Source organism: Novispirillum itersonii, from assembly GCF_014205675.1.
Lineage (GTDB): Bacteria > Pseudomonadota > Alphaproteobacteria > Rhodospirillales > Rhodospirillaceae > Novispirillum > Novispirillum itersonii_A.
Genome location: NZ_JACIIX010000010.1, coordinates 113,926 through 203,897, shown reverse-complemented (window position 1 = coordinate 203,897; position 89,972 = coordinate 113,926). Strand labels below are relative to the sequence as shown.

79 protein-coding genes, 1 rRNA gene and 1 pseudogene (1 of these 81 running past the window's edge) are annotated in these 89,972 nt (G+C 65.7%); 31 read left to right on the top strand and 50 right to left on the bottom strand.

Annotation, left to right across the window (positions count from 1 at the left end; genetic code table 11):
* From FHS48_RS13920 to FHS48_RS13870, 11 genes are all read right to left on the bottom strand, one after another.
* Positions 1 to 70 (bottom strand): 16S ribosomal RNA (locus tag FHS48_RS13920); the annotation flags it as partial.
* A 247-nt stretch (positions 71 to 317) separates the two neighbouring features.
* Positions 318 to 1,949, bottom strand: a complete 1,632-nt coding sequence (locus FHS48_RS13915; protein ID WP_221443517.1) for an ABC transporter ATP-binding protein — start codon at positions 1,947 to 1,949, stop codon at positions 318 to 320.
* Complete coding sequence (locus FHS48_RS13910) at positions 1,946 to 2,584, bottom strand: ABC transporter permease (protein WP_221443516.1); 639 nt, start codon at positions 2,582 to 2,584, stop codon at positions 1,946 to 1,948. Before FHS48_RS13910 ends, FHS48_RS13915 begins: the two co-directional genes overlap by 4 nt.
* 182 nt (positions 2,585 to 2,766) lie before the next feature.
* Positions 2,767 to 3,717, bottom strand: a complete 951-nt coding sequence (locus tag FHS48_RS13905) for an ABC transporter permease (protein ID WP_260402478.1) — start codon at positions 3,715 to 3,717, stop codon at positions 2,767 to 2,769.
* Positions 3,718 to 3,841: 124 nt separating this feature from the next.
* Positions 3,842 to 5,392, bottom strand: coding sequence for an ABC transporter substrate-binding protein (locus FHS48_RS13900; RefSeq protein ID WP_184264170.1), 1,551 nt, complete (start codon positions 5,390 to 5,392; stop codon positions 3,842 to 3,844).
* 26 nt (positions 5,393 to 5,418) lie between these two features.
* Positions 5,419 to 6,345, bottom strand: coding sequence for a homocysteine S-methyltransferase family protein (locus tag FHS48_RS13895; RefSeq protein ID WP_184264169.1), 927 nt, complete (start codon positions 6,343 to 6,345; stop codon positions 5,419 to 5,421).
* Between the two features lie 484 nt (positions 6,346 to 6,829).
* Positions 6,830 to 8,269: a dihydropyrimidinase gene (hydA, locus tag FHS48_RS13890; RefSeq protein ID WP_184264168.1), complete on the bottom strand. Its 1,440-nt coding sequence runs from the start codon at positions 8,267 to 8,269 to the stop codon at positions 6,830 to 6,832.
* A 143-nt stretch (positions 8,270 to 8,412) separates the two neighbouring features.
* The gene (locus FHS48_RS13885; protein WP_184264167.1) at positions 8,413 to 9,936 is read right to left on the bottom strand and encodes an NCS1 family nucleobase:cation symporter-1; all 1,524 of its coding nucleotides are present in this window, start codon (positions 9,934 to 9,936) and stop codon (positions 8,413 to 8,415) included.
* A gap of 335 nt (positions 9,937 to 10,271) precedes the next feature.
* On the bottom strand, positions 10,272 to 11,555 hold the full coding sequence (locus tag FHS48_RS13880) for a Zn-dependent hydrolase (RefSeq protein ID WP_184264166.1): 1,284 nt from the start codon (positions 11,553 to 11,555) through the stop codon (positions 10,272 to 10,274).
* A 15-nt stretch (positions 11,556 to 11,570) separates the two neighbouring features.
* Positions 11,571 to 12,851, bottom strand: coding sequence for an NAD-dependent dihydropyrimidine dehydrogenase subunit PreA (preA, locus tag FHS48_RS13875; protein WP_184264165.1), 1,281 nt, complete (start codon positions 12,849 to 12,851; stop codon positions 11,571 to 11,573).
* A gap of 12 nt (positions 12,852 to 12,863) precedes the next feature.
* Complete coding sequence (locus FHS48_RS13870; RefSeq protein WP_184264164.1) at positions 12,864 to 14,225, bottom strand: NAD(P)-dependent oxidoreductase; 1,362 nt, start codon at positions 14,223 to 14,225, stop codon at positions 12,864 to 12,866.
* On the opposite strand from FHS48_RS13870, the gene FHS48_RS13865 reads away from it, so the two are divergent.
* The 3 genes from FHS48_RS13865 (at position 14,224) to FHS48_RS13855 (ending at position 16,668) form a co-directional block, all read left to right on the top strand.
* Positions 14,224 to 14,766, top strand: coding sequence for a hypothetical protein (locus FHS48_RS13865; RefSeq protein WP_184264163.1), 543 nt, complete (start codon positions 14,224 to 14,226; stop codon positions 14,764 to 14,766). The two genes, FHS48_RS13870 and FHS48_RS13865, sit on opposite strands and share 2 nt — an antisense overlap.
* A gap of 104 nt (positions 14,767 to 14,870) precedes the next feature.
* On the top strand, positions 14,871 to 15,566 hold the full coding sequence (locus FHS48_RS13860) for a TetR family transcriptional regulator C-terminal domain-containing protein (RefSeq protein ID WP_184264162.1): 696 nt from the start codon (positions 14,871 to 14,873) through the stop codon (positions 15,564 to 15,566).
* Positions 15,567 to 15,606: 40 nt separating this feature from the next.
* Positions 15,607 to 16,668 carry a pyridoxal-phosphate dependent enzyme gene (locus FHS48_RS13855; RefSeq protein WP_184264161.1) on the top strand — a complete coding sequence of 354 codons (1,062 nt, stop codon included), beginning with the start codon at positions 15,607 to 15,609 and terminating at the stop codon, positions 16,666 to 16,668.
* 36 nt (positions 16,669 to 16,704) lie between these two features.
* Here FHS48_RS13855 and FHS48_RS13850 read toward each other — a convergent pair whose 3' ends face one another.
* Complete coding sequence (locus tag FHS48_RS13850; RefSeq protein WP_184264160.1) at positions 16,705 to 17,463, bottom strand: DUF1223 domain-containing protein; 759 nt, start codon at positions 17,461 to 17,463, stop codon at positions 16,705 to 16,707.
* 479 nt (positions 17,464 to 17,942) lie between these two features.
* Between FHS48_RS13850 and FHS48_RS13845 the strand changes: the two genes are divergently transcribed.
* Together FHS48_RS13845 and FHS48_RS13840 are read left to right on the top strand one after the other, a co-directional pair.
* Positions 17,943 to 19,037: a YjgN family protein gene (locus FHS48_RS13845; protein ID WP_184264159.1), complete on the top strand. Its 1,095-nt coding sequence runs from the start codon at positions 17,943 to 17,945 to the stop codon at positions 19,035 to 19,037.
* Positions 19,027 to 20,052, top strand: coding sequence for a M48 family metallopeptidase (locus tag FHS48_RS13840; protein ID WP_184264158.1), 1,026 nt, complete (start codon positions 19,027 to 19,029; stop codon positions 20,050 to 20,052). The genes FHS48_RS13845 and FHS48_RS13840 overlap by 11 nt, the downstream gene beginning before the upstream one ends.
* 36 nt (positions 20,053 to 20,088) lie before the next feature.
* Here the strand turns inward: FHS48_RS13840 and FHS48_RS13835 are convergent, their stop codons facing one another.
* Positions 20,089 to 20,865, bottom strand: coding sequence for an SDR family oxidoreductase (locus FHS48_RS13835; RefSeq protein WP_184264157.1), 777 nt, complete (start codon positions 20,863 to 20,865; stop codon positions 20,089 to 20,091).
* Positions 20,866 to 20,946: 81 nt separating this feature from the next.
* Positions 20,947 to 21,852 (bottom strand): transcriptional regulator GcvA, encoded by a 906-nt coding sequence (gcvA, locus tag FHS48_RS13830; RefSeq protein ID WP_184264156.1) that lies wholly within the window; start codon positions 21,850 to 21,852, stop codon positions 20,947 to 20,949.
* 139 nt (positions 21,853 to 21,991) lie between these two features.
* On the opposite strand from gcvA, the gene FHS48_RS13825 reads away from it, so the two are divergent.
* The 5 genes from FHS48_RS13825 (at position 21,992) to FHS48_RS13805 (ending at position 28,077) form a co-directional block, all read left to right on the top strand.
* Positions 21,992 to 23,164: an NAD(P)/FAD-dependent oxidoreductase gene (locus FHS48_RS13825; protein WP_184264155.1), complete on the top strand. Its 1,173-nt coding sequence runs from the start codon at positions 21,992 to 21,994 to the stop codon at positions 23,162 to 23,164.
* A gap of 52 nt (positions 23,165 to 23,216) precedes the next feature.
* Complete coding sequence (gene amaB / locus FHS48_RS13820; RefSeq protein ID WP_184264154.1) at positions 23,217 to 24,719, top strand: L-piperidine-6-carboxylate dehydrogenase; 1,503 nt, start codon at positions 23,217 to 23,219, stop codon at positions 24,717 to 24,719.
* Between the two features lie 158 nt (positions 24,720 to 24,877).
* Entirely contained in the window at positions 24,878 to 26,548 is a 1,671-nt protein-coding gene (locus tag FHS48_RS13815; RefSeq protein ID WP_184264153.1) for a thiamine pyrophosphate-binding protein, read from the top strand.
* A gap of 122 nt (positions 26,549 to 26,670) precedes the next feature.
* Positions 26,671 to 27,135, top strand: coding sequence for a YbaY family lipoprotein (locus tag FHS48_RS13810; RefSeq protein ID WP_184264152.1), 465 nt, complete (start codon positions 26,671 to 26,673; stop codon positions 27,133 to 27,135).
* Between the two features lie 114 nt (positions 27,136 to 27,249).
* The gene (locus tag FHS48_RS13805) at positions 27,250 to 28,077 is read left to right on the top strand and encodes an oxepin-CoA hydrolase, alternative type (protein ID WP_184264151.1); all 828 of its coding nucleotides are present in this window, start codon (positions 27,250 to 27,252) and stop codon (positions 28,075 to 28,077) included.
* Positions 28,078 to 28,286: 209 nt separating this feature from the next.
* Here FHS48_RS13805 and FHS48_RS13800 read toward each other — a convergent pair whose 3' ends face one another.
* From FHS48_RS13800 to FHS48_RS13780, 5 genes are all read right to left on the bottom strand, one after another.
* Positions 28,287 to 28,616, bottom strand: a complete 330-nt coding sequence (locus FHS48_RS13800) for an NIPSNAP family protein (protein WP_184264150.1) — start codon at positions 28,614 to 28,616, stop codon at positions 28,287 to 28,289.
* Between the two features lie 23 nt (positions 28,617 to 28,639).
* Positions 28,640 to 29,470 carry an amidohydrolase family protein gene (locus FHS48_RS13795; RefSeq protein WP_184264149.1) on the bottom strand — a complete coding sequence of 277 codons (831 nt, stop codon included), beginning with the start codon at positions 29,468 to 29,470 and terminating at the stop codon, positions 28,640 to 28,642.
* On the bottom strand, positions 29,470 to 30,606 hold the full coding sequence (locus FHS48_RS13790) for a mandelate racemase/muconate lactonizing enzyme family protein (protein WP_184264148.1): 1,137 nt from the start codon (positions 30,604 to 30,606) through the stop codon (positions 29,470 to 29,472). The genes FHS48_RS13795 and FHS48_RS13790 overlap by 1 nt, the downstream gene beginning before the upstream one ends.
* A 78-nt stretch (positions 30,607 to 30,684) precedes the next feature.
* A complete protein-coding gene (gene kdgD / locus FHS48_RS13785; protein ID WP_184264187.1) occupies positions 30,685 to 31,605 on the bottom strand; it encodes a 5-dehydro-4-deoxyglucarate dehydratase in 921 nt (306 codons plus the stop codon).
* Positions 31,606 to 31,764: 159 nt separating this feature from the next.
* Positions 31,765 to 32,523 (bottom strand): FadR/GntR family transcriptional regulator, encoded by a 759-nt coding sequence (locus FHS48_RS13780; RefSeq protein WP_184264147.1) that lies wholly within the window; start codon positions 32,521 to 32,523, stop codon positions 31,765 to 31,767.
* A 324-nt stretch (positions 32,524 to 32,847) separates the two neighbouring features.
* Between FHS48_RS13780 and FHS48_RS13775 the strand changes: the two genes are divergently transcribed.
* The 6 genes from FHS48_RS13775 (at position 32,848) to FHS48_RS13750 (ending at position 39,122) form a co-directional block, all read left to right on the top strand.
* Positions 32,848 to 33,840 (top strand): TRAP transporter substrate-binding protein, encoded by a 993-nt coding sequence (locus tag FHS48_RS13775; protein WP_184264186.1) that lies wholly within the window; start codon positions 32,848 to 32,850, stop codon positions 33,838 to 33,840.
* Between the two features lie 71 nt (positions 33,841 to 33,911).
* A complete protein-coding gene (locus tag FHS48_RS13770) occupies positions 33,912 to 34,538 on the top strand; it encodes a TRAP transporter small permease (RefSeq protein ID WP_221443515.1) in 627 nt (208 codons plus the stop codon).
* 60 nt (positions 34,539 to 34,598) lie between these two features.
* Positions 34,599 to 35,882 carry a TRAP transporter large permease gene (locus FHS48_RS13765; protein WP_184264146.1) on the top strand — a complete coding sequence of 428 codons (1,284 nt, stop codon included), beginning with the start codon at positions 34,599 to 34,601 and terminating at the stop codon, positions 35,880 to 35,882.
* Positions 35,883 to 35,960: 78 nt separating this feature from the next.
* Positions 35,961 to 36,761: an NAD-dependent epimerase/dehydratase family protein gene (locus FHS48_RS13760; protein ID WP_184264145.1), complete on the top strand. Its 801-nt coding sequence runs from the start codon at positions 35,961 to 35,963 to the stop codon at positions 36,759 to 36,761.
* Positions 36,762 to 36,773: 12 nt separating this feature from the next.
* Complete coding sequence (locus FHS48_RS13755; protein WP_184264144.1) at positions 36,774 to 38,351, top strand: aldehyde dehydrogenase (NADP(+)); 1,578 nt, start codon at positions 36,774 to 36,776, stop codon at positions 38,349 to 38,351.
* Between the two features lie 69 nt (positions 38,352 to 38,420).
* Positions 38,421 to 39,122, top strand: a complete 702-nt coding sequence (locus tag FHS48_RS13750) for an ABC transporter transmembrane domain-containing protein (RefSeq protein ID WP_184264143.1) — start codon at positions 38,421 to 38,423, stop codon at positions 39,120 to 39,122.
* Here FHS48_RS13750 and FHS48_RS13745 read toward each other — a convergent pair.
* Positions 39,089 to 39,846, bottom strand: a pseudogene (locus FHS48_RS13745) (IS5 family transposase). The gene FHS48_RS13750 and the pseudogene FHS48_RS13745 overlap by 34 nt on opposite strands.
* Before the next feature lie 51 nt (positions 39,847 to 39,897).
* Between FHS48_RS13745 and FHS48_RS13740 the strand changes: the two are divergent.
* Entirely contained in the window at positions 39,898 to 41,025 is a 1,128-nt protein-coding gene (locus tag FHS48_RS13740; RefSeq protein ID WP_184264142.1) for an ATP-binding cassette domain-containing protein, read from the top strand.
* Positions 41,026 to 41,115: 90 nt separating this feature from the next.
* Here FHS48_RS13740 and FHS48_RS13735 read toward each other — a convergent pair whose 3' ends face one another.
* On the bottom strand, positions 41,116 to 42,441 hold the full coding sequence (locus FHS48_RS13735) for an NAD(P)/FAD-dependent oxidoreductase (protein ID WP_184264141.1): 1,326 nt from the start codon (positions 42,439 to 42,441) through the stop codon (positions 41,116 to 41,118).
* Between the two features lie 248 nt (positions 42,442 to 42,689).
* Between FHS48_RS13735 and FHS48_RS13730 the strand changes: the two genes are divergently transcribed.
* Positions 42,690 to 43,169, top strand: coding sequence for an Lrp/AsnC family transcriptional regulator (locus FHS48_RS13730; RefSeq protein WP_463357453.1), 480 nt, complete (start codon positions 42,690 to 42,692; stop codon positions 43,167 to 43,169).
* 79 nt (positions 43,170 to 43,248) lie between these two features.
* On the opposite strand, the gene FHS48_RS13725 is transcribed toward FHS48_RS13730, so the two are convergent.
* From FHS48_RS13725 to FHS48_RS13700, 6 genes are all read right to left on the bottom strand, one after another.
* Positions 43,249 to 44,910 carry an ABC transporter ATP-binding protein gene (locus FHS48_RS13725; protein WP_184264140.1) on the bottom strand — a complete coding sequence of 554 codons (1,662 nt, stop codon included), beginning with the start codon at positions 44,908 to 44,910 and terminating at the stop codon, positions 43,249 to 43,251.
* A complete protein-coding gene (locus FHS48_RS13720; protein ID WP_184264139.1) occupies positions 44,907 to 45,779 on the bottom strand; it encodes an ABC transporter permease in 873 nt (290 codons plus the stop codon). Before FHS48_RS13720 ends, FHS48_RS13725 begins: the two co-directional genes overlap by 4 nt.
* Positions 45,776 to 46,726 (bottom strand): ABC transporter permease, encoded by a 951-nt coding sequence (locus FHS48_RS20480; RefSeq protein ID WP_184264138.1) that lies wholly within the window; start codon positions 46,724 to 46,726, stop codon positions 45,776 to 45,778. The genes FHS48_RS13720 and FHS48_RS20480 overlap by 4 nt, the downstream gene beginning before the upstream one ends.
* A 97-nt stretch (positions 46,727 to 46,823) precedes the next feature.
* On the bottom strand, positions 46,824 to 48,434 hold the full coding sequence (locus FHS48_RS13710) for an ABC transporter substrate-binding protein (protein ID WP_184264137.1): 1,611 nt from the start codon (positions 48,432 to 48,434) through the stop codon (positions 46,824 to 46,826).
* 311 nt (positions 48,435 to 48,745) lie between these two features.
* On the bottom strand, positions 48,746 to 50,119 hold the full coding sequence (locus FHS48_RS13705; RefSeq protein ID WP_184264136.1) for an aspartate aminotransferase family protein: 1,374 nt from the start codon (positions 50,117 to 50,119) through the stop codon (positions 48,746 to 48,748).
* A gap of 15 nt (positions 50,120 to 50,134) precedes the next feature.
* Positions 50,135 to 50,989, bottom strand: a complete 855-nt coding sequence (locus FHS48_RS13700; protein ID WP_184264135.1) for a GNAT family N-acetyltransferase — start codon at positions 50,987 to 50,989, stop codon at positions 50,135 to 50,137.
* Positions 50,990 to 51,196: 207 nt separating this feature from the next.
* Here FHS48_RS13700 and FHS48_RS13695 point away from each other — a divergent pair, with 207 nt between their 5' ends.
* Together FHS48_RS13695 and FHS48_RS13690 are read left to right on the top strand one after the other, a co-directional pair.
* Positions 51,197 to 51,865: a haloacid dehalogenase type II gene (locus FHS48_RS13695; protein WP_184264134.1), complete on the top strand. Its 669-nt coding sequence runs from the start codon at positions 51,197 to 51,199 to the stop codon at positions 51,863 to 51,865.
* A 107-nt stretch (positions 51,866 to 51,972) separates the two neighbouring features.
* Complete coding sequence (locus tag FHS48_RS13690) at positions 51,973 to 53,247, top strand: NAD(P)/FAD-dependent oxidoreductase (protein WP_184264133.1); 1,275 nt, start codon at positions 51,973 to 51,975, stop codon at positions 53,245 to 53,247.
* A 92-nt stretch (positions 53,248 to 53,339) separates the two neighbouring features.
* Here FHS48_RS13690 and FHS48_RS13685 read toward each other — a convergent pair whose 3' ends face one another.
* The 5 genes from FHS48_RS13685 to argE form a co-directional block, all read right to left on the bottom strand.
* A complete protein-coding gene (locus tag FHS48_RS13685; RefSeq protein WP_184264132.1) occupies positions 53,340 to 54,797 on the bottom strand; it encodes an NAD-dependent succinate-semialdehyde dehydrogenase in 1,458 nt (485 codons plus the stop codon).
* 69 nt (positions 54,798 to 54,866) lie between these two features.
* Positions 54,867 to 56,330: an aldehyde dehydrogenase family protein gene (locus tag FHS48_RS13680; protein ID WP_184264131.1), complete on the bottom strand. Its 1,464-nt coding sequence runs from the start codon at positions 56,328 to 56,330 to the stop codon at positions 54,867 to 54,869.
* Positions 56,331 to 56,364: 34 nt separating this feature from the next.
* Positions 56,365 to 56,739: a cupin domain-containing protein gene (locus FHS48_RS13675; protein WP_184264130.1), complete on the bottom strand. Its 375-nt coding sequence runs from the start codon at positions 56,737 to 56,739 to the stop codon at positions 56,365 to 56,367.
* A 47-nt stretch (positions 56,740 to 56,786) separates the two neighbouring features.
* Complete coding sequence (locus FHS48_RS13670) at positions 56,787 to 57,710, bottom strand: 2-hydroxyacid dehydrogenase (protein WP_184264129.1); 924 nt, start codon at positions 57,708 to 57,710, stop codon at positions 56,787 to 56,789.
* A gap of 17 nt (positions 57,711 to 57,727) precedes the next feature.
* A complete protein-coding gene (gene argE, locus FHS48_RS13665; protein ID WP_184264128.1) occupies positions 57,728 to 58,852 on the bottom strand; it encodes an acetylornithine deacetylase in 1,125 nt (374 codons plus the stop codon).
* A gap of 254 nt (positions 58,853 to 59,106) precedes the next feature.
* Here argE and FHS48_RS13660 point away from each other — a divergent pair, with 254 nt between their 5' ends.
* Positions 59,107 to 60,012, top strand: a complete 906-nt coding sequence (locus FHS48_RS13660; RefSeq protein WP_184264127.1) for a GNAT family N-acetyltransferase — start codon at positions 59,107 to 59,109, stop codon at positions 60,010 to 60,012.
* A 61-nt stretch (positions 60,013 to 60,073) separates the two neighbouring features.
* On the opposite strand, the gene FHS48_RS13655 is transcribed toward FHS48_RS13660, so the two are convergent.
* A complete protein-coding gene (locus FHS48_RS13655) occupies positions 60,074 to 61,150 on the bottom strand; it encodes a tartrate dehydrogenase (protein WP_184264126.1) in 1,077 nt (358 codons plus the stop codon).
* A gap of 165 nt (positions 61,151 to 61,315) precedes the next feature.
* Positions 61,316 to 61,645: a hypothetical protein gene (locus FHS48_RS13650; protein ID WP_184264125.1), complete on the bottom strand. Its 330-nt coding sequence runs from the start codon at positions 61,643 to 61,645 to the stop codon at positions 61,316 to 61,318.
* A gap of 127 nt (positions 61,646 to 61,772) precedes the next feature.
* Here FHS48_RS13650 and FHS48_RS13645 point away from each other — a divergent pair, with 127 nt between their 5' ends.
* A complete protein-coding gene (locus FHS48_RS13645) occupies positions 61,773 to 62,486 on the top strand; it encodes a helix-turn-helix transcriptional regulator (protein ID WP_184264124.1) in 714 nt (237 codons plus the stop codon).
* 14 nt (positions 62,487 to 62,500) lie between these two features.
* On the opposite strand, the gene FHS48_RS13640 is transcribed toward FHS48_RS13645, so the two are convergent.
* The 7 genes from FHS48_RS13640 to FHS48_RS13615 all read right to left on the bottom strand — a co-directional run bounded on the left by FHS48_RS13640 (position 62,501) and on the right by FHS48_RS13615 (position 72,340).
* Entirely contained in the window at positions 62,501 to 63,739 is a 1,239-nt protein-coding gene (locus FHS48_RS13640) for a cellulose synthase subunit BcsC-related outer membrane protein (RefSeq protein ID WP_184264123.1), read from the bottom strand.
* A 25-nt stretch (positions 63,740 to 63,764) separates the two neighbouring features.
* Positions 63,765 to 65,087, bottom strand: a complete 1,323-nt coding sequence (locus tag FHS48_RS13635) for a hypothetical protein (RefSeq protein ID WP_184264122.1) — start codon at positions 65,085 to 65,087, stop codon at positions 63,765 to 63,767.
* Positions 65,084 to 66,133, bottom strand: a complete 1,050-nt coding sequence (locus FHS48_RS13630) for a glycosyl hydrolase family 8 (protein ID WP_184264121.1) — start codon at positions 66,131 to 66,133, stop codon at positions 65,084 to 65,086. The genes FHS48_RS13635 and FHS48_RS13630 overlap by 4 nt, the downstream gene beginning before the upstream one ends.
* Positions 66,133 to 68,418 (bottom strand): cellulose biosynthesis cyclic di-GMP-binding regulatory protein BcsB, encoded by a 2,286-nt coding sequence (locus FHS48_RS13625; protein WP_184264120.1) that lies wholly within the window; start codon positions 68,416 to 68,418, stop codon positions 66,133 to 66,135. The genes FHS48_RS13630 and FHS48_RS13625 overlap by 1 nt, the downstream gene beginning before the upstream one ends.
* Entirely contained in the window at positions 68,411 to 70,474 is a 2,064-nt protein-coding gene (gene bcsA / locus FHS48_RS13620) for a UDP-forming cellulose synthase catalytic subunit (RefSeq protein WP_221443513.1), read from the bottom strand. The genes FHS48_RS13625 and bcsA overlap by 8 nt, the downstream gene beginning before the upstream one ends.
* Positions 70,471 to 71,085, bottom strand: coding sequence for a hypothetical protein (locus FHS48_RS19930; RefSeq protein ID WP_221443512.1), 615 nt, complete (start codon positions 71,083 to 71,085; stop codon positions 70,471 to 70,473). Before FHS48_RS19930 ends, bcsA begins: the two co-directional genes overlap by 4 nt.
* Before the next feature lie 391 nt (positions 71,086 to 71,476).
* On the bottom strand, positions 71,477 to 72,340 hold the full coding sequence (locus FHS48_RS13615) for a helix-turn-helix transcriptional regulator (protein WP_184264119.1): 864 nt from the start codon (positions 72,338 to 72,340) through the stop codon (positions 71,477 to 71,479).
* Between the two features lie 141 nt (positions 72,341 to 72,481).
* Here FHS48_RS13615 and FHS48_RS13610 point away from each other — a divergent pair, with 141 nt between their 5' ends.
* From FHS48_RS13610 to aguB, 6 genes are all read left to right on the top strand, one after another.
* Positions 72,482 to 73,555: an ABC transporter ATP-binding protein gene (locus tag FHS48_RS13610; RefSeq protein WP_184264118.1), complete on the top strand. Its 1,074-nt coding sequence runs from the start codon at positions 72,482 to 72,484 to the stop codon at positions 73,553 to 73,555.
* A gap of 8 nt (positions 73,556 to 73,563) precedes the next feature.
* Positions 73,564 to 74,448 (top strand): ABC transporter permease, encoded by an 885-nt coding sequence (locus FHS48_RS13605; protein ID WP_184264117.1) that lies wholly within the window; start codon positions 73,564 to 73,566, stop codon positions 74,446 to 74,448.
* 1 nt (position 74,449) lies between these two features.
* A complete protein-coding gene (locus FHS48_RS13600) occupies positions 74,450 to 75,241 on the top strand; it encodes an ABC transporter permease (RefSeq protein ID WP_184264116.1) in 792 nt (263 codons plus the stop codon).
* A gap of 76 nt (positions 75,242 to 75,317) precedes the next feature.
* Positions 75,318 to 76,361 carry an ABC transporter substrate-binding protein gene (locus FHS48_RS13595; protein ID WP_184264115.1) on the top strand — a complete coding sequence of 348 codons (1,044 nt, stop codon included), beginning with the start codon at positions 75,318 to 75,320 and terminating at the stop codon, positions 76,359 to 76,361.
* Positions 76,362 to 76,475: 114 nt separating this feature from the next.
* Positions 76,476 to 77,522 (top strand): histone deacetylase family protein, encoded by a 1,047-nt coding sequence (locus FHS48_RS13590; protein ID WP_184264114.1) that lies wholly within the window; start codon positions 76,476 to 76,478, stop codon positions 77,520 to 77,522.
* The gene (gene aguB / locus FHS48_RS13585; protein ID WP_184264113.1) at positions 77,519 to 78,379 is read left to right on the top strand and encodes an N-carbamoylputrescine amidase; all 861 of its coding nucleotides are present in this window, start codon (positions 77,519 to 77,521) and stop codon (positions 78,377 to 78,379) included. The genes FHS48_RS13590 and aguB overlap by 4 nt, the downstream gene beginning before the upstream one ends.
* Before the next feature lie 14 nt (positions 78,380 to 78,393).
* On the opposite strand, the gene FHS48_RS13580 is transcribed toward aguB, so the two are convergent.
* From FHS48_RS13580 to FHS48_RS13570, 3 genes are read right to left on the bottom strand one after another with little or no spacing between them, the layout of a single operon-like run.
* Complete coding sequence (locus FHS48_RS13580; RefSeq protein ID WP_184264112.1) at positions 78,394 to 79,146, bottom strand: GntR family transcriptional regulator; 753 nt, start codon at positions 79,144 to 79,146, stop codon at positions 78,394 to 78,396.
* Positions 79,139 to 80,308: an N-acetylglucosamine-6-phosphate deacetylase gene (nagA, locus tag FHS48_RS13575; RefSeq protein WP_184264111.1), complete on the bottom strand. Its 1,170-nt coding sequence runs from the start codon at positions 80,306 to 80,308 to the stop codon at positions 79,139 to 79,141. Before nagA ends, FHS48_RS13580 begins: the two co-directional genes overlap by 8 nt.
* Complete coding sequence (locus tag FHS48_RS13570; protein ID WP_184264110.1) at positions 80,308 to 81,216, bottom strand: glucosamine kinase nucleotide-binding domain-containing protein; 909 nt, start codon at positions 81,214 to 81,216, stop codon at positions 80,308 to 80,310. The genes nagA and FHS48_RS13570 overlap by 1 nt, the downstream gene beginning before the upstream one ends.
* Before the next feature lie 246 nt (positions 81,217 to 81,462).
* Between FHS48_RS13570 and zwf the strand changes: the two genes are divergently transcribed.
* Complete coding sequence (zwf, locus tag FHS48_RS13565) at positions 81,463 to 82,983, top strand: glucose-6-phosphate dehydrogenase (RefSeq protein ID WP_416046513.1); 1,521 nt, start codon at positions 81,463 to 81,465, stop codon at positions 82,981 to 82,983.
* Between the two features lie 224 nt (positions 82,984 to 83,207).
* On the opposite strand, the gene FHS48_RS13560 is transcribed toward zwf, so the two are convergent.
* Genes FHS48_RS13560 through FHS48_RS13550 form a run of 3 tightly spaced genes read right to left on the bottom strand, consistent with a single transcriptional unit; the run spans position 83,208 to position 85,028 of the window.
* Positions 83,208 to 83,684 carry a nuclear transport factor 2 family protein gene (locus tag FHS48_RS13560; RefSeq protein ID WP_184264109.1) on the bottom strand — a complete coding sequence of 159 codons (477 nt, stop codon included), beginning with the start codon at positions 83,682 to 83,684 and terminating at the stop codon, positions 83,208 to 83,210.
* On the bottom strand, positions 83,681 to 84,241 hold the full coding sequence (locus tag FHS48_RS13555; RefSeq protein WP_184264108.1) for a glutathione peroxidase: 561 nt from the start codon (positions 84,239 to 84,241) through the stop codon (positions 83,681 to 83,683). The genes FHS48_RS13560 and FHS48_RS13555 overlap by 4 nt, the downstream gene beginning before the upstream one ends.
* A gap of 4 nt (positions 84,242 to 84,245) precedes the next feature.
* On the bottom strand, positions 84,246 to 85,028 hold the full coding sequence (locus tag FHS48_RS13550; RefSeq protein WP_184264107.1) for a 4'-phosphopantetheinyl transferase family protein: 783 nt from the start codon (positions 85,026 to 85,028) through the stop codon (positions 84,246 to 84,248).
* Between the two features lie 182 nt (positions 85,029 to 85,210).
* Here FHS48_RS13550 and FHS48_RS13545 point away from each other — a divergent pair, with 182 nt between their 5' ends.
* A complete protein-coding gene (locus tag FHS48_RS13545; RefSeq protein ID WP_184264106.1) occupies positions 85,211 to 86,041 on the top strand; it encodes a polyamine aminopropyltransferase in 831 nt (276 codons plus the stop codon).
* Between the two features lie 56 nt (positions 86,042 to 86,097).
* Positions 86,098 to 87,627, top strand: a complete 1,530-nt coding sequence (locus tag FHS48_RS13540) for a B12-binding domain-containing radical SAM protein (RefSeq protein WP_184264105.1) — start codon at positions 86,098 to 86,100, stop codon at positions 87,625 to 87,627.
* 51 nt (positions 87,628 to 87,678) lie between these two features.
* Here FHS48_RS13540 and FHS48_RS13535 read toward each other — a convergent pair whose 3' ends face one another.
* From FHS48_RS13535 to dctP, 3 genes are all read right to left on the bottom strand, one after another.
* Positions 87,679 to 88,998 (bottom strand): TRAP transporter large permease, encoded by a 1,320-nt coding sequence (locus tag FHS48_RS13535; RefSeq protein ID WP_184264104.1) that lies wholly within the window; start codon positions 88,996 to 88,998, stop codon positions 87,679 to 87,681.
* Positions 88,995 to 89,531, bottom strand: coding sequence for a TRAP transporter small permease subunit (locus tag FHS48_RS13530; RefSeq protein WP_184264103.1), 537 nt, complete (start codon positions 89,529 to 89,531; stop codon positions 88,995 to 88,997). Before FHS48_RS13530 ends, FHS48_RS13535 begins: the two co-directional genes overlap by 4 nt.
* A gap of 61 nt (positions 89,532 to 89,592) precedes the next feature.
* On the bottom strand, positions 89,593 to 89,972 hold the final stretch of the coding sequence (gene dctP, locus FHS48_RS13525; protein WP_184264102.1) for a TRAP transporter substrate-binding protein DctP. The gene runs 685 nt beyond the window's last position; 380 of the gene's 1,065 nt are visible here — the last part of the coding sequence; its start codon lies beyond the right edge, outside the window; it ends in the stop codon at positions 89,593 to 89,595.

Sequence of the window (89,972 nt, the reverse complement as noted above, 5' to 3'; positions counted from 1 at the left end):
AGCGCTCGACTTGCATGTGTTAGGCCTGCCGCCAGCGTTCGTTCTGAGCCAGGATCAAACTCTCAAGTTGACCTGAACCATTACTCTCACAAAGCATTGCTTTACAAGATACTCAGGTTCCAGCCATTCGTCCGGCCAGATACCCACGTATCCCTTCCCTCTCTTCACTTGTCTAACAGCGGCGCCACCATGGTGACTTCCAACTCCGCTTCCCACCAGCTACTCGCTGCGGCCCGCGTCGTCGGGAGGCGCTTTATAGGTCCACTCAGCACAACCGTCAAACACTATTTTCAAGAAAATGACTCTTTTTGCGGGGCTTACGTAAACAGCCCCTCCTCTGGGGCGTCTGCAAGCACCCGGTTTAACCAGTCTACATCCAGTTCCGGTACAGAGAGCATCAGCCGGTGCATTTCCTCTTCATAGGGTGGAGAGAACACCTCGTCCGTCGGGCCATATTGAATGATCCGCCCCTGATGCAAGACGGCCACATGGTGCGCAACCTGCCTGACCACATGAAAATCATGCGTGATAAACAGATAGGACAGACCTGTTTGCTGCTGCGTCTGTGCCAGCAGGGTTAAGATACCCTGTGCCACCAAGGGATCGAGGGCCGATGTCGGCTCATCACACACGATCAGATCGGGCCGGGCAGCCAATGCACGGGCAATACAGACGCGCTGTTTTTGCCCACCGGATAACGCGGCGGGATAACTGTCGATGAGACGTTCCGACAGTTCAACCTGCTGCAAAAGCTCCAGCACTGCGTTCCGGCGCACACGCCCCCGCTGTTTCCAATACAGCGTAAGAGGGCGGCCAATGCTTTCTTCTACTGTATGGGCGGGATTCAAGGCGAGATCCGGGCTTTGATGGATAAGCTGGATCCGCCTCAACTGATCACGGCTGCGCTGCCGCCGTCCCGACGGTAAAACGTCCCCCGCGAAGGAAACATGCCCAGCCGTTGGGCTGTTAAGACCACAGATTACCCGCCCCAACGATGTCTTACCGGATCCGGACCGCCCGATCAGGGCCAGAGTCTGACCTTTCCGCACAGAAGCAGAAACAGACGATAAAACCGGCTCCCCACCGGGATACGCCATCCCGATATCCTTGATGTCAAGCAGTGGCCCTGCGTCCTGCAAGGCAGGAACAACAGTCCCTTTTCCCGCAGAGACAAGCTGGCGGGTGTAATCCTGATCGGGGTCTGAAATAATCTTCCGGACCGGTCCATATTCAACGGTCTGGCCATGCCGCAGAACAAGGACATCATCGGCGATCTGGGCCACCAGTGCCAGATCGTGACTGATATAAAGGGCTGCCGTTCCGCTTCTGGCGATGGCGGTACGGATCGCCTGCAAGACCCCGATCTGCGTTGTCACATCAAGAGCTGTGGTCGGTTCGTCAAAAATGACCAGATCCGGCCCGGAACACAGGGCCATGGCTGTCATCGCCCGTTGTAACTGGCCCCCGGAGACCTGATGCGGATACCGGGTCATCACCGTAGCCGGGTCAGGCAACCCCAAGAGGCCCAAAAGCGATATCGCCCGATCCCATGCCTGCTGCCGTGACAGAAGACCCCGGTCAACAGGGGTTTCTATGATCTGCTCTCCAAGGGGCAAGGACGGATTAAAGGCGCTGGCTGCGGATTGTGCCACATAGGCAATACGTGTTCCGCGTAAGGCCTGCCGTGCGGCCTCCGGGAGTGATGGGACATCCTGTCCATCAAAAAGCACCTGCCCGCCGACCGTCTTCACACCGCCACGCCCATACCCAAGGACGGCAAGACCAAGTGTTGACTTGCCCGCACCGGATTCCCCGATAACCCCCAGAACCTTGCCTTTCGAGACCGAAAAAGAAACGGCGTTCAGAAGACACTGGGGCACCCCACCCCCGTCAGGAACGGGAGCGGAAACCGTGAGTCCGCGAACCTCCAGCAACGGGATCCCCGTCATGATCTCTGCCCCCCTCTGCGCAAAGACCGCGCCTGAAACCCATCCAGAACAGCCGTAACGGAAAGAGACAGGACAACAATCACCGCCCCTGAGATCAGGGCTGACCACTCCCCGAAAATGATGCCGTCCTTGTTTTCCCGCAGAAGGCTGCCCCAGTCAGTTTCCGGGGGCTGGATCCCCAGGCCAAGGAAAGACAGGGTTGAGAGAAAGAGAACAGCAAACACCAGCCGCAGACCGAACTCCGCAAGCAAGGGGGAGACAACGTTCGGAAAAATTTCATGCAGCAGGATCCACCACCAGCGTTCTCCCCGCAGCCAGGCAGCCTCCACGTAATCCATGGCGGCAATCCCTTGCGCCAGAGACCGGCTGATCCGGTAGACCCGCGTTGCATCCAGCAAGGCCATCACCAGAATCAAAACGACCAATCCATTGGGCATCACTGAAAGAACAATCAACGCCAGGATCAGCGTCGGCGCAGACATGATCAGGTTGACGGCCGCAGAGATCGCTGCGTCAACCCACCCTCCAAGCAATCCTGCGGCAATACCTGCGCTCCCGCCAATCAGGAAAGCCAGAACCGTCGCGCTGACAGCGACGAAAAGAGTAACCCGCGTTCCCCAGATCAGCCGGGACAACAGGTCCCGCCCCAGAACATCCGTTCCCAGCCACACCGCGCGGGATGCCGGATCCCAAACCCCACCAACCACATCATTGATCTCATAAGGGGCGAGCAAAGGGGCCAGAACCGCGATAACGACCAGCCCGGTTAAAACAATCACACTGCCCCAGACGGACAGAGACTGAACAATGCGCCCCGTCATCGCGGATGCCTCAGACGGGGATTGGCCGCCAGCGAAACAGCGTCAGCCACTGTATTGAACAGAATGAACGCGGCTGAAAAGATCAGGCTACTGGCCTGCACCATCGGAAGATCCCGCTTCACCACGCTGTCGACCATCATCTGCCCCATCCCGGGATAAACGAAGATCACTTCAACCACAACGACACCCACGACAAGATAGGCAAGATTCAGGGCAATCACATTGATGATCGGGGCAACGGCATTGGGCAGGGCATGACGCCAGAGAATACGCCGCCGGGACACCCCTTTAAGAACCGCCATCTCGATATACGGCGCTGACAGCACATTCAGGAGAGCAGCCCGTGTCATATTGACCATGTGACCGACCGTTGCCAGACAGAGGGTTAAAACCGGCAGGACCATAGCGGCCAGCCAGTCAGTCAGCGGCATACCGGTATAGACGGTTGAACTGCTGTCGACCCAGCCAAGCTGTACCGAAAACAGCAGTATCACCGTATACCCCACGAAAAATTCAGGCAGGGAAACCGTTGCCCGGCTGAAAACAACCACAAGCCGGTCAAGCCCCCGGTCCCGGTGCAGGACTGACAGAATCCCGAGAAGGACCGCCAGAGGAACGGCTGTCAGGGCTGTGGCCCCGGCCAGGGATGCCGTGGCGATAAACCGCTCCGTAATCGTGGCGGCCACATCCTGATGGCTGGCGTAGCTGACACCGAAATCCCCCTGGAGAACCCCGGACAGCCATGCCAGATACCGGCCCCATGCCGGACGGTCCAGCCCAAGCTCCAGACGGATGGCGGCAACAGCCGATGGCGTTGCCGACTGCCCCAGAACGGCGGTTGCCACATCTCCGGGAAGAAGCTCCGTCCCGGCAAAGATCATCGCTGACATTGCCAGCAGCAGCACAATACCCCCCAGCAGACGCCGCAGGATCAGGACCGCCAGCATGTGATTCCGCAAACGGTTCCGCATCGGCTGCGCAACGGTGCGAATACCCCTTAAAAACATCGAAACATCCCCTGCCGGATCGAAGGCCGGGCGGCGGAGCCAGCCGCAGTGCCCGGCCCCATCCTTACGCTTCCAGCCAGACTTTCTCCGGGGCCCGCAGAGAACTGAGGGCCAGCCCCGGCGATGTCACGAAACCCTTAACCTTGACACTGGCGGCGTCCAGCAGGTCTGACCGGACCGGGACAAGGGCACTGCTGTCCTCGGACAGAATCCGCTGAATGTCATGATACAGTTGCCGGCGGCGGTCCTCATTCAGTTCTCCCCGGGCCTGCCGGATCAGCTGGTCAAACTGCGGATTGCGCCACGCGGACTCATTCCATTCCGCCGTCGAGAGATAAACCAGCGTCAGAATTGCATCGGCGGTTGGCCGGGTGGCCCAGTTGGAAACGACAAACGGCTTTTTCAGCCAGACATTGCTCCAGTACCCATCATCGGGGACCCGCTCAATCTCCAGAGGCACACCGGCCTTGCGGGCTGATGCCTGATACAGCTGCGCCACATCGACACCGCCGGGGAACCCTGCATCGGCGGCAGACAGAACGACACGGCCATCGTATCCGGCCTTTTTCCAGTGATAGGCGGCTTTGTCCGGATCATAGGCAAGCGGCTTGATGTCGGCGGCAAAATAAGGGTTAGACGGAACAATCGGCTGATCATTCCCGATGGAGCCATAGCCGGACAGGACCGATTTCAGGATCTGCTCCCGGTCAATCGCATACTTCAGGGCCAGACGGGCATCCTTGGAATTGAAAGGGGCCTGATCAAAACGGCCCGGCAGGGTGAGAATATCGGAGTCCGCAGACCGATAGATCTTAAACTTGGGGGAGTTGCCGATCTTTCCGAGAAGCTTTGGGTCAATCCGGTTGGCGATGTGGATTTTTCCGCTCAGCAGTGCGGCGATACGGGCTGTACTGTCATTGAAGGCAAGGGTTTCAACCGTATCGACATGCCCCCGCCCGGATTGCCAGTGATTGGGGTTGCGGCGGGTCAGGGTCCGGACCCCCGGCTGAAAGGTCTCCAGAATAAAGGCCCCGGTTCCGATCCCTTTTTCAAAGTCGGCCCCGTCCGGCGTGATACCAAAATGGACATCGGCCAGAAGGTAGGGCAGGTCTGCGTTCGGCTCTGTCAGCGAGATGGTTATTTCAAGCGGAGCGGTCTCCCGGATGTCCCGGACCGTATCCAGATAAACCTTCACGGCAGACTGGGATTTCTCCCCACGATGATGGTTCAGGGAATAAATCACATCGGCGGCGGTCAGGGTCTTGCCATTATGGAACTGTACCCCCTTCCGCAGCTTCAGCACCCAGTCAGCGCCACCGTTCCGCGCGTCCCAGCTCTCGGCCAGTGCGGGTTTCAGTCTGCCGTCATCCAGCTCGATCAGAGTGTTAAAGAGCTGAGCGCCGACAACATAGGTGTACAGCTCCGGATAGGTCGCCGGGTCAAGCCGGTCGCTGGAGGAGGCACCATTGATGCCCAGCACCAGATGCCCCCCTTTTCTCGGCTGGTCCGTCCCCGCCGCGAAGCCCGGACCGAAGGGCAGTACGGCGCCGGCCAGCAGGGCACCGGCCCCCAGCAGAAGAGAGCGGCGGCTGAAGGAAAGGTGATTGTCGCTCATGGCACAACTCCTGAAACAGAAAAATGTCAGCCCCGCAGGGCTGAAGACAGCGCGGAGATATAATCAGGGCCAATACCGCAGCACCCCCCGATCACCGTTGCCCCGGCATCCTGCCAGCGGCGGGCAAAGCGCAGATAATCCTCCGGGGACAGATCATGCCGCAGGTCACTGATCCCCTCATTGGCCCCGTGCTTATGGGCCGTCGGAGCAAAAGCATTGGCATACACACCGATCTGCGGCGCATCCGGCCCCGACAGAAGGGCGGCAACCTTCCGGACAGCGACCTCCATGATGTCTGCATGGCTACAGTTGAACAGCAAAGCCGCCACCCCGAGATCCAGCGCAGCCTGAACGGCTTCCTCCAGAGACTCTCCGGAACGCAGGGTCGGAACAGCCTGCCCTGCCACCACAGCCTCCCAGTTGGCATCCTCCAGCGTGAAAGACAGCCAGAAGGGACGCGTATCCTCCGGCCCGATGACTGTCCGGATGGCTCTTGCTTCGATGACAGATCCCTGCGTTTCCGCCAGCCAGAGATCAACATGCGGGGAAAGACCGGCGATCAGGGGGCGGAGCAGGCGCTCAACCTCCTCCGGCCGGAACAGATCGGGACGGTAGGAGCCGAACAGCGGCGGCAGGGAACCGGCGAGGCGGACCCCCCGTCCAGACGCCGCAGCAGTCACCGCCGCCCGGCCCAGCTGCCCCGCAAGGTCGGCAAGCTCTTGCCCACGGGCGCTGAAACGCTCTTCCCCGATATGAAAGGGGACGAGGGCGTAGCTGTTGGTCGTCAGCACATCAGCCCCGGCAAGAACATAGGAGTCATGCACCTGCCGGACGGTCTCGGGAGCCTCCATCAGGGCAAGGGCAGACCATTCCGGCTGACGGAACGGCGCCCCGATCCGGTGAAGCTCACGCCCCATGCCACCGTCGAGGATTGTTAGCGTGGACACTGACATCGCAACCTGCTCCCAAACTGAAGAACGGACACGGCAGGACAGTCAGCAGGCAGCCTGCTGGCAACAGCAGCACACGCCGTCCGTCAGCACAGCCGCATGAAGGCAAAAAGACTGTCATAGCCTTACAGATGATCCCTTGGGTCAGTGACGGAGGTCGCTTCTCTGTGCGCCGGAACCCCGGAAGACCCTGTGTTGCGGTGACGTTACGTCACCGCCATGATCATTGTCAATTAAATCTATATAGATATAGATTTTATAATATCCGTTACATTCTACAGTCATTGGCATCCATCACACCGTGATGCTCCGGGATGATCTCCTGACGGTCCACCGCCCCCTCGCCCTACTACAGACCAATGGGGGGGGTGGTGTTAACCAATTGAAAAAATTCATTCCATAAAAAAACCGGGGGCCCGGCGCCGGACCCCCGTTAAGGTTGATGCGTGTCTGGGAGACGCAAGGATGCGGAGTCCGGAGACTCCGCTTAACGCGGGACCGCCGTCGGGCGGCGGAGCTCCGCCGCCTTCTGGACAGCCCCGAACATCGGGGCAAAGGCCGGACGGTCGATATAGCGCCCCGCCCCGGCCACGGCCCGCAGGTCACCGTCTTTCCACGTCACCACCCCCCGGCTGAGGGTGACAACCGGAAGACCGGTTACGGTCATGCCTTCAAAAATGTTGGTATCCACTTTCTGGTGATGGGTCTTGGCGGAAATGGTCTTACTGGCAGCCGGATCCCACACCACCACGTCGGCATCGGCCCCAACCTGCACCGCGCCCTTGCGCGGATAGATGTTAAAGATCCGCGCAGCATTGGCCGAGGTGACCGCAACGAACTCCGATGGCGTCAGGCGGCCGGTGCGCACCCCGTGGGTCCACAGCACCGTCATCCGGTCTTCCACTCCGCCGGTCCCGTTGGGAATCTTGGCAAAGCTGTCCAGCCCCATCCGCTTCTGTTCGGTACAGAAGCAGCAGTGATCGGTGGCGGTCGTTTGCAGATGTCCGGCCTGAAGGCCTTTCCACAGCGCCGCCTGATGGTGGGGGGCCCGGAACGGCGGGCTCATCACATGGGCCGCCGCATAATCCCAGTCAGGATGACGGTAGACACTGTCGTCAATCAGCAGATGCCCGGCCAGAACCTCGCCAAACACCCGGTGCCCTTCACTGCGGGCGCGGATGATTTCCTGAAGAGCCTGCTCTGCCGACACATGAACCAGATAAACCGGCACTCCGATCACTTCCGCCAGACGGATCGCCCGGTTGGCGGCTTCACCCTCAGCTTCCGGCGGGCGGGACAGAGGGTGTCCTTCCGGTCCGGTGATGCCTTCAGCCACCAGCTTCTTCTGCAACTGGAACACCAGTTCCCCGTTTTCGGCATGAACCGTCGGAATCGCCCCCAGCTCCAGCGCCCGGCTGAAGGAGTTATAGAGGATTTCGTCATCGGCCATGATGGCGTTCTTATAGGCCATGAAGTGTTTGAAGCTGTTGACGCCATGGTCGCGGACCAGCGTGCCCATATCGTCGTGGACGGTCTGATCCCACCATGTGACCGCCACATGAAAGGAATAGTCCGAGGCGGACTTTTCCGCCCAGCCACGCCAGGTGTGATAGGCCTCCATCAGGCTCTGCTTCGGGCTGGGGATCACGAAATCGATGATGGTGGTGGTGCCACCCGCCATGGCGGCGGCAGTCCCGGTATAGAAATCCTCACTGGCAACGGTGCCCATGAACGGAAGCTGCATATGCGTGTGCGGGTCGATGCCACCCGGCATGACGTAACAGCCCCCGGCCTCGATCACCTCGGTCCCGGCGGGCACATCCAGTCCGGTGCCGACGGCGGTGATCAGGCCACTTTGAATCAGCACGTCGGCGCGGGTTTCCGTTTCCGCCGTCACAACAGTACCGCCCTTGATCAGGATCGACATCGGAACTTCCTTCTCGGTAAAGAGGATGCACGGGTCCTGTGGCCGCACCGGACAGGCACGGTCAGGACAGAGCACAGAGTGTGTTGAAGACGCGGTCCGGGATGCCGCACCGGGTGCCTGCACCCCGGATCACGCAGGAAAAATCAGGCGCGGGCCTTACCGCCCGCCAGCAGCAGATAGACCACCGCCGAAACACCAAGGCCGACAAACCACGCATAGCCGTAGATCGACACAAAGATCCCCGGCACCCCGGAGACCAGACCGGCGGCATTCAGGAAGCCCGGCAGACAGGGCAGAACCCCGGCGACAAAGGCAATCAGCCCGGCCTTGTTCCAGCGCCTGTCGCCGCCGTATTCGCCGTCATGGCGGAACAGGTCGCCGATGTTGAGGGTGGTTTTGCGCAACAGGAAGTAATCCGCCAGCAGGATCCCGGCAATCGGCCCCAGCAGCGCCGAATAGCCGATCAGCCAGGTGAACAGATAGGCTCCGGCGGTTTCCAGCAGTTTCCACGGGAACATGGCAACGCCGATCCCCGCCGTGATGTAGCCGCCCATCTTGAAAGAAATCTTCGACGGCGACAGGTTGGAAAACCCATAAGCCGGGGCCACCACATTGGCCGCCAGATTGGTGGTGATGGTCGCCACCAGCAGGGCAAACAGGGCAATCACCACCCCGAAGCCCCCCATGCGGCCCGCCAGGGCCACCGGATCCCAGATCGGTTCCCCGAAGATGGTGACGGTGGCAGAGGTGACAGCCACCCCGATGAAGGCGAACAGGGCCATCGGCAGCGGCAGCCCGACCGCCTGCCCGATCATCTGATCCCGCTGGCTTTTGGCAAACCGGGTAAAATCGGGGATGTTCAGCGCCATGGTGGCCCAGAAGCCGACCATCGCCGTCAGACCCGGCACAAACACCGCCCAGAACTGCCCTTCCTTGGCCCCGCCCGGCCCGAACGCCGACGGCGTCGACAGCATCGCGCCAAACCCACCGGCCTTGATGTAAGCCCACGCCAGCAGCGCCAGCCCCATGAAGATCAGGAACGGGGCCGACAGGGTTTCCAGCCAGCGGATTGATTCCGTCCCATGGCGGATAAACCAGATGTGCAGCACCCAGAACAGCAGGAAGCAGACAGTCTGCGCCGCATCAATGCCCAGCCCCGGCAGCGGGGCGCCCTTCATGGCATCACCGGTCAGGGCGTTCATAATCACATAGATGGCCGATCCCCCGACCCAGGTGTTGATCCCGAACCAGCCGCAGGCGACCAGCCCACGGGCCAGCGCCGGAATCTTCGCCCCGGAGGTCCCGAAGGACGACCGCAGCAGCACCGGGAACGGAATCCCGTGCTTGGCCCCGGCATGGCCGATCAGCATCATCGGCACCAGCACAATCGCATTGCCCAACAGCACGGTCAGCACCGCCTGCCACCAGTTCATCCCTTCACTGACCAGCCCGGCGGCCAGCATATAGGTGGGCACACAGACCACCATGCCCACCCACAGGGCGGCAATGGCCTTCCAGTCCCACGTCCGCGCCGCCGCCGAAGCCGGGGCGAGGTCCTCATTCCACAAATCCGGATCGGCGTTGGCGATGGCGAGGTGCGCAACCCCGAACTCATCGGACACGGTCTGTCCGCCAACGGCCCCACCGGTTGCATGTCCCTGTGACATCTGATGTTCTCCCAAAGTGACGCTTCCGGGGGGCTCTTTGCGGCCTCACCTCGGAACCGGTTCCCTGTTTTGACTGGTTTCGCCTCCTCCCGAGGCTGAAAACCCAACACAACACCTGAAACCCGACACACGTTTCCTCATCCGGTTCCTGTGACCGCCGTTTTCAGGGGCGGCCCGGACCGGGATTGCTTTGGTGTCCCGCCGGTTTCTTGCTGAACCGGGCGTCTTTCCCGGTCATGGGCCATACGCCCTGACCGGTCAGGAAAGATCGGACATGACGATGATCACAAAACCGTGTCGCGTCGACCGACAAAAAGTAACCCTGAAGTGCGTCCTCAGGCCGGAACCACATCTCCCCGCACCGCTGCCGGAGCATCTGCCTTAGCCAGCATCGCTTCCAGCAACACCTGCCCGCCGGCGGCGACCCATTCCGGGGTGGCGTCTTCCACCTCGTTGTGGGAAATACCGTCAATGCAGGGGATAAACACCATACCGGTCGGCACCACCTTTGACAGGTAGCAGGCATCGTGCCCGGCCCCGGAGACCATATCCCGCGCCGCGAACCCGTTGCGGTCCACCGCCGCCCGCACCGCCGCCACACAGGACTCCTCAAACCGGATCGGCGCGTAATACCAGATCTGTTTGAAGTCCATCTCCAGCCCGACCTCCTGTGCCACCGCCTCGCAGGCAGCCCGCAGGTCCCGGTCCATCTGCGCCAGCACCGCATCGTCGGGATGACGGAAATCGACGGTGAAGAACACCTTGCCGGGGATGACGTTGCGGCTGTTGGGATGGATCTGCATCAGCCCGACCGTGGCACAGGCATAGGGCTGATGGGCATGGCCGATACGGTTGACGGCTTCGACAATCCGCGCCGCCCCGACCAGCGCATCCCGGCGACGGTTCATCGGGGTCGGCCCGGCGTGGCTTTCCTGCCCGGTGAAGGTGATTTCATACCAGCGCTGGCCCTGCGCATCGGTCACCACGCCGATGGTCTTGCCCTCGGCTTCCAGAATCGGTCCCTGCTCAATATGGGCCTCGAAATAGGCCCCGACCGGATGGGCATCGACCGTCGGATGGTCCGGCCCATCGTAGCCGATGCGCTTCAGCTCCTGCGCGATGGTCTGCCCGTCCAGCGTGGTGCGGGACAGGCCATAGTCCGGCTCAAACACCTTGGCGAACACCCCGGAAGAAATCATCGCCGGGGCAAAGCGTGATCCTTCCTCGTTGGTCCACACCGCTACCTCGACCGGGGCCTCGGTCTCATAGCTGGCATCGTTCAGGGCGCGGATCACCTCCAGCCCGGCCAGCACCCCGTAGACCCCGTCGAACCGCCCGCCGGTCGGCTGACTGTCAAGATGCGACCCGGTCATCACCGGCGGCAGGGCCGGATTCCGCCCTTCCCGGCGGGCGAAGATGTTCCCCATGGCGTCGATGCGGATGCTGCATCCGGCGTCCCGGCACCACTGCACGAACAGGTCGCGCCCGGCCTTGTCCTCATCGGTCAGGGCCAGACGGCAGACGCCGCCTTTCTCCGTTGCCCCGATCTTCGCCATGTCCATCAGGCTCTGCCACAGGCGGTCACCGTTGATGGTCAGGTTATGGATGGTCCGCGTCATCGGTCTGCGTCCTCCTTATTCTGCGGCCACCAGCCGCTGCGGGTTGAGGGGGTGATCCGGCCACGTCACGGACTGGGTTCCGGCATCGACCCGTTCAAAGGTGATGCAGTCCGGCACCGGGCAGGTGATGGAGCAAAGGTTGCAACCGACACACTCGGCGTCGATCACCTCCAGCCGCTTCCGGCCATTCCCGAGGTCGGTCATGGTGATCGCCTGATGCGAGGTGTCCTCGCAGGCGATGTAGCAGCGGCCACATTCGATGCACATGTCCGGGTCGATCCGGGCCTTGACGTCATAGGCCATGTTCAGATCGTTCCAGTTGACCACATTGGGCACGGCCATACGGTGCAACTGGCTGAGGGAGGTCACCCCCTTCTCGTCCATCCACTGCGACAGACCGTCGGCCATTTCCTCCACCACCCGGAAGCCGTACAGCATGGCGGCGGTGCAGACCTGCACGCCATTGGCACCCAGCGCGATAAATTCAGCAGCATCCCGCCAGGTGGTGATCCCGCCGATGCCGGAGATTTCCAGATCCGCCGTGAACGGATTGCGGGCAATCTCCGCCACCATGTTCAGGGCAATCGGCTTGACCGCCGACCCGCAGTAGCCGCCGTGCGTCCCCTTGCCATCCACCACCGGGGTCGGGGCCATGGCATCCAGATCAACACTGACGATGGAGTTGACGGTGTTGATCAGCGACACCGCATCCGCCCCGCCGCGCTTGGCCGCTTCCGCTGACCACAGAATGTTGGTGATGTTGGGGGTCAGCTTGGTGAACACCGGAATGTCCACCGCCTGCTTCACCCAGCGGGTCACCTGCTCCACCATCTCCGGCACCTGACCGATGGCGGATCCCATGCCGCGCTCGCACATGCCATGCGGACAGCCAAGGTTCAGTTCCAGCCCGTGGACCCCGGCCTCGGCGATGCGGACAGCCAGATCTTTCCACGCCCGTTCCTCAATCGGGGCCATCATCGACCCGATGATGACGTGATCCGGGAACTCTTCCCGGCATTCGCGGATTTCCTGAAGGTTGACCGCCAGCGGCCGGTCGGAGATCAGCTCGATGTTGTTGATGCCCAGCGCGTGGCGGTTGGTGTCGTGATGCACCCCGTAGCGGCTGGAGACATTGACCACCGGGGGGTCAATCCCCAGCGTCTTCCACACCACGCCGCCCCATCCGGCCCGGAAGGCCCGGGTGACGTTGACTTTTTTGTCCGTTGGCGGTGCCGAGGCCAGCCAGAACGGGTTGAGCGAGGGAATCCCGGCAATGGTACAGCTGAGGTCTGCCATGGTCCCGCCTCCTTAACACTGTGATGCCGACAGGGCGGCGTGAATGGCCTTGGCGGCGCGCTTGCCGTCCTCAACGGCCTGAACGGTCAGATCCTGACCGCTGGCGATACAGTCCCCCCCGGCATACACCCCGAGCAGAGAAGTCTGACCGTCGGCATCGACGACAATCTTGCCGCCGTGCAGGGTCAGGCCGGACAGCGCCGCCGGAGCCAGTGACTGGCCGATGGCCTTCAGCACCAGATCAGCGGCAATCTCAAACCGCCGTCCGGTGTCGGTCAGGCGGCCAGCGTCGAGACGCGTGCGTTCGAACACCAGCCCCTCGACATGGCCGTTGCCCTTGATTTCCACCGGCTTGGCCCAGTGGCGGATCACCACACCGTTGGTGGCAGCCAGATCCTGTTCATAGGCGGTGGCCCCCATCTGCTGCGGGCCACGGCGGTAGACCAGCGTCACCTCCTCCGCCCCCAGCCGCTTGGCCTGCACGGCGGCATCAATGGCGGTGTTGCCGCCGCCGATCACCACCACCGAAGCGGCGGAGCAATAAGAGGGCAGATCATCGCTCTGGCGCAGACCGGCAATGAAGTCGATGGCATCGACCACCCCGGCCTTATCCTCTCCCGACAGGCCGAGATCATTGGTTTCCCCCAGCCCGACACCAAGGAACACCGCGTCAAAGTCCTGCCGCAGGGCTTCCAGCGTCAGGTCCGGCCCCAGCGGTCGGCCGTATTCGATGGTGATCCCGCCGATGGCCAGCACGAAGTCCACTTCCTGCTGCGCAAAGCCGCCGGTCATCTTGTAGGCGGCCAGGCCATATTCATTCAGGCCGCCCGGCTTGGGCTTCGCCTCGAAAAGGGTGACACTGTGCCCGTTGACGGCCAGCGCATGGGCGCAGGCCAACCCGGCCGGACCGGCCCCGACCACCGCAATCCGGCGACCGGTTTCGGCAGCGCGGACAAAGGGATAGGGTGCAGCCCGGTTTTCGAGCAGATGATCGACCGCATAGCGCTGTAACCGGCCGATTTCCACCGGAGTGTCTTCCGCCCGGTTGCGGACGCAGGCCTGCTGACAGAGAACCTCGGTCGGACAGACCCGGGCGCAGGTGCCGCCCAGAATGTTCGACGACAGAATGGTGCGGGCGGCCCCGTCCGGGTTGCCGGTGCTGATGCGGCGGATGAAGCCCGGAATATCAATGGAGGTCGGGCAGGCGGTGACACAGGGCGCATCATAGCAATACAGGCAGCGATTACTTTCCGCCATGGCCTGAAGATCTGTCAGGCAGGGGTGAAGATCTGAGAAATTCTGTTCAATCTGGGCAGCCGTCAACGGGTGCCCGTCTGCCGAAATCACCGGCAGCGACGGTACGGAATGGGTCATGGGTCTCTCCCGATGCCGCAGCCCGCAGGGCCCGCGCAGCATTGATGGCTGCGCGTCTGCCGTTACGGGCGTCAGCGGAAATAAAAAAGGCCGGATGGTCGCTGACGGCGTGTCAGCGGCGGATCTTCAGGACCTTATCGGGGATACGGATACTGTCTCTCTCATCATGAAGTTCTCCCAACTGTGTGTGGGCGCCTCCCGAGGGGGCCATTGTTTTGCCCTCCTGTACTTCATGGAGTGGAAGCATGCGGCAATCTCGACCAAACGGTCAAGATACAAAATAAAGCGGTTTCAATTTTCCTGTAATCAATACCGTTGTCTTTTAAAAACAGAGTCCTACCGCCCTTGCACAGAAAATAAACGCAGGTGCACAATAAACAGACAGAACAAACCTTCCAGCCCCGGCTTTCCGCATCACGCCGGAGGCAAACAGGATAAAAAACTGTGGTTTTTCATCCCCCTGACCGGCCAAAAACCGACCGTAGCGCTGTTGACGGCTTCCGCGCAGGCAGGCAAGGTCAGAAGACAGGCCCGGCTTTAACAGCACCGTCCGGCGGGATCGGACCCCGGCACCGGACCGCAGAGGATCAGAATCCCCCGTCCCGCCGTTTTACCCTTTTCCGCTGCGTTTCAGGAGTGACCGCCATGACATCCTCCTCCGCCCTGCGTCCCGCCCCCCGCCCCCGGGCCAAAGCCGCGATCCGGGAAGAAAGCGAACAGACCATCCTGAAAGCCGCCGAGGCCGTATTTGCCGAACAGGGCTTCAAAGGGGCCACCACGGCGGTGATCGCCACCCGCGCCGGGGTGCCGAAGGCCAATCTGCATTATTATTTCCCCACCAAGGATGACCTGTACCGGCGGGTGATCGAAGATGTCTGCGACTCGTGGCTCAGCCGCACCGGGGCCTTCTCCCCCGCCGATGACCCGGCGATTGCGCTGACCCGCTACATTTATGCCAAGATGGACCTGTCCCGCAGCCGCCCGGACGGATCCCGGGTGTGGGCCAATGAAATGATCCGGGGGGCGCGGGTGACGTCAGACTACATCTCTGACACCGTCCGCCGCTGGCTGCGGGAGCGGGAGGCCGCCATCCGCCAGTGGGTGGACAGCGGGCAGATTGCCCCGGTCGATCCGCGCACCCTGATGTTCATGATCTGGGCCAGCACCCAGCATTTTGCCGATTTTTCCAGCCAGATCCGGTTGCTGAACGACGGCACTGACTACACCGACGCCGCCTATGCCCGCCAGAAACGGCATGTGGCGGAAATATTGCTGCGGGGAGTCGGCCTGTCGGTGCCCGACTCGGTTGATGCTACCTATAGCGGAACGGTCCCCGCCTGAACCGTCCTTTTTCAGCCCCACTCCAACCGGAAGCCCACCGATGACCGCCCACCATCACCCGGACCATCACCCCGATCATCATCCGGACCACCACCGGGCCGCCGCCGCCCGGTTATGGCATGCCCTGAAGCCGTTCCCGCGCTATCCGCTGGTCACCCCCGGCACCGGCAGCCACACCGCCCTGCCCGCCCTGTCGGCTGACCTTGGCATCACCCTGACCCTGATGCGCGATGATGTCGGGGCCTATGGCGGTGGCGGCAACAAACTGCGCAAACTGGAATACCTGCTGGGGGCCGCGCTGGAGCAAGGGGCGAAAACCGTCATCACCGTCGGTGCGGTCCAGTCCAACCACTGCCGCCTGACCGCCGCCGCCTGTCGCCGGGCCGGGCTGGAACCGCATCTGGTGCTGGTGCGGATGGTCCCCAACACCACCCCGGACTATGTCAACAACGGCAACGTGCTGCTGGATACGCTGGCCGGGGCCGTCCTGCATTACGTCGATACCGCCGAGGAGGCCCGCGCCACCATCGCCACCCTGATGCAGACCCTTGACCACCCCTATTACATTCCGGCGGGTGGATCGGACGCCACCGGGGCACTGGGGTATGTACAGGCGGTGGCCGAGATCCTCGACAGCGGTCAGCACTGGGACCTGATCGTCACCACGCTGGGCAGCGGCGGCACTCAGGCCGGGCTTCTGGCCGGATATGCCGCCGCCGGTGTGCCACAGCGAATTCTCGGCCTCAGCATCGGCTATACGGTGGCCGAGGCCACCCCCATCGTCGCCACCGACGCCGCCAATACCCTGACCCTGCTCGGCAGTTGCGCCAACGCACCGGCACCGTGGATTGATGACCGGGGCAAGGGGGAAGGCTATGGCATTGTCAGCCCGGCGGGCAACGACGCCATCACCGCCATGATCCGGCAGGAAGGGGTGTTCCTTGATCCGGTCTACACCGGCAAGGCGATGGGGGCGCTGTTCTCGGCTGTCCACGACGGCACCATCCGCGCCCGCAGCCGGGTGCTGTTCATCCACACCGGCGGCTTCCCCGGTCTGTTTGCCTACCAGCCGTTCCTGACCCCGGTGCAGGCGCACGGCTGATCACTGCCCATGTTCACTTTTTTTTGGGGGGGGGGATCACTCCGGAGGCTTCCAGCGGGCCGCCCCGGCCAGAGGCCCCCCGGAGCCATCCTGTATCAGCACCGCCATCCCCTGCCCGGCCTCCGGCGGGGTCAGGGGCAGGCTGGCGGCCTGTCCGGCCCAGTCCCCCACAACGGTCAGGGAGCGGACCACGTTGCTGTGCACCAGACGACGGCCTGCATTTTCCCCCCGGCCCACGGAAACCTCCTGCCGCAGGTCATAGGTCACCCGCCACAGGGTCAGCGGGCGGGTGACGGCAGGGCTCTCCGGCAGATCAACATGGAACGCCCCCTCCTGCTGCCGGATCACCGGGCGGACGGGCAACGGGGCAGACTGTCTCAGCAGGGTATCAACCTCGGTGCGCCGGGACCCGATCACATCGCGGTGCCCGTTGATCACCATCTGCGGGGTATACAGCTGCCCGCCGCTGACCCGTGCCGCATAAGCCCGCTGCCGGGCGGTGTGGGCCGGGGCGGCGAACGGGTCCTTCCACCCCAGCGCATCCCAGTAATCGACATGAATCTCCAGCGCCAGCAGGGACGGGCGCGCAACCAGCTCCCGCAGCAGGGCCTCTGCCGGCGGGCAGGAGGAACACCCTTCCGAGGTGAACAGCTCCACCACGGTCATCGGCAGATCGGGTTCCGGGGCCTGTGGCGCAGCCGCCACCGCAGGCCCGGACAGCCAGAGAACGGTCACACCGGCGGCATACAGCCGGGCAGACCACCCTCCGGACAGAACAGTCCGGTGTTGTGTCATGCCCCCAGTCTGCGCCCCGGCCTGTCCGGCCGCCAGTCACAGCCGCGTGTCTCACGGCATCGTGACCGGACGGTCATGACCGGACAGCCCTGTGGTCCCGGATCAGGACTGATCGTGGGAGGTACAGTTCGGCGCCGTGTGGCACCAGTTCCTGAAACTGGCCGCAGCCCCGCTCTCAATTTCCGCAGCGGTACACCCGCCAAGCAGCGTCAACATCATCATCAGGCACAGCGCTGGAACAGACCGGGTCTTCATCACGCGTCTCCCAGTTTGCGGACGCAAGACCATACCAAGCCTCAGCCCCCCGGAACAGGCCCGGCGCGACATCCGGAGCGGCTCCGGCGTTGCCATCGCCCGGCCCCCCGGCTACTCTGGGGTTCAGCGCCGGGTGGCACTGACCGGGCACCCCCCGGCGCTGCGGCTGAACGCGCCTGACCCCGCCACCGTCATGTCAGGCCGGACCGGGGACTGTTTTCACCATGACCGACCTTCCGACCCCGCCGGTCTCCCCGCCGCCGATGGCCCATCCCCTGCGCTTCACCGGCAGCACTGCGGGCTATTTCCGCCTGTGGCTGGTCAACCTGCTGCTGAGCGTGGCAACGCTGGGGGTCTGGTCCGCCTGGGCCAAGGTGCGGACCAAGAAGTACTTTTACGGCCATACCCGGCTGGCCGGTTCGGCCTTTGACTACGACACCACCGGCTGGGTGATCCTGAAGGGGCGGGCTGTCGCCGTCGCGGTGATCGCGGTGTGGTCGGTGCTGACCGGCTTTGCCCCGCTGGCCGCCCTGCCGCTGGGTGCGGTGGTGTTCTTCGGGCTGCCGTGGATCATCAACCGGGGCCTGCGCTTTAACGCCCGCGTCACGGTGTGGCGCAATGTACGGTTTGATTTTCAGGGCAGCTACGGGCGGACCCTGCTGTACTTTTTCGTGCTGATTATCCCGGTCTACATGACCGGGCTCCTTGGCCTGCCGTGGCTGCAACGGGCCCGCAGCCGGTATCTGACCGAATCCTACCGCTTCGGCACCGCGCCATTCCACCTGACCGCCGATCTGGGGGAGTTCTACGCCGCCTATCTGAGGACGGTTCTGGCCGGGGTGCTGATGCTGATCCCGGCCATTGGTATCGGCGTCGGTCTGGCCGTGGGGCTCGACGGTTCTACGGTGCTGGACAGCCTGAACTCCGATCAGGCCGCCGGAGTGACCCTTGTTGCCATTTATGCCGGGATCTTTGTTCTGACAGCGACGGTCCTGCCCTATCTGCGGGCGCAGATTCTGGCCCTGACCCTGAACGGAACCACCCTCGGCGGCAGCGCCACCGGACGGCTCCACCGGTTTTCCTGCACCCTGTCCCCGGTCCGCTACGCCTGGATCTGCCTGAGCAATCTGGCGGCGGTGGCGGTCAGTCTGGGGCTGCTGATGCCGTGGGCCACGGTACGCCTCCACCGCTACACGGTCGGGGCCATCACCGCCCACGCGGCGGAAGACCTTGACGGCTTCGTCAGCGCGCAGGAAACCGCTTCCGGCGTCATCAGTTCCGAAATCATGGATCTGGAAGGGATCAGCGTTGCCCTCTGACCCCGGCCCCACCGTTGACGGTGTCTTCTACCCCGCCGGGACCAGCCGCCCCCTTGCCGCCACCCTGACCGCCACCGGCGGCACCCTGTCCCTGACCGCCGGTGGCCTGATCCGGCCGGTCCCGGACGGTTTCCGGGTCAGCGAGCGCCTGACCGGGGTGGCCCGGGCCCTGACCCTGCCGGACGGCGGACGGTTCGTGACCGAGGACGGCAGCGGCTTCAGCGCCCTGCTGGCCACCTGCGGACACCGCGACCGGGGCGGGCTGATGACCCGGCTGGAGCAGCGCGGACGGCTGGTTATGGTCCTGCTGGTGGCCCTGACCCTGCTGCTTGTGCTGGGCCTGCGGCTGATGATCCCGGCGGCCAGCCACTGGCTGGCCCATCAGATTCCCCCGGCGATTGAACGCCAGATCGGACGGGGCACGCTGACCACTCTGGACCACGGACTGTTCAGCCCGACCACCCTGCCCGAAGAGGAACAGCGGCGGCTTTCCGCCCTGTTCAACCGCCTGCGCGACACCGCAGGCCTGCCGCCGGAGGTGACGCTGGAATTCCGGCAGGGCAACCGGCTGAAGGCCAATGCCGTCGCCCTGCCCGGCGGGCCGGTGGTGCTGACCGATGAGATGGTGGCCCTGATTCCGCAGGACGACGCGCTGGCCGGAATTCTGGCCCACGAACTGGGACATCTGCACGCCCGCCACGGCCTGCAACAGATGATCCGTTCCAGCCTGTGGCTGGTCTCCGTCACCCTCTACATCGGCGACGACGCCGGGCTGTCAGATCTGGTCAGCGGATCGACGCTGGCACTGATCGACAGCGGGTATTCCCGCGATGATGAGCGGGACGCCGACACCTACGCCCTTGCCCTGACCGCGCGGGCCGGATTTTCCCCCGGCGGGCTGGCAGACGCCCTGACCGCGCTCCGGAGTACCTGCCGGACGGACTGTGACAGCGGATCCCTGCTGTCCACCCATCCCGGCCTGACGGAACGGATCGAGCAGGCCCGCCCGCGCTAGGTGTGCGGCCCGCCCGATCCAACGGAACTCTCCGCGTCACTCCGCCCGGTGCAGGCGCAGCGGACCGGAGGACTGGCACACCGGCATCACTTCCAGCCGGTTAATGTTGACATGCGGCGGCAGCGACACCGCCCAGAACACCGTCTCGGCAATATCGTCCGGGCGCAGCGGCTCGGTTCCGGCATACAGGGCCTTGGCCCGGTCGGCATCCCCTTTGAAGCGCACCAGCGAGAATTCACTTTCCGAATGACCCGGCTCGATGCAGGTGACCCGCACCCCGGTGCCATGCAGATCGGTGCGCAGGTTCAGGCTGAACTGATGGACAAAGGCCTTGGTCGCCCCATAGACGTTGCCGCCGGGGTACGGATAGGTCCCGGCAATCGACCCCAGATTGACCACGGTCGCCCCGGCCCCGTCCGGCGTCGCGGCGGTGGCGATCAGGCGCGGCAGCAGAATGCGGGTGCAGATGGTCATGCCGGTGATGTTGGTGTCGATCATCGTCTGCCAGTCCGACAGCGAAGCCGACTGGGCCGGATCCAGCCCCAACGCCAGCCCGGCGTTGTTGACCAGCGTGTGGACGGCGGCAAAGTCCGGCGGCAGGGCATCCACCACCGCCTGCACCTGTGCGGCATCCCGCACATCCATCACCGCGCCATGCACCGGCACCAGCGCCGACAGTTCGGCCTTCAGGGCCTCCAGCCGGTCGGCGCGGCGGCCGGTCAACACCAGCGACCAGCCTTCACGGGCGAAACGGCGGGCGCAGGCCGCGCCAAATCCGGCAGTTGCGCCGGTGATAAAAACAACCTTGCTCATCAGGGGAGCCTCCATACGGCCAGATGATCCATTGCCCCTACCTTGCCCGCCTGCGGGCCGGAAGGCCACCGCCGATATGTGTTACCGAACAAGTTCAAGCGTTTCCGCCGCTTCCGACAGGATCCAGTCCCGGAAGGCCCGCACCCCCGGCAGATCAGCCTTATGGTCCGGGTAGACGACGTAATAGGAATGACTGCTGCGGATCGCCTGCGCGAACGGGCGGACCAGCGCCCCGCTGGCCAGTTCATCCTGAATCAGGAACAGCGGCAGGATCGCCATCCCCAGCCCGGCCACCGCTGCCTGCGCCACCAGATGGAAGTGTTCAAACCGGGGGCCGACAAAAGCATCCAGCCCGGTCACCCCTTCAGCAGCACACCATTCCTGCCACGCCCGGGGCCGGGTCGAATGCTGCAACAGGGTAAACTCCCGGATCCGGTCGGGGGTCAGCGGTCCCCGCCCCTCCAGCAGGCGCGGCGCACAGACCGGGGCGATATCCTCGCCCATCAGGCGGTGCGACTGTGCCCCCGGCCAGCTTTCCGCCCCGAAATGGATGGCGATGTCGGCACTTTCCTCGCTGAAATCAAAGGGCCGGATCTGGGTGATCAGGTTCAGCTGAATATCGGGATGCTTCTCGGTGAAGCGCGACAGACGCGGCACCAGCCAGCGGGATCCGAAGGTCGGCAGACAGGCCACCGTCAGTAGTCCGCCCCGGTTATGATAGGCCATCACCTGCACCGTCGCTGTTTCCGCCCGGTCAAGAACTGCCCGGATCTCTCCGGCATAGACTTCCCCTACCGGAGTCAGCACAATGCGCTGCTTGACCCGCCGGAACAGTTTGCGCTGCAAAAAGTCCTCCAGATTGCGGATCTGGCGGCTGACCGCACTTTGCGTCATGTTCAGCTCCTCCGCCGCCCGGGTGATACTGCTGTGGCGGGCAGCAGCCTCGAAGCATTGCAGGGCGGTCAGGGAAGGCAGGATGCGGCGCATGGCGGGTCTGGTCCGGGCTGTCACTTCATGACGAAGCGGAATGAAGTGTTAGCTTATTATCGTTATTCACGCCGGTCAAAGCCGGGTTAAATCGCTTCATCCCCGGATACCCCGGAGAACTCAACGAAGCGGGCATGGCATGACCTCCAGCAAAGCGGATGTGGTGATCATCGGCGGCGGCATCATCGGCAGTGCCATCGCCTGGTGGCTGACCCGCCAGCCCGGATATACCGGCCGCGTGGTGGTGGTCGAGAAGGACCCGACCTATCAGTATTCCTCCACCACCCTGTCCGCCGCCTCAATCCGTCAGCAGTTCTCCACCCCGGAGAACATCGCCATGTCGGCCTATGGCATCGACTTCCTGCGCAACGTCAAGACCCTGCTCGACAGCAAAACCGAAATCGGACTGCACGAAGGCGGCTATCTGATGCTGGCGACGGCCTCCGGCCGCGATACCCTTGCCCGCAACGTTGCCCTTCAGCGCCGCCACGGGGCCCGCATCGAGCTGTTCAATGTCGCCGAACTGGCCCGCCGCTTCCCGTGGCTGACGCTGGAGGATATCGACTGCGGCGGCTATGGCGTCACCGGGGAAGGCTGGTTTGATGCCTATGCCCTGTTGCAGGGCTTCCGCCGTTGCGCCCGCCGTCAGGGGGTGGATTACATCACCGACGAAGTGACCGCCGTAACGGTGGAAAACGGGATTGCCCGCAGCGTCTCCCTGCTCGGTGGCAGCACCATTTACTGCGGCACCGTGGTCAACGCTGCCGGGGCCGCCGGGGGCCGGGTGGCGGCGTTGTCCGGCCTGACCCTGCCGGTGGAGCCGCGCAAGCGTTGCGTCTTTGTGTTTTCCTGCCCGGCCGAGGCGACCATCACCGACTGCCCGCTGGTGGTCGATCCGTCGGGCCTTTACTTCCGGCGCGAAGGAACCCAGTTCATCACCGGCATCCCGCCGGAACAGGATCCGGCCTGCTGGGACTTCGACGTGGACCATGCTCTGTTTGACCGGGTGATCTGGCCGCTGCTGGCCGCCCGGGTTCCGGCCTTTGAGTCCCTGCGCATGACCAATGCATGGGCCGGGCATTACGAGTATAACACACTGGACCAGAATGCGATTCTTGGCCCGCACCCGGAGGTGTCCAATTACCTGTTCGCCAACGGCTTCTCCGGTCACGGGCTTCAGCAGGCCGCCGCCGCCGGGCGCGCCACCGCCGAGCTGATCGTCCATGGCACCTATAAGAGCATCGACCTGTCGATCTTCAACTATGACCGCATCGCCGCCAGACGCGCGGTGCGGGAACTGAACGTAATCTGATCTGTTTTCCGGTTTACCCCCTTTTAACGAAAATATCAGGGATTTCAGAGATATGACCCACACCGACATCCTCGCCAAAAGCGGCCTGACCGCCGCCGACCTGACCGGCGGCTCGCTGGCCGTCCGCTCCCCGGTGGATGGCGCCGCGCTGGCCACCGTGACGGAAATCGACGCCGCCGCCATGCCGGGCGTGATCGCCTCCGCCAAGGCCGCCTTCAACGAATGGCGCAAGGTGCCGGGCCCGAAGCGCGGGGAACTGGTCCGCATCCTCGGCGAGGAACTGCGCGCCGAGAAGGAAACCCTCGGCCGTCTGGTCACCCTGGAATGCGGCAAGATCTATCAGGAAGGTCTTGGCGAAGTGCAGGAAATGATCGACATCTGCGATTTCGCCGTCGGTCTGTCCCGCCAGCTGCACGGCCTGACCATCGCCTCGGAACGCCCGGATCACGCCATGCGTGAAACCTGGCACCCGGCCGGTGTCGTTGCCGTCATCTCCGCCTTCAACTTCCCGGTCGCCGTCTGGGCGTGGAACACCGCGCTGGCCCTGATCTGCGGTGACAGCGTGATCTGGAAGCCGTCGGAAAAGACCCCGCTGACCGCCATCGCCTGCCAGAAGATCCTTGACCGCGCCCTGGCCCGTTTCGCCGATGCTCCGGCCGGCCTGCACCACACCGTCATCGGCGGCCGTGCCGTCGGTGAAGCGCTGGTGGACAGCCCCGACGTCGCCATCGTCTCGGCCACCGGCTCCACCCGCATGGGCCGCGAAGTCGCCCCGAAGGTCGCCGCCCGCTTCGGCCGCTCGATCCTCGAGCTGGGTGGCAACAACGCCATGATCGTCACCCCGTCCGCCGATCTGGAAATGGCCGTCCGCGCCATCGTGTTCTCCGCTGTCGGCACCTGCGGCCAGCGCTGCACCAGCCTGCGCCGCCTGATCGTTCACCGGTCGGTGAAGGACCAGCTGCTGTCCCGCCTGACCGCCGCCTACAAGTCGGTGCGCATCGGCAACCCGCTGCTGGACGGCACGCTGGTCGGCCCGCTGATCGACAAGGCCTCCTTCGACGGCTTCTCCGCCGCGATTGCCAATGCCAAGGCCGAGGGCGGCACCGTCCTGACCGGCGGCGAGCGTACCCTGACCGCCGAATTCCCGGATGCCTACTACGTCACCCCGGCGATCGTCGATATGCCGGCCCAGTCGGCGGTGGTGAAGCACGAAACCTTCGCGCCGATCCTCTACGTCCTGACCTATGACGACTTCGATCAGGCGGTCCACCTGCAGAACGACGTGCCGCAGGGCCTGTCTTCCTGCATCTTCACCACCGACGTGCGCGAAAGCGAATTCTTCCTGTCGGCTCAGGGCTCTGACTGCGGCATTGCCAACGTCAACATCGGCCCGTCGGGTGCGGAAATCGGCGGCGCCTTCGGCGGCGAGAAGGAAACCGGCGGTGGCCGTGAATCCGGCTCCGACGCGTGGAAGGGCTACATGCGCCGCCAGACCAACACCGTGAACTATGGCCGCTCCCTGCCGCTGGCACAGGGTATCAAGTTCGATCTGTAGGATGTAAGGTCCCACCGGGGCATGGCAGGCTTGTGCCGCCATGCCCCGGCCCCTTTCCCTCCGTTATCCCCCTTTCTTTCCGGTTGCTGACGCCCGGGCCGTTTGACCGGCCTGCCCTTTCCCATGCCGTCAGACCCCAGCTTTCAGGAGTCCGGTCCGTGATCCCCAAGACTGCCGCGCAGGTTCTGGTTGAAACCCTCGCCCTCAACGGGGCCACCAAGGCGTTCGGCGTACCGGGCGAGAGCTACCTCGCCGTCCTCGACGCCCTCGTGGACAGCGATATCGAATTCATCAATGCCCGTCAGGAAGGCGGGGCCGCCATGATGGCCGCCGCCCATGGCCGCATGACCGGCCAGCCGGGCATCTGCATGGTCACCCGCGGCCCCGGTGCCACCAACGCCAGCGCCGGTGTCCATGTCGCGTTTCAGGATTCCATCCCGATGATCCTGTTCATCGGGCAGGTGGCGCGCGATCAGGCCGACCGCGAAGCCTTCCAGGAAATCGACTACCGCCGCATGTTCGGCCAGATGGCCAAGTGGGTCGCCCAGATTGATGACGCCAGCCGCATGGCTGAATACATCTCCCGCGCCTACCACACCGCCACCTCCGGCCGTCCCGGCCCGGTGGTGCTGGCCCTGCCGGAAGACATGCTGCACCTCCCGGCCCCGATGCCGGCCCTGACCCCGTACCGCCGCGCCGAAGCCGCCCCGACCCCGCAGGCCCTGCTGGAGCTGTCGGAGCGCCTCGCCAAGGCCGAAAAGCCGTTCCTGCTGATCGGCGGCGGCGGCTGGGATCAGGCCACCTGCGACATCCTCGCCGGGTTCGCCAGCCAGAACAACCTGCCGGTCGGCGTGTCCTTCCGCTGTCAGGACCTGATCGACAACGATCACCCCAACTACGTCGGCCATGTCGGCATCGGCATCGATCCCAATCTGGCCAAGACCATCCGCGAGTCCGACCTGCTGCTGGTGCTGGGGGCCCGTCTGGGGGAAATGACCACCAGCGGCTATGAACTGCTGGTGCCGCCGCGTCTGGACAAGACCCTGATCCACATCCACGCCTCGGCGGAGGAACTGGGCCGCGTCTATCAGGCCGACCTGCCGATCAACGCCGACGTGCGGTCCGCCACCCGGGCGCTGGCCAGCCTTGGCCGGGTGTGGGGCGGCGATGACAGCCGGGTCAAGGCCCTGCGCGCCAACTTCGAAGCCTTCACCACCCCGACGCAGGTGCCCGGCCCGGTCAACATGGGCGAAGCGATCAAGGTCATGGACTCGCTGCTGCCGAAGGACTCGATCCTGTGCAACGGCGCGGGCAACTACGCGATCTGGCTGCACCGCTTCCACCGTTACCACACCTACGGCGGTCAGCTGGCCCCGACCTGTGGCTCCATGGGCTTCGGCACCCCGGCGGCGGTGGCGGCGTCCATCGCTGATCCGTCCCGGGTGGCGGTGGCCTTCTCCGGCGACGGCTGCTTCCAGATGACCCTTCAGGAATTTGCGGTGGCCGTGCAGTATGGCACCCGCTTCATTCAGGTGGTGGTCAACAACGGCATGTACGGCACCATCCGCATGCATCAGGAACGCACCTATCCGGGCCGCGTTTCCGGCACCCGCCTGTCCAACCCGGACTTTGCGGCCATGGGCCGTGCCATGGGCGGCAACGGCGAAGTGGTGGAACGCACCGAAGACTTCGGTCCGGCCTTCGCCCGGGCGCTGGCCTCTGACCGGCCGACCCTGATCGAAGTGCGGGTTGACCCGGAAGCCCTGACCCCGGCCGCCACCCTCAGCGGCACCCGCGAAGCGGCGCTGAAGGCCAAGACCAAGGGCTAAACCCGACCGACAGGCCGATTATCAGGAGGCAGCCCGCACGGCTGCCTCCTGTTTTGTTGATTGGCAAGGCCCCGGCACCCCAGTATAGATGCAGGGACAGAGAGTATGGTGGGAGAGACCCCGTGACCCGCACGCTGATCAAGGCAACCCTGATGGCCGCCACCCTGATGGGCACGGCGCTGGTGCAGGGCTGTGCACCGGTGCGCGACACCTACGCCGCCCGCCCGGCCGATGCCTACGGAACGGTCAGCGGACAGGTGGTGATGCTGACCCGGCAGGCCCTGCCGGAAGAAGCGGTCATCGAGGTGGCGATTCTGGACAACAGCAACGTCAATCCCGCCCCGGCGATCCTCGGCAACACCTCCCTCGACGGACAGGGGCCGATGCCCTTTCCGTTCCGACTGACCTACCGCCGCGATGCCCTGATCCCCGGCCACACCTACCGGCTGGAGGCCAGCATGGCCACCAACGGGCGGATCCTGTCTGTGGGCGAGGTGCCGGTCACCCTGTCGGCCACCCCGGGACCGGAGACCGATCTGGGCGCTGTGATCCTGCGCCCGGTACCGCCGAAGCCGAAAGCAGAGTGACCTATACGTCACCTTTCTCTCTTTAACGATACCTGAATTCAGGTATGCTGGGCGGCAGAAAAACAACCGCCCGGCCCGGACCCCTGTCCGCGGACCGCCGACAGGGAGATCACCATGTCCGACACCGCGACCCTTTCCAGCGCTCTGGCCCAGCCCGAAGACCTGGCCCAGCCGGTGGATATCCGGCGGCAGGATGGCATCCTGACCATCACCATCAACGATCCCGCCACCCGCAATGCCATGGGCACCGCCCTGTTCACCGACGGGAAAGCGGCGCTGGAAGCCGCCGCCACCGATGACGGTATCGGCGCGGTGATTCTGACCGGGGCGGGGGACACCTTCTGCTCCGGCGGTGACCTGCGGATGCTCGGCGGGCTGAAGACCCAGCCGGACAGCGTTCTCGAACAGGCGTTTGACGGCTTCCATGGGTTTATTCAGGCCCTGCGGGCGGTGCCGGTGCCGGTGATTGCCGCCGTCGAAGGCAATGCCGCCGGGGCCGGTTTCTCCATGGCGGTGGCCTGCGATCTGCTGATCGCCGCCGAGGATGCCAAATTCTCGATGGCCTATATCAAGGTCGGCCTCAATCCCGACGGCGGGGCCTCCGCCTTCCTCAGCCGGGGCCTGCCGCATCAGCTGGTGGCGGAAATCCTGTTTTCCGGCGAAGCCATCGAGGCCAGCCGCCTGCATCAGCTTGGCGTGGTCAACCGGCTGGTTCCGGCCGGGGCTGCCCTGCCAACCGCCCGGGCGCTGGCGGCCCGGCTGGCGCAGGGGCCGCGCCACGCCCTTGGCCGCTGCAAAACACTGGTCGAGCAGGCCCGCCAGAACACTCTGCCCCAGCAACTGGATCTGGAGGCCCGCCTGTTCGGTGCCGCCATCCGCGACGCGGAATCCACCGAAGGGATGTGCGCCTTTATGGAAAAGCGCGTACCCCGGTTCCGCTAAGGCCCGGCGATCCCTGTCGCTTATCTGGCATTTAATGAAAGCTGGCGGGTTGCCGCCCGTTGGAAAACCGGCAGGCTGCCGCCCGCTGGCCCGCTTGGGGTCGGGGACCCCAAACCCCCTTTGGTATTCTTTCAGACAAAAAGGGGGCAGGGACATCACCCCAGCGAGTGCCGGTGGAATCCACCGTCCGTCAACGAGAGCATTCTCCCTCAGCCCGGAGTGGCAGGCCGCATAAACGGCGCGTCGGTCATCAGGCGGTTTTCCTGACTGACCAGATTCCCGGCGGCGGCACTGGCCGCCTGATAGGCGTGCCAGTCCGGATCCGCCGCCAGCGCCGCCCGCTTCCGTTCGCGGTCTGCCGCATCGGCATAGACCCAGATGTGCAGATAGGTGTTCACCGGCCCGACATCGGGGGCGAGAAAGCACAGCGGCGGCCCGAGATGGCGGGACTGGACGGCAAAGCCATGCTCCTGATACAGCGCCAGTTGCTGTTTCAGGGTATTGGGGCGGCAGGTGTATTCCCGCACGTCATACAGCATCGCGGTGCTCCCCCATCCGCCCCTTACAGAAACCCGTACAGGCGGGCCGGGTTGTCAACAAACATCAGGCGCTGCGCCGCCGCATCCGGCTGCCAGCCACGCACCACTTCCAGCAGGGCGCGGTCACTGGGCCGCCCGTCCGGCGGGCACATCACATGCGGCCAGTTGCTGCCCCACAGCATCCGCTCCGGCGCATGGGCCATCACCCGGCGCGCCACCGCCCCGACATCGGCATAGTCCGGGGCTCCGGAGCGCGAAATCTCGTAGCATCCGGCAATCTTGACGTAGCAGTTCCCCCGGTCGATCAGGCGCAGCAGGGTGTCCACCCGGGCGTCATCCGGCGCAACCGGCTCCAAAAACTTACCGATATGGTCGATGACATACGGGCCGGGAATTTTTTCCAGGGCCGCCACATGGTCATCAATCTCCCGCCCGTCAAACTGGACGATGCACGACCAGCCAAACGCCACAATCCGTTCTGACACCGCCGTCAGGGACGGCATCCGGTAGGCCCCGCCAAGGTTCATGATCCGGCAGCCCCGGACCCCCAGTGCGGTCAGCCGTTCCATCTCGGCATCGCTCAGGTCGGCCCCGGCGGCGATCACCCCCCGGGCGGACTCCCCCAGATCGGCCAGAGCCTCCAGAACCGGGGTATTGTCGGTCTGATGGGCATTGGCCTGCACCACCACCACCCGGCGGCAGCCAAGCTGCCCCTGAACCTGCTGGCGGTAGGCCGCAAGATCGGGGAAGTCCACCGGGCACGACGGCCCCCCCGGCTGGGACGGGATATGCGCCGGATACAGGTGCATATGGCTGTCGATGGCCTCAGGCGGCAGCGGAACAAAAGCAGTCATCAGAACGTCTCCGGGGCGTAGGCCGCAAGGGCCTCGCGGTTGATCTCAATCCCCAGACCGGGGCCATCCGGGACCGTCAGGATGCCATCCACCGGTTCCAGCGGGGTGGCGACAATCGCCTGCCGGAACGGATTGGGGGTGCGGTCAAATTCCAGATGCGGTGAGCGCGCCTCGTGGGCGGGCGGGGCCGGGGGCAAAATGGCGTGGGCGTGCAGGGCGGCGGCAATCGCCACCGCCGTCCCCCAGACGTGGGGCACCACCCGCACCGGATGGACATCGGCCAGTGTCAGCACCCGCCGGAACTCCGACAGACCACCCAGACCGCAGACATCAGGCTGAAGGATATCCACCGCCCCGGCCTGAAGCGCCTGCGCGAAACCCCAGCGACTGTGCCACGTCTCCCCGCCTGCCACCGGAATCGGCTGGCTGCGGCGGATCCGGGCGTAGGCCTCCAGCGCTTCCGGCACCACCGGCTCCTCGAACCACGCCAGATCATACCGTTCGGCGCGGCGGCCAAGGGCGATGGCGTCAATGGCGTCGTAGCCATGGTTGGCATCAATCGCCAGCGTCACCTCCGGCCCGATGGCCTCGCGCACGGCAGCAATGGTGGCCAGATCATCGGCAATGCCAAAGCCGATCTTGATCTTGCAGGCCCGGAACCCGGCCTGCACCGCCGCCGTCATTTCCGCCACCGTCGCCTCGATCCGGTTGCGGCCGACCGGGCGGAATCCGCCGGTGGCATACACCGGAATCCGCGTGCGGTGCGCCCCGCCCATCAGCACATGCACCGGGGCATTGAAGTGCTTGCCGGTCAGGTCCCACAGGGCAATATCAAGGCCGGACAGCGCCGTCATCGTCACCCCGCGTTGGCCCTGATCGCGGAACTGGTTGTACAGGGTCAGCCAGTGGCGCTCGATCTCCAGCGGCGATCCGCCGATCAGCAGCGGCGCCATCGCCTGCACCATCGCCGCATTGGCGGTGGCCGGGCCAAGGCATTCCCCCCAGCCGGTCAGGCCGCTGTCGGTGACAATTTCCACCAGACAGTGGAACCGGGCATCAAACTGCGAGAACGACGACTGAAACGGCTGATCCAGCCGATGGTACAGCAGATGGGTATGAACGGCGGTGATCCGCATGGGGACCTCGGCTGACAGGAAAAACAGGCGGGAGGCAACGCCCCGGGGCAGGCCTGTGCCGCCCCGGGGAGGATCCTGTTACGCCGCCCGGGCGACGGACTGCGCCTGAATCAGGCGGGTCAGGTCCGCCAGCTCCGCCGGGGTCAGGTCTGTCAGCGGCGGCCGGACCGGGCCGGGATCCCGCCCGACAGCCGCCAGACCGGCCTTGATGATCGACACCGCATAGCCGGGGGAGCGGTCACGCAGGGCCGCGAAGGGATAGAAGAAGTCGGTCAGGATCCGGGTCATCGTCGCCCGGTCCTTGCCGCGCATCGCCCGGTAAAACTCCAGCGCCAGCTCCGGCACGAAGTTGAACACCGCCGAGGAATAGGTGGTGACGCCCATGGCGTCATAGGCTTCGGCAAACAGTTCGTGGGTCGGCATGCCACCAATATAGGTCAGGCGGTCGCCCAGCCGGGCCACAATCTCCCGCACCTGCTGAATGTTGCCGGTGCCGTCCTTGAAGCCGATCAGGTTGGGGCAGGCATCGGCCAGCCGGGCGACGGTGTCGGCATTGGCGATGCTGTTGGCACGGTTGTAGATGATGACGCCGATATCCACCGCATCGCAGACCGCCTTGATATGGGCGTACAGACCGGCCTGCGGGGCACCGATCAGGTAATGCGGCAGCAGCAGGATGGCATCGGCTCCGGCGGCCTGCACCGCCTGCGCCACCTCCACCGCCTGCCGGGTGCCATAGCCGCAACCGGCAATGATCGGGGTGGCCCCGGCCGCTTCCTTCGCCGCCGCGACAACCTGCGGGATTTCCGCCGGAGTCAGCGAGAACAGTTCGCCGGTGCCGCCGGCGGCAAACAGGGCGGCGGCCTCGTACTGCGACAGCCACGCCACATGATCCTGATAAGCCGCCCGGTTGAAGTCATGGCTGGCGGCATCAAAATGGGTGACCGGAAACGACAGCAGACCGGAACCCAGAACGGTTTTCAGCGCAGAATAATGCATCACGGGATCTTCCTGACGGGGGAGCGGCCGCCGCCCTCGGGGCGCCAGCGGGGAAGGAGGAGCCGGAAACACTCCGGCCGCCGTGAGAAAGATAGTATGACAACACCATCACCTGTCAATAGTCATATGATGACTTAGAGCGAGTCATCTCCTGAACACTCACTCCCCGGCCAGACTGGTGCGCCGGTGCGCCGCCCGCGCCAGTGCCCGGTAACGGTCCGTCCCCCCCGCCAGATGCTGGCGCATGGCCGTCCGCGCCGCTTCCGGATCATGTCGGAGAATCGCCTCCAGAATCGCCCGGTGCTCCTGATTCAGCTGCTCCTCCAGCGCCTGATTGCGCGGCAGACCGGCCTCCTCCCGCAGGCGGGAGCGGGGAATCGTCCGGTTGCCCAGATAGGTCAGAAACTCGATAAAGCGGGGATTGTTGGTGGCCCGGGCAACCGACAGATGGAACTCAAAATCCTCCGACTCCGACAACTCCCCATGTTGCAGGGCCGCTTCCAGCGCATCAAAGCGGCTACAGATCTCGGCCTCCTGCGCCGGAGAGCAGCGCAGGGCCGCCAGCGCCGCCGATTCGACCTCCACCGCCGTCCGCAGCTCCAGCGCCTCAATCACATCAGAGATCTTCTGCGGGGAAATCTGGATGAAGCCCTCGCCCTCCCGCGCGGCGTCCCGGGGCGGCGGAGCGGTGACAAACACCCCGACCCCCTGCTTCGGCTGCACAAGGCCATCCGCCCGCAGACTGGCCACCGCCTCGCGGATCACCGTGCGGCTGACGCCCAGTTCCCTGTTCAGCTCCAGCTCGGTCGGCAGCTTATCGCCGGGCTTCAGCTGTCCGGACACGATGCGCTCGCGCAGGGTTTCCGTCACACGCTGCGTCAGATTCTGGCGCGGCTGCTTTCTGGCGGCAGCAGTCATGATGGCAATCCCTCTCTGTCCTTTAATGCCCTGCCCTGCGGGTCCGCAGAACGGCAACGCCATGTTGTCATACCTTTTGGAAAAGATTTATTGACCAGTCATCATACAACATGTAGCGTTCCCGTCACATGCTACCGGCTCCGCTGTCCGGTGACAACTCCCCCTACCCAGACCCATTCGGATCCACGACCGGCCCCGCCCACCGGCATCTGACCACCGGGGCCGCCAAACCAAAAAGCCGCTGCCCGGAGTGAAGAGGGTGACAACACCCCATCCGGCCGGAGTCCCGGCCCATCCCGCGCACCGGAAACGGGAGGTATGACCATGATGAAAACAATGATCGCCCGCTGCGCCACCGCCGCTGCCGGGACAGCCCTTGCCCTTGCCCTGATGAGCGGTGCGGCCCAGGCCGAATGGCGCGGCTGGAACATCCATCCGCCGGAATATCCGGTCTCCATCGGCATGGAGAAATTTGCCGAACTGGCCAAGGAAAAAACCAAGGGCCGCGTCACCGGCAAGGTCTACCACAGCGCCGTGCTCGGCGATCAGTCCGACGCCATTTCACAGGTCCAGCTGGGCGCCATTGATTTCGCCGAATTCAACATGGGTCCGATCGGCACCGCCGTGCCGGAAGTCAACGTCGTCTCCCTGCCCTTCATCTTCCGCAGCGTGGACCACATGCACCGGGTGATGGACGGCCCGGTCGGCGACAAACTGGCCGCCGCCATGGAACAGAAGGGGCTGGTGGCACTGGCGTGGTATGACTCCGGGGCCCGCTCCTTCTACAACACCAAAAAGCCGATCACCTCGCCCAACGATATGAAGGGCATGAAGATGCGGGTGATGAACAACACCCTGTTCGTCGGCATGGTGGAATCCATGGGCGGCAACGCCACCCCGATGCCCTACAGCGATGTCTACCAGTCCCTGAAGACCGGCGTCATCGACGGCGCGGAAAACAACTGGCCGTCCTACGAAAGCTCCAACCACTATGAAGTGGCGGGCTACTATTCCCTGACCGAACACCTGATCCTGCCGGAATGCCTGTGCGTCTCCAAGACCAGCTGGTCGCGGCTGTCGGCAGAAGACCAGAAGGCCGTGCGCGAGGCCGCCCGGGAAAGCGCCACCCTGCAACGGCAGCTGTGGGCTGACCGCGAAGCCAAAAGCCGTGACATGATCGTCAAGGCCGGTGGCAAGATCAACGAGATCACCAACAAAGTGCCGTTCCAGACCCAGATGGTCGCCGTCTATGAGGACGCTATCAAGAAAACTCCGGCGCTGAAGGATCTGATCGCCGACATCAAGGCCGTCCAGTAACCCTGCCCCGACCCGGCCGGGGTGGTGCCCCCACCCCGGCCCTTTCTGGTCCTTCTCGGGAGGATACCCCGGTGCTTACTCGGTTTCAGACAACCCTCCATGCCGTCCTGTCGCTGCTGGCAACGCTGGTGATGGTGCTGTCAGGTGTGGCCCTGGTGGTGCTGATCACCACCTTCGGCTGGCTGGTGTTCGGGCGCTATGCCCTTAATCAGACCCCGACCTGGGTTGAACAGCTGGCCCTGCTGCTGATTGTTTTCATTACCTTCACCGCCTCGGCCGTCGGCGTGCGCGACCGCACCCATCTGGCGGTTGACCTGCTGTTCGAATATGTGTCCCGCCCCACCCGCCGCGTGATCCTGACCGTGGTCCATCTGCTGCTGGCCGGGTTCGGTCTGCTGATGGCGGTTCATTCCACCACCCTGATGACCTTCGCCTGGGGCACGGAAATCCCGCTGCTGGGCGTTTCGGAAGGTCTGCGGGTGCTGCCGATGGTGATCGGCGGGATTCTGACCACCGCGTTTGCCCTTGGCAATATCGTCGATGACTGGGTCGCCCAGACCACGGTCAGCGCCAGTGCCGGACATGACAGCGATGCCGTCAGCCTGCCACGCTCCGCCGCCGCCGAAACCGAAGACGACCTGCCCGACGCCGTTGCCGCTGTCACCTCTCCGCTTCCGTCGCCGCAGGCACAGGCGTAACCGCCACGCCGCCCGGGCCGCCACGCGCAGGCCCCCCGACCGAATCAAGGACACCTCACCATGGGTTTGACAATTTTGCTGGGGCTGTTTGCCCTGTGTACGGTGATCGGGGTGCCGGTCGCCTACGGCATCGGGATCGCGGCGGTGGCGGCCTTCGCCTATGAAGGGCTGCCGATGCTGGTCGCCTTCCAGCGCATCATGGCCGGATCCTCTATCTTTGCCCTGCTGGCCATCCCCTTCTTCATCTTCGCCGGGGAACTGATGCTGCACGGCGGCATCGCGGTGCGCCTGATCCGCCTCGCCTCCTCCACCGTCGGCTGGATCCGCGGCGGACTGGGGCAGGTGACCGTGTTTTCAAGCATGCTGTTCGGCGGCATCTCCGGCTCGGCCGTGGCGGATACCTCCGCCATCGGCTCGCTGATGATCCCGATGATGAAAAAGAAAGGCTATGGTGACGATTACGCCGTCAACGTCACCGTCACCTCCTCCATCGCCGGCATCCTGATCCCGCCCAGTCATAACATGGTGCTGTATGTGGTGGCCGCCGGGGGCGGAATTTCCGTCTCCAAGCTGTTCCTCGCCGGGGTGGTGCCGGGCATTCTGATGTGCCTTGCCCTGTCGGTGGCCGCCCGCTGGGTGGCGGTGCGCAAACAGTATCCGACGGAAAAATTTGAGGGCCTGCCGGTGATTATCGGCAGCCTGTTCGCCGCCCTGCCGGGCCTGTTCACCGCCGTGATCATCGTCGGCGGCACCCTGTCCGGGGTGTTCACCGTGACTGAATCCGGGGCCTTCGGGGTGATCTATGCCCTGATCGTCACCCTGCTGGTGTACCGCAAGCTGACGTGGCATGCCTTCACCGCCGCCGTCAAAGCCTCCGTCCGGGTCACCGCCATGGTGATGATTCTGGTCGCCTGCGCCTCGGCCTTCGGCTACATGCTGGCCCTGTATCAGGTGCCGCAGCATCTGACCTCGCTGGTTTATGCGGTCTCCGCCAACCCGGTCATCGTGCTGCTGATGATCAACATCATCCTGCTGGTCCTTGGCATGGTGATGGACATGGCCGCCCTGATCCTGATCTGCACCCCGATCTTCCTGCCGGTGGCGGTGGCGGTCGGCATGGATCCGATCCAGTTCGGTGTGATGCTGATGCTTAATCTTGGTCTGGGGCTGTGCACCCCGCCGGTCGGGGCCTGCCTGTTCGTCGGCTGTGCCATCGGCAGTGTGCCGATCCACCGCACGGTTCAGACCATCTGGCCGTTCTACGCCGCCATTCTGGTGACGCTGGGCCTGATCACCTACATCCCGATGGTCTCCCTCGGTCTACCCGCCCTGCTGGGGGGATGACCGGCCTGACGGGTCCGGCGTGCTGTATGCCGGACCCGTCCTTCTTTCCCTGACCGCCCATTCTGCTGGAGTTTTCCGATGCAACGCCTGCTGATGACCGGTGCCGGAGGGATCGTCGGATCCATGCTGCGCCCGCACCTGCGCTCCGTCGCCCCCATCGTCCGCCTGTCCGACCTGAAGGACCCCGGCCCGGCAGAGGCCGGGGAAGAAATCATGCCCGCCGATCTCGCCGATGCTGCCGCCGTTGACCGCGCGGTGGAAGGCTGCGACGGCATCATTCACCTTGGCGGTATGTCGCTGGAAAACAGCTTCGAGGTCATCCTTGATGCCAATATCCGTGGCACCTACCACCTCTATGATGCCGCCCGCCGCTTCGGGGTAAAGCGGGTGCTGTTTGCCAGTTCCAACCATGTCATCGGCTTCCACGAGCGGGAAACCCTGCTGGATGCCGACTCTCCGCCCCGTCCGGACAGCCTGTACGGCGTGTCGAAGGGCTATGGGGAGCTGCTGGCCCGCTACTATTACGACAAGTTCGGCATCGAGACCGCCATTGTCCGCATCGGCTCCTGCTTCCCCGAACCCCGCAACCGCCGCATGCTGGCCACCTGGCTGAGCGTCGAGGACATGGCGGCACTGGTGGAGCGGGTGTTCACCGTCGACCGCCTCGGCTGCCCGATCATTTATGGGGCCTCCGCCAACCGTGAAAGCTGGTGGGATAACCGTAAGACCGGCTATCTCGGCTGGGTACCGCAGGACAATGCCGACCGCTTCCGGCACCTGCCGCATCTCAGCACACCGGAAACCGACCCCGAGGATCCGGCGGTGCGGTATCAGGGCGGGGCCTTTGTGCCCGCCGGAATGCCGGACCGGCGGCGCTGAGGAGACGCGGAGATGACCGTACAGGCCCCCCTCCTGCCCGACCCCGAAACCCTGCCGGTTGACGGCGGCCACAGCATCGGCGGCAAATGGACCCCCGTGTCCGAGCGTGACGCCACCTTCCGCGCCATGGCCCCGGCACAGCAACACCTGTTACCAACCGTTTTCGCCGAGGCCACCGAACAGGACGTGGACCGCGCCGCCCGCGCCGCCGCCGAGGCGGCCCGGCGGTTTGCCGCCACATCGCGGGAGCAGCGGGCCCTGTTCCTTGAGGCCATCGCCGCTGAACTGGAAGCCCGCGGCCCGGCCCTGACCGCCCTTGCCCATGCCGAAACCGCCCTGCCGGTGGCGCGGCTGGAGGGGGAACGGGGCCGGACCACCGGGCAATTGCGGTTCTTTGCCACCCGCCTGCGCGACGGCACCGATTTTCCGCTGATCCACACCCCCGGCAACCCGGCCCGGACCCCGCTGCCCCAGCCGGACCTGCGGATCACCTACCGTCCGCTCGGCCCGGTGGCGGTGTTCGGGGCCAGCAATTTCCCGCTGGCATTCTCGGTGGCGGGCGGGGATACCGCCTCGGCGCTGGCTGCCGGATGCCCGGTGATCGTCAAGGCCCATGCCGCCCACCCCGGCACATCGGCCCTTGCCGCAGAGGCGGTGATGGCCGCCGTGCGCACCTGCGGGCTGCCCGCCGGAGTGTTCTCCCTGCTTCAGGGCCGGGGCTTTTCCGGCGGGCAGGCGCTGGTCCGCCATCCGGCGGTGCAGGCGGTCGGCTTCACCGGATCCCTGCGCGGTGGCCGGTCCCTGTTCGATCTGGCGATGACCCGCCCGCAGCCGATTCCGTTCTATGGCGAACTGGGATCGTGCAATCCGGTAATCCTGCTGCCCGGGGCCCTCGCCGCCCGTGGCGACAGCCTTGCAACCCAGTGGGCCGCCTCGCTGACGCAGGGGGTCGGGCAGTTCTGTACCAATCCGGGGATCATTCTGGCGGTCGATGGCCCGGATCTGTCCCGGTTCACCGAACAGGCGGTCACCGCCCTCCGCCCGGTTCCGGCCGCCCCGATGCTGACCGGCTGGATTGCCCGCGCCTATCAGGACTCCCTGACCGCCCTTGCCGCCGTGCCCGGCGTGTCCTGCCTGCTGCCCGCTGCGGCGATGACCCCGGCGGAGGCGGCTCCGGCAGTGTTCCGGGTGTCCTCTGACACCTGGCGGCATCAGTCCCGCCTGCATGCCGAAACCTTCGGCCCGGCGGCGATCATCGTCGCCTGCCGGGATCTGGCGGACCTCACGGCGGTGCTGGAGGATCTGGACGGGCAACTGACCATCACCCTGCACCTTGAGGACAGCGCCGAAACCGACCGCACTGCGGCCGCCACCCTACTGCCGGTCTGTTCCGAAAAAGCCGGGCGGGTGCTGTTCAACGGCATGCCGACCGGGGTGGAGGTCAGCCCGGCCATGGTCCACGGCGGCCCCTATCCCGCCAGCACCGCCAGCGCCACCACCTCGGTCGGCGGACTGGCGGTGCAGCGGTTCCTGCGTCCGGTCAGCTATCAGGACTGCCCGGCATTCCTGTCGCCCCCCGGCAGCCCCTGACGGCAGACTTTCCCTGCCCGGCCGGGTCGGGCATAACGGGGGGTCGTTTCTCCGTCCGGATCTCCCGTTATGCCCCTTCCCTTCCCCCGCAGGCGGGCCAAACCCCTGCTCTTCCGCCGGTTCTGGCGGCTGATCGCCGACCTGCGGGCGGCGGCACGCGGCAGGCTGGAGCTGACCCTGCTGCTGGCCACCGTCGCCGGGCTGGCCGAAGGCGTGGGGATCCTGATGCTGATCCCGCTGCTCGGGATGCTGGGCGGCGGCAATGCGCCTTCCGCCCTGCGGAGTCTGCTGCCCGGCCTGACCCAGTTCGTGCCCCAGTCCCTGCCCCAGATCCTGCTGGTGTATGTCGGGCTGGTGCTGCTGTCCTCCGGGCTGCTGGCGTGGCGGCAGATGGTGTCGGTGCGGCTGCGGATGACCTTTATCCGCCACCTGCGCTGCCGCCTGTATCAGGCCGTCCTCCACATGGAGTGGACCCGGTTTATCCGGCACCGCCCGGGGGCCCTGACCCACACCGTGGTCAGCGATGTCGGGCAGTGCGAGACCGCCGTCACCTTCCTGCTGCAACAGGCCGGGCTGTCGGTGCGGCTGGCGGTGGCACTGGGGGTGGCGGTCTCGCTGGCCCCGGTGGCGACCGCCCTGACGGTGGGGCTGGGGCTGCTGATGGCGCCCGTCGGGCTGTACCTCAACCGCCTGCTGTACCGCCACGGTCAGGTGGTGGGGTTAGGACGAATCGACATTCATGCCATCCAGATCATTGCGGCTGCGAGATAGGTGAAGCCCTTGAAATGGATGGCCCTGCGGTCGTAGCGGGTGGCAAACCGGCGGAAGTGCTTGAGCCGATTGAAGCAGCGTTCGATGCGGTTGCGGTGTCTGTAAGCCTCCGCATCGTGGGGAATGATAATTTTGCGGGTACGGTTTGAGGGGATCACCGCCTCGGCTTTCATGGCAGCGATCGTTTCTCGTAAGGCATTGCTGTCATAGGCTTTATCGGCGAGGACGGCAGAGCCGGATTGCCCATGCAACAGGGCTTTGGCCTGGGTTACGTCGCCAACTTGCCCAGCGGTGACGACCAAGCACAAAGGGCGCCCGAGCGCGTCAGCCAGCATGTGAATCTTGGTGGTCAATCCACCTCGGGAACGCCCCAGCGCCTGATCCTTGGCCCCCCTTTTCCGTTCGCTGCCTGCTGATGGGCGCGAACGATGGTGCTGTCGAGCATCAGATATTGGTTGTCGCGATCGGCGGTCAGTACCTCGAATACCCGCTCCCATATCCCCGCATGGCACCAGCGGCTAAAGCGGCGATGGACCGTCTTCCATTTGCCATACCGTTCAGGCAGGTCGCACCAATGTGATCCGGAGCGCAGAACCCACAAACAGCCATTCACGAACAGCCGGTTATCTGTCCCCGTACGTCCGGGATCGCCTGCCTTTCCTGGCAAAAGAGACGAAATCCGGCTCCATTGAGCTTCATTCAACTCGTATCGTTTGATCCCCATCGATCGCTCCGCATCAGGAAGGCGGAACCTTATGAATCACAGAAACCTCCGATGGGGAAGCCTGAATGTCGATCGGACCTAGGCCGCCGCGCCCTCCAGACCGCCATCGGGGAAGACCTGTCCTCGTTCCGGCTGATCAAGATCTTTGACCTCGCCGAGGCCCGGGAACAGAGCATCGACGCCCGGATGGCCGACCTGAACCGGCAGGAAGAAGCCCTGCAACGCCTGAATGCCGGGGCCGCGGTTGCCCGGCAGACGGTGGCGGCGGTCACCGCCGCGCTGATCGTGCTGCTCCTTGTCCGCTGGAACGGCCAGAGCCTGCCGGAAACGCTGGCGATTCTGGTGGCGCTGGTGCGGATGCTGATGCTGGCCGGGCGCACCGCCGATGGCTGGCGGCATGTGGTGCATGCCCTGCCCGCCCATGGCCGGGTGCGGGCCCTGCTGACACAGGCAACCCGGGCAGCGGAACCCCTTGCCACCATCACCGCCCCGGCCCCGGACGGCGCGATCACCATCACCGACCTCACCGCCCATCACGATCTCAACCGCCCCCCGGTGTTGCAGGGCATCACCACCACCCTGCCCCATCGCGGCCTGACCGTGCTGACCGGCCCGTCCGGAGCGGGAAAATCGACGCTGGCCGACCTGCTGCTGGGCCTGACGGAACCGACCGGCGGCAGCATTGCCGTCGGGGGCACGCAGCTTCTGGGGCCGATGCGGCGGGCGTGGCGGCAGCGGGTGGCGATGGTGCCGCAGGATCCGGTGCTGTTCCACGATACGATCCGCGCCAATCTGCTGCTGGCGGCCCCGCAGGCTGACGAAACCACCCTGTGGCAGGCCCTGCGCGATGCCGGGGCGGAAGCCTTTGTCCGGGCGCTGCCGCAGGGGCTGGAAACCCCGGTCGGCGAACGCGGCACGGCCCTGTCTGGCGGCGAGCGCCAGCGGCTGGCTCTCGCCCGGGCGCTGATCCGCGCCCCGGCCATGCTGGTGCTGGATGAACCGACCAGTGCGCTGGACTCCGGCGCTGAAACCCATGTGCTGGAGACCCTGCGCGCCCTGCGCGGGCGGGTGACGGTGGTGTTGATCTCCCACCGGCCGCTGCCGCCCGGCTTCGCCGACGCCCATATTCATCTCGACCGGGGGCACCTCGACCGGGAGCAGAGTACCACCGCCCCATAGAAAAAGACGGGACAGCGGGGGACCCTCCCCCCGACTGTCCCGCTCAAGGTGTCACGCCACAAGGGCACCGTCCCGGCAGACAGAGGACGGTCAGAAATCCGCGACCTTGCCCCAGACGGAGGCGCGGAAACGGTCAGGGTCATAGGGGCGGGGATCAACAATCGGGTCAGCCCCGGTGATGATATCGGCAATCAGATGCCCGGCCCCCGGCCCGATGCCAAAGCCATGGCCGCTGAATCCGGCGGCCAGAATGAACCCCGGCAGACTGCGGACCTCGCCCATGGCGGGGACCCCGTCCGGGGTGCTGTCGATATAGCCGCCCCAGCGGGCGGAGATGGTGGTTTTCGCCAGTTCCGGCAGCAGCGCCACCGCCCGGCGGTGGGTTTCCGCCACCGTCGCCTGATCGACTGCCGGATCAAGGATCCGCATCCGCTCCATCGGGGTCGGCGCATCCAGCCGCCAGCGCGACAGCCCTTCGTGCCCGGAGCGGATCCCTTCCAGCCCGCCCATCGACAGGCTGCGCCAGCGCTTCAGGAACATCGGCACGAATTCCCGGCCAAAGCGCAGGCTTTGCAGGGTCGGGTCCAGCCGCCCGCGCCCGCTGATCGCCAGCGTGTATCCGCCGTCGCCACGGCGGGTGACGGAAACATCCTTGGTGTGCAGGGCATCGGGGAGTCCCTGCGCCCCCGGCGACAACGCCAGAATCGACGACCGGACCGACGCCTGCGGAAAGACGATACCAAGCTGGCGGCAGAAGGCCGAGGCCCACGCCCCGCCGGACAGGATTGCCACCGGAGTGCGGATCGTGCCTTTTTCGGTAACAACGGCACTGACCCGCCCGCCGCTGGTTTCCAGCCCCCGGGCAGCGCAGTTCTGATGCACCGTGCCGCCCAGCGCCCGCAACGCCCGCGCCACCACCGGGGCCGCCCGCGCCGGGTCAGCAATCCCGTCAGAGGGTGAGAACACCCCGCCCTTCCAGCTCTTGCCAGTGGCGCGTCCGCGCTCCTGCGCCTGTGCCGCCGTCAACACATGGCTGGTGACATTGACGGTTTTGGCAAAGTCACACCATTTGGCCCACCCGGCGATTTCCTGCTCATCATTGCTCAGATACAGCAGTCCGCAGCGGGAAAAGCCGGGATCTTCGCCGCTGTCAGCGGCAAACTGTTCCCACAGGTCGAGACTTTTGGTGGAAATCGGCAGTTCGCGGGCATCCCGGTTCTGCTGGCGGCACCACCCCCAGTTGCGGCTGGACTGTTCCGCCCCGACCAGCCCCTTTTCCAGCAACGCCACTTTCAGGCCCCGCCGGGCCAGATAATAGGCGGTGAAGACGCCGACAATCCCGGCACCGATCACCACCGCATCGGCGGACTCCGGCAGATCAGGCGAGGACTCGATGGTCAGCAGAGGCACGGGCATGGAACTTTCTCCCACTGTTGCCCGGCATCATACGGGGGCCGGGCCGAAGACGGGTGCCGGATTTACCGGTTTCGCAGCATTTTATACCGTTCAGTCTTTCCCCGGCAGCGCTTTGTATCCCGCATATTTCCGCCGGTTTCCCTTGGGTCAGTAGACATTCCCCGTCGCTATGCTATGGTTCATGGCCCCTCGCGGACAGCATTTTATGTTGTCCCGACTCCCCCGGAGGGGCCGATCAGGAGGTGACCGTGCTGAAACTGGACCGGCTCGATATCAAGATCCTGCATGAACTGCAAAAAAACGGCCGCATCACCAATGTGGAACTGGCCGAGCTGGTCAACCTGTCCCCCAGCCCCTGTCTGGTGCGGGTCAAAAAGCTTCAGGCGGAAGGCTATATCGAGGGCTATTCCGCCCTGATCAACGTCCGCAAGCTGGGGCAGACCCTGACCGTCTTCACCGAAGTGACCCTGAAAAACCACCGGCAGATCGACTTCGCCCGGTTTCTGGCGGCGGTGGAAAAAGTCGACCAGCTGATTGAATGTCACCTGATTTCCGGCGGCTACGACTACCTGCTGAAGTTCGTCACCGCCGACATCAGCGAATATCAGGAAATCATGGAACGGCTGACCGACATGGAAACCGGCGTCGACAAATACTTCAGCTTCGTGGTGCTGAAATCGCCGATCGTCCGCCCCCATATCCCCCTGACCAAGCTGTTCCCCTGCTGACAGGCAAAACCGGGCTGAAACGCCACAGGGCGGAGGATGCCCCCCGCCCTGCCGGTGTTCCACAGTGTTATCAGGCTCCTCAGCGGCGGCAGTAGGCCCGCACCAGTTCCGGATCCTGTTCCAGCGAATCCAGCCACGTCGGGTCCAGCTTCGGGGTCGAGGAAAACAGCAGGCGCGAATAGGGGTGATTGTCCGGGCTGCCGACCGTCGCCGGGGTCAGCTGTTCAATCTTTTCCCCGGCATACATCACCAGAATCTCGTCACAGATCGCTTCCACCACCGACAGGTCGTGGCTGATGAACAGATAGGACAGACCCAGTTCGCGCTGAAGCTCCTTCAGCAGCTCGATGATCGCTGCCGCCACCACCGTATCAAGGGCTGAGGTGATTTCATCGCACAGGATCAGCTTGGGGTCCGCCGCCAGCGCCCGGGCGAAGTTGACGCGCTGCTTCTGGCCGCCGGACAGCTCGGTGGCCCGGCGGTGGCGGACCGTTTTCGGCAGATGCACCATATCCAGCAGCTGATCAACCCGCTGGTCCCGGGCCTTGCCCTTCAGGCCGTGATAAAAGGTCAGCGGCCGCCCCAGCAGGTCTTCCACCGACTTGGCCGGATTGAGGGCAGTGTCCGCAGACTGAAAGACGATCTGTAGGGTCCGCAGTTCCTCACGGCTGCGCTGGCGGGCATCGGGGGACAGTTCCCGCCCGTCGAAGATGATGTTGCCGCCCCGGCGTGGCAGAATCCCGGCGATGGCGCGGGCCAGCGTTGACTTGCCGCAGCCGGATTCCCCGATGATGCCCAGATTGCGCCCGCGCTGCACCGACAGGCTGACCGACTTCAGCGCCCGCACCAGCGGCAGGCCGTCAGCCTGAATCGGCCCGTACCCGGCCACCAGTTTATCCACCTCCAGCAGCGGGCGCAGGTCGGTGACCCTGGCCGCTTCCTCGGGGGAGCGGGGCACCGGCTCAAACGCCGCCAGAAGCTGGCGGGTATAAGGATGCCCGGCCCGGTGCAGGATCTGGTCGGTGCTGCCGCTTTCCTGCACCTCGCCGCCGCGCAGCACAACAATACGGTCGGCAATCTGCGCCACCACCGCCAGATCGTGCGACACATAGACCCCGGCGATGCCGCCCTTGCGCATCACCGCCTTGAAGGCCCGCAGCACCTCAATCTGGGTGGTGACATCCAGCGCCGTCGTCGGTTCGTCAAAGATCACCACCTTCGGTGATCCGATCAGCGCCATCGCCGCCGACAGCCGCTGCAACTGCCCGCCCGAGACCTGATGCGGATAGCGCTCGCCGATGCTGTCGGGATTGGGCAGCGACAGGGCACGGAACAGCTCCACCGCCAGCGTGCGCGCCTGTTCCGGCGGCATCAGCCCGTGGATCCGGGTGACCTCGATCACCTGATCCATGATGGTGGCCGACGGGTTGAAGGCGGCGGCGGCACTCTGCGGCACATAGGCCACCTTGGTGCCGCGCACCTCGGCGCGCTCCCGCTCGGTCAGGGTCACCATATCCTGCCCGTCAACCCGGACACTGCCGCCGCTGATGCGGCAGCCGGGGCGGCAGTGGCCCATCAGGGTCAGGGCGATGGTGGTCTTGCCCGATCCGCTTTCCCCGATCAGGGCGACGATCTCGCCGGGGGCAATATCGAAGGACACCCCTTTGATGATCTCCACCGTCCGCCCGGCATCGGTTTTCGCCGAAACCTTCAGGTCACGGATTTCTACCAGCTGGCTCATGCGTCACTCCGGTCACGGATCTTCTGCGGCAGGTTGTCAATCAGCAGATTGACGCTGATGGTCAGGGTGGCAATCGCCACACAGGGGAAGATCACCGCCGGAGCCCCGAAGGCCAGCCCGCCGATGTTTTCCCGCACCATCGCCCCCCAGTCGGCATAGGGCGGCTGCACCCCAAGGCCCAGGAACGACAGCCCGGACAGCAGCAGCACGGTGAACACGAACCGCAGCCCGAGATCAGCCAGCACCGGGCCAAGGATATTCGGCAGGATCTCCGACAGGATCAGATACGGGGTCCGTTCGCCCCGGATGCGGGCGGCGGTGACAAAGTCCATGGTGTTGATGTTCACCGCCAGCGCCCGGGCAAACCGGAAGGACCCCGGGACATAGATCACCGCCATGGTCAGCACCAGCACCGGCAGCGACGACCCGACGGCTGCCACCACCACCAGCCCGAACAGCTTGCTGGGAATGGAGTTCATCGCATCAAGGAACCGGCTGAGCAGAGTATCCAGCCAGCCACCGGAGACGGCGGCGATCATCCCCAGCGTCACCCCCAGCGAGCAGGCCAGCGTCACCGACGCCAGCGAGATCCCCACCGTATACCGGGCCCCCATCAGCACCCGCGACAGGATATCGCGCCCCAGATAGTCGGTGCCCAGCCAGAATTTGGCGGTCATCGGGCCAAGGGCATCATAGTCAACGATTTCCCCCACCGGATAGGGGATCACCCACGGGGCGATGACGGCGATGACCGCCCAGAACAGCAGGACCGACAGGCCGATGATGCCGACAAGGTTGAAGCGGTAGCCGGGTTTCCGGCGCGGGGCGGCTGCCGGGCGCGGAACGGACTCAGGAACAGAGTGGGTCATCGCAGCCTCGGATTGGCAAGAATGGCAACGATATCGGCCAGCGTGGTCAGGATCAGGAAGCCGAGGCAGAAGATCATGGCGCAGGTCTGGATCAGCGGCAGATCCCGGGTGGCCACCGCATCAACCATCAGCTTGGCGACACCGGGGTAATTGAAGATGGTCTCGACAATGATCACCCCGCCCAGCAGATAGGACAGCGACAGCGCCATGGCGTTGGCAATCGGCCCCAGCGCATTGGGCAGGGCATGGCGCAGCACGATACGCGGCCGGGATGCCCCCTTCAGCAGGGCCATTTCGGCATAGGGGGTGTTCAGGGTTTCCACCACCGCCGCCCGGGTCATGCGGATCATCTGGGCGGAAACCACAAAGGTCAGGGTGATCACCGGCATGGCAAACACCCGCAGCAGCTCGCCGAAGGATTTCACATCGTTGGCATAGGCCAGAGCCGGCAGCCAGCCGAGGGTAACAGAAAACACCAGCACCGCCGTGGTGGCCACCATGAATTCCGGGATCGAGATCAGGCCGATGGTGCACAGCGTCACCACCCGGTCATACAGGGTGCCGCGCAGCATCGCCGAGGTGATGCCCAGAAACAGCGCCAGCGGCACCGCGAACAGCGTAGTCACCCCCGCCAGCTTCAGGGTGTTGATGAAGCGCCCGCCGATCAGGTCAAGGATCGGGCGGCCATTGGCGTAGGAAGCCCCGAAATCGCCGGTGAACAGCCCGATCAGCCAGCGCCCGTAGCGCAGCAGCGCCGGATCATCCAGATGCATGGCCTTGCGCAGCCCGGCCACCGCCTCCGGCGTCGCCGCCTGCCCCAGCAGGATCGCCGCCGTATCGCCCGGCAGAAGGGCGGTGGCGAAGAACACCGCCGATGACACGATCAGCAACGTGATCAGGGCGATGGCAAGACGCCCGCCGATAAGGGAAAGAACCTGCTTTTTCACGCCTTACCTCTCCACACCCGAAACAGTGCCCCCTCCGGAGCCGTCCGGCGGAGGGAACGCCGGGGGATGTCACCCTCCCCCGGCCTCTTCAACAGGATCAGGCGTCCAGCCAGACGTACTCGGCAAAAGCATAGCCCATCAGGCCGCCCAGCGGGTTGGGTTCCAGCCCCTGCAGCTTCTTGGAATGGGCGGCGACGTTGGCCATATAGGCCGGAATGATGGTTCCGGCATTTTCGGCGACCATCGTCTGCATTTCGCCGTACATTTCCTTGCGGCGGATGGTGTCCAGTTCGGCCCGGGCCTCGACCAGCAGCTTATCGAACCGTTCCGACTTGAAGCGGCTTTCATTCCACGCCGCTTCGGAGGCATAGAACAGCGAAAACAGCAGGTCAGCCGTCGGGCGCGGATTGATGTTGCCGAAGTGCATCGGCGCTTTCAGCCAGTAATTGCTCCAGTACCCGTCCGACGGCACCCGCTGCACGTCAAACTTCATACCGATCTCAGAAGCGGTCTGTTGCAGGATCATCGCCATGTCGATGGAGGCATCCGCCGCGTCCGACGCCACGATCGGCAGCGTCTGGCCCAGCATTCCGGCCTTCTGGAACAGGAACTTGGCCTTCTCCGGATCAAAGGCCTTCGGCTGAAGATCCTTGTTGCAGAAAATATTGACCGGGGACACCGGCTGGTCATTGGCGATGGAGCCAACCCCGCGCAGCGCCGCCTTCAGGATCTGCTCGCGGTTGATCAGGTGCTTCAGGCCGTCAACAAAGTCCTTTTTGTCGCCGGGGGCCATATCCAGCCGCACGTTGAGGTTGGTATAGGCCCCGGACATGGTTTTCTTGACCACCACATCCTGACGGCTTTCCACCAGACGGATGGAGCGCGGATTGATGGTGATCAGGTGCACGTCGCCCGACAGCAGCGCGTTGACACGGGCGTTCTCGTCGGCGATGGCGAAGAACTCGAAGGTTTCGACGTTGGCGCCCTTGCCCTTGAAATAGTTGGTGTTCCGCTTCATCAGCGACCGCACGCCGGGCTCAAACAGTTCCAGCTTGAAGGCCCCGGTGCCGATCCCCTTGGAGAAGTCGGTGGTGCCGTCCTGCACGATCATGAAGTGGTGCATCGCCAGAATGGTCGGCAGGTCGGCGTTGGCGCTGGCCAGCGTGATCTGCACGGTCAGGGGGGCGGTTGCCTTGATGTCGGTCATCTGGGCGGCGATCTTCGCCACCTTGGAGCCGACCGCCGGATCCAGATGCCGCTTCAGGGAATAAACGACGTCGTCCGCCGTCAGCAGCTTGCCATCATGGAACTGCACGCCCTTACGCAGGGTGATGGTCCAGCTCAGCGCATCCTTGGTTTCCACCGCCTCGGCCAGCTCGTTCTGCGGGAAGCCGGTGCGGTCGAGGAAGGTCAGGCGGTTGTAGAGGGAGCAGCAGCGCACATAGTCGGTGGACAGTGAGGCCTTGGCCGGGTCCAGCGTATCGGCGTTGGAGGAGGAATAGGCCACCGCCTTCAGGTGCCCGCCGGAGACCGGCGTAGCGGCCACGGCCGACATGCTGCGGCCGATGATGGTTCCGCCGACCGAGGCGGCGACACCGCCCGCCATCAGCATCTTCAGCAGATCACGGCGGCTGGCACCACGGCGGATGGCCTGTTCAACCATACCGTCATCGGCATTGGTCCAGTTGATAATCTTAGACTCGGTCATCGGAGTTCCCCATGAGTAGAACGTGAAACGTCATCACTCCGGCGAAGGGCCATCCCTGCGGGGCAGGACTGCCGCCGGTTCGCGCGTGGTGGACTTTTGCCTTCCTGATCTGCCTGCGGTCCGGTTGGTTGCGCCCGTTTCTTCGGGGAGGACCGCTTTTTATGCCTTTTCAGTGTCGCCATTTCGCGGCACCGGAGGTGCCGAATTACAGGGGCCTGACAGCAGAAAATACCGCACCGGTCCCCCCGGACAGTATTTTCCCGGCGGTCTGCGGGGGGCAGAAAGGCCACCGCCCCCCGGTTTCAGGGGACTCAGGCCAGCGCCGCCCGGACGTCCGGGTCGGCCAGAGTCTGATCAAGGGTCAGCTTAGTACGTTGAAGTATCGCATCAATATCACTGTCTGTGCAGCACAGCGGCGGGGCATAGCCCAGCACACCATCGGCAAAGGCGCGGATCACCAGACCGTTGTTCCACGCACGGTCGAAAATGCGGCGGGCAGGCTGGGCAGCGGCGGGCAGACGGGTCTTTTTCTGCTTGTCCACCACCAGTTCCACCGCCGCCAGCATCCCCCGGCCGCGCACATCGCCGACCAGCGGATGATCCTTCAGCGACATCAAGCCCTCCATCAGCCGCGCCCCGGCCTTGCGGCCATTGTCGAGCAGGCCGTTTTCATACAGGCGCAGCACTTCCAGCCCGACCGCCGCCGACACCGGATGAGCGGAATAGGTATGGCCGTGCCCGACCACACTGGCCCCGGCCCCATCGGCAAGGGTCTGGTAGACATGGTCACTCATGAACACCGCCCCCATCGGCACATAGCCCGAGGTCAGGCCCTTGGCGACGGTCAGGAAGTCCGGCACCACATCGTCCTCGCTGCACGCAAACAGCGGACCGGTGCGGCCGAAACCGGTGATCACCTCGTCAGCGACGAACAGAATATCCAGCTCACGGCAGACCGCCCGCATCGCCTTCATCCAGCCATCGGGGGGCACCAGCACCCCGCCGGAGCCCTGAATCGGCTCGGCATAGAAGGCGGCCACCCGTTCCGGCCCGCCCAGCTCAGCCACCTTGCGGCGCAGATCCGCCACCGAGGCGGCAATGATCGCCTGCGGATCGGTGCCGACCGGATTACGGTAAACATAGTGGGACGGAATTTTATGCTGCCACGCGAACGGCACGCTGAACCCGGCATGGAAGGCGGGCAGCGCGGTCAGCCCCGCCCCCATGGTGGAGGCCCCGTGATAGCCCTGCTCCACCGAGATGAACTGGTCCTTCTGCGGCTGGCCGCGCACGTTCCAGTAATAGCGGATAAACCGGATGGTGCTGTCCACCGCGTCGGACCCGCCGAGGCAGAAATAGACGTGGTTGAGGTCACCGGGGGCCCGCTCGGCCAGTTCGGCGGCAAAGCGGATCGCCGGTTCCGACCCCAGCCCGAAGTAGCCGGTGGCATAGGGCAGCGTGCGCAGCTGCCGGGTTGCCGCCTCAACGATGCTGTCATGCCCGTATCCGGCGTTGACGCACCACAGACCGGCAAAGCCATCAACCAGCTGGTGCCCGGTGGAATCGGTGACGGTGGCCCCGGACCCGGAGACCAGAACCCGCACGCCCTGCTGCTCATGGCCACGGTAGGAAGCGACCGGATGCACCAGATGGGCGCGGTCGAGATCAATCAGCGAGGTATTCACGGCAAACACTCCAGATCAGCCCAGCGCCTGATTGGCGAGGGCGAAAGTACGGGCGGTGGCAGTGCCGATCGGGGCCAGCGGGTCCCCCCGCCGCATCACTACCCCACCACCGACATGGGCCAGCCCCAGCCCGGACAGCCACGGCGACAGGCCGGTATCCTCGGTGGTGTCAATCCGCAGGAACGCCCCGGGGCGGGCGGCAAGGCAGACGGCGATCAGGGCTTTGGCATCCTCCGCCGTGGCCGCCACCACCGGGCCGATCACCTCGCCCCGGCCAAAGGCGCGCAGGGCGGTAAAGCCAACCACCGCACCGTCGCGGCGCAGCACGGCAAAGCGGCCGACCGCCTTCAGGCGGGCCATCAGGCCGGAGCGGTCGCCGCCGAAGGCCGCCGTATCCAGCGCCGTCAGCACCGCCAGATCCACATCGTCCTCGAAGGCAACCCCCGGCGGCACCGGCGGCAGAACCTCAGGAATGCCCTGATGCTGCATCACCATGCCGCCGGTGCGGAGGAAGCCGAGCTTTTCATACAGCGGCAGACCATCCCGGGTGGCGATCAGCCGCAGCGGACGGGCGGCGGCAAGGGCGAAGGCGGCATCCATCAGGCGGCGGCCCAGCCCCTGCCCGCGGGTGGATTCATCGACGATCACCATATTGATGGTGGCGCAGTCATCGGCATAGCAGGTGGTCAGCACGGTGCCGACAATCCGCCCGCCGCCGTCAACCGCCACCACCCCGGAGCTGAGGTCCAGCGCCATCTGCCAGTCTTCCAGACGGTGCGGCCACGCCGCCTGCCGCGACAGGGCCAGCGCCCCGTCCAGATGCTCCGGCTGAAAGGTCACAAGATCATAGTGCGGTGTGCGTGCTTCCATGGACAGGGATCCTCTTAACGACTGACCCCAGTTGTACCGCGTCCCCGGAAGAAGATCGTCCCGACCTTGACAGAGCAACGGCACGGCCATGCCACCGCAGCCCGCAGAACAGCATAAGATGCTGCGCCGCTTTCCTATCATCGAAGACAGATCCACCCCCGGCCCCGTGATGGCCGCCCCCCTCCCCGATTTTAAGGACTGTCTGCCATGACCACCTTCCGCCCGAAGTACATCACCTTCGACTGCTACGGCACTCTGATCAATTTCCAGATGGCCGAGGCCGCCCGCGACCTTTATGCCGCCCAGCTGGATGAAGCCCGCATGCAGGAGGTGATCCGCAATTTCTCCGCCTACCGGCTGGATGAGATCATGGGCGACTGGAAGCCCTATGCCGAGGTGGTCCACAACGCGGTGGAACGGACCTGCAAGCGCAACGGCCTGACCTTCCGCCCGGAAGACGCCGCCATGATCTACAACCGCGTCCCGACCTGGGGCCCGCACGCCGATGTGCCCGCCGGTCTGGCGAAAGTGGCGAAGGAAATCCCGCTGGTGATCCTGTCCAACGCCATGAACAGCCAGATCATGTCCAACGTCGAAAAGCTGGGTGCCCCTTTCCACGCCGTTTACACTGCCGAACAGGCTCAGGCCTACAAGCCGCGCTTCAAGGCCTTTGAATACATGTTCGACATGCTCAACTGCACCCCGGACGACATTCTGCATGTGTCCTCGTCGTTCCGCTACGACCTGATGTCAGCCCATGATCTGGGCATCAAGAACAAGGTGTGGGTCAACCGCCGCCATGAACCGGCGAATCCGTACTATGGCTATACCGAAATTGCCGACATTTCCGGACTGGCCGGGGTGGTCGGGCTGTAAGGCCGGATCCCTTCAGTCTTAACAGGGCATGTCCGCCACCGCCGGGGCCGGTTGTCCCGGCGGTGGTGGCCTGTCCGGCTTTCTGGCGCAGCGGGCGAGGTCCGGCAATGAAGTTTGAGTCTTACTGGCATGACAGCACCCCGGCCTTCACGGGGGCAACCGCCGGACCGGTGGACGGGGACTATGATGTCGCCGTCATCGGCGGCGGCTTCACCGGGCTGGCCGCCGCCCGTACGCTGGCAAAAAACGGCACCCGCGTGGTGGTGCTGGAGGCCGGAGCGGTCGGCAGCGGGGCCTCCGGCCGCAACGGCGGCCACCTGAACAACGGCCTCGCCCACAGCTTCATCGCCGCCAAGGCGCATCTGGGGGCGGAGCGGGCCAAGGCCCTGTACCGCATGCTCGATGACTCCATCGACACCATCGAAGCCCTGATCGCCGAGGAAGGCATCGCCTGTGATTTCCGCCGCGCCGGAAAACTGAAACTGGCCTCCAAGCCGCAGCATTTTGACGCCATCGCCCGCAATTTCGAGGCGATCCACGCCGAGGTCGATCCCGACACCGCCCTACTGTCCGCCAAGGATCTGGAACAGGAGGTCGGTTCCCCCTTCCACGGGGCGATGCTGTCAAAGAAAAGCGCGATGATGCACATGGGCCGCTACGCCGTCGGCCTCGCCAGCGCCGCCGCCCGCCATGGCGCGGTGGTCTACGAGAACGCCCCGGTCACCGGCCGCAGCGTCAACGGCGGAAAACACACCCTGACCACCCCGCGCGGCAGCGTGCGGGCGGCGCAGGTGCTGGCCGCCACCGGGGCCTATACCAGCGGGCCGTTTGCCTATTTCCGCCGCCGCATCATCTCGGTCGGCAGTTTTCTGATTGCCACCCGCCCGCTGACAGCGCTGGAAGTTGCCAGCGTGATGCCGGGCAACCGCACCTGCGTCACCTCGATGAACATCGGCAACTACTTCCGCCTGTCGCCGGACAACCGGCTGATCTTCGGGGGCCGGGCCCGGTTCTCCGCCACCTCCGACCAGCGGTCGGATGCCCGCAGCGGGGCGATCCTGCGGCAGGCGATGACGCAGATCTTCCCGCAGCTGGCCGGGGTGGAAACGTCTTACTGCTGGGGCGGACTGGTCGATATGACCAAGGACCGCTATCCCCGCGCCGGGTATGCCGACGGGGTGTGGTACGCCATGGGCTATTCCGGCCATGGGGCGCAGCTATCCACCCAGCTTGGCATCACCATGGCCGATACCCTGCTGGGCAAGGCCCCGGCCAACCCGCTGGACGGGCTGGACTGGCCCGCCGTGCCCGGGCACTTCGGCAAGCCGTGGTTCCTGCCGCTGGTCGGCCTCTATTACAAGGTCCTCGATAAAATCCAGTAACCCCCAGAGTCCACAACAAAAACAGACGGCCCCGGAGAGGTCCCCCCCTCCGGGGCCGTTGTTGTCGCGGGCTGAAACACCCCGGAGACCGGTTATCCCAGACCGCCGATGTGGAACGTCTTCAGTTCCAGATATTCCTCAATCCCGCACTGCGCCCCTTCCCGGCCCAGACCGGACTGCTTGATGCCGCCGAAGGGGGCCACCTCGGTGGAAATCGCCCCGGTGTTGAGGCCGATCATCCCGGCTTCCAGCGCCTCGCCGACCCGCCACGCCCGCTTCAGGCTTTCGGTGTAAAAATAGGCGGCCAGACCGAACGGGGTGCCGTTAGCGAGCGCAATCGCCTCCTCTTCCGTCTCGAAGCGGAACAGCGGGGCCACCGGGCCAAAGGTTTCCTCGCTGGCCAGCAGCATCTCCGCCGTTGCCCCGCCCAGCACCACCGGGGTGGCATACTGGCCGCCCGCCGGACCGGCGACGCAGGACGACAGCACGGTTGCCCCCTTATCCAGCGCGTCCGCCACATGACGGTTGATCTTGTCCAGCGCCGCCGGATTGATCATCGGGCCGATATCAACCCCGTCCGCCGTGCCGGGGCCGACCCGCAGGGCCGAAACCCGGGCCGCCAGCCTGACGGCAAAGGCATCGTAAACCCCGGCCTGCACCAGAATGCGGTTGGCACAGACGCAGGTCTGCCCGCCGTTGCGGAACTTGGAGATCAGGGCCCCTTCCACCGCGCTGTCGAGATCCGCATCATCAAAGACGATGAACGGCGCATTGCCGCCCAGTTCCAGACTCAGGCGCTTGATACTGTCAGCCGCGCCGCGCATCAGCAGCGCCCCGACCCGGGTGGACCCGGTGAACGACAGCTTGCGCACCGTCAGGTTGGCCATCAGTTCCGCCCCGATATCGGTCGGCAGGCCGGTGACGATGTTGATCACCCCGGCGGGAATCCCGGCCCGTTCCGCCAGCACACCCAGCGCCAACGCCGAATAGGGGGTGAAGTCCGATGGCTTGATCACCACGGTGCAGCCCGCCGCCAGCGCCGGGGCCACCTTGCGGGTGATCATCGCATTGGGGAAGTTCCACGGGGTGATGATGCCGCACACCCCGACCGGTTCCTTCAGCAGCACGATCCGCCGGTCCGGCGTCGGGGACGGAACGGTGCCGCCGCCGATCCGCCGCGCTTCCTCAGCGAACCATTTGACGAAGGAGGCCCCGTAACGGATTTCCCCCCGCGCCTCGGCCAGCGGTTTGCCCTGTTCCAGCGTCAGGATCAGGGCCAGATCCTCCAGATTCTCCAGCATCAGGTCGTGCCAGGCTTCCAGCAGGGCCGCCCGGTCGGCATGGGTGCGCTTCCGCCAGCCGGTGAAGGCGGCGTTGGCGGCATCAATCGCCACCCGGGTTTCCCCGGGACCGAGATCCGGCACGGTGCCGAGATCGGTTCCGGTCGCCGGATTGGTCACCGCCACCGCCCGGCCGGAGGCGGCGTTGCACCATACCCCGTTGATCAGGGCCTGCTGACGGAACAGGCCGGGGTCTTTCAAAGACAGCATCGCATCTCTCTTTCCTCAGGGGGGAACTGGCTTCAGGGGCTGACAGGCCACCCTTTGACAGGATCGGTCTTACAGGCCGATCAGCACGCTCTTGCTCTTGCGGTTGGCGTGGTAGGCCTCCCGCCCCAGATCCTTGCCGATCCCGGACTGGCGGTAACCACCGGTCGGCAGGATGTGATCGCGGGACCGGCTGTAGCGGTTGACCCAGACGGTCCCGGCCTGAAGGGCCTGCGTCAGGCGGATCGCCCGCGACAGATCCCGGGTGAACAGCCCGGCGGCCAGCCCGTAGGTCGGATGATCGGCCAGCGCCAGCGCCTCATCCTCCTCATGGAAGGTTTGCAGGGTCAGCACCGGGCCGAAGATTTCCTCCCGCACCGCCGGAGACTGTTCCGTCACCCCGGCCAGCAGGGTCGGGGCGTAGAAATACCCCGGCCGGTCCAGCCGCGCCCCGCCGGTCAGGCACTCTGCCCCGGCGGCCCGGCTGGCCTCGACAATGCTTTCCATCCGGCTGATCTGCCGTTCGGAGATGATCGGCGCATAGTCGGTGGTCTCGTCCCAGGTCGGGCCGGGGCGAATTGCCGCCATCCGGGCCAGCAGGCGTTCGGTCAGGGCCTCCGCCACGCTGTCCTGCACGATCACCCGCGACCCGGCAACACAGGCCTGCCCGGCATTGGACAGGATGCTTCCGGCGATGGCGGCGGCGGTGCGGTCGAGATCCGCATCTGCAAACACCACCTGCGGGCTTTTGCCCCCCAGTTCCAGCGTCATCGGCTTGACGCCGGTGCGGGCGATATTGGCCATAATCGCCGCCCCGGCCCCGGTGGACCCGGTGAAGCTGACCTTGGCAATGTCCGGGTGGCCGGTCAGGGCGGTGCCGGTGGTCGGGCCATCGCCCAGCACAATATTAATCAACCCGGCGGGAACCCCGGCCTGTACCGCCAGTTCCGCCATGCGCAGGGTGGCGAAGGGGGTCATTTCCGATGGCTTCAGCACCACGGCGTTGCCCGCCGCCAGCGCCGGACCCAGCTTCCACCCCGCCATCGACAGCGGAAAGTTCCACGGTGTGATCGCCCCGACCACCCCATAAGGTTCGGTCAGGATCATGCCGAAACTGGTGCCGTCGGTCGGCACCACGGCGCTACCTTCCTTGTCAGCAAATTCGGCAAAGAAGCGGATCTGTTCGGCGGTGACGGCAATATCCCCGGCGATCAGGTGGCCGACCGGGCGGGTGGAGGCCACCGCCTCCAGTTTCGCCAGCGTCGGGCCGTCCTGCTCAATCAGGTCAGCCCAGCGCTGCAACACCCGGGTCCGCTCCCGCGGGCGGACGCTGCCCCAGCCGCTGGTGGCCAGCGCGGTGCGGGCGGTCTGCACCGCCTGATCAACCAGCGCCGCATCGGCCACCGGACAGTCGGCAAAGGCCTGCCCATCTGACGGGCGGTGCAGGGTCATCCCCTCCGCCGCCGGAACATAGGCCCCGCCGATGAAATGGGCCCGGGGCAGAGTCAGGCTGTCGGGATCGAAACTCAGGGTCATGACGGCGGATCCTTATGCTGATGGCCGCAGGGGATCATTCCATCACGGTGACGTAGATCTTGCGGACGGTCTCCACCGTCTTCCACACCCCGGTGAAGCCCGGCTTCATGATGAAGCTGTCCCCGGCGCGATAGGTCACCGGAGCACCGCCATCGGGGGTGATTTCCACCACGCCGGACAGGATGTGGCAGAACTCGAACGATCCGCCCTTGATCGAGCGGGTTTCGCCCGGGGTGGCCTGCCAGATGCCGGTGTGGATCATCTCGCCCCGGCAGACATCCAGCGGCCAGCAGGTGAATTCCGGATCCCCGGCAATCAGACGTTCCGGCAGCGGGCCGGACACTTTCGGCGTGGTGGACGGATTGACATCAACGGTCTTCAGCAGGTCGGACTTGGCGACATCGGTCATGATCGGGAGCCTTTGAGAAAGGGGGATGCGGGACAAGGAAAAGACAGTCAGTAGCCGCGCAGGCGGTCGATCTCGCCCAGCATCGGCTGGCCGGCCAGATGGCGGCGGATGTTGGCAATCACCGCCTGCGCTGCTGTCACCGGCTGGGTGACGCTGGCGATATGCGGGGTGATCATCACCTGCGGGTGCGCCCACAGCGGATGCTCCGGCGGCAGCGGCTCCGGGTCGGTGACATCAAGGATGGCACTGGCGAGATGGCCGCTGTCGAGGGCGTCCAGCAGGGCCGCCGGATCGAGCTGCGGCCCGCGCCCGACATGGATCAGGCTGGCCCCGGCGGGCAGGACCGAAAACAGCCGTGCATTGAGGAATCCCCTGGTTTCAGCGGTCAGCGGCAACAGACAGATCAGAATATCGCAGCGGGACAGGAACAGCGGCAACCCGGCATCGCCGCTGTAGCAGTCCACACCGTCCAGCCCCCGGCCGGAGCGGCTCCAGCCCATCAGCGGAAATCCGAACGGCCGCAGCTGCCGCAGTACGGCGGTCCCCAGCTGACCCAGCCCCAGAACCCCGACCCGGCGCTCTGCCGCCTGCCGCACCGGCAGGCTGCGCCAGACCCCCTGCTGCTGCTGATTGCGGTAAGCCGGAAGGTTACGATGGGCGGCCAGCACCGCCATCACCACATATTCCTGCATCATCCGCACGATGCCGTCTTCCACCATCCGCACCACGGTCAGGTGCGGCGGCAGCTGATCCAGCGCCAGCTGGTCAACCCCGGCCCCGATGGAGAACAGCACCCGCAGATTGCGGTAGCGGGCCAGATCCGGCGGCACCGTCCATGTCAGCAGATAGCGGACGGCATCGGGATCCACCGTCGCCGGATCCATCGAAAACGGCACCTCCGGCAGGGCGGCGGCGAAGGCATCGGCGAAAACCTGACCGCGCGTGCGGTCGGAGTTGAACAGAAAGGTCATGACGCGCCGTTCCCCGCTCAGGCCACCAGCCGGGCGGTCAGCCGTTCCAGCATCTGTTGGCAGGCCTCCAGCTCGGCGGTCTCAATGAATTCATCGGGCTTGTGGGTATGGGCGATGTCCCCCGGCCCGCAGATGATGGCGTCGATCCCGGCAGCCTGAAACAGTCCGGCCTCGGTGCCATAGCTGACCGCCGCCAGCGGCGGCAGGCCGGTCAGCTCCACCATCAGCCGGGCAAGGTCAGACTCCTGCGGCAGCGACATCGACGGGTAATTGCTGAGAACGGTCCAGTCCACCTCATAGCCCTGTTCCGGCAGGCGGGTCAGATGCTGGCGGATCGGTTCCAGAATCTCCAGCGGCACCACTCCGGCAATGGCCCGGGCCTCCAGATCCGCCGTGCAGAGATCGGGGATGATGTTCACCGACTGCCCGCCCCGGACGGTGCCGACCTGAAGGGTGGAATAGGGCGGCTCAAACACCGGATCCAACGGCCCGGCGGTCAGGCTGCGGGCGGTCTGCACCGCCGTGCCCAGCACCTCGGTCAGGGCGTGGATGGCGTTCAGCCCCTGATCGGGGCGGGAGGAATGGCCGGTGCGGCCCCGCACGGTCAGCCGCACCGCCGCCTTGCCCTTGTGGGCGCAGATCGCCTGAAGACCGCTGGGTTCGCCGATGATCGCCCCCAAAGGCCGGGCGCACAGCTCCGGCAGGCGGCTGATCATGTGCGGGGCACCCCGGCAGCCCGCTTCCTCGTCATAGGAAAAGGCCAGATGCAGCGGCTGTTTCAGGGTCTTGCCGCGCAGGGAGTCCAGACAGGCCAGCATGGCCGCCAGATAGCCCTTCATGTCGCTGGCCCCGCGCCCGTACAGCCGGGTGCCGACCCGCTGCATGCGGAACAGGTCCCGGCTGTTGGTCGGGTCGTTGGGGGGCACCACATCCATGTGGCCGGACAGGATATAGCCCGGCACATCCGCCGGGCCGAGGGTGGCGAACAGGTTGACCCGGTCGCCTTCCGGCCCCGGCAGGACCGTCACCGTCGCCCCGTGCTGTTCGGCATACTCCCGGATCCATCCGGCGATTTCGTGGTTGGGGGTGCCGACCACCGACGGAAAGGCGATCAGGCGGTCCAGAATCTCGACAACGTTCATTGTGTGCGCCCCGGCAGTCGGCATGTCTCAGTGCTGTCAGAACACTGGGCCAGCCCCCGCAGCCAAAGATGCCGAAAACGGGCACTTTTCAGCCCGATCATGCTGCATCTGCCGGGGCGAGAGCGGAATATACGGTGCGCCTTTCGGTAGTCTGACCTTGACCCGTCAGGGTTCTTCCGTATGGTCGATCATAAGGCCCTGTGCTGTATGGTCGAATTGTCCTACCGGCGCTTCCGCCGGAAAGACCGTGAGGTATGACCGTGTCCGAAGCCATTTCCGAATCCATGCAGCTTGAGTCGTTCCAGCTTTCCGCCATCGACATCGCCGGGGCCGATCTGGCCCAGCTGCACGCCCTGTCGATCAGCGTCAGATGGCCGCACCGGTCCGAGGACTGGCAATTCATGCGGGACAGCGGCCGTGGCATTGCCGCCGTCGATGACATCGGGCGGATCGTCGGCTCGGCGATGTGGTTCCCGGAGGAGGACCGCTTCGCCACCATCGGCATGGTGATCACCTCCCCCCGCCTTCAGATGCACGGGGCGGCGCAATGGCTGATGCAGCATGCGCTGGCTGATTTGCAGGGCTACCGGCTGGGCCTGAATGCCACCCGCCCGGCGGAACGCCTGTACCGCTCCCTCGGTTTCCGCGACGAAGCCACGGTCTACCAGCATCAGGGCGAGGTGCAGGACCCGCCGCCGCCGCCGGAGCTGACCGCCGGGGAAATCCTGCGTCCGGTCACGCCGGAAGACCACGCCGCCCTGACCGCGCTGGACCGGCAGGCGTTCCGGGCCGGGCGGACCGTTCTGATGCAGCGGCTGTTTCCGCTGTCCACCGGGGTGGTGCTGGAACGCAACGGCACCATCGTCGCCTTCAGCCTGTGCCGCCGCTTCGGGCGTGGCCATGTGGTCGGCCCGCTGGTGGCCGCCGATGACCGCGACGCCATGATCGTGATGCATCCGCATCTGGACGCCTATCAGGGCCGGTTCCTGCGGATTGACACCCGCCAGCCGAAGGGCACCCCGTTCTCCGACCTTGTGGTGACCAGCGGCATCGCCCTGTTTGATACCGTCACCACCATGACACTGGGCTGTTCGTGGACCACCGGACAGCAGGCCGGGGCACCGCTGACCTATGGTCTGGTCGCCCAGACCCTCGGCTGAAGCCCCCCTCCCATCCCCTGAAGAAAGCCCCCTGCCTGATCACAGGCAGGGGGTGTTTTTCTTACAGCTCCGCCACAATCGCCTTGCCGCAGGTGACGGTATCCGCCGTACCGCCCAGATCCCGGGTCCGCCCGGCCGGGGACAGCAGAACCCGTTCAATCGCCGCCATGATCCGCGCCGCCGCCGCCGGTTCGCCCAGATGTTCCAGCATCATCGCCGCCGTCCAGATCTGCCCGACCGGATTGGCAATGCCCTGCCCGGCAATATCGGGAGCGGAACCATGCACCGGCTCAAACAGCGACGGATGCGCCCCGGTCGGATTGATGTTGGCTGACGGGGCAATGCCGATGGTGCCGGTGCAGGCCGGACCAAGGTCGGACAGGATATCGCCGAACAGGTTGGAGGCCACCACCACATCGAAACGGTCCGGGTGCAGCACAAACTGCGCGGTCAGGGCATCAATATGGTACTTGTCGTGCCGCACATCGGGGTAATGGGCCGCCATGGCGGCACAGCGCTCATCCCAGTACGGCATGGAAATGGCGATCCCGTTGGACTTGGTGGCGGCGGTCAGGTGTTTCTTCGGGCGGCTTTGGGCCAGATCGAAGGCATAGCGCAGGATGCGGTCAACGCCGGTCCGGCTCATCACCGTTTCCTGAATCACCACCTCGCGGTCGGTGCCTTCAAACATCCGCCCGCCGAGGGCGGTATATTCCCCTTCGGTGTTCTCCCGCACCACGTAGAAATCAATCTCGCCCGGCGTCCGCCCGGCCAGCGGGCACGGCACCCCCGGCATCAGCCGCACCGGCCGCAAATTGACATACTGGTCAAACGACCGCCGGAACTGGAGCAGCGACCCCCACAGGGAAATATGGTCCGGCACTTTCTCCGGCCAGCCGACCGCCCCGAAGAAAATGGCATCGTAGCGGCTGAGGATCTCGAACCAGTTTTCCGGCAGCATCCGGCCATGGGCAAGGTAGTAGTCGCAGGAGGCGAAATCGAACCAGTCGAGCTGCAACGGCACCCCGGCGGCGGCGCTGACCGCCTCCAGGGTGCGCACCCCTTCGACCATCACTTCCTGTCCGATGCCGTCACCGGGGATCACCGCGATGCGGTGGGGTTTCTGCTGCGGCTGCATGGGCTTTGCCTTCTGTCGCTGTCGGGAGAGGGGGGCGGACGGCCCCGGTTCCCGGCCATGCTACTCTCCCCCGGAAGCAGAAAATGCCGTTTCCACCCCGGCAGACAGCGCAGCCTTGCAAAGTCGCCGCAAAAACCGCTGCCTCCCCGGTTGACGGGGCACCGGTCACCCCCCGGTCAGAAATTCCGGCATCGGACCGGGAACCCAGAATCCCATCTGCGGGCTGCCCGGCTCCATCAGGGCCATCAGCGCCTGTGTTGCCGGGTGGTCAAACCATCCGGCGCAGGCCTGATGGGCGGCGGCCAGACTGTCCGCCACCAACAGATCCACCCAGACCCCATCGGCCCGACAGAACCAGTCATGGCGGATCACCCCCGGCTGCCGGGGCATATACTCCTGACGGATCCGGGTGTAGGCGGTTTCAATCTCCGCCGGGCTGACCCCGGCGCGGGCACGGAAGGTGGACAGTTCAACGGCATGGGCCACGGGGTCCATCGGCAGGCTCCTGTAGAATGGAAAGATGTGGGGGCTTGATCCGCCCCCCACAGCCGTTACCCTGACACCCCCCTGCTGACAGCAGTGTGTCAGCAGAGATCCGTTATGATCGGGAGACCACCGCCCCATGCGCCGGGCCGACCGCCTGTTCCATCTGCTGACCCTGCTGAAGGATGCCCGGGGCCGGGCCGTGACCGCTGCCACTCTGGCGGCGGAGCTGGAACTGTCGGTCCGCACCATCTACCGCGACATCGCCCACCTTCAGGCCAACGGCCTGCCGATTGATGGCGAAGCCGGAGTCGGCTACCGGATCTCCCCGGCCTTAACCCTGCCGCCGGTGACGTTCACGCTGGAGCAGATCGAGGCGGTGGCCGTCGGGATCCGGGCGATCCAGTCCCTTGGCGACCCGGCGCTGGCCGCTGCCGGACGGCAGGCTTTAGACAAGATCCGGGCGGTTCTGTCCCCGGCAGGGGCGGAGCATCTGCTGCGGGAATCGTTGCATACCCCCCTCAGCCTTCAGGCCGATCCCTCCGGGGTTCTCGCCGCCCCGCTGCGGCGGGCGATCCGCGAACGCCTGCGCACCCACCTGACCTATCAGCGCCCGGACCAGCAGGATAGCGGCGAGGCCACCGGGCGCTGGGTCCGGCCGCTGGAACTGGCCTGTTTCGGGTCGTTCTGGATGCTGGCCGCCTGGTGCGAACACCGTTCCGCCTTCCGCCACTTCCGGCTGGACCGCATCACGGCGCTGGAGGTCAGCGCCACCCGTTTCCCCGAGGAGCCGGGCCGCGGCCTGCCGGACTATCTGGACTGGCTGCGGGCCAGCCTGAACACCCCGCCGTAACCGCCCAGACCGCCTCAGCGGAACGGGGCGAACACGCTGTCCGGCAGGTCGGCGCTGAACACGCCGCTGCGGGCCGAGAACGGAATGGTCAGGAACGCCCCGACGGCAATGTCGTTGTACTGCGGAGCAGCCTGATAGCGGCTGAACCCCGACAGGATCAGGTGATCCCCCAGCAGGGCACTGGCCCGCAGCGACACCTGCGTGCTCAGGCCTTCGGTGCTGCTGCCCTGATACACCCCGCCTGCCGTGCCGCCGTTTTCCCAATAGCGGGGGGCAGCCTCTTCCTCCGCCTGCGTCAGGGCCAGCGAGGCCTTGGCCTCCACCTGCCAGCGTTCCCCTTCGGTGGTCAGGGCATCAATCCCGATCCCCTCCCGCAGGTCCTGCGACGGGCTGTAATAGCCGCCATGCCCCCAGCTGTAATGACTGAGGTTCTTGGCGAAGGTGGCATAGGACACAAACGGCCCGACCCGCAGATGGTCGAACCCCTCCGGCTTCAGGTCATAGGACAGATCCAGCCGGGTGGAAAAACGGGTGTTGTCCTTGACATCCTGCCCCTGCAAGGCCGCCGCCTCGCCGCTCAGGCCGATCCCGACCCCGTCCCACGGCAGCCAGATCGCCTGTGCCCCGCCGCCCATATCCATCACCCGGCCCCACGACCGGCCACTGACCGGATCCCGCATCCCGGTGTAGGACAGCAGGCTCGACACCACCGGCTCGGCAAACAGCCTGCCGCCGACAATCACCGACGATCCGTACAGCGTGGTTTCCACCCGCCCCGCCGGACGCGCCGACACCGATCCGCCAACGGGGGTGGAGGTCAGGCGCAGCACCGTGGTGCGGTCATCGTTTTCCTGCCGCAGGGTCAGGCTGGGGAACACCACATCGGCCTCGGCCTGCGGGCCGGACTGCTCCGCCCCGGCCGGACGCCGCCCGATCGCCCCGGCGGTAAAGCCGCTGTTGACCTCGGCCTGAACCACCATCAGGGTCAGCCGCCAGTCATCAACCATACCTTCAGTATAAGCCCGCTGCGCCGTGATGTGCAGGTTGCCTTCGCCCTTGGTGCCGTTGGTGGAACGCTGTTCGATCCCACCCCCGGCCATCCAGTCGCTGCGCCCGGCCAGCGCCGACAGGGATCCCCCCAGATCGCCGAGCGTCTCCGCCAGATCCGGCACCGCCTCCGGCAGGCTCTGGGCGACGGCAGGCCCCGCCGACAGCAGGGCGAGGGCAGACAACAGGGCAGCGGTCTTGGTCATCACGGAACAGCTTTCCTTACTGGGGTTAATCGGACAACAGGGCATCAGCGTGACGGGCGGCAAGGTCAAACTGTTTGCGGCCCCACGCCGTGGCCACCCCCTGCGCATGGACGATCCCGGCCAGCAGCCGGTCTCCCGCCGCCGCCCGCTGCCGCAGCTCCGCCCCCCGCCCCGCCGCCGTCAGGCTTTGGGCCAGCGCCCGGGCCAGCGCCGGGGTCGGGGTCGCCGCATACAGGCGGTCAAACAGATCAGCGGCCTCTGCCGGGCGGTTCAGCCGCAGCAGCGACCACGCCTTCAGCTCCTGCGGGCCGCGCCGGTCGGGGGCCGTCTGGCTGATCCGCTCCGCCAGAGCCAGCACAGCGGAATAGTCCCCGGCCTGATAGGCGGCCAGTTGTCGGTCCGCCAGCGCATCGGCACAGGCGGCAGCCAGACGGGCCGACAGGGTGGTCCCCCGGCAGGCCAGATCTTCAGCGATATCGGCGCGGCCCTGCGCCCGTTCGGCCAGCACCTGCCCGAACCGGGCGTTCTCACCGTCCCCGGCACGGGCGAAGGCCGCCGCCGCCGGACCGGGCAGCCCCTGCCCCAGCCAGCGCCATCCGGCGGTTTCCCACGCCTCCGCCCGCCCCAGCTCCGTCGCCAGTGCCAGACGGTCGCGGCTGAGAAACAGGCCATCCCCTGCGTCAATTCCGTCCAAGGCCCGGCCCAGCGCCGCCTCGGCCAGACGGGCCGCCAGCACCGGCGTTGCCGCCACCAGCCCCCGCACCGCCGCCAGATCATCCAGTGCCACCAGCGCCCGCCCCAACCCCTCGCGGGCAGACAGCGATGCCCCGGCCTGCGTGAACCAGCGGCGGGCCTGATCGGGCTGCCCGGCGGCCAGCGCCTGCCAGCCCCGGGCTTCGGCACGGGCGGCAGACTCCGCCGGACGGGACCCGGAGGCCACAGCCGGACCCCGCTCCGGCGGGCTCAGCGCTGTCAGCAGATCCACTGGGGGCGACCACGCCGGGTTCTGCCGCCGCAGCCGCATCAGATCGGCCCGCGCCGCCGCCAGATCACCCCGGCGGATCAGGAACCACAGGCCGGTAGTGTCAACCTCCACCGCCGGAGCCTCCTCCGGCAGGGCCTCCCGCACCGGGGGCAGCAGCAGCGACGGCCGGGACCGCACCTGTGGCGCTCCCGGATCCGGGCGGGTCTGCACCTGCGGCAGCGACGGCACCACCGGCACCGGCACGGCCTCCGGCGGCCGCTTGCGGTCATCCAGAAGCTGGCCGAGCTGATCGTCCTCCGCCTGCCCCGGAATGGGCAGCAGCAGACAGCACAGGGCTACCGAAACCGTCAGGATCTTTCTCATCGTCCCGGACCCGCTCCCCGCAGGTCCGCCTGCGCCACCCGGGCCAGCAGGGCCAGACTCCACGCATAATATCCATCCCCCCCGCCGGGCCGGGGCAAATCCGCCTGCCCGTCAGTCAGGGCCGCCACCGCCGCCATGCCGGTCTGCCAGCCGTAGGGGGCGGTTTCCCCGCTGCGCAGGTCCACCCATGCCGGAACCGGCCCGCTGCGCGGGGCCCTCCAGAAGGCCCGGAACGGAGCCAGCAGCGCCGGATCAGTCTGCCCGCCCCACACCAGATTCAACGGCACCCGCACCGCGTTGAAGCCATACTGCGGCGGCTGATCCGGGGCCAGCGCCACCGCCCCGTTTTCCACCTGCATCCAGTCCGGCGGCAGGCCCCAGACCCCAAACCGCCCCTGCCGCAGCAGGGTCAGCGCCGACCGGCTGAGGGCATCCCACGCCGGATGCCCGAAGGCCATCGCAAAATCCCGGAAGGCCGGAAACAGCCAGTACGACGGATTGACCACCACCGCCTGCCCGCTGACGAAGCCGTCACGGCCCGGCAACAGCAGGGTCAGCGCCCCGGCCTGCACGGTCTGGTGCTCCGCCACCGCCATACTGATCGCGCGGGCGGCATCCACATAGTCGGGCCGGTCCCACGCCCGCCCGGCCCGCAACAGGGCCCAGGCAATCAGAATGTCGCCGTCACTGGCATTGTTGGCATCCAGCACACAGCCCGCCGGTTGACCGCAGGGACCAAACTTCCACGAAAACAGTCCGTCCGGGCGGCGCAGGGTTTTCTGCGTCCACTGCCAGATCCGGTCAAAGGTCTGGCGGTCCCCCGCCGCCTCGGCCAGCAGCAGGCCATAGCCCTGCGCCTCGGTATGGGTGATGCCCGGCGGGCCGCTGTCGGCATCGGTCACCCGCCCGTCAGCGGAGATAAACCGCCGGGCGTAGTCGTCCCACAGGGCCCGGTCCAGCCGCCCCGGCGAATCGGAGCATCCGGCAAGGGACAGGGTCAGACAGGCCATCACCATCCCCACCAACCGCAGACAGGCCCGTCCCATCACTGCGTCTCCATAAAGCGCTTGCGCCGCCGCCGGATCATCTGCCACAGCAGCAGGGTGATCAAGCCGCACACCGCCACCGCCCCGCCCAGCCAGTACCACGGCGTGGTCGACAGCGTCAGGCGCAGCAGCAGCAGCGGATCATCCCGCCCGACCTGATACGGCTCGGACACCTGCATGCTGAACAGGGCCTCATCCTTCTGGCCCCAGGCAATCAGGTCACCGCGCATCTGGCCCCACAGGCCGGGACCGACCAGATCGGCGATCCGCGCCGCCAGCACCGCCGGGGTTTCTGCCGCCACCACGGTCAGCAGGGCCCCGTCCTGTCCCGCCGGATTGCGCAGGGCCGTCATCACCGCCCGGTCCCCCAGACTGCTTTTCTGCTGCACCCATTCCCCGTCCGGCACTGCCGGACCACTGTCCGCGCGGCTGATCAGGCCGCGCAGGCTGCCCAGAGACAGCTCCGGCCCGGTGGCGGCGGTCCGCAGATCCTGCAAGGCGCGGTAGGGCCACGACCGGATCTTCGACAGGGATGCCGCCCATGCGGCAAAATCATCCCGCTGCAACTGGGCGGTGGTGGCCAGAACCAGCGCCTGCCCCGGCAACGGCTGCGGCAGACCGGTGATCACCGCCAGACCGTCCACCGGCCCGTGCGCCACCTGCGCCATCCGCCCGATCAGCGTCAGCGCCGGTCCGATCAGATCCGCCGAACCGACGTAGACCGCCCCGGCCGCCCGCCCATCGCCCCCGGCATAGGGATAGCCGGAGGTGGCAAAGCGGGCGAGATCGGGCAGGGCCGCTGCCCGTCCGGCCTCCGGCAGGGTGATGACCGAATTCTCCGACACCTGCACCAGCAGATGCCGCCCCCGGCTGCCGACGCATTCGCCGCCGCTGACCGGCGGCTGACTGCTGATATCAATGTTCAGGGCATTGGCCCCCGGCTTCAGAAGGTTAACCGGAAACGTGATCAGGTAATCGCGGAAGCTGCCGCCGTCCGGGTTGCCCATGGAATGGCCGTGGATCTGTTCGTCATTGACCCGGAAGTTGAGAACCGATCCGGCCCCCATCCCGGCCCCGTAGGAGAAATCCAGCTTCAGGGTGACCTTGGCGTTTTCATAGGTGTAATAGTCCGGGGCCATCGGCAGCGGGACGGAAATCTGGTGCGATCCCTTGCCCCGCGCCGTGGCGGTGCGGAACCCCAGCGCCTGAAAGCGGTAGCTTTTGCCCCCGATCATGCTGACCCGGCCATCCAGCGGCAGCGGGGCCGCCGTCAGCCCGCCCTGCGGGAAGGTTGCCTGCGAATCCGGGGTCTGGGCGTCATCCATCACCGTCAGCGACCGGGCGGCGGCAATCACCTCGTCCTCGGTGCGGCCCGTCACGAGAAGCCGGGCCCGGCCATCGCCGAGACCGCTGATCGCCACCTTCGGCCCATCCACCACCGGCAGGGCCTGCGGTGGCAACACCTGCGCCAGATCCTGCGGCAGGCCGACCACCACCTGCACCGCCCCGGAAACATCCGTCGGCAGGCCCGACCCCGACCAGTCGCGCTGCCGGACCTCCAGCGGCGCGAACTGCCGCCGCAGGGCCAGCGCCTGTGCGACAGAGGGCAGCGCCTGCGACCGCAGACGGTCTGCCCCCGCCCCCGGCGGGGGCAGCAGGGTCACCTCCCGCTGGCCGCCCAGACCGGGGAAGAACAGGGCGCTGAGATCCGACAGCAGAAGCGGACGGGTCAACGGACCAAGATCATAGGACAGGAAGGACTGCGACAGATCGACCTCGGTCCACAGTTCCGGCGCCACCGAATCCTCGCAGCTGTCGGCGTAATGCTGGGTCACCGCCAGTGTCAGTTTATTGAAGCCGCTGCGCCAGCCATCGGCAGGCAGGCGGATCCGCGCTTCGCCGGAGGGCTGGGCCGGATCCAGCCGGATCTGCGCCAGTGTCGCCTCGTTCAGCCGCACCGCCAGCACCGACCGCTCCGGCCGCAGGGCGACGGAATTGGTGTAGCGCAGGGTCAGGATCATATCCCGCACCACCGCCGTCGCCGCCAGCGGAATGAAGAAGGCCTGCTCCCCGGCCTCATCGCGCAGCCGCAGCAGCCCCGGCTGTGGCGAGAACGCCGACAGCGGCACCGCCCCCTTCGGGCGGACCGTCACATCCTCCAGCCGGGCCGAGAGGGCTGCCGGTCCCTCCGGAACCGCTGTCTGAGCCAGAGACGGCCGGACCACCGACAGCGCCAGAACGATCCCGGCGGCAAGGACGGTCAACGGGCGGGAGACATTACTCATGGGCGGATCCTTGCCGGAGCAGCGAGACACAGGTGGAACGGACAGCCGCGAAAAACATCCGGCTGTGCATCAGCACCGGCTGCCAGATCAGGCCAAGGATCATCGACAGGGCGGTGGTGAACGGGATCGGCCGGATCCGGCGATCAAGGAAAAACTGCCAGCGGGCACTGTCGCCGAAGGCCAGCGCAACGGCGTCAGAGGCCTCCGCCTCCGTGGCAGGAACAAAGCGGATTCCCAGCGCCAGCTTCCGCCGGACCGGAAAGGCCGAACAGACCTCGCAGCGAAGGGTCACGGTCCGGCCCATCTGCGGGGCGGGGGCAGACAGCCGGATAATCTCCCCCCGCTTCGGTGCCTGCGGCGCGGCGGGATCAATCAGCAGACGGGCCCCGCCCGCCGACAGGTCGTCAATCTCGCAGGGCATTTCCGCCCCCGCGGCCAGCACGGTGCCGGACTGCTGGGCGGGCATCCGGGGGGAGGCCCGGCGCTGCCGCCGCTCCACCAGCGCCCCCAGAGCGGCGGTCAGGGTCAGGAAGTTCAGGGTATTCCAGACCAGCACCACCGTCGTCATATCCCGCGTCACCGGATCGTCGATGAAGCGCCAGATTCCGAAGGCAAAACCGATACCGACCACGGCAAACAGCCAGTAAAACGGCTTTGCCAGCGGCGAGATGAACTCCTCCTCCAGCGTGTCGCCCTTGGGGGTGACCACAAAGGACGGATGCCGGGGATTGGCCACCACCTGAATCAGCGCCCGCAGCGAAAAGATGCTCTGCATCAGTTCATAGATTTCCGAGATCAGCGGCCAGCGGGTCCGCCCGAACAGCATGTCGGACATGATGTAGCCCGCCACCACATGCGGCACCGTATAGGCCAGAATCTGCATGGTGGAAGCGTTGTAGACATCAAAACCGAAAATCAGATAGGCCAGCGGCGAGAAAATGAAAATCAGCCGGGCGAAGGGGAACAGCCAGAACAGCAGGGAACTCATGTAGCCGACCCGCTGGTACCACGTCAGGCCCGGGTGCATGAACGGCCGCTTCAGCAGCAGGATCTGGGTCATCCCCTGCGCCCAGCGCATGCGCTGGATCACGAAGGCGGTGAAGGTCTCCGGGTTCAGCCCCGCCACCATCGGCCGGTCGAGATACACCGAGTGATAGCCCTGCCCGTGCAGGGTGATCGCGGTCTCGGCATCTTCGGTGATGGTTTCCCCGGCCAGTCCGCCGATCGCCATCAGGGGGGCCCGGCGCAGCAGCGCCGCCGACCCGCAGAAGAACGAACTGGCCCAGAAATCCAGCCCCTTCTGGATCGTCTGGTAGAACATGTCATTTTCCGACGGCATCCGCCGGAACGACTGCAACAGATTGCGGTCAATCGGATCCGGATTGATCATGAAATGCGGGGTCTGGACCAGAAACACCTCCGGCCTGCGGACCATCCACGGCACCGTGCGGTCAAGAAAATCCCCGGTCGGCACGTGGTCGGCATCAAGGATCACGATCAGCTCGCCGTCGGTGTGGCGCAGGGCGTGATTGATGTTGCCCGCCTTGGCATGACTGTTTTCCGGCCGGGTCAGATAGAAGGCCCCCAGCCGGGCACACAGCGCCTGCAACACGGCCCGGCGCTGAAGAGCGGCGGCGGCTTTCTCAGGGTCCGGCTGGGCAACCTTGGCATCCGTCCCGCCGTCATCCAGCAGATAAACCCGCAGCCGACCACCGGGATACCGCATCCGCAAGGCCGCCCGCAGCGTGACTTCCAGCATCTCCGCCGGTTCGTTGTAACTGGGCACCAGCACATCCACACTGGGCAGCACCGTCCCCGGCGACAGGTCAGCCAGCGTCAGCGCCGGGCGGCGCAGCGGCGTGGAATTGACCAGCGCCCCCAGCAGGCTGATCACCACCGAATAGAGTTCGGCCAGATACAGCAGCACCGCCAGAACCGTGCTGAACAGCGTGGAGCTGTTGAGGGTGAACATCCCGCGCCAGGCGATATAGCGCAGGGAAATCACCGCCGTCAGCAGCAGCACCAACAGGCGCAGCGGCGCTGCCGGGGGCATCATTGGGAAAGGTCCGCAAGACCCACAGCACCCCGATGACGGCAACCATCGACAGCATCTGCCCCGGCCAGTCCATCGGCACCACCACCAGCACCAGCAGGGCAGGCAGGGCGACAGACCAGCCAAGAACCGTCCACAGCCGCCCCGGACCGGGCGGTGTCGGCACCGACAGGCCGGACGGCGACAGGACAGTGGGGGCAACCGGGCGCTGAACCGTCATGCGCCCCTCCGGCCAGCCCGGTCGCGCGGTCCCCGGTCATTGCACGGTCATAGACCAGCGTCGGATGCGGCTCGTTGGTCACCACCCGCCCGGCCTCATCCACCCGCAGCCCCTGCGCAAACAGGACACTGTGCAGGCGGTTGCGGCGCTTCCACAGGCGACGGCGGGCCAGCCATGCCCCCGGGATCACCGGCAGGGCCCCCGCCAGCAGGACAAGGCCGAGGCACAGCAGCACGGTCTGCCCGGCCGGGGCATGGTAAACCAGAAACCACAGGGCAGAGACTGCAGAATAGAACAGGGCGCAGCCAAGGGCAAACAGACGGCGGGCCACACGCAGAGTCCGTTCCGCCCCCTGCAAAACCCGCATATGAGCGGCAAGCTCATCCAAGGTCATTCGGCTCACAATCCTCACCTTCACGGCCTGTCGCGGCCCCGCCGCAACATCCCTGACGCCCCCCGACGCCGTTTCCCGTTTTTAATGATCTTCCGGTGTGCCCCGGATCTGTCACACCCTGCGTTAGAGTATGATAAGAAAGAGAAATAAGTTCCGCTGATGCGTCTGAACACTCAATTGACGCACAGATGGTTAATTATTTCTAAACGCCAAAGACATTGAAGAAACCACTTTCATTTTTATAATTGCATCAACAAAATAATGATCTCCGAATAGAGTATAGTAACCCTGTACTCATACGGACGTCGTCATCCGATCCTGCGCGGAAAAGCGCCGGGAGCCTTAAAAAAATTTCATACGGAATCCCCAAGGCCGGGCAGGCAGAGCCCGCCTACAGCACGCCCGGTGCCGCCAGAGCGGACGATGAAACCGGCCGCTGCGGCGGACGCCCGGCCCCTTCCAGCATTGGCATGATCTTCAGGAACAGATCGGCCTGCGACGACACCTGAAGCTTGGCATAGGCATGCTTGCGGTGGACCTTCACCGTCAGGCGGCTGATGCCCATGCACTGGGCGATCGACACATTGGAATGGCCGCCCATCACCAGCGCGATCACCTGCGCCTCGCGGTGGGTCAGCGCCTCGGTAATCCCGGGTTGGGGCTTCAGACGGCACAGCCGCTCCTCCAGACTGGCGGCGGCACCGGACTCTGCGGGCGGATCCATCCGCGCCATCCGGGTTTCGGCATAGATCCGCAGCAGCGGGGCCAATGCCGGGGAAATATCATCCAGCCAGCGCTTTTCCGCCCGGCTGAACCGCCCGGACCCGCGCTGCCGCCCCAGTGACAGGTTGATGTAACAGCCATCCCCCCCGGCACTGACGAGTCCCAGCTCGTCGAGCATCCGCACGCAGGAGAAATAAGACTTTCCATACTCACTCTGGAAAAAGCGGTCGGGGGCAATCTCCCCGATCAGAAACACCCCTTCCTCCTTCGCCTGCGCTTTCCGGAAGAACGGGTCAAGAGTGTAAGATAATTTCAAGTATTGCTCTTCATAGCGGAACCCCTCTCGGTCCGGAATCCAGTAATAGAGATCAACCGGCGGAGCATCCTCCTGAAAAACAACGATAACCAGATTATCAAAGGCGATCTGTGACTGGATGAACTCCCGCAGATGGACGGGAAAGGACGACCCGCGAACCGTGGCAATCATACTGCCCAGTTTTTCAGCAAACTCGCGCCCAGCCCACTCCTTCATCACCCCTACCCCCGATAACCGGTGAATTGTGATCAAAATAACCCTGAGGGGGTATTCTTTCCACCGGAAATTCTCCGTAGCCTCGGTTCAGGTTCGATATCGGCCCCCTGCCGGGGCCACCGGAACGGAGGGATCATCCGCATGCCGCAGGCCGTCGAGATTATCGATGTCGTCAAGAAATACGGATCTTTTACTGCACTGCACAATGTGTCACTGGATATACGTCCCAACGAATTCTTTACCCTCCTCGGGCCGTCGGGCTGCGGCAAGACCACCCTGCTGCGGATCATCGCCGGGTTTGAGGACATCACCGCCGGCACCCTGAAGCTGTTCGGCACCGATATCACCGCCCTGCCGCCGGACCGCCGCCCGATCAACACTGTGTTCCAGCACTATTCGCTGTTTCCGCACATGACGGTGGCCGAGAACGTCGCTTTCGGGCTGCGCCGCCTGAAGATGCCCGCCGCCGACATCACCCGCCGGGTGGCGGAGATGCTGGAGATGATCAAACTGTCCAGCCATGCCGGGCGCAGACCGCACCAGCTGTCCGGCGGGCAGCAGCAGCGGGTGGCACTGGCCCGGGCGCTGGCCCCCCGCCCCAAGGTTCTGCTGCTGGACGAACCGCTGTCGGCGCTGGACCTGAAGCTGCGGCAGGCGATGCGGATGGAGCTGAAAACCCTGCAACAGCAGACCGGCGTGACCTTCATCTTCGTCACCCACGATCAGGAAGAGGCGCTGGCGATGTCGGACCGCATCGCCGTGATGTCGGAAGGCCGGGTCCAGCAGATTGACGCCCCGCAGGTGATCTATGAACACCCGGCCACCCGCTTTGTCGCCGACTTCATCGGCGATGCCAACTTCCTGACCGCCTCGGTGGAGGGGCTGGAAGACGGGCGCGCCCACTGTGGCCTGCCCGGCGGATACCGCCTGATCGCCCGCGATGCCGGGGCCGCCCGCCCCGGCCAGAGCGTCAGCCTGTTCCTGCGCCCGGAAAAACTGTCGGTGCATGACACCCCGGTGGAAGAGGGCATCGGCATGACGGTGCGCACCATCGTCTATCAGGGCGATGCCACCGACTATCTGGTGGAGCTGGACGGCGGCGTGATGCTGCGGTCGCGCTGCGAAAACCGCATCAACGGCGACCCGATCCTGACGGCAGGCGAACGCGGCTTCCTGCGGATCGCCCCCGATGCCGCCAAGACCCTGCTGGACTGAGGCCCGCCATGACGCCCCACCGCGCCACCCTTCTGGGCATTGCCCCGACCCTGCTGATCATCGGCGTGCTGATGGTCGTGCCGATGGTCATCATGGCCGCCTATTCGCTGATGGAAGCCAACAGCTTCGGCGGCGTGCTGCCCCACTTTTCGGCGGAAGCCTACATCAAGCTGCTGTTTGACCGCGATCTCGACGACTCGCTGGCCTTTGATCCGTCCTATATGATCATCCTGTGGCGGTCGCTGCGGATTGCCGGACTGGCCACCGCCATCACCCTGTGCGTCGGGTTTCCGGTGGCCTATTTCATCGCCACCCGCCCGCCGGAACAGCGGACCCTGCTGATCTTCCTGATCACCATCCCGTTCTGGACCAATCTGCTGATCCGCACCTACAGCTGGGTGCTGATCCTGCGCGACACCGGCATGATCAACACCGTGTTGCAGGGCAGCGGCCTGACCGATCAGCCGCTGAAGCTGCTGTATACCGAAGGGGCCATCCTGTTCGGGCTGGTCTACACCTATGCCCCGTTCATGGTGCTGCCGCTGTACACCTCGCTGGAGAAACTGGACTTCCGGCTGGTGGAGGCCGCCCGCGACCTCTACTGCGGCCCGTGGGGTGCCCTGCGCCATGTGGTGCTGCCGCTGGTGATGCCGGGGCTGGTGGCCGGGTCGATTCTGGTGTTCGTCCCCTGCCTTGGTGCCTTTGTCGCCCCCGACCTGCTGGGCGGCGGCAAGGAACTGATGATCAGCACCCTGATCCAGCTTCAGTTCACCTCGTCCCGCAACTGGCCGTTCGGCGCGGCGCTGGCTCTGGTGCTGCTGGCGCTGGTGATGCTGACCCTGACCGTCTCCGCCGCGCGGCAGGCCCGCGCCGCCGCCGAAGGGGGGCACTGACATGGCCCGCAAGACCCGCAAAATCACCGATCTGCCCGGCTTCCGGGGCTTTACCTGGCTGTTTTTCGCCTATCTGTATGCGCCACTGGTGCTGCTGGTGGTGTTTTCCTTCAACGCCACCCGCTCCGGCACGGTGTGGAGCGGCTTTTCGCTGACGTGGTATGCCAAAATCGCCGCCGACAGCCAGATCCAGCGCGCCGCCCTGAACAGCCTGACCGTTGCCATCTGCGCCACCGCCATTGCCACCGTGGTTGCCACCGCCGCCGCCCTGGCGATGAAGCGCGGGGTGCCGTTCTTCGGCAGGAAAGTCACCGGCGGCCTGATCATGACCCCGCTGGTGGTGCCGGAAATCGTCACCGCCGTCGCCACCCTGCTGCTGTTCTCCGCCATCGGTCTGTCGCTGGGGCTGGGCAACATCATCCTCGCCCATGTCGCCTTCTGCATCCCCTTTGCCTATCTGCCGATCCGCGCCCGGCTGGAACGGATGGATGAAAGCATCGAGCTGGCCGCCCGGGACCTCTACGCCACCCCGTGGCAAACCCTGCGCACCGTTACCCTGCCGCTGCTGGCCCCGGGCATTGTCTCCGGCGCCCTGCTGGCGCTGATCACCTCCATCGACGACTTCATCATCACCATGATGGTGGCCGAACCGGGGGCCACCACCCTGCCGCTGTACATCTACGGCATGCTGCGGCTGGGCGTTTCGCCGGAAATCAATGCGATCTCCACCATCCTGCTGGGGGTGTCGGTGGGGGTGGTGACCCTGTCCCACCTGCTGACCCGCCGCCGCTGACCCCCTTCCTGAGCCAAGACCCTGCCTGACAAGAAACGCCCCGCCCAAGCGGAGGCATGAACAGGAGAGCCCACCGATGAAGAAGACCCTGACCGCCGCCCTGCCCCTGTCGTTTCTGACCCTGTCGCTTATGGCCGCTGCCGGTCCTGCCGCCGCGGCGGAGGAACTGTTCATCTACAACTGGTCGGACTACACCGCCCCGGAGGTCCTCGCCAAGTTCGAGAAGGAAACCGGCATCAAGGTGACGCTGGATGTCTATGACTCCAACGAAACCCTGCTGGCGAAGATGAAGGCCGGGAATGCCGCCTATGACATCGTGGTGCCGTCGCACAACTTTGTGCCGATCATGATCAAGGACGGCCTGCTGCAACCGATCGACGCCCCGAAGCTGAGCAACTACGCCAATATTGACGAGAAGTGGCGGAACCCGGAATGGGACCCCGGCAACCGCTACACCGTGCCGTGGATGTGGGGCACCACCTCCTTCGCCGTCGATACCGCCGTCTACAAGGGGCCGACCGACAGCGCCAGCCTGCTGTTCACCCCGCCGCCGGAACTGCGCGGCAACATCGGCATGTTCAAGACCCCGGAAGAGGTGGTCGCCGTCGCCTCTATCGCTCTCGGCCTGCCGCAGTGTGACGATAATCCCAAGGACCTGAAGAAGGTGGAAGAGCTTCTGGCCGGTCAGAAACCGGCGGTGAAGATCTACAGCTCGGAAGGGATCCACGAGCGTCTGGCCGCCGGAGAGGTCGCCATGCACATGATCTGGAACGGTGCTGCCAAGCGGGCCCGGGATGTGCGGCCCACCATCACCTATGTCTATCCGAAGGAAGGCGTGCTGGCCTTCATGGATAACCTGACAGTGCCGAAGACGGCAAAGAACGTCAAAAATGCCCTGACCTTCATCGACTTCATGCTGAAGCCGGAAAACATCGCCATCCAGTCCAACTTTGCCCGCTATTCCAACGGCATCAAGGGCAGTCAGGCCTTCCTGAGCCCGGATCTGCGCGACGCCCCGGAAATCAATCCGCCCGCCACGGTGAAGACCGTATTCCAGCCGGTCTGTTCCGATCAGGCGGTCAAGCTGCGGGACCGGGTCTGGACCCGTCTGTTCCAGTAATCCGCCTGTTGCCGTAACCCGTCTGTGGGATCAGGACACCGTTCCGGATCCGGCCCCACCGGGGGGCTTTATTCCCCGGCCCCCTTTCCCTCCCCCTCACCGTGGATCATGCCCATGCTGACCGTCTATTCGGATCGTCATACCCTTCACCATGCCCACGCCGAACCCTTCGGCGGCACCGTCGTCGAACCGTTTGAATGCCCGCAGCGGGCGGAATACGTGCTGGCCCGCCTGCGGGAGGTCGGTCTGGGGCCGGTCAACACCCCGGCGGACCATGGCCTTGAGCCGATCCTGCGCGTTCATGATGCCGGATATGTGCAGTTCCTCCAGACCGTCTGGGCCGACTGGACCGCCGCCGGATTCAGCGGGCAGGTGACCCCCAGCGTGTGGCCGGGCCGAACCATGCCATTCCGCCGCCCCAGCAGCCATATCGAAGCCCGCGTCGGCTACCACGCCCTGTGCGGGGAAACCGGCATTGTTGAAGGCACGTGGGAAGCCGCCTACTGGAGTGCACAGGCCGCCCTGACCGCGCTGGATGCGGTGCTGGCCGGGGACCGCGCCGCCTTCGCCCTGTGCCGCCCGCCGGGGCACCATGCCCCGAAGGACCAGTACGGCGGTTACTGCTTCCTCAACAATGCCGCCATCGCCGCACAGGCGGCGCTGGACCGGGGGGCGCAGCGGGTGGCGGTTCTGGATGTGGATTTCCACCACGGCAACGGCACACAGGAGATCTTCTACGACCGCAGCGATGTGCTGTTCCTGTCCCTGCACGGCACCCCGGATCAGGCCTATCCCTATTTCATGGGGTGGGAGGATGAGACCGGCAGCGGCGACGGCGCAGGCTTCACCGCCAATTACCCCCTGCCGGCCGGCACCCCGTACAGCGTGTGGAAACAGGCGCTGGAACAGGCCCTTGACCGCATCCGTGACTATGCGCCGGACCTGCTGGTGATTTCGCTGGGGCTGGATACCTACGAACAGGATCCGATCAGCTTCTTCAAGCTGACGGCGGCGGATTATCTGGATTACGGCGGCCTGCTGGCGGGCCTTACTCTGCCGACCCTGTTCGTGATGGAAGGCGGCTACGCGGTGGAAGATCTGGGGATCAACACCGTCAACGTGCTGCAAGGCTTTGAAACCGTTGCCGGAGGCCGCCCATGACCGCCCTGACCCTTGCCGTCACCCAGATGGCCTGTAGCTGGGACCTGCCCGCCAACCTTGACACCGCCGAGGCGCTGGTCCGCCGGGCGGCGGCACAGGGGGCAAAGCTGATCCTGCTGCCGGAACTGTTCGAGACCCCCTATTTCTGCCCGGAGCAAAAACCGCAGTATTTTGAGCTGGCCCGCCCCTTTGCCGGGAACCCGGTGATCAGCCGTTTTCAGACACTGGCGCGGGAGCTGGGGGTGGTGCTGCCGGTCAGCTTTTTTGAAAAAGCCAACCAGAGCTTTTTCAACAGCGTGGCGGTGATTGACGCCGACGGCGCGGTGCGGGGCCTGTACCGCAAAAGCCACATCCCCGATGGCCCCGGCTATCAGGAAAAGTACTACTTCAGCCCCGGCGACACCGGCTTCCGGGTGTGGGAAACCGCTGTCGGCACCATCGGGGTCGGAATCTGCTGGGATCAGTGGTTCCCCGAAGCGGCGCGGGCAATGGTGCTGATGGGGGCGGATATCCTGCTGTACCCCACCGCCATCGGGTCGGAACCGACCGCCCCGGACATCGATTCCCAGCCGCACTGGTGCCGCACCATGCAGGGCCACGCCGCCGCCAACATGGCGGTGGTCGCCGCCTCCAACCGCATCGGCACCGAACAGTGGGACTCCTGCGCCCTGACCTTCTATGGTACCTCCTTCATCGCCGATGAGACCGGCGGGCTGCTGACGCAGGCCGGGCGGACGGAAGCGGGGGTGCTGACCGCCACCGTCGATCTCGACGCCCTCCGCCGCCGCCGCTTCGGCTGGGGGCTGTTCCGCGACCGCCGCCCGTCCCTCTACGGTCCGCTGACGGGTTTCGGCTGAGGGGAAGAGGCGCTTCAGGGCGGATCCGTCAGGTTCAGTTCCACCACCACATCGTACACTTCCCCCCGGTAATGGGAGCGGACCAGCTCCACCGGGGTCCCGTCCTCCAGCATGGTCCGCCGCTCAATCGACAGGGCGGCGGACCCGTCCGGCACTTCCAGCAGCCGCGCCTGTTTGACGGTCAGGATCACCGCCGTCAGCCGTTGCAGCGCCCGGAACGGAGCAAACCCGTTCTGGCGCAGCACCGTATACAGCGACCCGGTCACCTGCGCCGGATCGGGCAGAAAGCGGGTCGGCACCGTCGTCAGTTCCAGCGCCATCGGGGCCCCGTCCGCCAGCCGCAGCCGGTACAGCCGCGCCACCTGTGATCCGGGGGCAAGGCCCAGCGCCATCGCCTCCTCCGGTGTTGCCAGCGCCAGCGACCGGTTCAGCCACACCGTCCCCGCCTCCAGCCCGCGCGACTGCATGTCTTCGGAAAAGCCGATCAGGGCGGACAGCCGCTGTTCCCGGTGCGGCGACGGGGCGACAAAGGTGCCCGCGCCCTGCCGGGGCCGCAGCAGCCCTTCCGCCACCAGTTCCCGCAGCGCCTTGCGCACCGTCACCCGCGAGACACCGTAGCGCTCTGACAGCACGCGCTCACTGGGCAGGGCGGCGGCCTGCCCGGCCCGGTCAGCCACCACCATCGCCCGCAGCCGCGCCGCCAGTTGCAGGTAGAGCGGCAGCGGATCGTCGGCTGATAACAGGGGGGAGGTCTCGGACTCAGCCATCCGCCGCCCCTGTCGCCCAGTCGCCGCCGATCCAGGTGCCCAGCACCGTCAGATCCGCCGACAGCAGGGTCAGGTCCGCGACAAAACCGGAAGCAATCCGCCCGCGCTGCCGGTCCTGCCCCAGCAGCATCGCCGGATGCAGCGAGGCCATCCGCAGCGCCGTTTCCAACGGCAGCTCCAGCAGGGTCACCGCATTGCGGACACAGGCCGCCATATCGGTATCCGCCCCGGCCAGCACCCCGTCTGCCGTCACCAGCCGCCCGTCGCGGCGGTAGATGGTTTCGCCATAGAGCCGGAACTGATCCGCATCGGTGCCGGTCGGCGGCATCGCATCGGTGACCAGAATCATCCGCTCCGCTCCCCGGGCCGCCAGCACCAGCCGCAGCGTCAGCGGATCAACATGCACCCCGTCGCAGATGATCCCGCACCAGGCCTGCGGGCTGAGGATCGCCGCCCCGGCAATCCCCGGTTCCCGCCCGGCAATCGGCGGCATAGCGTTGAACAGATGGGTGAAGCAGGACAGCCCCGCCGCCACCGCCTGCCGGGTCCGCGCCGCCCCGGCGGCGGAATGCCCGCCGGACACCACCGCCCCCGCCGCCACCATCGCCCGGATGAAGTCATCCTCAACCTGTTCCGGGGCCAGCGTCAGCAACAGACGCCCCGGCCCCAGCCGCCGCGCCAGATCCGGCATCCCCTGCCGGTCCTGCTCCGACGGGGTGCGGACAAACAGCTCGGCGTGGCAGCCCCGGCGGGCCGGATTGATGAACGGCCCTTCCAGATGCAGGCCGAGAACCCCGCTGCCCGGCCGGGTCAGGGCGGTCAGGACCGCTCCGGCCGCCTGTTCCGTCACCGCCGGAGTATCGGTGATGACGGTCGGCAGCAGCCCGGTGGTGCCAAACCGGCGGTGCGCCGCCACCATCACCGCCAGCGCCTGCGGGGTCGGGCTGTCGTTGAACAGCACCCCGCCGCCGCCGTTGACCTGAATGTCGATAAATCCCGGCACCAGCAGACTGCCTGCCGGAAGGGACCGGCACGGCAGACCCTCCGGCTCCTGCCCGGCGGGATGCACGGCGGCAATCTGCCCGCCGTCCAGCTCCAGACAGGCCCCGTCGACAAAGACTTCTCCGGTAAAAATCCGGGCTCCGGTCAGGCCATAGCGCATCAGCGTGTCTCCTCCTGCCGGTGGCCCAAGGACTGTTTTGCCAAAGACTGTTTTGCCAGAATCAGAGCTCCGGACAGGGCATCGCCCTGGGGGTCGCTCAGCCAGCCGCGTTCCTGCGGCGGCAGATGCGCCGCCAGCACCCCGGCCAGACCGCCAACCAGCGCCAGACGCGGCGCCCCCTGATCCCGCAGCCGCCGCAGCACCCGGGCGGCATGACCCGCCGCCTCTGTCAGCAGGGCCACAGCCACCGGATCCCCGGCGGCGGCCTGCTCCAGCACCACCGGCACCAGCGCCGCATAATCGGCCGGGCGGGCGGTTCCCGCCCAGTCCACCACCCCGAACGGGCTGCCGCCAAACCGTGCCAGCACCGCCGGGCCCAGTACCCCGGCGTCGGTCAGACCATCCCAGCCCAGCACCGCCAGCTCCAGCGCCCGCCGCCCGATCCACGCCCCACTGCCGTGATCGGAGATCTCAAACCCCCAGCCCCCGGCGGTGACCTGCCGCCCGTTGACCAGCCCGAACCCGGCGCTGCCGGTGCCGGTGATCAGGATCGCCCCGTCGGCACCGCCAAAAGCGCCGAGGCAGGCAATCACCGCATCACCGGTGACGTCCAGCGCCGCAAACGGATGGAGTTGATCAAGAAAGGCGTCCAGATGGGCCGCCTGTGCCGCCCCGGCCAGCCCGAACACCGCCACCGTCTGCGCCTGCGCCGCCTGCGGCACCCTGGCCTCGGCAAAGGCCGCCGCACAGGCGCGGTGGATCTCGGCCCATGCCACCCCGGCCCCCAGCCGGATGTTGCACGGCCCGGCCAGCCCCTGCCCCAGTACGGTGCCGTCACGGTCGGTCAGCCGCGCCCGGCAGGTGGTGCCGCCGCCATCAACCCCCAGCAGATACTGTTGTGCCGCCATCGGCGCTGAATCCCCGTCACAGGCCGCCGGACAGGACCGGAACCGCGGCGGCAGTCTGAATGAACCGGTCTCAGCGAAAGACATACCAGAGAAATACCATCCGGCAAACCGGGCAATACCACTTTGCTTTTTCCGCCCTCCGAAGGCCATCCAGACCCCGATTATCACCAAAATGTCGGTTGCGGGACCCCGGACCGGTGCTATCCTGCCACACCAATTTAATACCACCGGCCCCGAGGACTCCCCATGTCATCCAGCCCGCCGCCCGCCACCCCGATGTGGTCCCCCGCCAGCCCGCAGGCCCGGCAGGTGGAGTGTTTTGATTTCGTGATTTTCGGCGGCACCGGCGACCTGTCGATGCGGAAGCTGCTGCCATCGCTGTTCCAGCGCGATCTGGCCGGGCAGATCCCCGCCGGGGCGCGCATCATCGGGGTGTCCCGCAGCCCGCTGAATGCCGCCGCCTTCCGCGCCATGGCCGATGAACAGGCCCGCCCCCACCTGCACGGGACCCCGGATCCGGCGGCATGGGCCGCCTTCCTGACCCGGCTGGAGCATGTGCGGCTTGATGCCCTGAGTGAAGACGGCTGGCCGGTTCTGGCGGATCTTCTGGCTCCGGCCCCGGAGCGGATCCGCGCCTATTATCTGGCCACTGCCCCGGGGCTGTTCGGTATTATCTGCCAGCGCCTGCATCAGGCCGGTCTGGTGACGCCACAGGCGCGGGTGGTGCTGGAAAAGCCGCTGGGCCACGACCTCGCCTCGGCCCGCGCCATCAATGCCGCCGTCGGCGCGGTGTTCGCCGAACACCAGATCTTCCGCATTGATCATTATCTCGGCAAGGAAACGGTGCAGAACCTGCTGGCGCTGCGCTTCGCCAACAGCCTGTTCGAGCCGCTGTGGAATGCCCGCCACATTGACCATGTGCAGATTTCGGTGGCGGAAACCGTCGGCGTGGAAAAGCGCGGGGAGTTCTACGACCAGACCGGTGCCCTACGCGACATGGTGCAGAACCACCTGCTGCAACTGCTGTGTCTGGTGGCGATGGAACCGCCGTCACACATGACGCAGGATGCCGTCCGCGATGAGAAGCTGAAAATCCTGCGGGCCCTGCGCCCGATTTCCGCCGCCGAGCTGGCACAGGTCACGGTCCGCGGCCAGTACCGCCCCGGAGCGATTGACGGGCAGGCGGTGGATGGCTATGTCGAGGATCTGGGTCACGACACCTCGGAGACCGAAACCTTCGTCGCCCTGAAGGCGGAGGTCTGTAACTGGCGGTGGGCCGGGGTGCCGTTCTATCTGCGCACCGGCAAGCGGCTGGCGCGCCGGACCTCGGAAATCATCATTCAGTTCCGCCCGCCGCCGCACAACATCTTCCCGGCGGACTCCGGCCCGGTGCAGCCCAACCGGCTGGTGGTGCGCCTGCAACCGGACGAAGGCATTACCCTGCACCTGATGGGCAAGGACCCCGGCCCCGGCGGCCTGCGCCTGCGCCCGGCCCCGCTGAACCTGTCCTTCGCCGAAACCTACGGCACCCACTACCCCGATGCCTATGAACGGCTGCTGCTGGACGTGGTGCGCGGCAACTCCACCCTGTTCATGCGCCGCGACGAAGTGGAAGCGGCATGGCAGTGGGCGGAACCGGTCCTGACCGGCTGGGCCGCCACCCACCAGCCGGTCCGGCCCTATGCCGCCGGAACCTGGGGCCCCAGCGCCGCCGTCGCCCTGATCGAACGCGACGGCCGCACGTGGCAGGATGACGACGGGCTGTAGGCCCGTCTAAGGGGCAGGATGACGACGGGCTGTAGGCCCGTCTAAGGGGCAGGATGACGACGGGCTGTAAGCCCGTCTGGAGGGACGAAACAAATGGAGGGCCAACGGCCCGACTGGCGCGTTGAGCGCCCGCGCGACCATTCGCGCGTAAGCCAAGCGGGCGGACGCCCGCGCCCGGCGTCTGAGGACTAAACGACAGGTTGATGACGGGCATCAGCCCGTCATCAACCCCCCATCATCCGCCGCGCCACCGCCCGCCGCACCGCCATCAGCAGGCGGCCGATCAGCGGCAGGTGGCGGTAAAACTGCACCGAAGCATCCCAGTGGTCGGTATGCTCTGCCACCCGCCCATCGGCAGCCAGCCGCACCACACTCATGCCGGTCACACTCCAGTGCCCCAGCACCGGAACAGTGGCGGTCATCGTCCAGTGCAGATAGGCAGTATGCGGATCCGGCTGCGCCACCCCCTGCACGGTAAAGCGGGCATCGGGGGCATGGGTGACGGTCTGCCGCAGCAGATGCCGGACCGCCGCCACCCCGCGCACCTCGTGAAACGGATCACGGAAGCACACGTCCGGCGTCACCGCCTGTTCCAGCGTGTCCAGCACCGGCAGGCTGAGGGTTTCAAACACCGCCACCCAGCGGCGCAGACCGTCCGGTAACCGGCGCAGCCCGTCCGGCGGGGCCGGTGCCTCCGTCACCGCCGCACCTGCGGCAGCAGCGCCTCAATCGCCGCCGCCACCTTGGGATCCTGCGGTTTGGTCAGCGAGGAATACCAGTCGGCAATCTGACCGTCCGGGGTGATCAGAAACTTATGGAAGTTCCAGCGCGGCACCCCGACCGCCCCGACCTGCGATGCCGCCCACTGATAGAACGGATGCGCCGCCCCACCGCTGACCACCGCCTTATCCATCAACGGGAAATCGACGTGAAAGGTGGTTTCGCAGAAGGTCTTGATCTCTTCCTTACTGCCCGGCTCCTGACCGCCGAAGTCATTGGACGGCACCCCGATCACCACCAGCCCCCGGTCGCGGTAGGTCTGCCACAGGGCCTGTAACCCTTCATACTGCGGGGTAAAGCCGCACTGCGAGGCGGTGTTGACCACCAGCACCACCTTGCCCGCGAACTGCCGCAATGGCACCTCCTGCCCGTCAATGCCGGTGAAGGTATAGTCCCAGGCGCTGCCCTGCCCGGCTGTTGCCGGAACCGGGGCCAGAGCCAGCAGCGCCGCGATGCCTTTTGCCACAAACCGTTTCATCGCCTTATCCTTTCTGTTCGATCCGGGCGCCCTGCCCGGACCGGGTCAATCCCGGCCAGCCGGTCCGGACCGTTACTTCTGCCGTTGCTGCCACCGGACCGGTCAGCGCCAGCCCGACCCGGTGCCCGGCGGAAACGCCTCCCGGACTGACCCACTGCCATAACCGCACCGGATGCGGCAGACAGGCGTCCCCGTCCTGCCGCAGCAGCGGGGCGGGCTGCGGATCAGTCCCTTCCCCCGGCGGCGGACGGACCGAAAACAGCGTCAGCCCCAGTGCCAGCCCCCGCCCGGCGGCCTTGACGAAGGCCTCCTTCAGGGTCCACACCGCCAGAAACGCCGCCTCCGGCTGCGGTTGCCCCCGGATCCATGCCGTCTCATCGGCGGCAAAGAACCGGTCTGCCAGATCAAGGGTTATACGGCGGTCAGCGGCTTCCAGATCAATGCCGACACCGCTGTCCGGCCCGCCCCCGGTCACCACGGCGCAGGCCACCGCCCCGGCGGTGTGGGTCAGGCTGAAATCCAGCTCCGGCTCCCCCAGCAACATCGGCTTGCCATAGGAATCACGGGGGGCGAAGCGCAGGCTGTGCGGATCAGCGCCGGTGGCCTCTGACAGCATCAGGCGCTTGAGGGCATGGGCCACCGTGAACTCCCGGCGGCTGCTGTCGCGGACCCGGCGGTCTGCGCGCAGGCGCTCTTCCGCCGACAGCAGCCCCTGTGCCCAGCGCTCGCCGGGGGCGTCCACCTGCGCCAGCGGCACAACACCGACGCTGATCCGCACCTGCTGCATCGGGGCAGCCTCCTGATCCGTTCTGTCCTGAGCGCAGCTAACCGGTCTGCCGCGCCGGGCGCAAGCCCCTTCCCTCTCCCCTGCACCATCACCCTATTCATGGGTGAATATAACTTTGTTTACACTTTTTAATTTTACTTCCACACTCTCTCCCTCTCCTGCCCTTTCCGTAAGGCCCTCCGATGACCCTGCCCGCCACCGCCGATCTGGCCCTGATTGATGCCCTGACCGCCGGGGGCACCCCCACCACACTGTACCAATCCGGTCTGTGGACCCCTGCTTTCCCGCAGACCAGCCATGGCGACTGGACCCTGCGACGGCTGGGCGCGGGCCTGATGCAGGGGTACTGGGGACAGGCTTATCTGGTCACCGATGCCGCCGTGCTGCTGCGCGGGCGGACGGCCTGGATGTCGGTCACCCCGGTGGAGATCGAAAGTCAGGAACTGGGATGTGATCTGGCCTATGGCCATGTCGCCGTTCTCGGTTTCGGCATGGGGATTGCCGCCGCCAACGCCGCCCTGAACCCGGCGGTGACGGCGGTGACGGTGATCGAGCTTGATCCCGCCATCCATGCGCTGGCGGCAGACCTCGACCTGCCCGCACAACTGCCGCCGGAGGCCGCCGCCAAGCTGCGGCTGGTACAGGGGGATGCCACCCGCTGGACCCCGGACCCGGCGCATCCGGTGGATGTGATCCTCGCCGATTACTGGCTGCCGTTTTTCGATGCCGGACGGCTGAGGGAGATGGAAGCGGTACAGGCCAACATCGGGGCACAGGCGGTCTTCCTCTGGGGGCAGGAACTGTCTCTGGCCTTCGCCCTGTATCAGGCCCATGGCCGGGTGCCGGAGCTGGACGATGACGCCCTTGCCGCCTTCATCGGGTCCGCCACCCCGCTGCCGCTGCTGTGGCCGCGCGGGGTCGGCTATGGGCGGATGCTGGTGACCGCCGCCCGCCACCGGATGCCGCCGGAGCTGCGGGAGCAGATGTTCCCGCCTCCCATCAATGCCGGTTGACGGTCAGACCGCCGCAGACAGGTGACAGCCGCCCCCGCAGCCGTAATGATGCGGGTATGACCGGACTCTACCTGATCAATCCCGTGCCTGACTCTCAGGCCTATTTCGGTGCCGACTCCTTCCCCGGCGGGGCGTGGGGCGGGGTGCAGATTGTTGCCGATCTGGCCCTGCCGACCCTTGCCGCCATGGTGCCGCCGGATCTGCCGGTCCGGCTGTGTGACGAACAGATCACCCCGGTCGACCTCGACGCGCCGGAGCCGGTGATCGGCCTGACCGGGAAAACCCCGCAGGTCGGGCGGATGCTGGAGCTGGCCGCGGCCTTCCGGCAACGCGGCAAGGTGGTGGTGATCGGCGGCCCCTATGCCTCGCTGGCCCCGGAGGACGTGCGCCCGCACTGCGATGTGCTGGTGCGTGGCGAGGTGGAGGAGATTGCGGAGCGGCTGTTCGCCGACCTGCGCGACGGCACCTGGCAGGCCGAATACATCGGGACCCGCGCCGATCTGGCCGCCTCCCCCCTGCCGCGCTGGGATCTTTATCCCAATCACCGGGCGCTGATGGGCACGGTCCAGACCTCGCGCGGCTGCCCGTTCCCCTGTGAGTTCTGCGATGTGCCGACCTATGTCGGGCGCAAGCAGCGCCATAAGGACCCACCGCAGGTACTGCGGGAGCTGGACGCCCTGTATGCCCACGGCTACCGCTCCGTCTTCATTGCCGATGATAATTTCAGCGCCACCCGCGCCCGGGCCCGCGCCCTGCTGGAAGCCCTGATCGACTGGAACCACAGCCGCCCGGACGGCCCGGTCAGCTTCACCACCCAGATGTCGATCGACGTCGCCCGCGATGCCGACATGCTGCGCCTGAGTGCCAGAGCCGGGATTCAGGCGGTGTTCGTCGGGCTGGAAACCCCCAGCGCCGACAGCCTGCGCGAGACCGGGAAACGCCAGAACCTTCAGGCCGATCCGATGGAGATGGTCGGGCGGTTTCTCGACCATCACATCATGGTCATCAGCGGCCTGATTGTCGGCTTTGATGCCGACGGCCCGGATATTTTCGACCGCCAGCGGGCCTTTACCCGCCATGCCCCGATCCCGGTGTTCACGCTGGGGGCTCTGGCCGCCCCTTCCGGCAGTCCGCTGCACAAACGGATGGTGGAGTCCGGGCGGCTGCTGCCGGATCAGCCCTATGGCACCGGGCAACCGTGGTCAACCAACATCATCCCCGCCCAGATGACCACCGAGGCGCTGCTGGAGGGGGTGACCGCGCTGGCGCGGGACCTGTACCACCCCGATGCCTTCGCCGACCGGGTTCTGGCGCTGGTCAACCGCCTTGGCCCCTATCAGGGGCCGCCGCCTGCCGCCAGCCCTGCCCCGTTGCCGCCGCTGTGGCAGCCGTTGCAGGACGAGGTGACACAGGTGGTGCGCGGGGTGGTCACCCTCGGCCCGGCGGAGAAGGCCATGGTCAGCCGCCTTGGCCGCCACGTGCTGACCCACCGCCCGGATGCCCTGCCCCTGCTGCGGAACTGCCTGCGTTTTTACGCCCAGATCCGCCATGTCTATGCCAAAAACGGCTTTCTGACATCTTTTTAACCATCAGACCGCAGGTCCGGAGTCTCCGACCTGCGGCCCGATGAAAGCCGGTTACAGCCCAACCATCAGGCTGGGCAGCCAGGTGGCCGCTTCCGGCAGCACCAGCAGGACCACCAGCACCAGCAACTGCATCAGCACGAAGGGAATCACCCCACGGTACATATGACCATAGGTCAGATCAGCCGGAGCAATCGACTTCAGGTAGAAGATCGACGGTGCCATCGGTGGAGTCAGGTAAGACGTCTGGATCACCACCAGAACCATCATCGCAAACCACAGCGGGTCAATCCCCGCCGCCTTTACCGCCGGGGCAAAGATCGGCACGCAGATCAGCACGATGGAAATCCAGTCGAGCACAAACCCGGCAATGAAGACGATAAACAGGAACAGGGCGATCAGCCCATAAGGCCCCAGCCCCAGCCCCTTCGCCAGAGACCCGACCAGCATACCGCCGCCGGACACCGCGAAGATACTGGTGAACATGGTACCGCCGACCACGATCATCATGATCATCGCCGTAATCCGTACCGTCACCGCCAGCGATTCCTTCAGGGCCTGCACCGACAGCTCGCGGAAGAACACCGCCAGCGCCAGCGCCCCGAAAGCCCCGACTGCCGCCGCTTCGGTCGGCGAGGCAATGCCACCGAGCAACGAGCCCAGAACCGCAACGATCAACAGCACCGGTGGCACCAGAGCCTTCAGCGTGATCATCAGCTTTTCCGGCAAGGGCAGGGTGATATCCTCCACCGGGACCCGTGGCGCATCCGATGGCCGCAACAGGGCCCGGATCAGGATGTACCCAAGGAAGAACAGCACCATCAGCAGGCCGGGGATGATGCTGGCCGCAAACAGTTGCCCGATCGACATCTGGGCGATAGAGGCATAGACCACCACCACCACCGACGGTGGGATCACCGTGCCCAGCGACCCACCGGCACAGATGGTTCCGGCCATCAGGCCCCGGTCATAGGCGTATTTGCCCATCGCCGGTAACGCCATCATGCCCACCACCACCTCCACCGCCCCGACCACGCCGGAGGCGGCGGCAAACACACTGCACATGGCAATGGTGGCAATCGCCAGCCCGCCGGGCAGACGCCCCATCCACAGTTGCAGGGCCTGAAACAGGCGGGCGGCGATCCCGGACCGTTCCAGCACCGCCCCCATGAAGACGAACAGGGGAATCGATGCCAGCACGAAGTTGGACGAGGTCGAGAGGATCGGGCCATACAGCTGCAACAGCACCGAGGACCCGAAAACCAGTGCTCCGGCCCCGGCGGCAACGATCAGCAGAGACAGGGATACCGGAATCCCAAGAAACACCAGCGCAAACAGCGCCGGAAACATACCGATGGCAACAACCGGATTCATGCCTCACCTCCCAGCCCGACAGACTCCGGCTGCGCGCCGGGACGGGTCTGGCCCACGGCAAATTTAACCCCCTCTGCCACCAGCTGTAGGGTCATCGCCCACAACCCCAGCGCCAGCGCCCCGTAAAACGGCCACATCAGCGGCGCCCACGGGCTGACTTCCTCCACAGCGCCGGTCAGATAGGCCCGGGTGGCCTTGCCGGTGGCAATCCATGAAAACGCACCGACCAGCGGGGTCAGAACCACAAGGTAGATCCCGGCATTGATCAGCTGCTGCACCCGCAGCGGAAACTTCTGTGACAGGAAGTCAATCCGCACATGGGCGTCATGCTTCAGGGCATAAGCCGCCCCCAGCAGGAACAGCGATCCATTGAGCATGTAGGAAATATCAAACGCCCACAGGGTCGGGGCATTGAACACGTAGCGGGCCACCACTTCGTACAGCATCGATGCAATCAGCACGATGGTGACGATGCGTGCCACCCATCCCAAACCCTCGGCAAGGGCGTCGCACCCCCGCAGTAAAGCCTTCATCCCCGGTCTCCCGTTGGGTATGGCGGGCCTGCCCGGTCAGGCAGGCCCGGCCCGGTTCTGCTTACTTCCCGTCGCGGACGAGGTAGGACGAATTGGCGGTCAGCTCGGTCTGGTAGCCAAGGTAGGAATCCAGAACCTTCGACATGGTGGCATCGCCCTCAGCCTTGCGCTTGTTCGCGGTTTCCAGCGCCCACTGGCGGCCAGCGGCCCGCAGCGAGCCGACCGTCTTGTCGTCGAGGGTGATGATTTCCACCTTGGTCTTGCGGTAGGCCTCCATTGCCTTCACGTCCTCGCGGGCAAAGTGAGTCAGGCTTTCATAGGTGGTCAGCTTGGCAGCGGCGGTGATCAGGCCTTTCAGGTCATCCGGCACCTTGTCCCAGGTGTCCTGCTTGACCACCACTTCCCACACGAAGCTCGGCTGGTGCACCCCCGGCAGGATCA

Excerpts from the sequence above, each read along its gene's own strand:
- FHS48_RS13855 (WP_184264161.1), top strand. The coding sequence starts at position 15,607 with ATGACCGCCCACCATCACCCGGACCATCACCCCGATCATCATCCGGAC.
- FHS48_RS13610 (WP_184264118.1), top strand. The coding sequence starts at position 72,482 with ATGCCGCAGGCCGTCGAGATTATCGATGTCGTCAAGAAATACGGATCT.
- FHS48_RS13825 (WP_184264155.1), top strand. The coding sequence starts at position 21,992 with ATGACCTCCAGCAAAGCGGATGTGGTGATCATCGGCGGCGGCATCATC.
- FHS48_RS13595 (WP_184264115.1), top strand. The coding sequence starts at position 75,318 with ATGAAGAAGACCCTGACCGCCGCCCTGCCCCTGTCGTTTCTGACCCTG.
- FHS48_RS13760 (WP_184264145.1), top strand. The coding sequence starts at position 35,961 with ATGCAACGCCTGCTGATGACCGGTGCCGGAGGGATCGTCGGATCCATG.
- FHS48_RS13600 (WP_184264116.1), top strand. The coding sequence starts at position 74,450 with ATGGCCCGCAAGACCCGCAAAATCACCGATCTGCCCGGCTTCCGGGGC.
- FHS48_RS13790 (WP_184264148.1), bottom strand. The coding sequence starts at position 30,606 with ATGCGGATCACCGCCGTTCATACCCATCTGCTGTACCATCGGCTGGAT.
- FHS48_RS13905 (WP_260402478.1), bottom strand. The coding sequence starts at position 3,717 with ATGCTGGCGGTCCTGATCCTGCGGCGTCTGCTGGGGGGTATTGTGCTG.
- FHS48_RS13805 (WP_184264151.1), top strand. The coding sequence starts at position 27,250 with ATGTCCGACACCGCGACCCTTTCCAGCGCTCTGGCCCAGCCCGAAGAC.
- FHS48_RS13845 (WP_184264159.1), top strand. The coding sequence starts at position 17,943 with ATGACCGACCTTCCGACCCCGCCGGTCTCCCCGCCGCCGATGGCCCAT.
- FHS48_RS13870 (WP_184264164.1), bottom strand. The coding sequence starts at position 14,225 with ATGACCCATTCCGTACCGTCGCTGCCGGTGATTTCGGCAGACGGGCAC.
- zwf (WP_416046513.1), top strand. The coding sequence starts at position 81,463 with ATGTCATCCAGCCCGCCGCCCGCCACCCCGATGTGGTCCCCCGCCAGC.
- FHS48_RS13670 (WP_184264129.1), bottom strand. The coding sequence starts at position 57,710 with ATGACCTTTCTGTTCAACTCCGACCGCACGCGCGGTCAGGTTTTCGCC.
- FHS48_RS13755 (WP_184264144.1), top strand. The coding sequence starts at position 36,774 with ATGACCGTACAGGCCCCCCTCCTGCCCGACCCCGAAACCCTGCCGGTT.
- hydA (WP_184264168.1), bottom strand. The coding sequence starts at position 8,269 with ATGTCGATCCTGATCAAGGGCGGTACTGTTGTGACGGCGGAAACGGAA.
- preA (WP_184264165.1), bottom strand. The coding sequence starts at position 12,851 with ATGGCAGACCTCAGCTGTACCATTGCCGGGATTCCCTCGCTCAACCCG.
- gcvA (WP_184264156.1), bottom strand. The coding sequence starts at position 21,852 with ATGCGCCGCATCCTGCCTTCCCTGACCGCCCTGCAATGCTTCGAGGCT.
- FHS48_RS13530 (WP_184264103.1), bottom strand. The coding sequence starts at position 89,531 with ATGAAGGCTTTACTGCGGGGGTGCGACGCCCTTGCCGAGGGTTTGGGA.
- FHS48_RS13655 (WP_184264126.1), bottom strand. The coding sequence starts at position 61,150 with ATGCAGCCGCAGCAGAAACCCCACCGCATCGCGGTGATCCCCGGTGAC.
- FHS48_RS13900 (WP_184264170.1), bottom strand. The coding sequence starts at position 5,392 with ATGAGCGACAATCACCTTTCCTTCAGCCGCCGCTCTCTTCTGCTGGGG.
- FHS48_RS13555 (WP_184264108.1), bottom strand. The coding sequence starts at position 84,241 with ATGAAACGGTTTGTGGCAAAAGGCATCGCGGCGCTGCTGGCTCTGGCC.
- FHS48_RS13640 (WP_184264123.1), bottom strand. The coding sequence starts at position 63,739 with ATGACCAAGACCGCTGCCCTGTTGTCTGCCCTCGCCCTGCTGTCGGCG.
- FHS48_RS13550 (WP_184264107.1), bottom strand. The coding sequence starts at position 85,028 with ATGCAGCAGGTGCGGATCAGCGTCGGTGTTGTGCCGCTGGCGCAGGTG.
- FHS48_RS13885 (WP_184264167.1), bottom strand. The coding sequence starts at position 9,936 with ATGTCACAGGGACATGCAACCGGTGGGGCCGTTGGCGGACAGACCGTG.
- aguB (WP_184264113.1), top strand. The coding sequence starts at position 77,519 with ATGACCGCCCTGACCCTTGCCGTCACCCAGATGGCCTGTAGCTGGGAC.
- FHS48_RS13690 (WP_184264133.1), top strand. The coding sequence starts at position 51,973 with ATGAAGTTTGAGTCTTACTGGCATGACAGCACCCCGGCCTTCACGGGG.
- FHS48_RS13740 (WP_184264142.1), top strand. The coding sequence starts at position 39,898 with ATGGGGAAGCCTGAATGTCGATCGGACCTAGGCCGCCGCGCCCTCCAG.
- FHS48_RS13545 (WP_184264106.1), top strand. The coding sequence starts at position 85,211 with ATGACCCTGCCCGCCACCGCCGATCTGGCCCTGATTGATGCCCTGACC.
- FHS48_RS13710 (WP_184264137.1), bottom strand. The coding sequence starts at position 48,434 with ATGACCGAGTCTAAGATTATCAACTGGACCAATGCCGATGACGGTATG.
- FHS48_RS13795 (WP_184264149.1), bottom strand. The coding sequence starts at position 29,470 with ATGACTGCTTTTGTTCCGCTGCCGCCTGAGGCCATCGACAGCCATATG.
- FHS48_RS13725 (WP_184264140.1), bottom strand. The coding sequence starts at position 44,910 with ATGAGCCAGCTGGTAGAAATCCGTGACCTGAAGGTTTCGGCGAAAACC.
- FHS48_RS13880 (WP_184264166.1), bottom strand. The coding sequence starts at position 11,555 with ATGACGCGGACCATCCATAACCTGACCATCAACGGTGACCGCCTGTGG.
- FHS48_RS13635 (WP_184264122.1), bottom strand. The coding sequence starts at position 65,087 with ATGAGAAAGATCCTGACGGTTTCGGTAGCCCTGTGCTGTCTGCTGCTG.
- bcsA (WP_221443513.1), bottom strand. The coding sequence starts at position 70,474 with ATGATGCCCCCGGCAGCGCCGCTGCGCCTGTTGGTGCTGCTGCTGACG.
- FHS48_RS13695 (WP_184264134.1), top strand. The coding sequence starts at position 51,197 with ATGACCACCTTCCGCCCGAAGTACATCACCTTCGACTGCTACGGCACT.
- FHS48_RS19930 (WP_221443512.1), bottom strand. The coding sequence starts at position 71,085 with ATGACCTTGGATGAGCTTGCCGCTCATATGCGGGTTTTGCAGGGGGCG.
- FHS48_RS13660 (WP_184264127.1), top strand. The coding sequence starts at position 59,107 with ATGACCGTGTCCGAAGCCATTTCCGAATCCATGCAGCTTGAGTCGTTC.
- FHS48_RS13765 (WP_184264146.1), top strand. The coding sequence starts at position 34,599 with ATGGGTTTGACAATTTTGCTGGGGCTGTTTGCCCTGTGTACGGTGATC.
- nagA (WP_184264111.1), bottom strand. The coding sequence starts at position 80,308 with ATGCGCTATGGCCTGACCGGAGCCCGGATTTTTACCGGAGAAGTCTTT.
- FHS48_RS13630 (WP_184264121.1), bottom strand. The coding sequence starts at position 66,133 with ATGGGACGGGCCTGTCTGCGGTTGGTGGGGATGGTGATGGCCTGTCTG.
- FHS48_RS13835 (WP_184264157.1), bottom strand. The coding sequence starts at position 20,865 with ATGAGCAAGGTTGTTTTTATCACCGGCGCAACTGCCGGATTTGGCGCG.
- FHS48_RS13650 (WP_184264125.1), bottom strand. The coding sequence starts at position 61,645 with ATGGACCCCGTGGCCCATGCCGTTGAACTGTCCACCTTCCGTGCCCGC.
- kdgD (WP_184264187.1), bottom strand. The coding sequence starts at position 31,605 with ATGCATTATTCTGCGCTGAAAACCGTTCTGGGTTCCGGTCTGCTGTCG.
- FHS48_RS13570 (WP_184264110.1), bottom strand. The coding sequence starts at position 81,216 with ATGGCGGCACAACAGTATCTGCTGGGGGTTGATGGCGGCGGCACCACC.
- FHS48_RS13605 (WP_184264117.1), top strand. The coding sequence starts at position 73,564 with ATGACGCCCCACCGCGCCACCCTTCTGGGCATTGCCCCGACCCTGCTG.
- FHS48_RS13700 (WP_184264135.1), bottom strand. The coding sequence starts at position 50,989 with ATGGAAGCACGCACACCGCACTATGATCTTGTGACCTTTCAGCCGGAG.
- argE (WP_184264128.1), bottom strand. The coding sequence starts at position 58,852 with ATGAACGTTGTCGAGATTCTGGACCGCCTGATCGCCTTTCCGTCGGTG.
- FHS48_RS13615 (WP_184264119.1), bottom strand. The coding sequence starts at position 72,340 with ATGAAGGAGTGGGCTGGGCGCGAGTTTGCTGAAAAACTGGGCAGTATG.
- FHS48_RS13720 (WP_184264139.1), bottom strand. The coding sequence starts at position 45,779 with ATGACCCACTCTGTTCCTGAGTCCGTTCCGCGCCCGGCAGCCGCCCCG.
- FHS48_RS13800 (WP_184264150.1), bottom strand. The coding sequence starts at position 28,616 with ATGCTGTATGACGTGCGGGAATACACCTGCCGCCCCAATACCCTGAAA.
- FHS48_RS13750 (WP_184264143.1), top strand. The coding sequence starts at position 38,421 with ATGCCCCTTCCCTTCCCCCGCAGGCGGGCCAAACCCCTGCTCTTCCGC.
- FHS48_RS13590 (WP_184264114.1), top strand. The coding sequence starts at position 76,476 with ATGCTGACCGTCTATTCGGATCGTCATACCCTTCACCATGCCCACGCC.
- FHS48_RS13735 (WP_184264141.1), bottom strand. The coding sequence starts at position 42,441 with ATGCCCGTGCCTCTGCTGACCATCGAGTCCTCGCCTGATCTGCCGGAG.
- FHS48_RS13535 (WP_184264104.1), bottom strand. The coding sequence starts at position 88,998 with ATGAATCCGGTTGTTGCCATCGGTATGTTTCCGGCGCTGTTTGCGCTG.
- FHS48_RS13775 (WP_184264186.1), top strand. The coding sequence starts at position 32,848 with ATGATGAAAACAATGATCGCCCGCTGCGCCACCGCCGCTGCCGGGACA.
- amaB (WP_184264154.1), top strand. The coding sequence starts at position 23,217 with ATGACCCACACCGACATCCTCGCCAAAAGCGGCCTGACCGCCGCCGAC.
- FHS48_RS13675 (WP_184264130.1), bottom strand. The coding sequence starts at position 56,739 with ATGACCGATGTCGCCAAGTCCGACCTGCTGAAGACCGTTGATGTCAAT.
- FHS48_RS13685 (WP_184264132.1), bottom strand. The coding sequence starts at position 54,797 with ATGCTGTCTTTGAAAGACCCCGGCCTGTTCCGTCAGCAGGCCCTGATC.
- FHS48_RS13540 (WP_184264105.1), top strand. The coding sequence starts at position 86,098 with ATGACCGGACTCTACCTGATCAATCCCGTGCCTGACTCTCAGGCCTAT.
- FHS48_RS13645 (WP_184264124.1), top strand. The coding sequence starts at position 61,773 with ATGCGCCGGGCCGACCGCCTGTTCCATCTGCTGACCCTGCTGAAGGAT.
- FHS48_RS13895 (WP_184264169.1), bottom strand. The coding sequence starts at position 6,345 with ATGTCAGTGTCCACGCTAACAATCCTCGACGGTGGCATGGGGCGTGAG.
- FHS48_RS13915 (WP_221443517.1), bottom strand. The coding sequence starts at position 1,949 with ATGACGGGGATCCCGTTGCTGGAGGTTCGCGGACTCACGGTTTCCGCT.
- FHS48_RS13625 (WP_184264120.1), bottom strand. The coding sequence starts at position 68,418 with ATGAGTAATGTCTCCCGCCCGTTGACCGTCCTTGCCGCCGGGATCGTT.
- FHS48_RS13850 (WP_184264160.1), bottom strand. The coding sequence starts at position 17,463 with ATGACACAACACCGGACTGTTCTGTCCGGAGGGTGGTCTGCCCGGCTG.
- FHS48_RS13780 (WP_184264147.1), bottom strand. The coding sequence starts at position 32,523 with ATGACTGCTGCCGCCAGAAAGCAGCCGCGCCAGAATCTGACGCAGCGT.
- FHS48_RS13860 (WP_184264162.1), top strand. The coding sequence starts at position 14,871 with ATGACATCCTCCTCCGCCCTGCGTCCCGCCCCCCGCCCCCGGGCCAAA.
- FHS48_RS13680 (WP_184264131.1), bottom strand. The coding sequence starts at position 56,330 with ATGACCCTGAGTTTCGATCCCGACAGCCTGACTCTGCCCCGGGCCCAT.
- FHS48_RS13865 (WP_184264163.1), top strand. The coding sequence starts at position 14,224 with ATGGGTCTCTCCCGATGCCGCAGCCCGCAGGGCCCGCGCAGCATTGAT.
- FHS48_RS13580 (WP_184264112.1), bottom strand. The coding sequence starts at position 79,146 with ATGGCTGAGTCCGAGACCTCCCCCCTGTTATCAGCCGACGATCCGCTG.